The organism is Sinorhizobium sp. 6-70 (genome assembly GCF_030124375.1).
Taxonomy (GTDB): Bacteria; Pseudomonadota; Alphaproteobacteria; order Rhizobiales; family Rhizobiaceae; genus Sinorhizobium.
The window spans coordinates 1-113,665 of the sequence record NZ_JASKLS010000004.1 but is presented as its reverse complement, the minus strand read 5'-3'; the positions used below and the strand labels follow the sequence as shown (position 1 = coordinate 113,665).

General features: G+C 62.4%; 110 protein-coding genes, 1 tRNA gene and 1 pseudogene (1 of these 112 cut by a window edge). 52 read left to right on the top strand and 60 right to left on the bottom strand.

What is annotated here, in order from left to right:
* Together QN222_RS10290 and QN222_RS10285 are read left to right on the top strand one after the other, a co-directional pair.
* A protein-coding gene (locus QN222_RS10290; RefSeq protein ID WP_283962261.1) for a DNA alkylation repair protein crosses the window boundary here: on the top strand, positions 1-1,055 show its 3' portion. Its footprint begins 46 nt before the window's first position; only the last 1,055 of its 1,101 coding nucleotides appear in the window; the start codon falls outside the window, past its left edge; it ends in the stop codon at positions 1,053-1,055.
* Positions 1,056-1,353: 298 nt separating this feature from the next.
* Positions 1,354-2,871, top strand: a complete 1,518-nt coding sequence (locus QN222_RS10285; protein ID WP_283962260.1) for a DEAD/DEAH box helicase — start codon at positions 1,354-1,356, stop codon at positions 2,869-2,871.
* Between the two features lie 77 nt (positions 2,872-2,948).
* Here QN222_RS10285 and QN222_RS10280 read toward each other — a convergent pair whose 3' ends face one another.
* The 3 genes from QN222_RS10280 to QN222_RS10270 all read right to left on the bottom strand — a co-directional run bounded on the left by QN222_RS10280 (position 2,949) and on the right by QN222_RS10270 (position 5,092).
* The gene (locus tag QN222_RS10280) at positions 2,949-3,506 is read right to left on the bottom strand and encodes a cysteine hydrolase family protein (RefSeq protein ID WP_283962259.1); all 558 of its coding nucleotides are present in this window, start codon (positions 3,504-3,506) and stop codon (positions 2,949-2,951) included.
* 70 nt (positions 3,507-3,576) lie between these two features.
* The gene (locus tag QN222_RS10275) at positions 3,577-4,500 is read right to left on the bottom strand and encodes a DMT family transporter (RefSeq protein WP_283962258.1); all 924 of its coding nucleotides are present in this window, start codon (positions 4,498-4,500) and stop codon (positions 3,577-3,579) included.
* A 130-nt stretch (positions 4,501-4,630) separates the two neighbouring features.
* A complete protein-coding gene (locus tag QN222_RS10270) occupies positions 4,631-5,092 on the bottom strand; it encodes a GyrI-like domain-containing protein (RefSeq protein ID WP_283962257.1) in 462 nt (153 codons plus the stop codon).
* A gap of 264 nt (positions 5,093-5,356) precedes the next feature.
* Here QN222_RS10270 and QN222_RS10265 point away from each other — a divergent pair, with 264 nt between their 5' ends.
* From QN222_RS10265 to QN222_RS10255, 3 genes are read left to right on the top strand one after another with little or no spacing between them, the layout of a single operon-like run.
* Positions 5,357-6,751 carry a circularly permuted type 2 ATP-grasp protein gene (locus QN222_RS10265; protein WP_283962273.1) on the top strand — a complete coding sequence of 465 codons (1,395 nt, stop codon included), beginning with the start codon at positions 5,357-5,359 and terminating at the stop codon, positions 6,749-6,751.
* 4 nt (positions 6,752-6,755) lie between these two features.
* On the top strand, positions 6,756-7,697 hold the full coding sequence (locus tag QN222_RS10260; RefSeq protein ID WP_283962256.1) for an alpha-E domain-containing protein: 942 nt from the start codon (positions 6,756-6,758) through the stop codon (positions 7,695-7,697).
* A gap of 16 nt (positions 7,698-7,713) precedes the next feature.
* Positions 7,714-8,556 (top strand): transglutaminase family protein, encoded by an 843-nt coding sequence (locus QN222_RS10255; RefSeq protein ID WP_283962255.1) that lies wholly within the window; start codon positions 7,714-7,716, stop codon positions 8,554-8,556.
* Positions 8,557-8,739: 183 nt separating this feature from the next.
* On the opposite strand, the gene araD is transcribed toward QN222_RS10255, so the two are convergent.
* From araD to chvE, 6 genes are all read right to left on the bottom strand, one after another.
* Entirely contained in the window at positions 8,740-10,485 is a 1,746-nt protein-coding gene (gene araD, locus QN222_RS10250) for an L-arabinonate dehydratase (RefSeq protein ID WP_283962254.1), read from the bottom strand.
* A gap of 106 nt (positions 10,486-10,591) precedes the next feature.
* Complete coding sequence (locus QN222_RS10245; RefSeq protein WP_283962253.1) at positions 10,592-12,025, bottom strand: aldehyde dehydrogenase family protein; 1,434 nt, start codon at positions 12,023-12,025, stop codon at positions 10,592-10,594.
* 72 nt (positions 12,026-12,097) lie between these two features.
* Positions 12,098-13,093 carry an AraD1 family protein gene (gene araD1 / locus QN222_RS10240; protein ID WP_283962272.1) on the bottom strand — a complete coding sequence of 332 codons (996 nt, stop codon included), beginning with the start codon at positions 13,091-13,093 and terminating at the stop codon, positions 12,098-12,100.
* A 150-nt stretch (positions 13,094-13,243) separates the two neighbouring features.
* Positions 13,244-14,458, bottom strand: a complete 1,215-nt coding sequence (gene mmsB / locus QN222_RS10235) for a multiple monosaccharide ABC transporter permease (protein WP_180938667.1) — start codon at positions 14,456-14,458, stop codon at positions 13,244-13,246.
* The gene (gene mmsA / locus QN222_RS10230) at positions 14,458-15,993 is read right to left on the bottom strand and encodes a multiple monosaccharide ABC transporter ATP-binding protein (RefSeq protein ID WP_283962252.1); all 1,536 of its coding nucleotides are present in this window, start codon (positions 15,991-15,993) and stop codon (positions 14,458-14,460) included. Before mmsA ends, mmsB begins: the two co-directional genes overlap by 1 nt.
* A gap of 96 nt (positions 15,994-16,089) precedes the next feature.
* A complete protein-coding gene (chvE, locus tag QN222_RS10225; RefSeq protein ID WP_283962251.1) occupies positions 16,090-17,157 on the bottom strand; it encodes a multiple monosaccharide ABC transporter substrate-binding protein in 1,068 nt (355 codons plus the stop codon).
* A gap of 269 nt (positions 17,158-17,426) precedes the next feature.
* On the opposite strand from chvE, the gene QN222_RS10220 reads away from it, so the two are divergent.
* A complete protein-coding gene (locus QN222_RS10220; RefSeq protein ID WP_283962250.1) occupies positions 17,427-18,410 on the top strand; it encodes a LysR family transcriptional regulator in 984 nt (327 codons plus the stop codon).
* A 106-nt stretch (positions 18,411-18,516) separates the two neighbouring features.
* The gene (locus QN222_RS10215; protein WP_283962249.1) at positions 18,517-18,975 is read left to right on the top strand and encodes a hypothetical protein; all 459 of its coding nucleotides are present in this window, start codon (positions 18,517-18,519) and stop codon (positions 18,973-18,975) included.
* A gap of 3 nt (positions 18,976-18,978) precedes the next feature.
* On the opposite strand, the gene QN222_RS10210 is transcribed toward QN222_RS10215, so the two are convergent.
* Entirely contained in the window at positions 18,979-19,209 is a 231-nt protein-coding gene (locus QN222_RS10210; protein ID WP_283962248.1) for a hypothetical protein, read from the bottom strand.
* Between the two features lie 351 nt (positions 19,210-19,560).
* Between QN222_RS10210 and iolG the strand changes: the two genes are divergently transcribed.
* Positions 19,561-20,553 carry an inositol 2-dehydrogenase gene (gene iolG / locus QN222_RS10205; RefSeq protein ID WP_283962247.1) on the top strand — a complete coding sequence of 331 codons (993 nt, stop codon included), beginning with the start codon at positions 19,561-19,563 and terminating at the stop codon, positions 20,551-20,553.
* A gap of 71 nt (positions 20,554-20,624) precedes the next feature.
* Here the strand turns inward: iolG and QN222_RS10200 are convergent, their stop codons facing one another.
* Together QN222_RS10200 and QN222_RS10195 are read right to left on the bottom strand one after the other, a co-directional pair.
* On the bottom strand, positions 20,625-22,970 hold the full coding sequence (locus QN222_RS10200; RefSeq protein WP_283962246.1) for an EAL domain-containing protein: 2,346 nt from the start codon (positions 22,968-22,970) through the stop codon (positions 20,625-20,627).
* Positions 22,971-23,066: 96 nt separating this feature from the next.
* Positions 23,067-24,275 carry an ROK family transcriptional regulator gene (locus QN222_RS10195; protein WP_283962245.1) on the bottom strand — a complete coding sequence of 403 codons (1,209 nt, stop codon included), beginning with the start codon at positions 24,273-24,275 and terminating at the stop codon, positions 23,067-23,069.
* A 344-nt stretch (positions 24,276-24,619) separates the two neighbouring features.
* Between QN222_RS10195 and xylF the strand changes: the two genes are divergently transcribed.
* From xylF to QN222_RS10130, 13 genes are all read left to right on the top strand, one after another.
* A complete protein-coding gene (gene xylF / locus QN222_RS10190; RefSeq protein WP_283962244.1) occupies positions 24,620-25,660 on the top strand; it encodes a D-xylose ABC transporter substrate-binding protein in 1,041 nt (346 codons plus the stop codon).
* Positions 25,661-25,878: 218 nt separating this feature from the next.
* Positions 25,879-27,192 (top strand): sugar ABC transporter permease, encoded by a 1,314-nt coding sequence (locus tag QN222_RS10185; protein WP_283962243.1) that lies wholly within the window; start codon positions 25,879-25,881, stop codon positions 27,190-27,192.
* Between the two features lie 14 nt (positions 27,193-27,206).
* Complete coding sequence (locus QN222_RS10180) at positions 27,207-27,992, top strand: ATP-binding cassette domain-containing protein (RefSeq protein WP_136505789.1); 786 nt, start codon at positions 27,207-27,209, stop codon at positions 27,990-27,992.
* A gap of 212 nt (positions 27,993-28,204) precedes the next feature.
* Positions 28,205-28,281: transfer RNA gene (locus QN222_RS10175), tRNA-Arg, on the top strand.
* 332 nt (positions 28,282-28,613) lie between these two features.
* The gene (locus QN222_RS10170) at positions 28,614-31,052 is read left to right on the top strand and encodes an AAA family ATPase (protein WP_283962242.1); all 2,439 of its coding nucleotides are present in this window, start codon (positions 28,614-28,616) and stop codon (positions 31,050-31,052) included.
* 57 nt (positions 31,053-31,109) lie between these two features.
* On the top strand, positions 31,110-32,921 hold the full coding sequence (locus QN222_RS10165) for an SLC13 family permease (protein ID WP_283962241.1): 1,812 nt from the start codon (positions 31,110-31,112) through the stop codon (positions 32,919-32,921).
* Between the two features lie 75 nt (positions 32,922-32,996).
* Positions 32,997-34,115: a hypothetical protein gene (locus QN222_RS10160; RefSeq protein WP_283962240.1), complete on the top strand. Its 1,119-nt coding sequence runs from the start codon at positions 32,997-32,999 to the stop codon at positions 34,113-34,115.
* Between the two features lie 117 nt (positions 34,116-34,232).
* A complete protein-coding gene (locus QN222_RS10155) occupies positions 34,233-35,804 on the top strand; it encodes an MFS transporter (RefSeq protein WP_284005440.1) in 1,572 nt (523 codons plus the stop codon).
* Positions 35,805-35,816: 12 nt separating this feature from the next.
* On the top strand, positions 35,817-36,368 hold the full coding sequence (locus QN222_RS10150; protein WP_283962239.1) for an alpha/beta fold hydrolase: 552 nt from the start codon (positions 35,817-35,819) through the stop codon (positions 36,366-36,368).
* Between the two features lie 89 nt (positions 36,369-36,457).
* Positions 36,458-36,952 carry a MarR family transcriptional regulator gene (locus tag QN222_RS10145; RefSeq protein ID WP_283962238.1) on the top strand — a complete coding sequence of 165 codons (495 nt, stop codon included), beginning with the start codon at positions 36,458-36,460 and terminating at the stop codon, positions 36,950-36,952.
* Positions 36,942-37,703 carry a class I SAM-dependent methyltransferase gene (locus QN222_RS10140; RefSeq protein ID WP_283962237.1) on the top strand — a complete coding sequence of 254 codons (762 nt, stop codon included), beginning with the start codon at positions 36,942-36,944 and terminating at the stop codon, positions 37,701-37,703. Before QN222_RS10145 ends, QN222_RS10140 begins: the two co-directional genes overlap by 11 nt.
* The gene (locus QN222_RS10135) at positions 37,700-38,137 is read left to right on the top strand and encodes a thioesterase family protein (RefSeq protein ID WP_283962236.1); all 438 of its coding nucleotides are present in this window, start codon (positions 37,700-37,702) and stop codon (positions 38,135-38,137) included. The genes QN222_RS10140 and QN222_RS10135 overlap by 4 nt, the downstream gene beginning before the upstream one ends.
* Before the next feature lie 69 nt (positions 38,138-38,206).
* Entirely contained in the window at positions 38,207-39,136 is a 930-nt protein-coding gene (locus QN222_RS10130) for a bifunctional helix-turn-helix transcriptional regulator/GNAT family N-acetyltransferase (RefSeq protein WP_283962235.1), read from the top strand.
* 296 nt (positions 39,137-39,432) lie between these two features.
* Here QN222_RS10130 and QN222_RS10125 read toward each other — a convergent pair whose 3' ends face one another.
* From QN222_RS10125 to QN222_RS10115, 3 genes are all read right to left on the bottom strand, one after another.
* A complete protein-coding gene (locus QN222_RS10125; protein WP_283962234.1) occupies positions 39,433-39,903 on the bottom strand; it encodes an aminoacyl-tRNA deacylase in 471 nt (156 codons plus the stop codon).
* Between the two features lie 204 nt (positions 39,904-40,107).
* Complete coding sequence (locus QN222_RS10120; protein ID WP_283962233.1) at positions 40,108-40,950, bottom strand: oxidoreductase; 843 nt, start codon at positions 40,948-40,950, stop codon at positions 40,108-40,110.
* Positions 40,951-41,010: 60 nt separating this feature from the next.
* Positions 41,011-41,856 carry an oxidoreductase gene (locus QN222_RS10115; protein WP_283962232.1) on the bottom strand — a complete coding sequence of 282 codons (846 nt, stop codon included), beginning with the start codon at positions 41,854-41,856 and terminating at the stop codon, positions 41,011-41,013.
* A gap of 145 nt (positions 41,857-42,001) precedes the next feature.
* Here QN222_RS10115 and QN222_RS10110 point away from each other — a divergent pair, with 145 nt between their 5' ends.
* On the top strand, positions 42,002-42,886 hold the full coding sequence (locus QN222_RS10110) for a LysR family transcriptional regulator (RefSeq protein WP_283962231.1): 885 nt from the start codon (positions 42,002-42,004) through the stop codon (positions 42,884-42,886).
* 54 nt (positions 42,887-42,940) lie between these two features.
* On the opposite strand, the gene QN222_RS10105 is transcribed toward QN222_RS10110, so the two are convergent.
* The 3 genes and pseudogenes from QN222_RS10105 to QN222_RS10095 all read right to left on the bottom strand — a co-directional run bounded on the left by QN222_RS10105 (position 42,941) and on the right by QN222_RS10095 (position 46,371).
* Positions 42,941-43,300, bottom strand: coding sequence for a DUF488 domain-containing protein (locus tag QN222_RS10105; RefSeq protein WP_283962230.1), 360 nt, complete (start codon positions 43,298-43,300; stop codon positions 42,941-42,943).
* A 73-nt stretch (positions 43,301-43,373) separates the two neighbouring features.
* A pseudogene (locus tag QN222_RS10100) lies at positions 43,374-44,785 on the bottom strand (aspartate aminotransferase family protein).
* 146 nt (positions 44,786-44,931) lie between these two features.
* Positions 44,932-46,371 carry an FAD-binding oxidoreductase gene (locus QN222_RS10095; RefSeq protein ID WP_283962229.1) on the bottom strand — a complete coding sequence of 480 codons (1,440 nt, stop codon included), beginning with the start codon at positions 46,369-46,371 and terminating at the stop codon, positions 44,932-44,934.
* A 277-nt stretch (positions 46,372-46,648) separates the two neighbouring features.
* Here QN222_RS10095 and rfbF point away from each other — a divergent pair, with 277 nt between their 5' ends.
* The 3 genes from rfbF to QN222_RS10080 are packed head-to-tail and all read left to right on the top strand — an operon-like array spanning position 46,649 to position 49,721.
* On the top strand, positions 46,649-47,416 hold the full coding sequence (gene rfbF / locus QN222_RS10090; protein ID WP_283962228.1) for a glucose-1-phosphate cytidylyltransferase: 768 nt from the start codon (positions 46,649-46,651) through the stop codon (positions 47,414-47,416).
* Entirely contained in the window at positions 47,413-48,486 is a 1,074-nt protein-coding gene (gene rfbG, locus QN222_RS10085; protein WP_283962227.1) for a CDP-glucose 4,6-dehydratase, read from the top strand. Before rfbF ends, rfbG begins: the two co-directional genes overlap by 4 nt.
* A 2-nt stretch (positions 48,487-48,488) precedes the next feature.
* Complete coding sequence (locus tag QN222_RS10080; RefSeq protein ID WP_283962270.1) at positions 48,489-49,721, top strand: class I SAM-dependent methyltransferase; 1,233 nt, start codon at positions 48,489-48,491, stop codon at positions 49,719-49,721.
* 111 nt (positions 49,722-49,832) lie between these two features.
* Here the strand turns inward: QN222_RS10080 and rfbC are convergent, their stop codons facing one another.
* A complete protein-coding gene (gene rfbC, locus QN222_RS10075) occupies positions 49,833-50,366 on the bottom strand; it encodes a dTDP-4-dehydrorhamnose 3,5-epimerase (protein WP_283962226.1) in 534 nt (177 codons plus the stop codon).
* Between the two features lie 220 nt (positions 50,367-50,586).
* Here rfbC and QN222_RS10070 point away from each other — a divergent pair, with 220 nt between their 5' ends.
* Genes QN222_RS10070 through QN222_RS10060 form a run of 3 tightly spaced genes read left to right on the top strand, consistent with a single transcriptional unit; the run spans position 50,587 to position 53,265 of the window.
* The gene (locus QN222_RS10070; protein ID WP_283962225.1) at positions 50,587-51,414 is read left to right on the top strand and encodes an NAD(P)-dependent oxidoreductase; all 828 of its coding nucleotides are present in this window, start codon (positions 50,587-50,589) and stop codon (positions 51,412-51,414) included.
* A gap of 23 nt (positions 51,415-51,437) precedes the next feature.
* Positions 51,438-52,505 (top strand): class I SAM-dependent methyltransferase, encoded by a 1,068-nt coding sequence (locus QN222_RS10065; protein ID WP_283962224.1) that lies wholly within the window; start codon positions 51,438-51,440, stop codon positions 52,503-52,505.
* Positions 52,498-53,265 (top strand): cephalosporin hydroxylase family protein, encoded by a 768-nt coding sequence (locus QN222_RS10060; RefSeq protein ID WP_283962223.1) that lies wholly within the window; start codon positions 52,498-52,500, stop codon positions 53,263-53,265. The genes QN222_RS10065 and QN222_RS10060 overlap by 8 nt, the downstream gene beginning before the upstream one ends.
* A gap of 105 nt (positions 53,266-53,370) precedes the next feature.
* Here QN222_RS10060 and QN222_RS10055 read toward each other — a convergent pair whose 3' ends face one another.
* From QN222_RS10055 to QN222_RS10020, 8 genes are all read right to left on the bottom strand, one after another.
* Entirely contained in the window at positions 53,371-54,120 is a 750-nt protein-coding gene (locus tag QN222_RS10055) for an ABC transporter ATP-binding protein (RefSeq protein ID WP_283962222.1), read from the bottom strand.
* Entirely contained in the window at positions 54,117-54,950 is an 834-nt protein-coding gene (locus QN222_RS10050) for an ABC transporter ATP-binding protein (RefSeq protein ID WP_283962221.1), read from the bottom strand. Before QN222_RS10050 ends, QN222_RS10055 begins: the two co-directional genes overlap by 4 nt.
* On the bottom strand, positions 54,947-55,879 hold the full coding sequence (nikC, locus tag QN222_RS10045) for a nickel transporter permease (RefSeq protein WP_283962220.1): 933 nt from the start codon (positions 55,877-55,879) through the stop codon (positions 54,947-54,949). Before nikC ends, QN222_RS10050 begins: the two co-directional genes overlap by 4 nt.
* On the bottom strand, positions 55,876-56,919 hold the full coding sequence (locus QN222_RS10040) for an ABC transporter permease (protein WP_283962269.1): 1,044 nt from the start codon (positions 56,917-56,919) through the stop codon (positions 55,876-55,878). The genes nikC and QN222_RS10040 overlap by 4 nt, the downstream gene beginning before the upstream one ends.
* 42 nt (positions 56,920-56,961) lie before the next feature.
* Complete coding sequence (locus tag QN222_RS10035) at positions 56,962-58,602, bottom strand: ABC transporter substrate-binding protein (RefSeq protein WP_283962219.1); 1,641 nt, start codon at positions 58,600-58,602, stop codon at positions 56,962-56,964.
* 50 nt (positions 58,603-58,652) lie between these two features.
* Complete coding sequence (locus tag QN222_RS10030; RefSeq protein WP_283962218.1) at positions 58,653-59,708, bottom strand: dipeptidase; 1,056 nt, start codon at positions 59,706-59,708, stop codon at positions 58,653-58,655.
* 202 nt (positions 59,709-59,910) lie between these two features.
* Entirely contained in the window at positions 59,911-60,252 is a 342-nt protein-coding gene (locus QN222_RS10025; protein WP_180938702.1) for an SMR family transporter, read from the bottom strand.
* Between the two features lie 44 nt (positions 60,253-60,296).
* The gene (locus tag QN222_RS10020) at positions 60,297-60,857 is read right to left on the bottom strand and encodes a TetR/AcrR family transcriptional regulator (RefSeq protein ID WP_283962217.1); all 561 of its coding nucleotides are present in this window, start codon (positions 60,855-60,857) and stop codon (positions 60,297-60,299) included.
* A gap of 138 nt (positions 60,858-60,995) precedes the next feature.
* Between QN222_RS10020 and QN222_RS10015 the strand changes: the two genes are divergently transcribed.
* Together QN222_RS10015 and QN222_RS10010 are read left to right on the top strand one after the other, a co-directional pair.
* Complete coding sequence (locus QN222_RS10015) at positions 60,996-61,388, top strand: globin (RefSeq protein WP_283962216.1); 393 nt, start codon at positions 60,996-60,998, stop codon at positions 61,386-61,388.
* 6 nt (positions 61,389-61,394) lie between these two features.
* Positions 61,395-61,763: a DUF423 domain-containing protein gene (locus QN222_RS10010; protein ID WP_283962215.1), complete on the top strand. Its 369-nt coding sequence runs from the start codon at positions 61,395-61,397 to the stop codon at positions 61,761-61,763.
* A 10-nt stretch (positions 61,764-61,773) separates the two neighbouring features.
* On the opposite strand, the gene QN222_RS10005 is transcribed toward QN222_RS10010, so the two are convergent.
* The 5 genes from QN222_RS10005 to QN222_RS09985 all read right to left on the bottom strand — a co-directional run bounded on the left by QN222_RS10005 (position 61,774) and on the right by QN222_RS09985 (position 64,551).
* Positions 61,774-62,088: an antibiotic biosynthesis monooxygenase gene (locus QN222_RS10005; protein WP_283962214.1), complete on the bottom strand. Its 315-nt coding sequence runs from the start codon at positions 62,086-62,088 to the stop codon at positions 61,774-61,776.
* A gap of 134 nt (positions 62,089-62,222) precedes the next feature.
* Positions 62,223-62,492, bottom strand: coding sequence for a hypothetical protein (locus tag QN222_RS10000; protein ID WP_283962213.1), 270 nt, complete (start codon positions 62,490-62,492; stop codon positions 62,223-62,225).
* A 59-nt stretch (positions 62,493-62,551) separates the two neighbouring features.
* Positions 62,552-62,962: a DUF2325 domain-containing protein gene (locus QN222_RS09995; protein WP_283962212.1), complete on the bottom strand. Its 411-nt coding sequence runs from the start codon at positions 62,960-62,962 to the stop codon at positions 62,552-62,554.
* Positions 62,963-63,158: 196 nt separating this feature from the next.
* Positions 63,159-64,070: an energy transducer TonB gene (locus QN222_RS09990; RefSeq protein ID WP_283962211.1), complete on the bottom strand. Its 912-nt coding sequence runs from the start codon at positions 64,068-64,070 to the stop codon at positions 63,159-63,161.
* A gap of 43 nt (positions 64,071-64,113) precedes the next feature.
* Positions 64,114-64,551, bottom strand: a complete 438-nt coding sequence (locus tag QN222_RS09985; protein ID WP_283962268.1) for a hypothetical protein — start codon at positions 64,549-64,551, stop codon at positions 64,114-64,116.
* Between the two features lie 192 nt (positions 64,552-64,743).
* Between QN222_RS09985 and hemP the strand changes: the two genes are divergently transcribed.
* The 7 genes from hemP (at position 64,744) to QN222_RS09950 (ending at position 69,930) form a co-directional block, all read left to right on the top strand.
* Positions 64,744-64,923, top strand: coding sequence for a hemin uptake protein HemP (gene hemP, locus QN222_RS09980; RefSeq protein ID WP_283962210.1), 180 nt, complete (start codon positions 64,744-64,746; stop codon positions 64,921-64,923).
* Between the two features lie 10 nt (positions 64,924-64,933).
* Positions 64,934-65,995: a hemin-degrading factor gene (locus QN222_RS09975; protein WP_283962209.1), complete on the top strand. Its 1,062-nt coding sequence runs from the start codon at positions 64,934-64,936 to the stop codon at positions 65,993-65,995.
* 9 nt (positions 65,996-66,004) lie between these two features.
* Positions 66,005-66,955 carry a hemin ABC transporter substrate-binding protein gene (locus QN222_RS09970; RefSeq protein ID WP_283962208.1) on the top strand — a complete coding sequence of 317 codons (951 nt, stop codon included), beginning with the start codon at positions 66,005-66,007 and terminating at the stop codon, positions 66,953-66,955.
* Complete coding sequence (locus QN222_RS09965) at positions 66,942-68,066, top strand: iron ABC transporter permease (RefSeq protein ID WP_284005405.1); 1,125 nt, start codon at positions 66,942-66,944, stop codon at positions 68,064-68,066. Before QN222_RS09970 ends, QN222_RS09965 begins: the two co-directional genes overlap by 14 nt.
* Before the next feature lie 9 nt (positions 68,067-68,075).
* Complete coding sequence (locus QN222_RS09960) at positions 68,076-68,867, top strand: heme ABC transporter ATP-binding protein (RefSeq protein WP_283963142.1); 792 nt, start codon at positions 68,076-68,078, stop codon at positions 68,865-68,867.
* Positions 68,868-69,059: 192 nt separating this feature from the next.
* Positions 69,060-69,422, top strand: coding sequence for a hypothetical protein (locus QN222_RS09955; RefSeq protein WP_283963143.1), 363 nt, complete (start codon positions 69,060-69,062; stop codon positions 69,420-69,422).
* Positions 69,423-69,498: 76 nt separating this feature from the next.
* Complete coding sequence (locus QN222_RS09950; protein ID WP_283963144.1) at positions 69,499-69,930, top strand: hypothetical protein; 432 nt, start codon at positions 69,499-69,501, stop codon at positions 69,928-69,930.
* 175 nt (positions 69,931-70,105) lie between these two features.
* Here QN222_RS09950 and QN222_RS09945 read toward each other — a convergent pair whose 3' ends face one another.
* From QN222_RS09945 to QN222_RS09935, 3 genes are all read right to left on the bottom strand, one after another.
* Positions 70,106-71,608, bottom strand: coding sequence for a sensor histidine kinase (locus tag QN222_RS09945; RefSeq protein WP_283963145.1), 1,503 nt, complete (start codon positions 71,606-71,608; stop codon positions 70,106-70,108).
* 252 nt (positions 71,609-71,860) lie between these two features.
* Complete coding sequence (locus QN222_RS09940) at positions 71,861-72,415, bottom strand: RNA polymerase sigma factor (RefSeq protein ID WP_283963146.1); 555 nt, start codon at positions 72,413-72,415, stop codon at positions 71,861-71,863.
* 8 nt (positions 72,416-72,423) lie between these two features.
* Positions 72,424-72,636: a NepR family anti-sigma factor gene (locus QN222_RS09935; RefSeq protein ID WP_283963147.1), complete on the bottom strand. Its 213-nt coding sequence runs from the start codon at positions 72,634-72,636 to the stop codon at positions 72,424-72,426.
* A gap of 138 nt (positions 72,637-72,774) precedes the next feature.
* Here QN222_RS09935 and QN222_RS09930 point away from each other — a divergent pair, with 138 nt between their 5' ends.
* Positions 72,775-73,569: a response regulator gene (locus QN222_RS09930; protein WP_283963148.1), complete on the top strand. Its 795-nt coding sequence runs from the start codon at positions 72,775-72,777 to the stop codon at positions 73,567-73,569.
* Between the two features lie 241 nt (positions 73,570-73,810).
* Here QN222_RS09930 and QN222_RS09925 read toward each other — a convergent pair whose 3' ends face one another.
* The 9 genes from QN222_RS09925 to QN222_RS09885 all read right to left on the bottom strand — a co-directional run bounded on the left by QN222_RS09925 (position 73,811) and on the right by QN222_RS09885 (position 83,845).
* Positions 73,811-75,394, bottom strand: coding sequence for an FGGY-family carbohydrate kinase (locus QN222_RS09925; protein ID WP_284005403.1), 1,584 nt, complete (start codon positions 75,392-75,394; stop codon positions 73,811-73,813).
* A gap of 88 nt (positions 75,395-75,482) precedes the next feature.
* Positions 75,483-76,151 carry an HAD family hydrolase gene (locus tag QN222_RS09920; protein ID WP_283963151.1) on the bottom strand — a complete coding sequence of 223 codons (669 nt, stop codon included), beginning with the start codon at positions 76,149-76,151 and terminating at the stop codon, positions 75,483-75,485.
* A 2-nt stretch (positions 76,152-76,153) separates the two neighbouring features.
* A complete protein-coding gene (locus QN222_RS09915; protein WP_283963152.1) occupies positions 76,154-77,638 on the bottom strand; it encodes a mannitol dehydrogenase family protein in 1,485 nt (494 codons plus the stop codon).
* A 39-nt stretch (positions 77,639-77,677) separates the two neighbouring features.
* A complete protein-coding gene (locus QN222_RS09910; RefSeq protein ID WP_283963153.1) occupies positions 77,678-78,451 on the bottom strand; it encodes an L-iditol 2-dehydrogenase in 774 nt (257 codons plus the stop codon).
* Positions 78,448-79,449: an ABC transporter ATP-binding protein gene (locus tag QN222_RS09905; protein WP_283963154.1), complete on the bottom strand. Its 1,002-nt coding sequence runs from the start codon at positions 79,447-79,449 to the stop codon at positions 78,448-78,450. Before QN222_RS09905 ends, QN222_RS09910 begins: the two co-directional genes overlap by 4 nt.
* Before the next feature lie 10 nt (positions 79,450-79,459).
* Positions 79,460-80,290 carry a carbohydrate ABC transporter permease gene (locus QN222_RS09900; protein ID WP_180938725.1) on the bottom strand — a complete coding sequence of 277 codons (831 nt, stop codon included), beginning with the start codon at positions 80,288-80,290 and terminating at the stop codon, positions 79,460-79,462.
* A gap of 5 nt (positions 80,291-80,295) precedes the next feature.
* Positions 80,296-81,168, bottom strand: a complete 873-nt coding sequence (locus QN222_RS09895; RefSeq protein WP_283963155.1) for a sugar ABC transporter permease — start codon at positions 81,166-81,168, stop codon at positions 80,296-80,298.
* 190 nt (positions 81,169-81,358) lie between these two features.
* Positions 81,359-82,669: a sugar ABC transporter substrate-binding protein gene (locus QN222_RS09890; RefSeq protein WP_283963156.1), complete on the bottom strand. Its 1,311-nt coding sequence runs from the start codon at positions 82,667-82,669 to the stop codon at positions 81,359-81,361.
* A gap of 222 nt (positions 82,670-82,891) precedes the next feature.
* Positions 82,892-83,845 (bottom strand): sugar-binding transcriptional regulator, encoded by a 954-nt coding sequence (locus QN222_RS09885; protein ID WP_283963157.1) that lies wholly within the window; start codon positions 83,843-83,845, stop codon positions 82,892-82,894.
* 202 nt (positions 83,846-84,047) lie between these two features.
* On the opposite strand from QN222_RS09885, the gene QN222_RS09880 reads away from it, so the two are divergent.
* Together QN222_RS09880 and preA are read left to right on the top strand one after the other, a co-directional pair.
* Entirely contained in the window at positions 84,048-85,409 is a 1,362-nt protein-coding gene (locus QN222_RS09880; protein ID WP_284005401.1) for an NAD(P)-dependent oxidoreductase, read from the top strand.
* Positions 85,410-85,440: 31 nt separating this feature from the next.
* Positions 85,441-86,754 carry an NAD-dependent dihydropyrimidine dehydrogenase subunit PreA gene (gene preA, locus QN222_RS09875; RefSeq protein ID WP_283963160.1) on the top strand — a complete coding sequence of 438 codons (1,314 nt, stop codon included), beginning with the start codon at positions 85,441-85,443 and terminating at the stop codon, positions 86,752-86,754.
* Between the two features lie 169 nt (positions 86,755-86,923).
* Here preA and QN222_RS09870 read toward each other — a convergent pair whose 3' ends face one another.
* The gene (locus QN222_RS09870; RefSeq protein ID WP_283963161.1) at positions 86,924-87,946 is read right to left on the bottom strand and encodes an NAD(P)-dependent alcohol dehydrogenase; all 1,023 of its coding nucleotides are present in this window, start codon (positions 87,944-87,946) and stop codon (positions 86,924-86,926) included.
* A 106-nt stretch (positions 87,947-88,052) separates the two neighbouring features.
* Between QN222_RS09870 and QN222_RS09865 the strand changes: the two genes are divergently transcribed.
* Together QN222_RS09865 and QN222_RS09860 are read left to right on the top strand one after the other, a co-directional pair.
* Complete coding sequence (locus QN222_RS09865) at positions 88,053-88,952, top strand: LysR family transcriptional regulator (protein WP_283963162.1); 900 nt, start codon at positions 88,053-88,055, stop codon at positions 88,950-88,952.
* 191 nt (positions 88,953-89,143) lie between these two features.
* Positions 89,144-90,817 carry an adenylate/guanylate cyclase domain-containing protein gene (locus QN222_RS09860; RefSeq protein ID WP_283963163.1) on the top strand — a complete coding sequence of 558 codons (1,674 nt, stop codon included), beginning with the start codon at positions 89,144-89,146 and terminating at the stop codon, positions 90,815-90,817.
* Positions 90,818-90,999: 182 nt separating this feature from the next.
* On the opposite strand, the gene QN222_RS09855 is transcribed toward QN222_RS09860, so the two are convergent.
* A complete protein-coding gene (locus QN222_RS09855; RefSeq protein ID WP_283963164.1) occupies positions 91,000-91,671 on the bottom strand; it encodes a TetR family transcriptional regulator C-terminal domain-containing protein in 672 nt (223 codons plus the stop codon).
* Between the two features lie 317 nt (positions 91,672-91,988).
* Here QN222_RS09855 and QN222_RS09850 point away from each other — a divergent pair, with 317 nt between their 5' ends.
* Both QN222_RS09850 and hydA read left to right on the top strand, forming a co-directional pair.
* Complete coding sequence (locus tag QN222_RS09850; RefSeq protein ID WP_283963165.1) at positions 91,989-93,239, top strand: Zn-dependent hydrolase; 1,251 nt, start codon at positions 91,989-91,991, stop codon at positions 93,237-93,239.
* Positions 93,240-93,320: 81 nt separating this feature from the next.
* Positions 93,321-94,775 carry a dihydropyrimidinase gene (gene hydA, locus QN222_RS09845; protein WP_283963166.1) on the top strand — a complete coding sequence of 485 codons (1,455 nt, stop codon included), beginning with the start codon at positions 93,321-93,323 and terminating at the stop codon, positions 94,773-94,775.
* Positions 94,776-94,833: 58 nt separating this feature from the next.
* Here hydA and QN222_RS09840 read toward each other — a convergent pair whose 3' ends face one another.
* Entirely contained in the window at positions 94,834-95,247 is a 414-nt protein-coding gene (locus QN222_RS09840) for a cupin domain-containing protein (protein ID WP_283963167.1), read from the bottom strand.
* Positions 95,248-95,359: 112 nt separating this feature from the next.
* Between QN222_RS09840 and QN222_RS09835 the strand changes: the two genes are divergently transcribed.
* The 8 genes from QN222_RS09835 (at position 95,360) to QN222_RS09800 (ending at position 105,515) form a co-directional block, all read left to right on the top strand.
* The gene (locus QN222_RS09835; RefSeq protein WP_283963168.1) at positions 95,360-96,151 is read left to right on the top strand and encodes an ABC transporter ATP-binding protein; all 792 of its coding nucleotides are present in this window, start codon (positions 95,360-95,362) and stop codon (positions 96,149-96,151) included.
* On the top strand, positions 96,141-96,629 hold the full coding sequence (locus QN222_RS09830) for a GNAT family N-acetyltransferase (protein WP_283963169.1): 489 nt from the start codon (positions 96,141-96,143) through the stop codon (positions 96,627-96,629). The genes QN222_RS09835 and QN222_RS09830 overlap by 11 nt, the downstream gene beginning before the upstream one ends.
* A gap of 2 nt (positions 96,630-96,631) precedes the next feature.
* Positions 96,632-97,516, top strand: coding sequence for an ABC transporter permease (locus QN222_RS09825; RefSeq protein ID WP_283963185.1), 885 nt, complete (start codon positions 96,632-96,634; stop codon positions 97,514-97,516).
* A complete protein-coding gene (locus tag QN222_RS09820; protein WP_283963170.1) occupies positions 97,513-98,382 on the top strand; it encodes an ABC transporter permease in 870 nt (289 codons plus the stop codon). The genes QN222_RS09825 and QN222_RS09820 overlap by 4 nt, the downstream gene beginning before the upstream one ends.
* Before the next feature lie 148 nt (positions 98,383-98,530).
* Positions 98,531-99,523, top strand: coding sequence for an ABC transporter substrate-binding protein (locus QN222_RS09815; RefSeq protein WP_283963171.1), 993 nt, complete (start codon positions 98,531-98,533; stop codon positions 99,521-99,523).
* Between the two features lie 556 nt (positions 99,524-100,079).
* Entirely contained in the window at positions 100,080-101,267 is a 1,188-nt protein-coding gene (locus tag QN222_RS09810) for an efflux RND transporter periplasmic adaptor subunit (RefSeq protein ID WP_283963172.1), read from the top strand.
* A 13-nt stretch (positions 101,268-101,280) separates the two neighbouring features.
* The gene (locus QN222_RS09805) at positions 101,281-104,589 is read left to right on the top strand and encodes an efflux RND transporter permease subunit (protein ID WP_284005400.1); all 3,309 of its coding nucleotides are present in this window, start codon (positions 101,281-101,283) and stop codon (positions 104,587-104,589) included.
* Between the two features lie 245 nt (positions 104,590-104,834).
* Positions 104,835-105,515, top strand: a complete 681-nt coding sequence (locus tag QN222_RS09800) for a Crp/Fnr family transcriptional regulator (RefSeq protein ID WP_283963174.1) — start codon at positions 104,835-104,837, stop codon at positions 105,513-105,515.
* Positions 105,516-105,532: 17 nt separating this feature from the next.
* On the opposite strand, the gene ureG is transcribed toward QN222_RS09800, so the two are convergent.
* The 13 genes from ureG to QN222_RS09735 all read right to left on the bottom strand — a co-directional run.
* Positions 105,533-106,144 carry an urease accessory protein UreG gene (ureG, locus tag QN222_RS09795; RefSeq protein WP_284005398.1) on the bottom strand — a complete coding sequence of 204 codons (612 nt, stop codon included), beginning with the start codon at positions 106,142-106,144 and terminating at the stop codon, positions 105,533-105,535.
* A gap of 139 nt (positions 106,145-106,283) precedes the next feature.
* Positions 106,284-106,955: an urease accessory protein UreF gene (locus QN222_RS09790; protein WP_283963186.1), complete on the bottom strand. Its 672-nt coding sequence runs from the start codon at positions 106,953-106,955 to the stop codon at positions 106,284-106,286.
* Positions 106,948-107,436: an urease accessory protein UreE gene (ureE, locus tag QN222_RS09785; protein ID WP_283963176.1), complete on the bottom strand. Its 489-nt coding sequence runs from the start codon at positions 107,434-107,436 to the stop codon at positions 106,948-106,950. The genes QN222_RS09790 and ureE overlap by 8 nt, the downstream gene beginning before the upstream one ends.
* Position 107,437: 1 nt before the next feature.
* The gene (locus QN222_RS09780; RefSeq protein WP_180938756.1) at positions 107,438-107,734 is read right to left on the bottom strand and encodes a putative quinol monooxygenase; all 297 of its coding nucleotides are present in this window, start codon (positions 107,732-107,734) and stop codon (positions 107,438-107,440) included.
* A gap of 162 nt (positions 107,735-107,896) precedes the next feature.
* A complete protein-coding gene (locus QN222_RS09775; RefSeq protein ID WP_283963177.1) occupies positions 107,897-108,436 on the bottom strand; it encodes a peroxiredoxin in 540 nt (179 codons plus the stop codon).
* Between the two features lie 187 nt (positions 108,437-108,623).
* On the bottom strand, positions 108,624-110,336 hold the full coding sequence (gene ureC, locus QN222_RS09770) for an urease subunit alpha (RefSeq protein ID WP_283963178.1): 1,713 nt from the start codon (positions 110,334-110,336) through the stop codon (positions 108,624-108,626).
* Positions 110,337-110,339: 3 nt separating this feature from the next.
* The gene (locus QN222_RS09765; RefSeq protein WP_283963179.1) at positions 110,340-110,987 is read right to left on the bottom strand and encodes a Urease operon accessory protein; all 648 of its coding nucleotides are present in this window, start codon (positions 110,985-110,987) and stop codon (positions 110,340-110,342) included.
* A gap of 3 nt (positions 110,988-110,990) precedes the next feature.
* Positions 110,991-111,413, bottom strand: coding sequence for a lysozyme inhibitor LprI family protein (locus tag QN222_RS09760; RefSeq protein ID WP_283963180.1), 423 nt, complete (start codon positions 111,411-111,413; stop codon positions 110,991-110,993).
* Positions 111,410-111,715 carry an urease subunit beta gene (locus QN222_RS09755; RefSeq protein ID WP_283963181.1) on the bottom strand — a complete coding sequence of 102 codons (306 nt, stop codon included), beginning with the start codon at positions 111,713-111,715 and terminating at the stop codon, positions 111,410-111,412. Before QN222_RS09755 ends, QN222_RS09760 begins: the two co-directional genes overlap by 4 nt.
* A 13-nt stretch (positions 111,716-111,728) precedes the next feature.
* On the bottom strand, positions 111,729-111,983 hold the full coding sequence (locus QN222_RS09750) for a DUF1272 domain-containing protein (RefSeq protein WP_283963182.1): 255 nt from the start codon (positions 111,981-111,983) through the stop codon (positions 111,729-111,731).
* Positions 111,984-112,046: 63 nt separating this feature from the next.
* A complete protein-coding gene (locus QN222_RS09745) occupies positions 112,047-112,349 on the bottom strand; it encodes an urease subunit gamma (protein WP_283963183.1) in 303 nt (100 codons plus the stop codon).
* A 27-nt stretch (positions 112,350-112,376) separates the two neighbouring features.
* Positions 112,377-113,210, bottom strand: coding sequence for an urease accessory protein UreD (locus QN222_RS09740; protein ID WP_283963184.1), 834 nt, complete (start codon positions 113,208-113,210; stop codon positions 112,377-112,379).
* 278 nt (positions 113,211-113,488) lie between these two features.
* A partial coding sequence (locus QN222_RS09735; RefSeq protein WP_283963187.1) for an alpha/beta hydrolase occupies positions 113,489-113,665 on the bottom strand: 177 nt, incomplete at its 5' end.

The window sequence follows — 113,665 nt, the reverse complement described above, 5'->3', positions numbered from 1 at the left end:
AGATCGCCACGCATCTCAACCGGGATGCGGGTGCATTCGACCGCGAGCGCTTCATTGCGCTCGCAACCCGCGACCTTGATTCACTCGAACTGATGCAGCGATCGCTGCAAATCCGCGACGCGCTCCTTCAGACGCTGCCGGAAGATTTCCCTGCCGCCGCCGAGATCCTGCAGCGGGCGCTGCCGAGAGACGACGCACCGGGGCTGAGCGGCTGGGCACTTCTTCCGGTGAACCAGTTCATCGCAACCCGCGGCCTTGACGATTTCGAACTCTCGCTCTCGCTGCTGCGCCGCCTGACTCCGCATTTCACCGCGGAATTCGGCATCCGCGGTTTCATCCATCGGGACCAGCAACGAGCGCTGGCAACAATCTCCAGTTGGACGAGCGACAACAATCATCACGTCCGGCGGCTCGCGAGTGAAGGCACGCGGCCGCGTCTGCCTTGGGCCATGCGGCTGCCAGAGCTGATCCGCGATCCGCAGCCGATCCTTCCGATCCTCGTCGCGCTGATCGACGACCCCGAAGATTACGTGCGCCGCTCCGTCGCGAACAGCCTCAACGACATCGCCAAGGATCACCCGGATCTCGTCGCACGGTTCGTGGCCGCGCATGTCGACGGCGCCTCGCCGGAACGCCTGAGGTTGCTCCGCCACGCCTGCCGTACGCTCATGAAGCAGGGGCATGCGGAGGCACTCGCCAACTTCGGTTTCGGTGCATTGTCAGGCATCGATGCCAGCCTGACGCTGGGCACGCCGCTTGTGCGCCTTGGCGAGCATCTTCGCTTCGGCCTCGAAATACAGAATTCCGGCGCGGCGGAGCAAAAAGTCATGATCGACTATGCCGTGCATCACCGGAAGGCGAACGGCACGACGTCGCCGAAAGTGTTCAAGTGGACGACAATGACGCTCGAACCGGGTGCCGCCTTCGAAATCGAGAAGCTCCACGCGATCCGACCGATCACGACGCGGCGCTACTATGCCGGCGCGCACAAGGTCGTCGTTCTGATCAACGGTCAACCGGTGGCTGGAGCCGATTTCGAGCTCGTGATCGACTGAATCGGAGCGTCCCTTCGCACTTGCAAAAAGATAGATCTTGACTTTTCCGGTCAAAACAACGACATGGAGCGGCGTCACCTTCCGGCCGCCGCGTGAGCGCGCCCTCGGCAACCACTCCCAAGTCGTGAAGAAGGGAAAGCGCAAATATTCGCCGCGATATGCGGCAGCACAGGCGCATGACGATTTTTCTTTAACCCACAAGTTCCCAATTCACGCGGGGTTCTTGACGCCAGACGACACCGGAATTGCATCCTGCGGTTCCGGCGAGAGCATTTGGCGCGCCCTAAAGGTATACGCATTGTCCACTTTTAAAGAGCTCGGTCTTTCCGAGCATATTCTGGCAACACTCTCCGCCAACGGTTTCGAAAAACCGACGCCTATCCAGGCCCAAGCCATTCCGCTGGTCTTGAGCGGCCGTGACCTCATCGGCCTTGCACAGACCGGCACCGGCAAGACCGCTGCTTTTGGCCTGCCGATGATCGAAAAGCTCGTTGCCGACGGCAAGCGCCCCGATCCGCGCAACATCCGCGCTCTCGTGCTTGCTCCCACCCGCGAACTCGTCAACCAGATCGCCGCCAATCTGAAGCTCTTCGTCAAGAAGAGCCCGCTCAAGATCGGCGTCGTCGTCGGTGGCGTCTCGATCAACAAGCAGACCGAGCAGCTCGCCCGCGGCGTCGACATTCTCGTCGCGACCCCCGGCCGCCTGCTCGACCTCGTCGCTCGCAAGGCGGTGACGTTGACCCAGGCTCGCTATCTCGTCCTGGACGAGGCCGACCAGATGCTCGACCTCGGCTTCATCCACGACCTGCGCAAGATCTCTAAGCTGGTGCCGAAGAACCGTCAGACACTGCTTTTCTCTGCAACCATGCCGAAGCTGATTGCCGAGCTTGCCGGCGAGTATTTGACCGATCCGGTCAAGGTCGCGGTCACGCCTCCGGGCAAGGCCGCCGACAAGGTCGAGCAATACGTCCACTTCGTTCCCGGCAAGGACTTGAAGACCTCGATCCTCAAGCAGTCGCTTTCCGACAATCCCGACGGCCTTTCGCTCATCTTCAGCCGCACCAAGCACGGCGCTGAGAAGCTGATGAAGCATCTGGACCACGTCGGCTTCAAGGCCGCGTCGATCCATGGCAACAAGAGCCAGGGCCAGCGTGAGCGTGCGCTGAAAGCCTTCCGCGATGGTGAAATCCGGGTGCTCGTTGCAACCGATGTCGCCGCCCGCGGCATCGACATTCCGGGCGTCACGCATGTCTACAACTACGACCTGCCGGAGGTCCCGGACGCCTACGTCCACCGCATCGGCCGCACGGCCCGCAACGGCCGCGACGGCATCGCCATCGCCTTCTGCACTCCGGACGAAATCCGGCTGCTTCGTGACATCGAGAAGCTGATGGGCATCCAGATCGCCATCGCCAGCGGCGAGGCACCGGCCGACCAGGCGCGTCCGTCCAAGGGACGCGGCGGTCGCGGCAACGGCCAGCGTCATGGCAACGGCGGCGGCCATCGACAGGAAGGGCGTCCGCATCGCGAGCGTCCGGCGCGCGAACCGGCGGCAGCCCCGTCGAGCTTTGCCGGGGACGATCTGCTGCGCGACGAACGGCGTCCGCAGAAGCACGACCGCCGCGATCAGCGCCAGCCGGGCCACGGCCATCAGGACGGCCGGTCGGAAGGCAACCGCAATCACGAGGGTCGCAAGCACCACGGCCGTCCGGCATCGAAGCACGAGGGCCGACGCCAGCGTGACGGACAGCCCGGCAACCGCCATGAAAGCGGCCGCGGAAATCGTCGTACCGACAATGGTGTTCGCCAGGGCTGACGCCTACGCGGCGTAGCGCAAAAATGCCAAGCGCGATCGCGGAACCTCTGCGATCGCGCGTTATGCTGAGGCCTTTGTCAGAAGGCAATTTCGGCGGTGGGGCAAACACTCACTTTGGCTCCGCCGGCATCGAATCCATCGAGCGTCTCATTGTGATGCGCCACGATCTCGGGAAACAGCAGGCTTCCCGAGTCCGCCGTCAGGTGGCCATCGGCAACAAGCGTCACATCATATCCGAGCGTAACGGCCCGCCTTACCGTCGTGTCGACACAGAATTGCGACATGCATCCGCCGACGATCAGATGCGTCACGGACCGTTCCGCGAGGCGCTCCGCAAGATCGGTCTCAAAGAACGAGTCACAACTCTTCTTGTGAACGACCACGTCGTTCTCCCTGGGCGCGATTTCGTCGCGGATGGCCCAACCATATGTCCCCACGGCCAATCGATGATCCTTGTCGCCGTCATGCTGGACCAACACAACCGGAACGCCAGCAGCTCGCGCCTTAACCTGAAGGGTGCTGAGCCGTGCGACGGTCTCCTCTAGCGCTGCATCGATGCGCGGCTGCCGCTCCGGCGTGCCCTTTCCCGAAAGAATGGCGTTTTGGACGTCGATTATCAGCAATGCTTTGGTCATTTGATTTGCAAGCTCCGAGAGTACCCGCTGTTTCAGCTATCGACGGCGGCAATGCTTCGGCGCCAGCGATCTACCTGGCGGCAGCGCTGCGGGCCGCGTCGCCGGACGGCGCCGGGCGAGCGGCCTTCCGGTTGGTGAGATAGACCCCCGTCACGGCGATGATGGTGCCGACGATCATCGGCAGGGTCAGGGCTTCGCCGAAGAAGAGCGCCGCCTGAACGGCTGCAAGTGGCGGCACCAGATAGATCAGCGAGGCAGCCCGCGACACCTGTCCGCGACGGATGAGATAGAGCAACAGCGCGATCGCACCCATCGACAGGCCAAGCACCGACCAGGCCAGCGCGCCGACAAGCTGCAGGTTCCAGGTGACGTGCAGATCCTCGAGCGCGAGCGCGAGAGGAACGGTGACGATCAGCGCGCCTGCATATTGCAGCGTCGCGATGGCACGGATGTCTCCATTTTGAAGATGCCGTTTCTGGTAGAGCGTACCGTAGGTGACGGCCGCCATGCCAAGCACGTTGACGACGACGGGCAGGATCTGGATCGGCGTCGCGGCGGTATCGATCGCCACCATTTTCGGCAGCACCGCGAGCGCAATGCCGAAAAACCCGAGCACCAGCCCGGTTCGCTGCTGCCGGGTCAGGTTTTCGTTGATCAGGAGCGGCGCGACGGCTGCGGTCATCAATGGCTGCAGCCCGGCGATGATGCCGGAAATCGCTGCCGGCACACCCTGCCCGATCGCCCACCACACGGCGCCCAGATAGAGCCCATGGAGAAACATCCCCGACACGATAGCATGACCGATCGTCGTCCAGGAGCGCGGCCAGCGAGCGCCAGTCACGACGCAGAAGCCGATGAAGAGCAGGATCGCAAAGGTATAACGCAGCACGAGAAAGGTCAGCGGATCGGCGAAAAACGCCGCATATTTGGCGACGACCCAGCCGGTGGACCAGAGCAGGACGAAGATGGCCGGGGCCAAACGGGCAAGCGTCATCGGTTTTTCCATGGCTGAGCACGACCGCGGCGGAATTAGTCGGCTGCCGGAGGTCGCGGGCTGGTACGAGCACGCCCGCGGATAAAGCGCATGCGGCAATCGGTCAAAGCAATTTTTCTGATGCTCACCATCAGCGAATCGGAACCATAAGCCTGAGCGACGAGGTCGCGGGTGAAACGAACCCGGCCTCGTATTCCTCACGATAGTGGAAATGGGTCGTATCGACGACGTGCCCCTCGGCGGCGATCCAGTCGAACATCTTGCCGTAATCCACGAAGACATCCGAGCTCTCGGGACGATGGATCATCGTTACCAAACGCATGGCCGGCAGTTCCACATGTTGCGGCTGGGTGAAGGTTCGGCCGTCAGCACCCACATAGCCGACGAGATAACGGAAGCCGTCCGACCGATCATTCCATGAGAGACCGATCAGGGTCGAATGATCTTCGGGATAAGCACGCCGACGATGCTCCTGCGTCTCGGCGATCAGGCGGCGAACGGCCCCGTCGGCCGCCTCGACGAATGTGCCTTCCCAGAGGTGACCCGTGATCTCTTGCGTCGGGCGCTCCACGATTTCGAACGTTATCGCCATCTCACTTCCTCCCATAGCCTCCCGCCGAATGCTCAAATTTCAAGCACCTGCCGATTTCCCAATGCACATGCAGAAGTCGCCCGGGAGCTGGCCGCCCGCTGCGACGGATTTCGGCCGCTCGCGACCGCGGCAGCCGCGTCCCGAAAGACTTTGGAGGCCGCCCAAAAATTCTCGATCCGCGAATGTGCACGCTTCTTGCATTGCATCAACCATTGTACTCAAATGGTCAAAAATAAGGGGACCACGCCTTTGGCATTTGACGAAATGATGAATGCGGACAGCAGTCCGCGCCAGCCATATTCGACCTACAATGAATGGTATGCCAGCCAGGACAGAAATCGGCTCATCGCGAAATCAAAAGAAGCTGAGAACATCTTCCGCAAGACGGGCATCACCTTCGCGGTCTACGGACACGCAGACTCCTCCGAAAAGCTCATTCCCTTCGACCTTATTCCCCGCATCATTTCCGGCCGAGAATGGCGCAAGCTGGCGCAAGGCATCGAACAGCGGGTGATCGCGCTTAACGCCTTCCTCGACGACATCTACCACAAGCAGGAGATCGTTCGCGCCGGTCGCATCCCGCGCGAGCTGATCGAGAAAAACGATGCCTTCCTGCCGCAGATGATCGGCTTCAGGCCGCCGGGCGGTGTCTACACGCACATCGTCGGCACCGACATCGTGCGCACCGGCGAAGACCAGTTCTACGTGCTCGAGGACAACGCCCGCACGCCGTCCGGTGTCAGCTACATGCTGGAAAACCGGGAAACCATGATGCAGATGTTCCCGGAACTCTTTCACCAGAACCGCGTGCGGCCGGTCGAGAACTATCCGTACCTGCTTCGCCAGAGCCTCGCGTCGCTGGCGCCGCCCGGCTGCAGCGGCAAGCCGCGTGTCGCCGTGCTGACCCCCGGTATCTACAACTCCGCCTTCTACGAGCACGCCTTCCTTGCGGACATGATGGGCGTCGAACTGGTCGAAGGCTCGGATCTTCGTGTCATCGACGGCAAGGTGAAGATGCGCACGACGCGCGGCTACGAAGCGATCGACGTGCTCTACCGCCGCGTCGACGACGATTTCCTCGACCCCCTCACCTTCCGCGCCGATTCCGCCCTCGGCATTCCCGGCATCATGGACGTCTACCGGGCCGGCAACATCACCATCGCCAATGCGCCCGGCACCGGTATTTCCGACGACAAGGCGATCTATTCCTATATGCCCGAGATCGTGGAGTTCTATACCGGCCGCAAGCCCCTGCTCGAGAACGTTCCGACCTGGCGCTGCTCGGAGCCGCAGAGCCTCAAATACGTGCTCGAACACATCGAGGAACTGGTAATCAAGGAAGTCCACGGTTCCGGCGGCTACGGCATGCTCGTCGGCCCGACGGCAACCAAGAAAGAACGGACCGCCTTCGCCGAAAAGCTGAAGGCACGCCCCGGCAACTACATCGCCCAGCCGACGTTGTCGCTGTCCACCGTTCCGATCCTCGTCAACAAGGGCATCGCTCCTCGCCATGTCGACCTGCGTCCCTACGTCCTCGTCTCCGACAAGGTGCAGATCATTCCCGGCGGCTTGACCCGCGTCGCGCTGAAAGCCGGCTCCCTGGTGGTCAATTCCAGCCAGGGCGGCGGCACCAAGGACACCTGGGTACTGGAGGACTGACGCGATGCTGGGAAGAACTGCGAACGGCCTCTACTGGATGTTCCGCTATATCGAGCGCGCGGAGAACAGCGCCCGCCTGATCGATGCGGGCCTGCGCATGTCGCTGACCCGCAGCGAAGCGACCGAGGACGACTGGGATGGGGTGCTGCAGAGCGCCGGGGTGCGCGAGCTCTATGACGAGGTGCACGAGACGCTGACGAGCAGCGATGCCATCGACTTCCTGCTTCGCGATCGCGCCAATCCCTCGAGCGTCATGTCCTGCATCGAGGCGGGCCGCCACAATGCCCGCATGGTTCGCACGGCGCTAACGCGCGAGACCTGGGAAGCGACCAACGAATGCTGGATCGAGATGAAGGCGATGCTGGCGAAGAAGGCGCGGCCCGCCGACCTGCCCGAGATCATCGACACGATCAAGCGCCGCGCCGGTCTCATCCGCGGCGCCTTCCATGGCACGATGCTGAGGAACGAGATCTTCAACTTCTCGCGCATCGGAACCTTCATCGAACGGGCGGACAATACGGCGCGTATTCTCGACGTGAAATATTACGTGCTGCTGCCAGCCGTCGCCGCCGTCGGCTCGTCGATGGACAACGTGCAATGGGAATCTATCCTGCGCTCCGTCTCCGCCCATCGCGCCTATGGCTGGGTCTACGACGCCGAGCTCAGGCCGGCGAACATCGCCGACTTCCTGATCTCGAACGGACGCATGCCACGGTCGCTCGCCTATTGCTACGAAAAGATCGTCAGCAATCTCGGCTATCTCGCGCGTGAATACGGCGAGACGCATGCGGCGCACGAGACCGCCGAGCAGACCCTTACGGCGCTCCGCAGCCGTTCGATGAACGACATCATGGATCAGGGGCTGCACGAATATCTCGAGGAGTTCATCAGCGACAACAACCGTCTGGGCCAGGAAATCTCTGACGGCTATCGGTTCTATCACTGAGCTTCAGGAGAAGAACATGCACCTGAAAATCAGCCACACGACCGAATATCACTACGATGAACCGGTGCCGTATGCCCTGCAGCGGTTGCGGCTGACACCAACGACACAGGTGGGCCAAACGGTCCTGAACTGGGAGACCCGCGTCGAGGGCGCGGCCGTCGAGGTGTCCTACGACGACCACTTCGGCAATCGCACACATCTCGTCAGCGTCGAGGGAGACCGCCAAGCCATACGGATTGTCGCGATCGGTGAGGTGGAGACGGAGGATCGCGCCGGCGTCTTCGGCCCGCATCACTCCTTCGTGCCGCTATGGCTCTATGCGCGCGAAACGCCGCTCAGCAAAGCGGGAAAGCTGATCCGCGATCTGGCGAAATCGGCCGAAGGCGATACCGACCTCGAGCGCGTGCATTCGCTGATGGCGCTCATCCACGAAACGGTCGAATACAAGCCCGGCGACACGCAGACCGAGACCACAGCAGAAGAAGCACTGGAGCGCGGCAAGGGCGTCTGCCAGGATCACGCCCATATCCTGATTTCCGCCGCCCGCACCCTTGGCCTTCCTGCCCGCTATCTTTCCGGCTACCTGATGATGGAAGGCCATCCGGAACAGACGGCGAGCCACGCCTGGGCCGAAATCCATATCGCCGGCCTCGGCTGGGTCGGCTTCGACGCCGCCAACAAGATCTGCCCGGACGACCGCTATGTCCGCATCGCATCCGGCCTCTGCTACCGCGATGCCGCGCCGATTTCCGGGCTGGTGCACGGCGCCGCCAGCGAGATACTCAAGGTGGCCGTGACGGTTGAGCGGCAAGGGCAGAAGCAAAGCCAAGGCGAGCAGAGCCAAAGCCAGAGTCAGTAGATGGCGAGGCATTTTCGGGTAATGACGCCCGCGCTTGCCCCTCATCCGGCCTGCCGGCCACCTTCTCCCCGCATGCGGGGCGAAGGGGCTCGCGGCGCCGGCTCAGCCCCCCTCCCCGTCCTTACGGGGAGAGGGTTAGGTGAGGGGCAAATGCGGGGGGCAACGGCCGCTCGCCAACCCCAATCAATGGCTGTCGCGGTCCATCGGGATGCGATCGCCGCGCGCACCCACGAGGAAGTCGAGGTCGGCGCCGGTATCGGCCTGCATGACCGTCTTGATGTAGAGCCCGCCGTAGCCGCCCTTGAGCGGCTCGACCGGCGATACCCAGGCCATACGGCGGCGGGCAAGCTCCTCATCCGAAACGTCGAGGTGCAGCGTGCGGTTCGGGATGTCGACTTCGATCAGGTCGCCGTTCTGGACGAGCGCCAAAGGTCCTCCTTCGGCCGCTTCCGGGGCGGTATGGAGGATGACGGTGCCGTAAGCCGTGCCCGACATGCGCGCGTCGGAGATGCGGATCATGTCGGTGATGCCCTTCTTCAGCACCTTGGGCGGCAGGCCCATGTTGCCGACCTCGGCCATGCCCGGATAGCCCTTGGGACCGCAATATTTCAGCACCATGATGCAGTTCTCGTCGATGTCGAGATCTTCACGGTTGATGCGCGCGTGATAGTCCTCGATGCTTTCGAAGACGACGGCGCGACCCTTGTGCTGCATCAGGTGCGGCGATGCGGCCGAAGGCTTCAGCACGGCGCCCCTCGGGGCGAGGTTACCACGCAGAACGGCGATGCCGCCGGACTTCGTCAGCGCCTTCTCGCGCGGCAGGATCACGTCTTCGTTGTAGTTGACGACGCCCTTGACGTCGTTCCAGATCGTGTCGCCGCTGACCGTGATGGCGTCGTTGTGCAGAAGCCCCATCTCGGCCACAGCCTTGATGACGACCGGCAGGCCGCCGGCGTAATAGAACTCCTCCATTAGGTACTTGCCCGACGGCTGCAGGTTGACGATCGTCGGCACGTCGCGGCCGAGCCGATCCCAGTCGTCGAGCGAAAGATCGACGCCGATGCGGCCGGCAAGCGCGAGCAGGTGCAGGACCGCGTTGGTGGAGCCGCCGACCGCGCCATTGACGCGGATGGCGTTTTCGAATGCCTGCTTGGTGAGGATGTCGGAAGGCTTCAGGTCTTCCTTGACCATCTCGACGATGCGGCGACCGGTGAGCTGCGAAATTACCCGGCGACGTGCATCGACGGCGGGAATGGCGGCGTTGCCGGAGAGCGTCATGCCGAGCGCTTCGGCCATCGACGCCATGGTCGAGGCCGTGCCCATGGTCATACAGCTTCCGGCCGAACGGGCCATGCCCTGTTCGGCGTCCATGAATTCTTCCAGCGTCATCTCGCCGGACTTGACCATTTCGGAAAACTGCCAGACCGCGGTGCCGGAACCGACGTCCTTGCCCCGCCACTTGCCGTTGAGCATCGGTCCACCGGAGACGACGATTGCCGGAATGTCGACGCTCGCCGCCCCCATCAGGAGGCTGGGCGTGGTCTTGTCACAGCCACCGAGCAGCACGACGCCATCGACCGGATTGCCGCGGATCGATTCCTCGACGTCCATGGCCGCGAGGTTGCGGAACATCATCGCCGTCGGCCTCAGCGTGCTTTCGCCCGTCGAGAAGACCGGGAATTCCACCGGGAAGCCACCCGCCTCGTAGACGCCGCGCTTCACCCGCTCGGCAAGGTCACGCAGATGCGCGTTGCAGGGCGTGAGCTCGGACCAGGTATTGCAGATGCCGATGATCGGCCGGCCATCGAAGGTATCGGCGGGTAGCCCCTGGTTCTTCATCCAGGAGCGATGCATGATGGCATTCTTGCCCGTACCGCCGAACCATTCCTGTGAACGGAGTTTGCGCGGCCACTCAGCTTTCTTCTTCATCGTTTCCTCTTTAACCCCGCATCGCAGCGGGCGAAATCAGGTAGGCTTGAGAGCGGGATGTGGAAAAGTGTGCGCGGCTTTCCGCCCGCATCCCGCTCTAAACTCTTCAAGCCAGCGTGTAGGCTGTCTTGACGGTTGTGTAGAATTCGGCGGCGTATTTGCCTTGTTCGCGCGAGCCATAGGACGAGCCCTTGCGGCCGCCGAAGGGCACGTGGAAATCGACGCCGGCGGTCGGCAGGTTGACCATCACCATGCCGGCCTCGGCATTGCGCTTGAAATGCGTCGCGTGCTTGAGGCTGGTGGTGGCGATGCCCGACGAAAGCCCGAACGGCGTGTCGTTGGCAACCGCCAGCGCCTCGTCGTAATCCTTCACCCGGATCACCGCCGCGACCGGACCGAAGATCTCCTCGCGGGAGATCCGCATCTGATTGGTCGCGTCGGTGAACAGCGCCGGCTCAAGATAGAAGCCGGGCGTGTCGCGCGAGATAACCTCGCCGCCGAAGGCGAGCTTGGCGCCTTCCTGCTGTCCGATGGCGATGTAGTCGGTGTCCTGGTTCAGCTGGCCTTGATCGACGACCGGGCCGATATGGGTGCCGGCCTTCAGCGCGTCGTCGATGACAAGGCCTTTCATCCGCTCGCCCATCGCCGCGACGAACCTGTCGTGGATGCCTTCGGTGACGATGAGGCGCGACGAGGCCGTGCAGCGCTGGCCGGTCGAGAAGAAGGCGGAATTGACGGCGGCCTCGACGGCGACCGAAAGATCGGCATCGTCGAGCACGACGAACGGGTTCTTGCCGCCCATCTCCAGCTGGAATTTCCGGTTGTGTTCGACGGAGGCGGCGGCCACACGTTTGCCGGTGCCGACGGAACCGGTGAAGGTGATCGCCTGGACGTCGGGGCTGTCGAGCATCGCCTGGCCGACGACCGAGCCCTTGCCCATGACGAGGTTCAACACGCCCTTCGGCAGGCCGGCGCGGTGAAGAATGTCGACGATCGCCCAGGAGCAGCCCGGCACCAGTTCGGCCGGCTTGAAGACGACGGTGTTGCCGTAGCAAAGTGCCGGGGCGACCTTCCAGGCAGGAATGGCGATCGGAAAATTCCACGGGGTGATGATGCCGACGACGCCGACCGGCTCGCGGGTGATCTCGATGCCGATCCCCGGCCGGACCGACGGGATGACCTCGCCGGCCAGCCGCAGGGCTTCGCCGGCGAAGAACTCGAAGATCTGGCCGGCCCGCACGGTCTCGCCGATGCCCTCGGCGAGCGTCTTGCCCTCCTCGCGCGACAAGAGCCGCCCGAGTTCGTCCTTGCGGGCGATGATCTCGTCGGCGGTCTTCTTCAGGATCGCATGGCGCTCGAGGATGCCGGAACGCGACCAGGCCGGAAAGGCCGCCTTTGCCGCCGCGATCGCGGCCTTCGCATCATCGGCGCTGGCGCGGGCATAGTCGCCGATGACATCGTTGGTGTTCGACGGATTGACGTTGGCAACACCGTCGGTACCGACCCATTCGCCGGCGATCAGGTTCTGGTGAAGTGTCATGGGCCTTAAGCCTCCTTGTCTTCTTGACGCAACAACTGGCCGCCGGTCGCGGCCCCGCTGCCGTGGCAGTAATCAGAGTTGGCGTATGTCGATCTCTTCCTCTGCGGCAATCGTCAGCGGATTGCGCAGCGGCAGGCCGAATTCTCCGGCCTCGATCTCGAATATGTCGCCCTCCTCCGTGCGGATGCCGTCGCCGAAGGAGAGCGTCGCCGTGCCGAACATATGCACATGCACGTCGCCCGGCACACGGAAGAGACCGTACTTGAAATGGTGATATTCGAGGTTGGCGAAGCTGTGCGACATGTTGGCTTCGCCGGAAAGAAACGGCTTTTCCCACAGCGCCTTGCCGCCGCGCAGAATGCGCGAGGTGCCGCGAATGTCGTCAGGCGCCGCACCGATGCGAATTTCCGGCCCGAAGCTCGCCTGGCGCAGCTTCGAATGAGCGAGCCAGAGATAGTTGACCCGCTCGGTCTTGTGATCGGAAAACTCGTTGGCGACGGCAAAGCCGAGGCGATAAGGCACGCCCTTGTCGGAGATGACATAGATGCCGGCCATTTCCGGCTCCTCGCCGCCATCTTCCGCAAAGGCCGGGGAAACAAGGGCCTGGCCGGGCGCGACCGCCGACGTGCCATTGCCCTTGTAGAACCATTCCGGCTGGACGCCCTTTTCACCGGGCTTCGGCTTGCCGCCCTCGAGCCCCATGCGGAACATCTTCATCGAATCGGTCAGCGTCTCTTCCGCTGCCTCGGCCGTCTTCTTGTGCATCGCATCGCGCGTTGCCGCCGAGCCGAGATGGGTCAAACCGGTTCCGGTGAGATGCAGGTGGCCAGGATCGGGATGCGTGATCGGCGGCAGCAGTCGCCCTTCGGCATAGGCCTCTTCGAGATCGATCGTTTCGCCGAGACCCTTGGCATCGATGACCGCCTTGAGGCTCTTGCCGCCGTTGGCCGCTTCCATCGCCAATGCGTAGACGCTTTCCGCTCCCCTGACGACGCGGGCCGTTTCGCCCGGCGTCCGTACGACGACTGCAACCGATCCGTCTTGCTTCCTGACCTGAGAAATCAGCACGTTCCTGTCCTTCCTAGTCGAGTTGGCTTCGGCCAGCCCTTCCTTGAGGAAAGGCAATGCACCGCCCTGAGGGTGGCTCGCACCACCCATCTACAGCAGCCAGAAGGGCCGCCTTCATAGTGTTGACCTGGGAGCTGACCGCAAATCCGATCAGCCCTTGCCCTTGTTCTTGTTGTAGACGTCGAAGAACACGGCTGCGAGCAGCACGAGGCCCTTGATAAGCTGCTGGTAGTCGATGCCGATGCCCATGATCGACATGCCGTTGTTCATCACGCCCATGATGAAGGCGCCGATCACCGCACCGGTGATCTTGCCGACGCCGCCAGAAGCCGACGCTCCGCCGATGAAGCACGCGGCAATCACGTCGAGTTCGAACCCGACGCCCGCCTTCGGGGTCGCCGAATTCAGACGCGCGGTGATGATCATGCCGGCAAGAGCAGCAAGCACGCCCATGTTCACGAAAGCGTAGAACGTCAGCCGTTCGGTGTTGATGCCGGAGAGCTTGGCAGCCTTTTCGTTGCCGCCCATCGCATAGATCCGCCGGCCGATCGTCGACCGGCTCGTGATGAACGTATAGGCGGCAATCAGCACGCCCATGATGATGAGCACATTCGGCAGACCACGATAGGTCGAAAGCTGGAAGCCGATGAAGAGGGCGACAACGCCGATGACCGCCATCTGGACCGCGAAGAAGACGAAAGGCTCGTTCTCCGTGCCGTGCTGCTCGTTGATGCGGCGATTGCGCAGGCCGGCAAAGATCGCATAGCCAACCAGCGCCAGCACCGCCAGCAGCGCCACCATGTTCTTGATCACCTCGGGGCTCGGGTTGAGGAAGTAGAGAAAATCCGGAACGAAGCCGGTCGAAAGAATCTGGAAATCCTTTGGGAACGGTCCGATCGGGCGTCCGCCGAGGACCACGTAGGTCATTCCGCGGAACACCAGCATGCCGGCGAGCGTGACGATGAACGACGGGATTTTCTGATAGGCCACCCAATAGCCCTGTGCCGCCCCCATGATGCCGCCGACGACAAGACAGGCAGGAACAACGACAAAGGCGGGCAGGCCCCATTTGACCAGCATGATCGCCGAGATCGCGCCGATGAAGGCGACGATCGAGCCGACGGAAAGGTCGATATGCCCGGCGACGATGATCAACAGCATGCCCAGCGCCATGATGACGATGAACGAGTTCTGCAGCACCAGGTTCGTGATGTTCACCGGCCTGAAGAGAACGCCGTTGGTCACGAACTGGAAGAACAACATGATGATCACGAGCGCGACCAAGAGGCCGTATTCGCGGATGTTGTTCCTGAGATAGTCACCGATCGACGGTTTGGTGGTGTGGGTGCTCGTATCGGCGACCATTAGTGTTTCTCCCCTGAACGCATGATGGCGCGCATGATGGATTCCTGGCTCGCTTCCTCCTTGGAAAGCTCTGCCACAATGCGCCCTTCGTTCATGACATAGATGCGATCGCAGGTTCCGAGCAGTTCCGGCATCTCCGACGAGATCATCAGGATGCCTTTGCCCTCGGCCGCGAGTTGGTTGATGATGGTGTAGATCTCATACTTCGCGCCGATGTCGATACCACGCGTTGGCTCGTCGAGTATGAGAACCTCGGGATTGGTGAACAGCCACTTGGACAGCACGACCTTCTGCTGGTTGCCGCCTGAAAGGTTCACCGTCTCCTGATAGATCGAATGCGAACGGATACGGAGCTTCGAGCGATAGTCCGCAGCGACCTTTCGCTCCTTGCGCTCGTCGATGACGCCGTTCGACGCGACCGCGCTGAGGTTGGCAAGCGTCGTGTTGTCCTTGATGTTGTTGATCAGCACGAGACCGAGCTGCTTGCGGTCTTCCGTGACATAGGCAAGGCCCGCCTTGATCGCGCGGGGAATCGTGCTCACGTCCACCGGCGAGCCGCGCATGGTCACCTCGCCGGTGATCTTGTGCCCCCATGACTTGCCGAAGATGCTCATCACCGTTTCGGTGCGGCCTGCACCCATCAGCCCGGCGATGCCGACGACCTCGCCAGCGCGAACGTTGAAACTGACATCGTGCAGGAATTGACGGTCGCGGTGATGCTGATGGAAGACGTTCCAGTTCTTCACTTCGAGCAGCGTCTCGCCGATATTCGGTTCGCGGGGCGGGTAGCGGTCTTCCATCGCCCGGCCGACCATGCCCTTGATGATCCGGTCCTCGCTGATGTCTTCTTTCTGACAGTCGAGTGTTTCAACCGTGCCCCCGTCGCGCAGGATGGTGATCTGGTCCGCGACCTTCTTAATCTCGTTGAGCTTGTGCGAGATGATGATCGAGGTCATGCCCTGCTTGCGAAACTCCATGAGCAGCTTCAGAAGCGCGTCGGAATCGGTCTCGTTGAGCGAGGCGGTCGGTTCGTCGAGGATCAACAGGCGGACCTTCTTGGAAAGCGCCTTGGCGATCTCCACCAGTTGCTGCTTGCCGACACCGATGTCGGTGATGAGGGTCGCAGGCGGCTCCTTCAAGCCCACCTTGTTCAAGAGCTCCTGCGTACGGGCAAAGGTCTGCGGCCAGTGGATCACGCCCTTGCTGGCAATCTCGTTGCCGAGAAAGATGTTTTCGGCGATCGACAGCAGCGGAACCAGCGCCAGTTCCTGATGGATGATGATGATGCCGAGGTGTTCGCTGTCCGAGATCGTGCTGAAGCGGCGCACCTCGCCGTCATAATGGATCTCACCCTCGTAGGTTCCGGCCGGATAGACGCCACTCAGCACCTTCATCAAGGTCGACTTGCCGGCACCATTTTCACCGACGAGAGCGTGGATTTCACCTTCGCGGACCTTGAAGCTGACATTGTCCAGCGCCTTGACGCCCGGAAACGTCTTGGTGATGCCCCGCATTTCCAGAATGATATTGTCCATGTTCAGCATTCCAGCGGCAGTCTGCGAGAGACTACAGACTCCCTTACCCAGAGAAAAGGGTCCGCAACGGATCGCGGACCCCCATGTGTGACGCGATCAGTTGTTGATCTGGTCTTCCGTGTAGTAGCCCGAGCCGACAAGGATTTCCTTGGCGTTGGACTTGTCGACCGCAACCGGCTTCAGCAGGTAGGACGGAACAACCTTGACACCGTTTTCATAGGTCTTGGTGTCGTTCACCTCCGGCTCCTTGCCGTCCATGATCGCGTTGACCATGCCGACGGTGACCTTGGCGAGTTCGCGGGTGTCCTTGAAGACAGTTGAATTCTGTTCGTCGGCGAGGATCGACTTGACCGACGGCAGTTCGGCGTCCTGACCGGTGACCACCGGCATCGGCATGTCGCCGGAGCCATAGCCGACACCCTTCAGCGCCGAGATGATGCCGATCGAGAGACCGTCATAAGGCGAAAGCACGCCGTCGACCTTGGCATCGGTGTAGGTGGACGAAAGCAGGTTTTCCATGCGGGCCTGGGCGACAGCGCCGTCCCAACGCAGGGTACCTACCTGATCCATGCCCGTCTGGCCGGACTTCACGACGATCTTGCCGCCGTCGATCAAGGGCTGCAGGACCGACATGGCGCCGTCGTAGAAGAAGAAGGCGTTGTTGTCATCCGGCGAACCGCCGAAAAGTTCGATGTTCTTCGGCTCGGTCGCGCCGTCGAGCTTCAGGCCGTTGACGAGCGACGTCGCCTGCAGGACGCCGACCTGGAAGTTGTCGAAGGTCGCGTAGTAATCGACGTTGCCGGAGTCGCGGATAAGCCGGTCATAGGCAATAACCTTGACGCCAGCGTCGTGTGCTTTCTGCAAGATGTCGGACAGCGTGGTGCCGTCGATGGCGCCGATCACAAGAACCTTCGCGCCCTTGGTCACCATGTTCTCGATCTGCGCGAGCTGGTTCGGAATGTCGTCGTCAGCGAACTGCAGGTCCGGCGTGTAGCCGGCGTCCTTGAACAGCTTCTCCATGGTCTCGCCGTCGGAAATCCAGCGGGTCGACGTCTTCGTCGGCATGGAGATGCCGACCGTGCCCTTGTCCTGTGCGAAGACCGGTGCAGCAAACGACGCGACGGAAATCGCCGCGGCTGCGAGAAGCGAAGTAATCAATTTCATCAGATCTCTCCCTGAGTGTTGAAGCCGGCAGGCCCCGTCATATGCGCAGCGATCCACCGGCGCGGAGAGCTGGTCTCCGGCGGTGGTTCAAGGTGAAGGAAAGCCCTCCCGGCCCCACATACTCCCGCATGCACTGGCGCATCGGAAGGGAAACTGGAATCAATCGACATAACTGTCAAATACAATATCGCTTTGCATGCATATCAAAATTGATATACCACGTCAAAAGAGTGTGATTATTAAAACTTTTCCGAAACGGGACGAATGCCGTGACAGTGGACAGCAGGGCGAATGCCACCGGGGTGGCGGACGAACTCCTCGATACCGGCCTCTTACGGTCGGGGCTGAAGATCAATCACATGAGACTCATCCTGGCGATCGAGGATCATCGCCGCATCAGCACCGCCGCCGATTCGCTCGGCATCTCGCAACCCGCGGCGTCGCGCATGCTCGCCGAAATCGAAGCGATCATGAAGGCGCCGATTTGCGAACGGGTGGCGCGCGGCGTCGAACTGACCCGTTATGGCGAGGCGCTTGCGCGACGCGCGCGCTCGATCTTTCTCGAACTGCGCGAGGCCGCGCGCGAGATCAATGAACTGAAAACCGGCAGCGGCGGCTCGGTATCGCTCGGCTCGGTCACCGGCCCCGCCCTTAACCTCGCCGTGCCTGCCATCCGCCAGGTTTCCACAGCCTATCCGGGCATCGAGATCAATGTGCAGATCGACAACAGCAATGTGCTGACCCGCGAACTCCTGGCGGCGCGCCACGACTTCGTCGTCGGTCGCATCCCGGACGATTTCAATCCGCGTCTCTTCAACATGGTGGAGATCGGCTTTGAGGACGTCTGCCTGATCGTTCGCGAAGGCCATCCCCTTCTCGACAAGGCATTTGCCAGTGCCGACGACCTGCCGGGCTACGACTGGGTGTTCCAGCCGCCGGGCACGCTGTTGCGCCGCGCGGTCGAGGACAGCTTCGTCTCCGCCGGCGTCCGGCTGCCGGCAACTGTCATCAACACGTCATCGATCATCCTGACGCTGTCGATCGTTCGAAACACCAATGCGATCGCGCCGGTCGCCCTCGACGTCGCGAACCTCGTCGCCGGCAACGGGACGCCTGCCGGCGATATTCGCGTGCTGCCGACGCAATTCCCGATACGCATCAAGCCCTACGGCCTCATCACCGCGGAAGGCCGCGCCCTGCCGCCAAGCGCAAAGCTGCTCTACGACCTGATCCTGAAGCAAAGCAGAGCGTGATCAGGCCCGCATAACCCTCGCAGGGCAGGATCGCCCAAGATCAGTGCTTCGTTCGCTTGGAGCAAAATTGCTTCGCCTTGAATGAGCTTTTGGGAAAGGCAACGTCATGTTCGGCATGTCGGTGTTTCAGTCGGTGCTCGAGCGATTGAAGGAGGAGCAGCAGGACGAGGCCTCCGAAGAGGACGTCGGCGTGCAGGTATTCCGGCACGGGAAAGCGGGTTTCTCGCCAGGCTTCATCGTCGACACGTCTTCGGCGGCCGCAGCCGCATTCGATGCCGTGGAGCGAGCCTATCGTGAGCTCGCGCCGGCCGAGAAGGCGCAGCCACCGGTGATGCCCGATTATCTGAGACGCACGAGTCTTGCTGACGTTGCCGCCGACCTCGCGCTGCAGGAGCAGGAGACGGCCGCGACGCTCGCTGCCAAGCGACGGCGGTTCGCCGCCGCCAACCATCCGGACAGGTTACCGGCCGAATTCAGGGCCAACGCCACCATCCGGATGAAGCTCGCCAATATGCTCATCGACGAAGCGTCGCTAAGGCTGCCGCGCGACAACAGGTCGACATGACCTTCACTTCGATGCGTCCTCCGTATCGGCCTTGTCATCGGCCGATTGCTTCGGCTTGAAGAAGATCAGCAGGGCACAGCCTGCATAGGCAGTCACAGCCAGGAAGATCATGCCCCAAGTTACCTGGCCGTTGCTGAACTCGACCGCCGTCCACGCGGCACAGGCGGCGACGATCAACAGGCGGACCCACAGGGGCCGGTAGAAAGGGTGATCCGGGTCGATGAACTTGAGCATTCCGTCTCTCGGGCGAGCGTACAAAGTGGCTTCCTTGTATGGGCAAATTGGCCGCGTCCGCAAGTGTGTCCCAATAAACCCGGCCTTGACGACGCCGGTACGAATGGAATAAAAATTCCGAAAGTGAGAAAATTGGCCTTTTCATTCCGTCACTCGTGAAATTGTCGCAAACGCGAGACAGGATCGGAATGGAGCCAAGGGAGAGAGGCACACCTCGCCGCGGCGCGCGGGGATATCAACCGTCGTTACGTTCCTATGCATGCGCGGGCAATGCTGCCCGCGACGCCTTCGCGCGATGAGCGTCATCATCGCGTCCCTTCCGGTTGCGACCGGATTTCGAGAGAGACGAACATGACAGTGAGATTTGGTCTTCTGGGCGCCGGGCGCATCGGCAAGGTTCACGCGAAAGCCGTCAGCGGCAATCCTGACGCCGTCCTTGTCGCGGTTGCCGACGCCGTCCCGGCGGCGGCGGATGCCATCGCCAAGGCCTATGGCTGCGAAGTGCGCACGATCGAGGCAATCGAAAGCGCTGCCGATATCGATGCGGTCGTCATCTGCACGCCGACCGATACGCATGCCGACCTGATCGAGCGCTTTGCCCACGCCGGCAAGGCGATCTTCTGCGAAAAGCCGATCGACCTCGATGTCGAGCGCGTGAGGGCCTGCCTCAAGGTCGTGTCGGACACCAAGGCCAAACTGATGGTCGGTTTCAACCGCCGCTTCGACCCGCATTTCATGGCCGTACGCAAGGCAATCGACGACGGCCGCATCGGCGATGTCGAGATGGTGACGATCACCTCGCGCGATCCGGGTGCGCCGCCGGTCGACTATATCAAGCGCTCGGGCGGCATCTTCCGCGACATGACGATCCACGATTTCGACATGGCGCGCTTCCTGCTCGGGGAGGAACCCGTTACGGTGACCGCCACCGCTGCCGTGCTGGTGGACAAGGCGATCGGCGCGGCCGGCGATTATGACAGCGTGTCGGTCATCCTGCAGACGGCCTCCGGCAGACAGGCGATCATCTCGAATTCTCGCCGTGCCACCTATGGCTACGATCAGCGAATCGAGGTTCACGGATCGAAGGGCGTCGTCTCGGCGGAAAACCAGCGCCCCGTATCGATCGAAATCGCCACCGGCGAAGGCTACACGCGTCCGCCGCTGCACGACTTCTTCATGACGCGCTATACCGAGGCTTACGCAAACGAGATCGAGAGCTTCATCGCCGCGATCGAAAAAGGCGCGGAAATCACGCCCTCCGGCAAGGACGGCCTCGCGGCGCTGGCACTGGCCGACGCGGCCGTGAAGTCGGTTGCCGAGAAGCGCCAGATCAGCGTCGCCTGACACCGGCATTTTCGACGAAACAATCAAGGCCGGGCTTTAACCGGCCTTGATCTTTTTTCATTCGGTGAAAATCACGCCTCGACGCTTTGCAGCCGGTCTTGCGCCGGCTGGGTGGAACTCGGCGCGCGTCCCGGGCGACCGGAGAGAAAGCCCTGTATCTGCCGGCATCCCTCTTCGACGATGATCTGCTTCTGCCGCTCCGTTTCGACACCTTCGGTCACCACCGGCAGGTTGAGGCTTTGACCGAGGGCGATGATCGCGCGGATGATGGCGTGCGCCGCCGGATCCTTGTCGAGAGCCGCGGTGAAGCTGCAATCGATCTTCAGTTTGTCGAACGGGAAGTTCTGGAGGTTGCTGAGCGAGGAATGCCCCGTCCCGAAATCGTCCATGACGATGCGGACGCCGAGCAGTCGCAACCGGACGAGCGTCGCCAGCACGTCATCTCTGTTGTGCATGAGCACTGCTTCGGTGATCTCCAGTTCCAGCCGGCGCGGCTCGAGACCGGTGCGCCTCAGGACCCCCTCGATCTGGTCAAAGAGGTTGGGAAGCAGAAACTGCACCGGCGATATATTGACTGAAATCGCCAGCGGCTCGTTCCATCGGACCGCCTCAAGGCAAGCCTGCTCGAGCACCCACTCACCGATCTGGATGATCGAGCCGCTTTCCTCGGCAATCGGAATGAAAACACTGGGGCTGACGAGACCGCGGTCGGGATGCTGCCAGCGCAACAGCGCCTCGTAGCCGACGACCCTGTCGTCACGAACGTCGACGAGCGGCTGGTATTCAAGAAAAAGCTGACGTCTGACGACTGCGTGCCGAAGGTCGTTTTCCATCTGCCGGCGCGTGCGCACCGCTGCATCCATCTCGGCGTCGAAGAAGCAGGCGATGCCCTTCCCGGTCTGCTTGGCCCGGTAAAGCGCCGTATCGGCGTTGTTGCAAAGCCGGTCCGCCGTCATTCCGTCGGCCGGATAGATCGCCACACCGATGCTGACGCCGACGGCCATCGGGTCACGGCTGGTGTCCATTTCCTCGGCAAAAAGCCTGAGAATGCGCTCCGACAATTGCCGCGCCGCCTCGGGTCCGGCGGAAGGCTGGATGATCGCGAATTCGTCGCCGCCGAGCCGCGCGATCGTATCGCCTTCCGCGCATGCTGTACGCAGGATGTCGGCCACCTTGCGCAGGATGCGATCGCCTTCTCCGTGACCGAAAATATCGTTGACGGCCTTGAAGCGATCGAGGTCGAGACAGAAGACGGCCAATGGCTCGTTCCTTGCGCTCGCTACGGCGATCGCCTGCGCCATGCGGCGATCGAAGGAACTGCGGTTCGAAAGATCCGTCAGGGCATCATGATGCGCAAGGTGCTCGATCGTGCGTTCCGCCTCCTTGCGCTGGCTAAGATCGCGCACGAAAATCACGTCGCACTCGCGACCCCGGTATTCGATCGTGCGGCACATGTACTCGACGGGAATTCGCCTCCCGTCCGCGTGAAGTAATTCGAGTTCGCATGATCCGAACGCCCGACGATCCCCCGGCCGCTCCCGGTCCTGCGTGAACAGCTCCGCGAGGTTTCTCTTTGCCAGATCGTTTGCGGTCCGGCCACAAAGGCCGACGAAACGCTCGTTCACATCGACGATCTCATCGCCGCGGACGATCATCATGCCTTCGAGCGACGCGTTGACGAGGCCGCGAAGATCGGTGAGGTGACGGTCGAGAAAGAGCGCGCCGAAAGCCACGAGGATGAGTGTCGTCGATGCGGCGATCACGCCCCCCGCTAGCCAGGCGGGATCGAATGCATCGGCGGCGGCAATACCCGGGTCCGGCACGAGGCTGACGCCGCTCATCGACTTGAAATGCATCGCGCAAATCGCAAGAACGAGCAGGACCGTGGACACGACCAGCCTGCGAACGCCCCGCAGCGTCTGAAACGCATGAAGCGCGACGCCGGCAATCAACGTGCCGAAGATGACGGCGATCATCGTCGATCCAAAATCGAAGGTAACCTGGCCCTGCGTTTCGACCGCGCGCATGCCGGTGAAATGCATCGCTGCGATGCCGACGCCGAGCAAGACGCCGCCGCCGGCGAAGGCGTAACGGAAGGTCCCGGCCAGAGCCACGGCAAATGCAATCCAGGACGCCGCGATCGCCACCAGCACCGAGAGGGTCGTGCCTCGGACCTCATAGGCGATCGGTATCCCGCCATCATAGGCGAGCATCGCGATGAAATGTGTCGACCAGATACCGACGCCGGACGCCAGGGCGCAGGCGACGGTCCAAAGGCGCCGCTGAGTGCCCCCGCTGCGCTGCGCGCGCAAGAGGAGCAGCATCGTGGCGACGCTGCCAGCAAGACAAACGACCGCCGCGACGGCGATCAGGCGCCAGTCATGATCATTGCGTATGCATGCAATCACTGAAAACATGGATGCCCCCTGCCTCAGTGACAGCTTTGCAAGGAGTCTCTAAATAACTGTAAATTGCAAAAGCACCAGAATTCGCCTGTAAGATTTCGGCCGGAACTAACCATGCCCGGCGGCAATGTCGGCATCGATCGTGCTCAGTGCGCGATTGAGATGACCGTCGAAGACGAGCCGTTGCTCGTCAGCCGCCACCGCGATTTCCGGCAGTCCCTGCAGGCGAACCTGCAGGGACTGGCCAAGCCCCTCCTCCAGTCCCTTATGAAGGAGATCGAAGTAACGTGTCCCCGGTCCGGTGACGAAGATCGGCATCGGCTCGTAGAGGCTCAGCATGCGGGAGATGCCGTTACCGAGAGCGATGCCGGCCTGGCGAAAGGCGTAGCCTGCCATACGGTGCCCCTGGCGCGCACTTGCCGCGATCTTGTCCATCTCCGACAGCGGCACGAACTTCGCCGGGATCGTGTCGGAAGGCACCTCGAATGCCGTGCGCAGGATTCCATAGAAACCTGCGGCCGCCTCGATGCAGCCATGGCCGCCGCAGCGGCAAAGCCCGGCGGAACTCGTGTGCAGCATGTGCCCGAAATTCGGCGCCGAAACATCGAGGTCACCGTGGCGCCCTTGCCGCGCAAGGCCGAGACCGATGCTGTGGCCGAGCGATATGGCCGCCAGCGCCCTGAAATCTTCTCTCTCCTCCTGGGCCCGGACGGCGAGCGCCTGGGCAACCAGGAGCGTCTCGTTGCTGAGCATGATCTTGGCGCGCCAAGCCGGGCGCAGCAGCTCTTCGAAATCGAGTTCCTCGCGGCCGAAAATCGGCGACCAGATCAGTCGCGCTCCATCGGCGGCAACAAGACCCTTGCTGCTGATCGAGATGGCAAGCACGTCCTCTTTCGTGATGCGGGAGCGCTGGAGCAACCGTTCAAGTGCGGCGGCAAACATCTGCCCGAAAGTGGCGGTGCCCTTCAGATCGTGATGTCTCGCCTCTTCGAACCGGTCGAGCAGAGTGCCGCCATAGTCTGCGAGCGAATACTGGACGATATCGGACGAAATGCGCGCGACGATCACATGGCCGCAGTCGCGCCTCGGCGTGAAAAGCACGCGCGGCCGGCCACGGCCGCCCTGAACGTGCTGCTCGCTTTTGGCGATGATCCCGGCGTGTTCCAGTTCGGCGGTGATGGCCGAGACGGTGGCCGAGGCGAGAGCGGTTTCCGATGCGATTTCCGTGTGGGACAAGGAACCTTTGCGGCGGAGCGCCGCAAGGACAAGCGTGCTGTTCTGCTGACGTACAAGTTCAGTGCTGGACTTCGTCAGCATTACACGTCCCTGTCGATGGCGGGTCCTTCAACCCCATGCCTCCTCCAAAGCATCTGTTGAGCGGCAAGACAAGACGCCCTGCATGTTTCCGTAGATCGAAGCCGCTTAAGGATAAAACATGCGGCATTTCAATGTGCTACAGCGACTTTTTGCCCTTAGCGGAAAAGACGCATGGGACTGTACGGGGCCTTGTTGACAGCCTGCTAAAACTCTGACATTTATTTTCTCGACTGTCGAGAAAAAAGTCCGCACTGGTTGCGGCGGGTTTGCGACAGCACTTCACGGTTGGCCGAGGAGGCGTGCGGGAGGTTCGTGCGCAGGGCGCAACCACTTGGGAGGATGAAATGAAATCCGTTTTGAAGCTGATGGCGGGGGCTGCCATCATCGCGTCCATGCATTCGGCGGCGATCGCCAAGGATCTCGTCGTCGGCGTTTCCTGGTCGAACTTCCAGGAAGAGCGTTGGAAAACCGACGAGGCTGCCATCAAGGCCGCGCTTGAAGCTTCCGGCGACAAATATATCTCCGCCGATGCCCAGTCTTCCGCCGCCAAGCAGCTGACCGACATCGAGTCGCTGATCGCGCAGGGCGCAAACGCCTTGATCGTGCTCGCCCAGGATTCCGACGCGATCGCCCCTGCGATCGAAAAGGCGACGGCAGAAGGCATCCCGGTCGTCGGCTACGACCGCCTGATCGAGAATCCGGCCGCCTTCTACATCACCTTCGACAACAAGGAAGTGGGCCGCATGCAGGCCCGCGAAGTCTTCAAGGCGAAGCCGGAAGGCAACTTCGTCTTCATCAAGGGCTCCTCGTCCGACCCGAACGCCGACTTCCTCTTTGCCGGCCAGATGGAAGTGCTGAAGGAAGCGGTCGACGGCGGCAAGGTCAAGAATGTCGGCGAGGCCTACACCGATGGCTGGAAGCCGGAAAATGCCCAGAAGAACATGGAGCAGTTCCTGACCGCCAATGACAACAAGGTCGACGCGGTCGTCGCTTCGAACGACGGCACGGCCGGCGGCGCGATTGCAGCGCTTTCGGCACAGGGTCTCGCAGGCTCGGTTCCGGTGTCCGGACAGGACGGTGACTTTGCGGCGCTCAACCGCGTGGCGCTCGGCACCCAGACGGTTTCCGTCTGGAAGGACGCGCGCGAGCTCGGCAAAAAGGCCGCCGAAATCGCCTCGGCGCTCGCCGCCGGCAAGACGATGGACGAGATCGAGGGCGTTCAAACCTTCAACGGCGGACCGAAGGGCGTTGCCATGAAGTCGGTCTTCCTGGCACCGCTGGCCATCACCAAGGACAATCTGAACGTCGTCATCGACGCCGGCTGGATCTCCAAGGACGCAGCCTGCCAGGGCGTTGCGGCCGGTACCATCGCCGCGTGCAACTGACGGCTCGGCATTTGAATTGACCTCAAGACGCCGCAACGCGACCCGTTGCGGCGTTTGCTTGAGGTCGGGACGATCTTCGCATGCGGGTGTTAAGATCGCCGCAACCGAGGCGCTCTGTAGCATTCAAGGTGCTACAGCGTCCTTCGCACGTCTGATCAGACGCGCGGCGCTATAGAACGACCGCATGAGCAAATGGAAAACAGTGGGGGACGGCGGCCATGGCCGACACGACGAATACCGCACATTTTAATCGCGCCCGCAGCGCGGCTGAAAACCCGGTGAAGCGCTTCTTCCGCGCCACCGAAATCGACACCCGCCTTCTGGGCATGGTCGGCGCGATGCTGATCATCTGGATCGGCTTTAATTTCCTGTCCGGCGGGCTGTTCCTCACGCCGCGAAACCTCTGGAACCTTTCGGTGCAGACCGCCTCGGTCGCCGTCATGGCGACCGGCATGGTTCTCGTCATCGTCACCCGCAATATCGATCTGTCGGTCGGCTCCATCCTCGGCTTCGTCGGCATGATCATGGGCGTGCTGCAGGCCGAGCTGCTGCCGCAGGTGCTGGGCTTCAACCATCCCGCCACCTGGATCATCACGCTGCTTGCCGGCCTTTCCCTCGGCGCGGCGATCGGCGCCTTGCATGGAATGATCATCGCTTTCCTCAACGTGCCGTCCTTCATCGTCACGCTCGGCGGGCTCCTCATCTGGCGCGGCGCCACCTGGTTCGTGACCAGCGGCCGCACGGTCGCACCGATGGACGCCACCTTCCGCCTGATGGGCGGCGGCACCGAAGGCTCGATCGGCGCGACGGCAAGCTGGATCGTCGGCCTCCTTGCCTGTCTCGCGATCGTCGCGAGCATCATCAACGCCCGCAAGCAGCGCAAGCGCTTCGGCTTTCCCCGCCGCCCGGTCTGGGCCGAGTACTTCCTGTCGGGAATTGGCTGCGCCCTCGTCCTCGGCGCCGTGGCGATCGCCAACAGCTATCCCTGGCCGGCCAACATCGCCCGCAAATACGCCGAAGCCAACGGCATCGCCTGGCCCGAAGGCGGCCTCTTCATTGCACACGGCATCGCCATTCCGGTGCTGATCGCCATCGTCATCGGCATCGTCATGACCTTCATCGCCACGCGTCTGCGCTTCGGCCGCTACGTCTTCGCGATCGGCGGCAATCCGGAAGCGGCCGAACTCGCCGGCATCAAGACGCGCTGGGTGACGGTGAGGATCTTCGCGCTGATGGGCATGCTCTGTGCCGTCGCCGCCGCGATCTCGACGGCACGCCTCAACGCCGCCACCAATGCCCAAGGCGAGCTCGACGAACTCTACACCATCGCCGCGGCCGTCATCGGCGGCACCTCGCTTGCCGGCGGCATGGGCACGATCGCCGGTGCCATGCTCGGCGCCCTCGTCATGCAGTCGCTGCAATCCGGCATGGTGCTGCTCGGCATCGACAGCCCGCTGCAGCGGATCGTCGTCGGCGTCGTGCTGGTCACCGCCGTCTGGCTCGACACCATCTACCGCGCCCGCGCGAAATAATCAGGAGTACGAACATGACAGATCAACGCACTCCGCTCGTGGAAATGAAGAACATTTCCATCTCCTTCGGCGGTATCCACGCGGTGGACAACGCTTCCGTCGATCTCTATCCGGGTGAAGTCGTGGCGCTCCTCGGCCACAACGGCGCCGGCAAGTCGACGCTGATCAAGATCCTTTCCGGCGCTTACCGGCGCGATGCCGGCGAGATCCTGATCAATGGCGAGCCGGCGGACATTCACAATCCGCGCGACGCGAAGAAATACGGCATCGAGACGATCTACCAGACGCTCGCCGTCGCCGACAATGTCGACGCCGCCGCGAACCTCTATCTCGGCCGCGAGCTCCGCACCCCCTGGGGAACGCTCGACGACGTCGCGATGGAGGCGAAGGCACGCGAGGTGATGGGCCGCCTCAACCCGAACTTCCAGCGCTTCAAGGAGCCGGTGAAGGCGCTCTCCGGCGGCCAGCGGCAGTCGGTGGCGATCGCGCGCGCCATCCTGTTCAACGCCCGCATCCTGATCATGGACGAGCCGACGGCCGCCCTCGGGCCGCAGGAGACCGCACAGGTCGGCGAGCTCATCAAGCAATTGAAGCGCGAAGGCATCGGTATCTTCCTGATCAGCCACGACATCCACGATGTCTTCGACCTTGCCGACCGCGTATCGGTGATGAAGAACGGCCAGGTCGTCGGCCACGCCCGCACCGAGGACGTGACCAAGGACGAAGTGCTCGGCATGATCATCATGGGCAAGGTGCCGCCAAAGGCGATCCCCGGCCCCGGCGCCATGCAGATGGCCTGAGTTCCGGAGCAGTGCAAACACCGCAAATGCCGCGTCTCAAGGCGCGGCATTTTTCTTTCCGGAAGTCCCCTGCCCCGAGAGGCGCTACGGCCCCGACACGAACACCAAACGCAAATTTCCGCTGCAAACTCCTTCAATCACCATTGAAGCGGCGCGCAAGCTAGGCTAAGAACCGCTCACAGCCTGCTTCGGCGGCCCTGCCGCCAACGGATGCACCCGTAGCTCAGCTGGATAGAGTGTTGGATTCCGATTCCAAAGGTCACAGGTTCGAATCCTGTCGGGTGCGCCAAACTACCCACCATTTAGAACAAATCTGCCACCACCACTCGACAACCAAAGCCTCCCTGCGTCCCAAGGCATTGCCACCGCGCGATTGCAATGTCATGATTACACGCTAGAAGCGGACACTATCGGCCCGATGCCATCTCCCGGTTGTCGTTGCCGGAGCGCTCCGCTCAGGATGGGCAGTTTGAATGTGGCGCGATTCTCTCCTCGGCACGTTTGCCGTGGTTTCAGCCAAGACTGCTTGCCGCCGCGCGTACGAGCGTTCTTCGAGATTCTTTCCGCGGCCGGGGAGAGCAGACTGCAAAGAGCGTCGCTAGCCTTACGCGGAGAAACGCCATGCGGGCCTTGCGCGAGCGGTTGGCGGTGCAGCCGCAGGATCTGAGGCGGCGGCTCGATCCGGCCACCCTACCATTTCAGACGACGGCCGAGGTGTCGCCGGTCAAGACGACGATCGGGCAGCCGCGCGCGGCCGAGGCGATCGCTTTTGCGCTTGAGGTGGGCGCCCGTGGCTTCCACCTCTACGCCGCCGGTTCGCCCGGCACCGGGCGCGAGAGCACGGTCCTCGCGGCGGTGCGCTCCTTCGCCGCGGCGCGGCCGACACCGCCCGACTGGGTCTACGTCCACAACTTCGCCGAGCCGGACCGTCCACGCGCCTTCCCGGTGCCGGCCGGCAAGGGTCGGAAACTGGCAAAGGCGATGACGTCGTTTGTGGAGGCGGCGCAGTTAGAGATTCCCGGCGCTTTCGAGGGCGAGGATTACGCGCGGCGACGAGAGGAGGTCCTTGTCGAGGTGAGGAGGCGACGGGCCGAGCTGATCGCAGACCTGCGCGCCTTTGCGCAGGAACGCGAGTTCGCGCTGGAGATGGGGCCGACCGGCATTGCCAAAATCCCGCTGCTGAACGGCGAGCCGATGCCACAAGAGGCGTTCGAGCAGTTGCCCCCCGAGGCAAAGGCGGAGCTCGAGCAGCGGGGTGCGCAGATCCAGGCCGAGCTCGGCGCTTACGTGCGTAAGATGCGGCAGGTCGACAAGGAAGCCCAGCAACGCGTCACCGCGCTCGACCGGGAGGTGGCGCTCCTCACCGCAGGCCCACTCATTGCCGAATTGCGCGAGGATTACGACGACCAGCCAGACGTCCTCGCCTTCCTCGAGCAGATAGAGACGGACCTGCCGGACCATCTGCACGACTTCTTGCCGACGGCCGAAGCCGGGCAAGCGGACGGCGCGACTGCGCTGCGGAGGCATCAGGGGTCCTTGGCGCGGTACGAAGTCAACGTGTTGATCGACAACAGTGGGATCGCCGGCGCGCCGGTCGTCCTCGAGCGCAACCCGACCTACTACAACCTGAGCGGCCGGCTCGACTACCGGGCCGTGATGGGGACGATGGTGACCGACTTCCTCCAGATCAGGCCCGGCGCGCTGCACCGCGCCAACGGCGGTTTCCTCGTCCTGCATGCCCTGGACGTCATGCGCAACCCCTTCGCTTGGGAGGGGCTGAAGCGCGCCCTGGCGTCCGGCGAGGTGGTGATCGAGAACCCGGGAGAGCAAGGAGCGCCGGTGCCGACGAACCGGCCGCGGCCGGAGCCGATTCCGCTCGACGTGAAGGTGATCCTGATCGGACCGGCCGCGCTCTATCAAGCCCTCCATCAGGCCGACGTCGAGTTCCCGGAACTGTTCGGGGTGAAAGCGGAATTCGCGCCGGACATGGATTGGAACGAGGAGAACCTAGCAAGCTATTCCGCCTTCCTGAGCTTGGTCGTACGCGATCGTCGACTGCTCCACTTCGACCGTTCGGCCGTCGCCCGGATCGTCGAACATGGAGCGCGGTTGCGCGACCACCAGCGGAAGCTGACCACGCGGTTCCTCGACGTTGCCAGGCTGGCCGTCGAGGCCTGCCACTGGGCAGGCAAGGCGAAGCACAAGTTCGTGCTGGCGGAGGATGTCGACGCGGCGGTCGCCCAGCAGGAGCGACGGCGCAATCTGGCCGAGGAACGAATGCGAGAGGTGATCTCCGATGGCACGATCATGATCGACACCGAGGGCGCTCGGGTGGCGCAGGTTAACGGGGTGTCAGTGCTCAACGTCGGGGACTACAGTTTCGGGCAGCCGTCACGGGTTACCGCGCGCGTTTCAGTGGGGCGGGGAACGGTACAGAGCATTGAGCGGGAGATCGAGCTCTCGGGGCCGATCCATGCGAAGGGGTTCTTGATCCTGACCGGGTATCTGCAAGCGCAATACGCTCAAGATTGGCCGCTCTCGCTGGGGGCGACGATCACCTTCGAGCAGTCGTATGGCGGGATTGACGGCGACTCGGCGTCGACGACCGAACTCTACGCCTTGCTGTCGGCCCTGTCCGGTCTTCCGTTGAACCAGGGAATTGCCGTGACTGGCGCGGTGAACCAGCACGGCCAGGTGCAGGCGGTCGGGGGCGTGACGCGCAAGATCGAAGGCTTCTACGATGTCTGCCGCGATCGGGGACTGACCGGCCGGCAAGGAGTGATCGTGCCGACGGCCAACGTCATGAACCTGATGCTGAAGGAGGAGGTCGTGGAGGCGGTGCGGGCGGGACGTTTCCACGTCTGGGCCGTCAGCCACGTCGACGAGGGAATCGAGTTGCTGATGGAGCGGACGGCCGGCGAACCGGCAGCGGACGGGACGTTTCCTGAGGGGACGGTGCACCGGCTCGTCCAGGATCGGCTGCGGCAGTATGCGGAGCACATGCGCGCGTTTGGCAGCGCCTGGCCCGGTGGTTCGAATTTCGGGAGCGACGGACACTAGAGCCGGAGAACGGCTCGATGCGGACGTTTGGCGCAGGAGGCGGTCATTACAGATCTTTTGATCGTTCTCACGCTTCTCGGCGCTGCGATCGTAATGTTCGCGATCAACAGGCCGCGCCTGGATGCGGTCGCCCTGATGACGCTGGTGGCGCTGCCGTTCACCGGTGTCGTTACGATGGGGGAGGCCCTGGCCGGTTTCAGCGATCCGAACATCGTGCTGATCGCAGCCCTGTTCGTGCTCGGCGAAGGGCTGGTCCGCACCGGCGTCGCCCAGCGGGTGGGCGACTGGTTGATCGCCAGGGCGGGCAAGAACGAACTGCGCCTGATCGTCCTGCTGATGATGGTCGTGGGCGCGCTCGGCGCGACCATGAGTTCGACTGCCGTCACGGCGATCTTCATACCGGTTGCGTTGCGCATCTCTCAGAGCACCGGCATCGGTCCGGGCCGGCTGATGATGCCGCTCAGCGTGGCCGCCTTGATCAGCGGAATGATGACCCTGGTTGCGACCGCGCCGAATCTGATCGTGAACGGCGAGCTCGAGCGCCACGGTGTGGAGGGATTCGGGTTCTTCAGCTTCACGCCGTTCGGGCTGCCGATTCTGCTGCTCGGCACCCTCTATATGAGCGTCGCCCGGCGCTGGCTCCAGGATACCGCCACGCCGGCATCAAGTTCCAGCCGCCCTAACCTCGCGGCCTGGATCGATGAATACAAGCTGGCCGATCGTGAACACCGGCTGCGGATAACCGCGCAGTCGCCGCTGGCCGGCAGGACCCTGGAAGAGTTCGACCTGAGCGGATGGCCCGGTGCCAATATCGTTGCGCTCGAGCGCGGTCGCCGGTTCGCCCGCGAGGTCATGCAGCCCTCGGCAAAGGCGGAGCTGAAAGTGGACGACGTCATGCTGATCGATTATGCCGGCCGAGATTCCGACATACGAACCATTTGTGAGCGCTTCGCGCTTGAAGAAATATCGCTGCGCGGCGCCGATTTCGCCGACCGGTCGCAGGAAATCGGCTTGGCCCAGGTCGTCGTGGCGGCGACGTCCGATCTCGCCGGCCAGACGATTGCCGATGCAGAGCTCTCCAAGCGGTTCAATTTGACGGTGATCGGCCTGCGCCGGGGCATGGTCGCTTACGGCCGCGAATTTCTGCATGAGCCGCTGGCGATCGGCGACATGTTGCTGTTGATCGGACCATGGCGGGACCTCGACAAGCTCCGATCGGACGGTAGCCCCTTGGTCATCCTCAATATGGCCGTCCAGCGTGACAAGGAGCTGCCGGCGCACGACAAAGCCGTCCATGCTCTGGCTTGCCTCGCGCTTGTCGTCGGGCTGATGGTCAGCGGCGTCATTCCCAATGTCCAGGCAGCACTGATCGGTTGCCTGCTGATGGGGGTGCTGCGCTGCATTGACTTCAACAGCGCCTATCGTTCCATCGATTGGAAGACGATCGTGCTGATCGTCGGCATGTTGCCGTTTTCGATCGCGCTCGAGCGCACCGGCGGTGTCGAGGTCGCTGCGGACAGCTTGCGGGCTCTGACGGCCGACACAGGCCCGCATGTCGTGCTCGGGACGCTTTTTGTCATCACCGCCCTGCTCGGCATGTTCATCTCCAATACCGCGACGGCTGTGCTGATGGCGCCGGTGGCTCTCGCGGTCGCACAGGAATTGGGCGCCTCACCCTATCCGTTTGCGATGATCGTGGCCCTGGCGGCCTCGACCGCGTTCATGACTCCGGTGTCCTCTCCGGTGAACGCGCTCGTGGTCGGGCCTGGACACTACACCTTCGGCGACTTCGTCCGGATCGGCGTGCCGTTCTCGCTGATTGTTCTGATCGTCAGCGTAGTCCTCGTGCCGTGGCTGCTGCCGCTGTGAGGCGGCCCGCTCCGGCGCTCGAAGCGAAACTCGTCGCCGCGCTCGCGGTGGCCGGAACACAGGAAGGATTGCTCAATGTTGCATGTTGATATCCCCACGCGCTCCGAATTCAAGGCGATCTACGACGTCAGAAGCGACGCCTGCGTGTCGATCTATTTGAGGACCACGCCGCTCACGCAGGAGAGTGACGCTTCGCGGATCCAGCTGGGCAATTTCCTCCGGGAGGCGCGTGAGCGCCTCGAGGCGGCGGGGCTCGACAAGAGGCGGCTCCTGTCCCTGACGGAAGAAGTCGATGCCCTGGCGGATGATGATGAGTTCTGGCGCTTTCAGGCCAACAGCCTCGCTGTCCTCGCCACCCCGGAAAGTCTGCGGACCTTTCGGCTGGCCAACCATCTGACCCCGATGGCGGAAGTGGGGGACAGATTCCATCTGAAGCCGCTCATCCGGGCCATCACCTTTCCGCACTCCGCCTTCATTCTCGCGCTTTCCGAGAACGCGGTGCGGCTGGTGGAAATGCATACCGACGTGCCCGCCACCACGCTGAAGATCGACAACATGCCGAAGGATGCAGCAAGCGCGGCCGGCAAATCCACGCTCAACGACCGCACTAGCGACGGGCGCATGGGCGGTCTGGAGAGTCAGAACGTCCGTTTCCTGCAGTATGCGCGCAAGATCGACGCTGCACTGCGGCCATTCCTGAGCGGACGCGAAACGCCGTTGATCCTGGCGGCGACCGGGCGGCTCGCATCGGTGTTTCCAGCTGTAAACAGCTATCCGAACCTATTGCCGGACGGTATTAAGACCAGTCCAGACCGCGTACCGGATGCCGAGCTCGCGCAGGCCGCGCGTGCCGTTCTCGATGCCGCCTACGCGCGGGAGATCGACGAATTGAAAAAGTTGTACGACAAGCGCGCGGGCAGCGGCCGCGCGACGACCGATATCTCCGATGCCGCGCGTGCGGCCACGTTTGGCGCGATTGAAACGCTGCTGGTTGACATAGACGCCGTCATCCCGGGGACGATCGATGCGGAGACTGGTGCCGTTTCGTTCACTGATGGAGACGCCGGGGCTTATGGCGTCGTCGACGAGATCGCCAGCCGCGCCTTCACCAGCGGAGCGCGCGTGCTCGGCGTGCGCCGGTCGGACCTGCCGGGTCAGATGGAGCTGGCCGCCGTCCTGCGCTTTCCTATCTAACCGATAGCAGGCTTTTGAAGCTTCAGAGTGGATCACATGACAACCCCATCGGACCCGACCGCCGACTCCGCCATTGCAGGCCAGCACGCTGGCCGGGCGCCCTGGTTGCCATTGATCGTGATCGTCCTCGCTCAACTTCAGATGGCCATCAACATCAGCGCCCTGCCCGTTTCGCTCGGGCCGCTCTCCCAAGATCTCGGTTCGCCGGCGACCGCCGCAGCGACCGCGCTTCTCCTCTACTCGATGTTCGTTGCCGCGTTCGTCATGCTGGGCGCGAAGATCGGCAAGCTCGCGGGTGAGCGCCGCGTGCTCCAGGTCAGCGTCGTCGTGCACGGCGCGGCGATGGGGTTGATGGCGACCAGCACCGATGCAAGCACGATGAATGCCGCTCAGTCGATCGCGGGAATCGCCGCCGCGGCGGCCGTGCCGACCTTGGTGGTGTTGATCGCCGCCAATTATCACGGCCGGCAGCAGGAAACGGCGCTGGGCGTGCTGGCCGGCATCCCCGCGGTCGCCAGCGCGGTAACCTTCGTCATCGCCGGATTTCTCGCCACAGCCCTGAGCTGGCGCTACTCATATTGGCTGATCGTCTCCCTGGCGGTCGTCGTCCTGATCCTGAGTTTTCGCCTGGCGCCGATCCCGCGCCAGCCCGGCACGAGGATCGACATGTTCGGGGTCGTCCTCTCGGCGGCCGCTGTCGCGCTTATCCTGCTTGGCTTCAACAATCTTCAGGCGTGGGGACTTCTGCTCGCGGAGAGCGCGGCGCCGTTTTCGCTGCTGGGATTGTCGCCGGCGCCGATCCTCATTCTTCTGGGGGTAATGTTCGGGCAGGCGTTCTTCGCGTGGTCCAATAGGCGGGTCGCAGCCAACAGGCAGCCCTTGCTTGCGATGGAGGTATTGGACAGCAGGGAAGAAAAGAGTGCCGTCATCGCCTTTCTCGCCGCAGGCAGCCTCGGCCTCGCGGTGGGTTTTCTTGTCCCGCTCTATGTGCAGATCATCCAGGGCCGCACGCCCCTGTTCTCTGCGGTGGCCATCCTCCCTTACACGGCTGCAATCGCGGCATCCGGTGTCCTCTCGGTGCGATTATATGATCGCTTCGGGCCACGGAGTCTCGGCACCGCCTCGTTCGTCCTGATCGCGATCGGTCTGGCGGTGGTTGCCTTCACCGTCGGCAACGACTGGAGCACCGTGACGGTCATTCTGGGCCTGATCCTCGTCGGCATCGGCGAGGGTACGCTGCTGACTTTGCTTTTCAACGTGCTCGTATCCTCCTCGCCCAAGCGCCTCGCCGGCGACGTGGCCGCGTTGCGCGGCGTGGCGAACAACGTCTCGAACGCGCTGGGCGCGGCCTTCGCCAGCGTTGTGGCGGTAGGGCTGCTGGGCATGTTTCTCACCTCCGCCTTCAGCCAGTCCGAGCTGCCGCCCGAGCTCAGCAATCACGTGCTTTTCGACGATGTCGACTTCGTGACCAACGATGAACTGAGGAGCGTCTTCAGCGCGACCTCGGCGACGCCGGACCAGGTGGAGACGGCGATCGCGATCAACGAGGACGCCCGCCTCCGAGCGTTGCGGGGGGCGTTCTTGATCGTGGCGGGCATCTCATTGTTGTCGATTTTCCCAGCCGCGAGATTGCCGAAATACGTGCCGCGCGAGCTGTCGGCAAACGACATCGTGAGCGGGCAAGCCTGAAGGACCTCGACCATGAAGAAGCAAGTCCTGTTCATACAAGGCGGAGGCGCAGGGACCCATGATGAATGGGACAACAAGCTCGTCGACAGCTTGAGACGAGAACTTGGGCTTGGCTACGACGTCCGCTACCCGCGCATGCCGAATGAGGCGGATCCCAGCTATACCGTATGGAAGGCCGCGCTCGCGCAAGAGATCGGCGGCCTCGATGATGGCGCGATAGTGATTGGCCACTCCATTGGCGGAACGGTTCTGATCAACGCCCTCGCAGAGGCGCCACCGAACCGGAAGCTTGCTGGCGTATTTCTCATCGCGGCGCCCTTTGTTGGCGCTGGCGGGTGGCCGAGTGAAGACATCGAGCCAACGGCCGAACTCGGCGCGCGATTGCCGCCAAAGACGCCGGTCTATCTCTATCATGGCAGCGAGGACGACACTGCGCCGTTCGCGCATGTCGATCTCTATGAAAGAGCGATACCCGGCGCGATCGTGCATCGGCTCCAAGGCCGCGACCACCAGCTCAACGACGACTTGGCCGAGGTTGCTGCTGGAGTCCGCGCTTTGACATGAGCGCGCTGTTCACCGGTCGATCCGGCGATCACGAAACGCACCGAAAGCTCGCGCTTGAAATTACATTAGCGCTAATGTAATTTGCGGCCATGAGCGAAAAACAGATGCCGGGTCTCGGTGAATTGCTCCGCTATGTCGGAGAACTGGTCGATCAGGGTGCGGAGGAAGAGTACCGCGCCATGAGGCTTTCTTATCGCGCCAGATACACTCCGGTCATGCGCGCGCTCAGCGCCGGAGCAGAAACTGTCACTGAAATCACTTCCCTGAGCAGCCTCACCCAGGGCGCGATCAGCCAGTCGGTGAGGCTGATGGAGGCCGATGGCCTGGTGGCACGCCATCGGCTGGAGGATGGGCGCAAGAACGGTGTTCACCTGACGGCTCGCGGCCGGGAACTGCTGAAGAGGCTTGAACCCCACTGGGCGACCACCTTCGCAGCCATAGGTGCGCTGGAGAAGGAGATCGGCCATCCGCTTCTTGAGGTGCTGGCAAAGACGGCGCGCGCGCTGGAGCGCCAGGGATTTGGCGCTCGACTGAGGGTCGCCGCCGCACACCACGCAAACGAGGATCACATCGATGCCGAATGACACCACACCGCGCAAGAACTGGTTCGATGCAGGAGGCAACGCCTATGCACGGTTCAGGCCGGAGTACCCCGCCGGGCTCTCGGCGTTTCTTGCCGGAATTGCCCCCTCCCGTGAGATGGCCGTCGATGTCGGCTGCGGCAGTGGGCAGCTGACCCGGCAATTGGCGACCTATTTCGACAGCGTCATTGGGCTCGATCCCAGCGAAGACCAGATCGCCAATGCGCGGACTGAGGACAAGGTGCGATACCTCTGCGCACCGGCCGAGAAACTGCCCCTTCCGGACAACGCAGTCAGCCTCATCACTGCGGCGCAGGCCGCTCACTGGTTCGATCTGCCGGCCTTTTATGCCGAGGCTCGCCGGATCGCCGCTAAGAACGCAGTTATTGCGCTCATCAGCTACGGGGTCCTGCGGCTGGAACCGGACGATCTTCAGGAGCGGTTCATTGATTTCTACCGCAACGAGATCGGCCCCTATTGGCCGCCCGAGCGCAAGCTGGTGGACACCGGCTACGCCGATATCAGCTTCCCTTTCGGTGAGCGCACTGCGCCAGAGATGGAAATCTGCCGGGCTTGGGAACTCGGCGAATTCCTCGGCTACCTGTCAACATGGTCCGCCGTGCGCCGTGTTAACGACGCCGGTCGCGAGGACGTTCTCGCTGCCTTCGTCCGGGATATTTCCGAACTCTGGGGCGATCCGGCGAAGAAGCGGCCAGTGTCCTGGCCCGTCAACATGAGATTGGGGACGATATGAGCGACACCACGGAGCTGCCGACACTCCGGGCTGGCCTGCGGCATTGCGAACGCCTGACCGTCACACCGTTTCATACCGTGCCCGAGGTCGATGACGCTTGGCCGGGCTTCAGGGATATGCCGCCGGTGTTCGCGACGGCGATGATGATCGGCTTCATCGAGCAGACCTGCATCGAAGCGTTGCGCCCCTACCTCACGGACGAACAACATACCGTCGGCACCCATGTCGATGTCAGCCATGTCGCGCCAACCCCCGTCGGCATGTCGGTGATCGCAGACGTCGAGCTGATTGCGGTGAACGAAAGGTCGCTTCTTTTCAAAGTCTCCTGCTGCGACGAAGCTGGCCTGATCGGCGAAGGGACCCATCGCCGCGCCATCATCGATCTGAACCGCTTCACCCGGCGGCTGGCCGACAAGGCGGTCCAAGCCAGATAGTTGACATTGTCAGATACTTCATGACAAAGTCAGCGATATATCTGACAATGTCAACTAAATAGGTATGCCATGCCGCAGATCGATCGGGAAGATGTGGCCGCGGTGCGCCGCTTCAGCCGTTTCTACACACGCCGCATCGGTCTGCTGCACGAGGGCCTGCTTGGCGGCCCCCTGTCCCTCGCCGAGGGCCGCCTCGTCTACGAGCTCGCGCAGCGGAAGACATCGACAGCAAAGGAGCTTGGAGCCGAGCTCGAGCTCGATTCCGGATATCTGAGCCGCCTCTTGCGCGGCCTGGAAGAGCGCGGCCTCGTCTCGAAAAGCCCATCGCAGGAGGACGGGCGGCAGGTTCTGATCTCGCTTACCCCGGCAGGCCGCGAGAGCTTCGCGGCCATCGACGCGCGCTCGCGTGACGAGGTGAGCGCCATGCTCGATCGCCTCTCACTGCCGGAGCGGCGGAATCTCGCTGCGGCACTTGCCGAGGCCGAGCGACTGCTTGGGGGTGCCCCGGAACCTGCTCGCGTCCCCTATATCCTGCGCACGCATCAGCCGGGAGACATGGGCTGGATCGTCCATCGCCACGGCGTGCTTTATGCACAGGAATACGGATGGGATGAGACTTTTGAGGCTCTCGTCGCCCAGATCACGGCCGATTTCATTCAGAACTTCAAACCGAGCCGCGAGCGATGCTGGGTCGCGGAGCGCGAGGGCGAGATCGTCGGTTCGGTATTCCTGGTCGAAGAGTCGGCGACCGTCGGCAAGCTCCGCCTTCTCTACACCGAGCCAAGCGCACGCGGTCTCGGCATCGGCCGTCGGCTCGTCGAGGAATGCATCCGCTTTGCGCGACAGGCGGGGTATTCGAAGGTCACCCTTTGGACCAATGACATACTGACCGCCGCAAGGCACATCTACCAGACGACAGGTTTTCATCTCGTGCACGAGGAGAAGCACCATAGCTTCGGGCGCGATCTGGTCGGGCAGAATTGGGAACTGGTGCTGTGACGGCTCCATGGCGCTGCCCACAGCGCCATGTTAAGCGCACAACACGACCGCAGGCTGACGGTGGAAGCTGCTCTCCGTGTTCACCGCGTCCGGGTCACCGTTTCTGATACGAGTGAAAAATGTAGTCCTTCGCCTCTACGGCTGTATGGCACGCGTGCCCGCAATCGGAGCCTGTTCCATCGGGCGTGAACGTAACACGGCGCAGCCTCCCTACGCCATGTCATACACGCGCGGCCAAGCCTCGGTAGCGCCAGTTGGGCGCCCGGTTGCCAAGACTCGACCGGGGATCCTAACCCTTACGACGGGTGGCTGAAGCGGGCGACCTGCGCATCCTTCATCAGGCTGCGGAAGTTTGGTCCGCTGACATGCACCAGTGTTTTGTGGTCGCCGCCTTCGAAATAGACGTCACTGACGTTGCCGAGACTTTCGTCAAGGACCACCGGCACATTGTAGGCCGATCCGATGGGAGGCACCGCGCCGGTGTCGCAATCGGCGAAAAGCGTGCTGACCTCCTCCTCCGAGGCGAGACCAAGACGCCTATTCATCACGTCCTGCAATGTGGAGAGCTCGATCCGATGCGTGCTCGGAACCACGGCGAGAAAGTAGCCCATTTCGTGATGCACGACCACGGATTTGGCCAGCCTGCTGCCCGGAACATGCGCCGCCTGCGCCGACTGACTGGTGGTTGCCGTGCGGTGATGAGCGACGATGTCGTAGCTCACACCCTCGCCTTCAATATAGTCCTGAAGTTTCCTTGCGATCGTCATCGTAGGCACCCTTGATGTTACGTAGTGACGTATCAGGGGAAACATTTTCCTCTGATCACCTGCGAAGTCAACGAAGAATGGCAGTCGCAAATGCAGGCGGGAGCGGCGGGATAGGAGATTGTACCGGGCACAAGATTAGGCCGGCGGCCGCTTTACGCGGCCGCCGGTCTCCAGATCTTTGAAACTACGCAATTCGGCCGGTCGTCAGGCGGACGCACTCTCCTTCGGAAAGTCGGTCGATACGGCGAGTTCCCGCCAGGCGGCGAGTTCGTCGGCGACATGGGCATTCTTGGTCTCGATCGCGGCGACGGTGTCGCTGCCGAAGGGCATGCGCAGCGGCGGGTTGTCGGCATGGGCGAGTTGGACCATGGCCTTTGCGAACCGTGCCGGATCGCCCGGCTGGGCGTGGTTTGCGGTCTTGGCGAAATCACGCATGGCGCCGACCGTCTCGCTATAGTCCGGGATCGACAACGGGCTCACCGCCAGAGACTGGTCGTCGAGGAAGTCGGTGCGGAAGAAGCCCGGCTCGACCACCGTCGCCTTGATGCCGAGCGGCGCCAATTCCTGCGCAAGCGCCTCGGTCAACCCTTCGATCGCGAATTTGGTCGAGCCGTAGACGCCCCAGCCGGTATAGGCCACATAGCCGCCGATCGACGAGATGTTGATGATGTGGCCCGACCGCTGGCGCCGCATTTGCGGAAGCACGGCACGGGTGACGGCGAGGACGCCGAAAACGTTAGTGCGATAGATCTTTTCGATTTCTTGCGCCGTCGCTTCCTCGACGGCGCCGAGCAGGCCGTAACCGGCATTGTTGAGCAGGACGTCGATCCGGCCGAAGCGCTCCACCGCCGCCGCGGCTGCCGCCCGGGCCTGTTCCTCATTGGTGACGTCGAGGGCCAACTTCAGCAGGTTTTCGTGCTGGCCGAGGGCATCGAGGGTTTCGACGCGGCGCGCCGTGGCGACCACCGCATCTCCGGCACTGAGTGCCTCTTTCGTGATGAGCGAGCCAAAGCCGCGGGAGGCACCTGTGATGAACCAGATACGCATGAGAAAGTCCTTTCCTTGAGTCAAGGTGAGTTGGAGATGGAAGGTCTGTTCGAGTTTCGGTCAGTTCGTTTCGGTGGCGGGGAAGTCGGCCCCTTCGGTCACTTCGGCCCAGGCATCGAAAACCTTGCGCAAGGCATCGAGCTTCGCCCGAGCACCGGCGAGAGCCTCACGGCCGAGCAGCAGCCGCAGCGGCGGTTCGGCGGCATTGACAGCCATGACGATCGCGCGCGCCGCCCGTTCCGGATCGCCGGGTTGCTTGCCGCTGTACCCCCTGATCCTGCGCCAGACGGCACCTGCCGTGTCCTCGTAGTCGTTGATCGAGACGCTGGCCTCGCCGGCGGAACGTCCCGCCCAATCGGTGCGGAAAGGACCGGGCTCGACGATGAGCACCTTGATGCCGAGAGGCTCCGTCTCCTTCGACAGCCCCTCGGACAAAGCCTCGACAGCGAATTTGGAGGCGGCGTAGAAACTCAGCGACGGTACCGATCGCAGGCCGCCGACCGACGAAATATTGACGATCGTCCCCGAGCGTCGCCGGCGCATGCCGGGCAGGACCGCGCGCGTCATGTTGGCGAGGCCCCAGACATTGACCTCGAACATGGCGCGGACCGCATCCATGTTGCTCTCCTCGAAGGCGCCGAAATAACCGACACCGGCATTGTTGACGAGAACGTCGATGCGACCGAAGCGTTGCTCGGCGGCGCGTGTGGCCTCAGCAATGTCGTCCGCCTTCGTCACATCGAGCGCGAGAGCGAGCGTGCGGTCCGGTGCGATCGCCGCAAGATCGGCAACCTGCGCCGCGCCACGAGCCGTGACGACGACATTGTGGCCGAGCGCGATGACGTGCTGTGCGAGCGCGCGGCCAAAGCCGGTCGAGCAGCCTGTGATGAACCATGTCTGTGCCATTTGCGAACTCCTTCCCTGATCGGATGAGCATGAAATCCTTCGAGGCCGGGGCTGACTTGCCCGTGGCGACAAGGGGAGAATGGCGCAATTCGATTTGCATGATTAGAATGAGAATTCTCTCAACAATGCTGAGTGAGATTCATCTATGCGCGCAACCGACCTGTCAGAACTCGCGGCCTTCGACGCCGTCGCCCGGCACCGAAGCTTCCGGAAGGCCGCCGAGGAGCGTGGCGTCACCGCCTCGGCGATCAGCCATGCCGTCAGCAACCTCGAGGAACGGATCGGGCTTCGGCTGCTCAATCGTACGACCCGCAGCGTCTCGCTTACCGATGCCGGCACAATGCTTCAGGCGTATCTCACCCCGGCCTTCGGCGACATCGGATCGGCGCTCGACGCGCTCAACAGGTTTCGCGACACGCCGTTCGGCAAGGTGCGCATCAATGTCCCGAATTCGGTCGCCCCATTCATCCTGGGGCGGGTGATGGGGCCGCTCATCCGGGACAATCCCAATCTGGAGCTCGAGATCTCCGCGACCGACCGGCTGGTGGATATCGTCGAGGAAGGTTTCGACGCCGGCATCCGCCTCGGCGAGAGTCTTCGGGAAGGTATGGTGGCGGTGAAGATCAAGCCCCGGCTGCGCTTCGCGGTCGTCGGCGCACCGGATTATTTCCGGGAGCGGGACATCCCGCAGACGCCGCACGAGCTGAAGGATCATGTCTGCGTCCAAAACATGTATCCGAGCGGTGTGCGCTACCCTTGGGAATTCGAACGCGGCGGCGAGACCGTCGCCTTTCACCCGAGCGGACCGGTCGCACTCGACGACCAGGAACTCATGGTACAGTTAGCGCTCTCCGGCGTGACGCTCGCCTATGTCTGGGAAAACCGCGCGCAGCGCGAGATCATTGATGGCAGGCTGATCCGCTGCCTCGATGAATGGTGTCCGCCGGAGGACTGGTTCTACCTCTACTATCCGAGCCGCCGGAACATTTCCGCCGGGCTGCGGGCGGTGATCGAGGCGATGCGGGTGTGACAAGGTCCGGCGACCCGCATGGCCATGACGGTCGCTCGCAACCTCAGCGGCGCCTTACAGATGGCGCTCCAGCCATGCCTTCAGTGCGACGGCATTGTTCCTCTCCTCGTTGCGCGCCGCGTAAAGCAACGTCACGGGACCCTTTGCGAGATGCTTGCGGAGCTCCTGGACCGCCGCCTGGGCCGTCTCGTCCTCCAGTTCCGCCGCATAGGCCGTGCAGAACTCGTCCCATGCATCCGGCTTTCCATGGAAGCGTTTGCGCAATGCATCGCTCGGCGCGATGTCCTTCAGCCAGAGATCGACCCCGGCCTTGTCCTTGGCAATGCCGCGCGGCCAAAGCCGATCGACGAGGATGCGCGTGCCGTCGCTTGCCTCCGGCGCCTCATAGATACGCTTCAATGTCAGCGAGTTCATGAGATTTCCATCTGTCTACAGTTGCTCCATAAACGCCCGGGATCTCGCCGTTAAGCCAAGAAGGATGCGATCCTCACTCACCCCGGACCGCCCGCCAGGCAGTTATCATCGCATCTGCTGCAACATTACCGGCGAGCTCGTCGGTCAGCCATGAAATCACCGATACCCGCATGACCTTGCGGCGACGCCAGATCGCGCCGCCGCAGAAGCAAACGCCGTCGGCCTGTATCCGCTCGATCGTCCGCTGGGTGAGCCGGTCGGCCTCGTCGTCCGGGCATGTCGTGCCGAACCGCACGAGAAACTGATTGAGCACGACATCGTTCAGTACCGCGATTCCCTGTTCCGGCCTCAGCCTTTCGGCCATGGCGCGGGCAACCCGACAGTGACGCTCGACCATGGCGGCGATCCCGTCGCGCCCAAGATGCTTGATCATCGCCCAGGTGGCAAAACCGCGGGCACGACGCGACAATTCCGGGACGAAGTGGCTCGGATCGCGCTCGCCTTCGTAGCTCGACGGCAGGAAGCTTGCTGTAGTCGTCATCGAACGGCGATGCGCCTCTTCGTCGCGAACGATGGCGTAGCCGCAGTCATAGGGCGTCTGCAGCCATTTGTGACCGTCGGTCGCCCAGGAATCGGCGCTGTCGATGCCCTTGGCGAGCCCGCTCCTCTGTGGCATGCGCGCGCCCAAAGACCGAACGCGCCGTCGACGTGAACCCAGGCGCCGATGTCCCTGGCGATAGGAATGATGCGCTCGAAATCGTCGAAGGCACCGGTATTGATCTGCCCCGCCTGGAGGATGGCAATGCAGGGGCCGGACACCTTGCCAGCCGCTTCAGCGAAATCCGACACGAGAATGCGGCCGGCATCATCGGTCTTCACGCGGACGACCCGGTCGTGCCCGAGTCCCAGAAACTGCAGAGCGGAGAAAACGGTCGCGTGGGCGTCATCGCCAATCAGAACCGTGATCGGCGGTGCGCCGAACAGGCCCTGCCCCTCGACGTCCCAGCCGACCTTCCGCAAGACATCGCCGCGTGCTGCGGCGACGCAGACAAAATTGGCGACCGTCGCGCCGGTAACGAAGCCGACGGAACTCTCTTCCGGCAGATCGAGAAGATCGAGCAGCCAGCTACCCGCGACAGCCTCGGCCGCCGCTGCCGCGGGCGTTGCATGATGGTTGCCGGTGTTCTGGCCCCAGGCGCTCGTCAGCCAGTCGGCCGCGACGCCCACCAGATGCGACCCGCCAATGACCCAGCCGAAGAAGCGCGAACCCGTCATCGCGTGAAGGCCGGGCTCCGCCTTCGCCACAAGCTCCTCGATCACGCCAAGGCCAGCGCCCCCTTGCTCCGGCAGAGGTTCGCGAAATTCCTCGAGTGATGCGTGATAGGAGACTCGCGGCCTTTGCGGGCCCACGGAAATGCCGTCGCGGAAGCGCACGGCATGCTCTGCCGCGCGCTGAAACAGGTCGTCTACCGACTCCTCCCCCATCAAGCCTCTCCGGCCAACGCGCCGGCCCTCGCCAGCGACAATGACAACTCCTTACGCCTCTCTTCTGCCGTCACGGCATGCGCCCGGCCATACGCGTTACTTCGCGCATGGCCGGATCTTGGCGGTGGACGGCCGCACCTGCGGGCTCACGCCGCTCCCCGCTCCTCGATCGGCTGCACGTTCTGGTTCATGCGGAACAGGTTCTGCGGATCGTATCTTCGCTTGACCTCGACGAGCCGCCCGTAGTTGCTGCCATAGGCGGCCGCTACACGGTCGACCTCGTCGGCCGGCATGAAATTGATATATGCCGTTCCGGCTGCGTAAGGCTTGGCGGCCTCGAACAGACGACGCGCCCAGTCTATGCAGGTCTGGTCCATTGCCGGTTCGCGCCATCGAGCATGAACGTTCATGACAAAATGGGAGCTGCGCTGCGGAAAAGCCGTTTCCTCCGCCGCGATACGACCGGCTACGCCACCGACATGGCCAATGAAGATTTCGCATTCCGGTCCCGGCAGTTGGCGAATGGCGTCCAGAAGGATGCCGATCGTCGTGTCGGACAACTCCATGAAATCATGGCTCTTCCAATAGTTGCGAGCACCGGGCGTAAGCAAGGGATCAAACGCCTGCTGCCAGCCGACAAAAGGATTGGGACCGACGACATCCGCGATCGGCTTGCCGATCGAGCGCAAGGCCGCGGTTGCCTGCCCCCCGGCTGCGATATCCCCTGAGTAGCACATGGCTAGCACGAGGATTTCCTTGCCGTGCCATTCTTCCGGAAGGAACGGCAGCGGCGGCGCCTGCCGCATCACCGCCCAGCAGGTGAGTTCGTCCGGCGCTGTCTCAAGCGCCTCGCGGTATTGCTGGAGGACGGTTTGCGCATCCGCAAAAGGATGCACGACGAGACCGGCGAGAACCTGCGTGTCGAGTTCGTGAAGCTGGAATTCGAAAGCCGTAACGACACCGAAATTCCCGCCGCCGCCACGCAGCGCCCAGAAGAGGTCGCGATGCTCCGTAGGGCTGGCGCGCACCAGTTCGCCATTCGCCGTCACCACATCGACCGAAAGCAAGCAGTCCAGGGTCAATCCGAACCTGCGCGTAAGCCACCCGAAACCGCCGCCAAGCGTCAAGCCGGCAATGCCGGTGGTCGAATTGATGCCGGTCGGAAGCGCCAGCCGGAATGCCTGGGTTTCCTTGTCGACATCGGCGAGCGTCGCCCCGGGCTCGACCCATGCCCGCTTCGCCGTGGCGTCGACGCGCACGGATTTCATCGGCGACAGATCGATCATCAGGCCGCCGTCGCAGACAGCGTTGCCGGCAATGTTATGTCCACCGCCGCGCACCGCAACGAGCAGGCCGTTTTCGGACGCAAAACGGACCGCATTCATAACGTCGGCAGCCCCGACGCATTGCACGATCAATGCGGGCTTGCGGTCGATCATCGCGTTCCAGATCGTGCGCGCCTCGTCGTAGGCCGCATCTTTCTCCATGAGCACGCGGCCGCGCAATTGCCCCGCCAGCGCCTCAATGGCTTCCGCCTTAACCGTCGTCTTTCCCGCTTGCAGATTGGTGAGGCTCATGTCGTTCATGATTCGCTCCTCCCGCGGTGAACCATGCCCCAGCGCCCGGCATTCTGCGCTTTTCCCCAACCCCGCGCAAGCAGCCGGCCCGGCTGCATCGGCCAACCGCAGCACGCCCCATGGTTGTAATTTTCAGCAAAATATTCCATCGACCGCCGGCGGCGTCCCCACGCCCTCCGACGTTTGTTCCGAATCCCCCGGGAAAGCCGTCGTCAATCAAGCCCCGGGCAAGGCTGAAATACGAAAAAAGCGGAGCGCAGCCGCGCACGTTGGAGGCAGATCGGGCATGAAAGTCGTCATTCTCGCCGGTGGATACGGCACGCGTATCTCCGAGGAAAGCCACCTGCGACCCAAGCCGATGATCGAGATCGGCGGCCGGCCGATCCTCTGGCACATCATGAAGATCTATAGCCATTTCGGCTTTTCCGATTTCGTGATCTGCCTTGGCTACCGCGGCTACATGATCAAGGAGTATTTCTCCAACTACATCCTGCACTCCTCGGACGTCAGCTTCAACATGGCGACCGGAGAGACCGTTTATCACACCAGCAAGGCGGAGCCCTGGCGGGTAACCCTTGTGGAAACCGGCGCGGAATCGATGACGGGCGGGCGCTTGAAGCGCGTCGCCGATTATCTCGGCGATACCTTCTGCCTCACCTATGGCGATGGCGTCGCGGACATCGACATCCGCGCATTGACCGATTTCCATCTCCGCCACGGGCGGGATGCGACCGTGACGAGCGTCGTGCCGCCGGGCCGATACGGCGCGCTCGCGATCGACGCCGGCCAAGTCTACAGCTTTACGGAAAAGCCTGCAGGAGACAACGGCCGCATCAACGGCGGCTTCTTCGTGCTCAACCGCGCGGTGCTCGACCGCATCGAAGGCGATCACACCCCCTTTGAAGACGGGCCCCTCGACGGCCTGGCGCGGGACGGCCAATTGATGGCTTTCCCGCATGATGGCTTCTGGCGCCCGATGGACACGCTGCGCGACAAGAACCAGCTTGAAGAGCTCTGGCAGCAGAACCGCGCGCCCTGGAGGCTCTGGTCGTGACCCGCCTGCCTGATCCGGAGTTCTGGGCGGGAAAACGCGTCCTCCTCACCGGTCACACCGGCTTCAAGGGCAGTTGGGCTGCGCTGTGGCTGAGCGAGATGGGGGCACATGTCACCGGCTACGCCCTGCCGCCGGTCTCCCAGCCGTCTCTGTACGCATTGCTGCATCCGGGCGAATTGCCGGACCGGCAGTTCGGAGACATTCGGGATCGCGAAGCACTTGCCGAAACCATACGAAAGAGCGAGCCGGAAATCATCCTGCACATGGCAGCACAGCCGCTGGTGCGGGAAAGCTACGCAGCCCCCGCCGAAACCTTCGACGTGAACGTCATGGGCACGGTACGGCTCCTCGAAGCCGCCCGCGCCGCGCCTTCATTGAAGGCCATTCTCGTGGTGACGACGGACAAGGTCTACCGCAACGACGAGAACGGCCGCCACTTTCGGGAAACCGACACGCTCGGCGGCCACGATCCCTATTCGGGCTCGAAGGCCGCGTGCGAGATCGCAGTCGCGAGCTGGCGGAGTTCCTATTTCAACGAGCGCGGCATCCGCATCGCCACCGCCCGCGGCGGCAATGTCATCGGCGGCGGCGACTTTTCGAGCGACCGGCTGGTGCCCGATATCGTGCGGGCGGCGCTTTCAGGTGAAAGACTCCATATCCGCAGTCCGCTGGCGACACGGCCCTGGCAACATGTGCTTGACTGTCTCAACGGCTATTTCCTGCTCGCCGAAGCGCTCTACAAGGATGAAACCAGCGCGGACGCGCTGAACTTCGGCCCCTCACCCGCTGAGCAGCCGATTGCCGTGCGCGATGTGGCAAACGCGATCCAGGCCGCAATGGGCCTGTCCCCGCAGTGGGATGATGTTTCCTCGCTCGCGCAACCGCGCGAAATGCAGACCCTCGGTCTTGACCCGGCACGCGCGGCCAAGACCCTCGCCTGGCGCGCGCGGCTGACGCAGCGACAGGCGATCGAGTGGACCGCACACTGGTACAACGGCTGGCGCCGGGGCGAGGCCGCCCGCCAGCTCACGCTCGGCCAAATCGCCGCATTTACGAAAGGTCGCCCATGATAATGCCCCATCACTGCCGTTTCTGCTCGACCCCGCTTGCAACCCTCGTTGCCGACCTGGGTGCGACGCCCTGGTCGAACTCGTTTCTCGAGCCGACCGAAGAAGCGATCGCGCGCGAGCAGGCCTTTCCCTTGCAGGTGATGGTCTGCTCGGAGTGCCTGCTCGTCCAGACCACCGAAACGGTACCGGCCGATAAGATCTTCAACGCCGAATATCACTACCTGTCATCGTTCTCGACGAGCTGGCTGGACCATTCCCGGCGCTATGCCGAAAAGATGATCGGCCGTTTCAATCTCGACGGCACGTCACAGGTCGTGGAAGTTGCCTCCAACGACGGCTATCTGCTGCAATATTTCGCCGCGAAGAATATTCCCGTGCTTGGCGTCGAACCAGCCGCCAATGCCGCCAAGATAGCCGAGGGTCGCAACGTCCCGACCCATGTCGCCTTCTTCGGGCAGATAACCGCAAGTGAACTGGTCGCCCGCGGAATCCGCGCCGACCTGACGGCCGCAAACAATGTTCTGGCGCACGTGCCGGATATCGCCGATTTCGTCAGCGGCTTCCCGATCCTGCTGAAGCCGGACGGCGTGGCGACCTTCGAGTTCCCGCATCTGCTGCACACGATCGAAGGCATCCAGTTCGATACGATCTACCACGAGCACTATTCTTATCTCTCTCTGGTCGCCGTCGAGCGCATTTTCAAAGCCTGCGGCTTGCACGTCTTCGACGTCGAAGAACTGCCGACCCACGGCGGCTCGCTGCGCATCTATGCGCAACTGGCAGGCGGCAAGAGGCCGGAGACCGCGGGCCTCGCAAAGGTGCGCGCCGACGAAGCTGCAGCCGGTCTGATGCGCATGGAGACCTACCTGGCGTTCGGAAAGCGGATCGCGGCGGTCTGCGAGGAATTTCGGGCCTTCCTCGCGGACGCAAAGGCCGAGGGCAAAACCGTGGCGGCTTACGGCGCCGCGGCCAAGGGCAACACTTTCCTGAATGTTTGTGGCCTTACCTCCGACGACATCGCCTTCATCGTCGACCGCAATGACCTGAAACAGGGCAAGCTGTCGCCCGGCAGCCATATCCCGATCCACGCGCCGGACGAACTGGCGGCCGCCAGGCCCGACTACGTCGCGATCCTCCCCTGGAACCTGACGGAAGAGATCGTTGCCGCGAATGATCACGTCCGCTCCTGGGGCGGCCGCTTCGTGGTGGCGATTCCGGAAGTGCGCGTGATTTGAGGGCGCGACCACTGCATGTGTCCTTAAATCGTAACCGATCAAGGACGAAAACATGCAGCAATTCAAAGTGCTACAGCGTCCTTTGTGGCTCTGTAGGCGTTCCAACGGCGATCAGACGAAAGCGAGGTTACGGTCGCGCTCGGACATCTGGGTAATTTCGATCGGCCATGCGATATTCACGCGCGGATCGAGCGCATTCAGCCCACCTTCCGCCTCCGGCGTAAAAGGCTTGTCATGAAGATAGATCAGCTCGCAATTCTCGGTGAGGGTCTGGAAGCCGTGGGCAAAGCCGCCCGGGATCATCATGGACCGCGCGTTCTCCGCGCTCAAGACCTCGCCGTGCCAGCGCAAGTAGGTCGGCGAATGCGGCCGCATGTCGACAGCGACATCGAAGACCGCACCGGCCAGACACGAGACGAACTTCGCCTCCTCATAGGGGGGCCGCTGGAAATGCAGCCCGCGGACGGCGCCCTTGGTGCGCGTCATCGAGTGATTGATTTGGGCAATCGACCCGGTAGAACCAAGCTCGAAAAGCTCCTCCTGGCAAAAGAAACGCGAGAAGAAACCGCGCTCGTCACTGAATTGCTTGCGCTCGACCACCGTCAGGCCGGGAAGTTCCGTATGGATGCGCTTGAAGCGCGACATTGCTTGTCCTCTCAATTAGCCAAGCGATTGATCTGCGCGGCGAGTTTGCAGGCGCTAACATCATTCCCGCACGATCGAAAGACGTTAGAGCGATTCCGGGGAAAGTGTGTAGCCGTTTTCCGTCCGCACTTGCATCACTTCAATGGGTTGCGCCGAAACTTGGTAGCGGTCTCATGACCACTACCCCTTGCAAAAATCCTTGCCCGTGAATGGAGACCGCTTGACCAAACAAGTCCTTCTCACCGGCGCCACCGGCTTTGTCGGCCGCCACGTCCTGCGCGAATTGGCCAAGCGCGGCGTCGCCGCCTGCCCTGTCGTACGTACGGGAACCGAAAGCCACCTCGCGGACGCGGTGGCAATCGAGCGCATTCTTTCAACCGATGCGCTTTTTTCCGAGTCGGCGGAATGGTGGACGCAAGCACTCGTCGGGATCGACACGATCATCCATCTGGCGTGGTATGCCGAGCCCGGCAAATACCTCACGTCACCTCTCAATCTCGATTGTCTTGCCGGCACTTTGGCCATGGCCAAAGGCGCTGCGGCCGCCGGCGTCAGGCGCTTTGTCGGGATCGGCACCTGCTTTGAATACGAGCTTACCGGCCGGCCGCTTACTATCGATACGCCGCTCGAGCCCCTGACGCCTTATGCTGGTGCCAAGGCCGCCGCGTTCATGGCGCTTTCACAATGGCTGCCGCACAATGGTGTCGAATTTGCCTGGTGCCGGCTGTTCTATCTCTACGGCGCAGGAGAAGACGAACGGCGCCTCGTTCCCTATCTCCGAAAATGCCTTGCCGCAGGACAGAGAGCCGATTTGACCCAAGGCCATCAGGTCCGTGATTTTCTGGACGTCAGCGAAGCCGCCAGGATGATCGTGGACACTTCGGTCAGCACCGCGCAAGGAGCGGTCAATATTTGTTCGGGAGTACCGGTAACGATCCGAGAATTTGCCGAGAGAATCGCCGACGAACATGGAAGGCGGGACCTGCTCAACTTCGGGGGTCGAGCCGAAAATCTCGTCGACCCACCTTATGTCGTGGGTGTCAGGTGAACCGACAGGCTGAGGAACCACTTATGGCATCAGGAAACGCGACTCGGGTGCTTTATGAGCAGCGCGAGTTGCCCATTTTTCAGAACAAAATGTACGACAGCGCCGATCAGGCGATATCCTCGCCACGCGGGGAAATGCGCCTGGTGGAGGATCTTGGCACGGGCCTGGTGCGAAATGCCGCGTTCAGGCCGGAACTGATGGTTTACGATACGAGCTATCAGAACGAGCAGGCCGTCAGCCCGTCATTCCAGCGGCATCTCGAGGATGTCGCCAGGATCATTCTCGACACGATGGGACGCCACGACCTCGTCGAAGTCGGATGCGGCAAGGCCTTCTTCCTCGAGAAACTTCTTGGCGAAGGCGTCGACATCACCGGTTTCGATCCGGCCTATGAGGGTGACAACCCTCGCGTCCGCCGGGAATACTTCCAGCCCGGCTCCGGCATCGAGGCCAAGGGCCTCATCCTGCGCCATGTGCTCGAGCACATTCCGGACCCGGTCGCCTTCCTCGAGCAATTGAAACAGGCGAATGGCGGCCAGGGAAAGATCTATATCGAGGTCCCGTGCTTCGACTGGATCTGCGAGCGCCGCGCCTGGTTCGACATCTTCTACGAGCACGTCAATTATTTCAGGCTCTCCGACTTTCACCGGATCTTCGGCAACGTCATTTCGAGCGGCCGGGTCTTTGGCGGCCAATATTTATTCGTGGTCGCGGAACTGAATTCTTTGCGCAAACCGGTCATCGACGAGAAGGACCGGGCAGGCATTCCGCAGGACTTCACCCGCAAGCTCGACGCGCTGGATATTACCGACCGGGAACCGGCGGTGATCTGGGGCGGAGCGTCGAAGGGCGTCATCTTCTCGCTGCTCCGCACGCGCGCCGGGCTGCCGGTGAAGGCGGTCATCGACATCAACCCGGCCAAGCAAGGCAAGTACCTGCCGATTACCGGACTGCGGGTCCGCGCGCCTGAGGACGTGCTGGCAGACTTGCCCCCCGGTTCGAGCATCTACGTGATGAACCGCAATTATCTCGACGAGATCAAGCGAATGTCCAACAACGCATACACCTATATCGAGGTCGATCATGACTGATTTCCGGAAGGAGGTCGCCGCGCGCATCTCCGAAATCGAAGCGAACCGCGAGTTCCGCAAGAGTGCCGCCGATTTCCTGCGCCAGTCGATCGGTCCGAAATATTCCTACAACTACTTCTGGATGGACCGGCCGATCATCCAGTATCCGCAGGATATCGTCGCGATGCAGGAGATCATCTGGACGACGCGTCCCGATCTGATCATCGAAACCGGTATCGCTCACGGCGGTTCGCTCATCATGAGCGCATCAATGCTGGCGCTCCTCGACATGAGCGACGCAATCGAGGCTGGCACGTCACTCGACCCGCGCGACCCGCGCAGGAAGGTGCTGGGCGTCGACATCGATATCCGCGCCCACAACCGGGAGGCCATCAAGGCTCACCCGATGTCGTCCCGGATCCACATGATCCAGGGGTCGAGCATCGAGCGCAGCGTGGTCGAACGGGTCTATGACTTTGCAAAACCCTTCGAGCGCGTCCTCGTCTGTCTCGACAGCAACCACACCCATGATCACGTGTTGGCGGAACTGGAGGCCTACGCGCCGCTGACGACCAAGGACAGCTATTGCGTCGTGTTCGACACTGTCATCGAAGACCTGCCGGAAGAGGCCTATCCCGATCGCCCGTGGGGCAAGGGAAACAATCCCAAGACGGCAGTGTGGAAATATCTGGAATCACACCCCGAGTTCGAGATCGACCGCTCGATTGACCAGAAACTGATGATTACGGTCGCCCCTGACGGCTTCCTGCGGCGCAAGTGATCAGGCGAAGACGTATTATTGCAAACGCCCCGAAGCTGTTGCTGCGGGGCGTTTTTTGTTCCGAAAACAATCCTGAGCTGGGGCTTCAGAGAGGGCTCGGGAGCTTCACCCCCGCCGGAATCCCTTGCTCGCCACCATCAGGTTGCGGGTGTAGTCCTCGCCGATGCGTCCGGCGACGAGATCGGCCGACGACAACCGTTCGACGACGCGCCCGCCGCGCATGACAGCCAGCCGGTCGCACATATGGGTGACGACCCCGAGATCGTGGCTGACCATGATGAAGGTCAGCTTGCGGTCGCGACGCACCTGTTCGAGGAGGTTGAGCACTTCCGCCTGGACGGACGCATCGAGCGCCGATGTCGGCTCGTCGAGCAGCAGGATCGAGGGTTCGAGAATGAGCGCCCGCGCGATGGCGATGCGTTGACGTTGCCCGCCGGACAACTGGTGCGGGTAGCGGAAGCGGAAGCCGGAACCGAGCCCGACTTCATCCAGCGCCTTCAGGATGCGGCGTTCGCCATCGCCGACGCCGTGGATCGCCAACGGCTCCAACAATTGCCGATCGACCGTCTGGCGCGGATGCAGCGAGCCATAGGGATCCTGGAACACCATCTGCACCGAGCGGTAAAAAGCCTTGTCGCGGCGCGCGCCTTGAAGCTGCCGGTTCTCGACGCGGATCGTGCCCCCGGTTACCGGGGCGAGCCCGGCAACCGCCCTGAGCAGGGTGGATTTTCCCGAGCCGGACTCGCCAACGAGGCCGAAGGACTCGCCGGCAGCGACGTCGACGCCGACAGCATCCAGCGCCTTGAAGTCTTCATAGGCGACCGTGAGGTTTTGGACGGAAACGGCAGTCGTCATAGCGCCCACTCCGGCTTGCGGTCGAGGACAGGCAAGGGATGGCGATCCGCCCCGATGACGGGCATGCAGTTCAGGAGGCCTTGCGTATAGGGATGCTTGGCGCTGGCGAGATCCGATGCGGCGATCTCCTCGACGATCTTCCCGGCATACATGACCAGCACCCGGTCGCAGAAGGACGAGACGAGCCTGAGATCGTGCGAGACAAAGATCAGTCCCATGCCGCGATCCGCGACCAGCTTGTCGAGGATCGACAACACTTCGAGCTGCACCGTCACATCGAGAGCAGACGTCGGCTCGTCGGCGATCAGAAGCTCCGGGCCTGCGACCAGCATCATGGCGATCATCGCTCGCTGGCCCATGCCGCCGGAGACCTCGTGCGGGTAAAGGTCGAAGACGCGGGCTGGGTCGCGAATCTGCACCGCCGCAAGCATATCCAACGCCCGCTCCCGCGCTTCAGAACGGCTGACGTTCTCGTGCCGGCGAAGCGTCTCGACGATCTGCCGGCCGATGCTCATCACCGGATTCAGCGAATATTTCGGATCCTGCAGGATCATCGCGATGCGCTTGCCGCGAAGATCCCGGCGGACTTTTGGCGGAGCGGAAATGAGATCGACACCGCCGAACGAAAGCGTCTTTGCCGTAACCTCGGCATGCGACGGCGTGAGCCCCATGATCGCCCTGCCCGTCTGCGATTTTCCGGAACCGCTCTCGCCCACGATGCCGAGACGTTCGCGCCCGAGGGTGAAGGAGACGCCGCGCACAGCCTCGACGACGCCGGTTCGCGTCGGAAACCGGACTCTCAGGTCGTTGACCGTCAGAAGCGCGCTCATTGGCCGCTCTCCCGCGGATCGAGTGCGTCGCGCAGGCCGTCGCCAAGGAGGTTGAAGCCGAGGCTGACGATCAGGATGGCGACACCGGGCATGGTGGCGACCCACCATTGATCGAGAATGAAGCGGCGGCCGGAGGCGATCATCGCACCCCATTCAGGCAGCGGCGGCTGGGCGCCAAGGCCAAGGAACCCGAGGCCCGCAGCCGTCAGGATGATGCCGGCCATGTCGAGGGTTACGCGCACGATCAGCGACGACAGGCACATCGGCATGACATGGCGGAAGATGATACGCGCCGGCGACGCCCCCATCAGTTGAACGGCGGCGATATAGTCGGAATTGCGCACCGTCAGCGTCTCGGCGCGGGCGATCCGCGCATAGGGCGGCCAGGAGGTGATCGCAATCGCGATGACGGCATTTTCGATTCCGGGTCCAAGCGCCGCGACGAAGGCGAGCGCCAGGACGAGCTTTGGAAAGGCGAGAAAGATATCGGTGATGCGCATCAGCACGGCATCGATCCAGCCGCCGGAGTATCCGGCGACAGCGCCGACGATAAGGCCGACCGGTGCGGCGATAATCGCGACGAGAAGGACGACCGCAAGCGTCAGCCGCGACCCGTGAATCAGTCGCGAGAGGATATCGCGGCCCTGGTCGTCCGTGCCGAGCAGATACCCCTCGCTTCCGGGCGGCAGCAGCCGCGCGCCGGCGAGGTTGCCGACCACTGGCGAATGGGGCGCAAGAACACCTGCAAAGGCCGCCACGAACACCAGCCCGAGCAGGATGATGAGGCCGAGAACCGCGAGGCGGTTGGCCGAAAAGCGCCGCCAGGTCATATAGGCGCGGCCGAGACGCGCCTGCGTGCGCGATTGCGGCCGGTCGGACAGCAACCATTCACGGCGTGTCATCGGTCGTGTTTCGGTGGCAAGGCTCATCGTGCGCGCGTCCTTGGATCGAGCGTCCGGTAGAGGAGATCGGACAGGAGATTGATGCCGATGAAGACCGATCCGATGATGATCGTTCCGCCGAGCACGGCGTTCATATCGGCATTCTGCAGCGAATTGGTGATGTAGAGGCCGAGTCCCGGCCAGGCGAAGACGGTTTCGGTGAGTACCGACCCTTCAAGCAGGCCCGCATAGGAAAGCGCGATCACTGTCACGAGCGGCACGGCCGCGTTGCGCAACGCGTGGCCCCAGATGATCCGCGCTTCCGAAAGACCCTTGGCGCGCGCGGCGACGATATATTCCTGCTGCAGCTCGTTCAGCATGAAGCTGCGGGTCATGCGGCTAATATAGGCGAGCGAGAAATAGCCGAGCAGCGATGCCGGTAGGATGATGTGGCGAAAGACGTCGCGGAAGACATCCCACTGCCCCTGCCAGAGCGCGTCGACGAGATAAAATCCGGTGATCGGCGAAAACGTGTATTCGTAGACGATATCGATGCGGCCGGGATAGGCGACCCATTGCAGCCGGGCGTAGAAGACGAGCAGCGCCAGCAGCGCCAGCCAGAAGATCGGAACCGAGTAGCCGACGAGGCCGATGACGCGGACGATCTGGTCCGCAATGCTGCCGCGCTTGACCGCTGCGAGCACGCCGAGCGGCACGCCGATGAAGGCGCCAATCAGCGTTCCAAGCGTCGCTAGCTCGATCGTCGCCGGGAAAACGCGGCGGATATCCGTCATGACCGGATTGGTCGTCAGCACCGAAATGCCGAAATCGCCGGAAAGCGCCTGCCGGACATAGATGAAGAATTGGTGGTAGAGAGGCTGGTTGAGCCCCATCGCCTCACGCGTTCTCTCGACGACATGCGAAGGCGCCCGGTCGCCGAGAACGGCGAGGACCGGATCGATCGGGATGACGCGGCCGATGAAGAAGGTGACGGCGAGAAGGCCGAGATAGGTGGTCGCCACGACGACAAGGAATTGCAATGCCGAGGCCACAGCCTTTCGGGAACGGGCGCGCCTGCGCCCATTCAATCGTTCTGTTCCGCTCATGCTCAAGGGAACGGTCCTTTCGGGTTATTCCTTGGAGACGTTCCAGACGTAGTTGGTGTCGAAGCTCGGACCGAGCTTGAGGCCTTTCAGGTTGCCGCGAAGGCCGGCAACTTCCGTCTGCTGGAAGATGACGACGAACGGGCTCTCCGCGAGAACCGTCTTCTGGAGTTCCTTGTAGGTCTCCGCGCGCTTGGCGCCATCGCGCTCAAGCAGCGCTTCCTTGGTCTTCTTCGTCAGCTCCGGAACGTCCCAGGCGTTGCGCCAGGCAAGTGTCTTGTTCTTGCCTTCGTCGGAATTGTCCGGGTTGCTGGTGAAGGTTTCGGCATTCGAGTTCGGGTCGAAATAGTCCATGCCCCACACGCCGATATACATGTCGTGGTTGCGGGCGCGGTACTTCGTCAAGGTCTGCTTGCCGTCACCGGGGATGATCTCGAGCTTCACGCCCGCCTGTCCGAGCGTCTGCTGGAAGGATTCGGCAACGCCCGTGACCGGCTGGGTATTGCGCACGTCCATGGTGACGGAGAAGCCGTCCGGATAGCCGGCCTTTGCCAACAGTTCCTTGGCCTTCGCCACGTCGAACTTGTAGGGGTTCTCGTCAAGCGCGCCCAGAACCCCCTTCGGCAGGAAGCTCTGGTGGATTTCGCCGATGCCCTTGATCAGGGTCGAGCCGATTGCATCGTAGTCGACGAGGTACTTGAACGCTTCGCGCACTTCCGGCTTCGCCAGCGCCTCGTTCTTCTGGTTGAGGCTGATGTAGTAGATCGAGCCCTTCGCTGCGCTGGTCGTTGCCAGATCGCCGTTCTTCGCCACGGCTTCGTAGTCGCCCGGCTCCAGGTTGCGCGCGACGTCGACGTCGCCGGCTTCGAGCGCCAGGCGCTGGCCGGAGCTTTCCTTCATGTGCCGGTAGATGACGCGGGCGAGCTTCGCCGGGTCACCGTAATAGTTGTCGTTGCGTTCCAGCACGACGACTTCGTTCGCCCGCCATTCGCGCAGCTTGAACGCGCCGGAACCGGCGTAACCCGTCTTCAGCCATTCGTTGCCGAAGTCGTTGTCATACTTGTAGTCCGCAGTCGGGGTCACGGCCTTGACGTGCTCAAGCACGAGTTTCTTGTCGACAACCGAAGCGACCGTCGCGGTCAGGCAGTTAAGGACGAAGCTCGGTGCGTAGGCCTGGTCGACGGTGAAGACAAAGGTCGTTTCGTCGGCGGCCTTCGCCTTTTCGGTGACGTTGTCGCCGTTAAGGCCGAACTGGGTAAGGATGAAGGCCGGGCTCTTGTCGAGCTTCACGGCACGCTCGAACGAATAGGCTACGTCCTCTGCCGTGATCGGATTGCCGGAGGCGAATTTCAGGCCGGGTTTCAGCTTGAACGTATAGGTCAGGCCGTCATCGGAAACCGTCCAGCTGTCAGCGAGATCGCCCACGACCTTTGTCGTATCGTTAAGATCGAGGCGGACGAGCAGGCTGTAGGTGTTGCTCGTCATCTCCGCGGTCGAAAGCTCGAAAGCCTCGCCCGGATCCATGGTGATGATGTCGTCGATCGCGAAGGCTTCGACCAGCGTGTCCTTCGGCGTCTCTGCGAAGGCAGGCTGGGAAGCGCCCATAACCATGGCAAGTGCTGCCGAAGCGGCAAGCAGTCGAAAACGTCCATTAAGCTTGTGCATCATTTTTTGCAGTTCCCTCGTTTTATGCCCTTTCCGGGCCTTTCTTCACAGGATCAGGCGGCCTCGTGCCATGCCTGTCCCAGAACTCTCAGCCAGTTCTCCCGGCATATCTTTGCCAGTTCGGCCTCACCATATCCAGCGCCTGCCAGTGCGGCAACGAGCTTGTGGTTACCCGCCGCGTCGGCTATGTCCTCCGGTATGGTGGCGCCGTCGAAATCCGATCCCAGTGCGACGCAATCGATTCCCATGCGCTCGATCATGTAATCGACATGGCGAACCATGTCGGACAGAGGCGTTGCCGCGTTCTCCTGCCCGTCCGGGCGAAGCATCGTCGTCGCGTAGTTAAGACCGACGAGCCCATGGCTCTCGCGCACGGCGTCGAGCTGCCGGTCCGTGAGATTGCGTGCGACCGGTGTCAACGCATGGGCATTGGAATGGCTGGCGATAAGCGGCTGGTCGGTGGTCTTCGCCACATCCCAGAAACCCTGTTCGGTGCTGTGCGCCAGATCGATGAGGATGCCGAGCCGGTTGCAGGCGCGCACCAGCTCGAAGCCCGCCTCGGTCAGGCCTGGGCCTGTATCCGGCGACATGGGATAGGCGAACGGCACGCCATGGCCGAAAACATTGTGACGGCTCCAGACAGGACCCAGCGAGCGAAGCCCGGCCGCATAAAAGGTTTCGAGCGACGAAAGGTCGGGCCCGATCGCCTCGCAGCCCTCCATATGCAGGACCGAGGCGAAGATACCGTCCGCGATCGCCGACCGGATTTCCGCGGTCGAGCGGCAAAGCCTCCAGGCGCCGGCACGATCGAGCCTGATGGCGATATCGGCAAGCTCCATCGCCGTAGCAAGCGACGGCAGACGGTCAAGCGGCGCGGACAGAGGGGTGGCGTAGTGGCCGTTCTCGTCCGGCGTCTTCAGCACCAGATCGCCCGATGGAATGTAAATCGCCGAAAGACCGCCGGCGAGGCCACCCCGCTTGGCGCGCGGCGCATCGATGTGGCCCTTGTCGGTTCCCTCGACGAATTCGGTTACCGGATTGCCTCCGCTGCGCCCGTGCTGCCAAAGGCGCAGAAGCACGTCGTTATGGCCGTCGAAAACCGCCTGCATTCCCAGAATTCCTTCGCATTATCAGGGAGATCGGATGGAATTCTTCCATGCCGCATCCAAAGAAGGGACGCGGGCGATGCTATTGAAACAGATCGACCATTTCAATGAATTTCAGGGGTTTTCCCAGCGTAATCTGTAGCGAAATGTTGCAGGGACGCAGCGCAGGATCCAAAGCGCCGCTCGAAAGGTATTTGTCGATGGGTCAGTGAAACGTCGACTTGGAAAAGAGATTGAGAACCAGCACGCCGGCGATGATCAGCGCCAGCCCGAAAACGGCTGGCAGGTCGAGCTTCTGACCGAAGACGAGATAGCCGGCGGCAGAGATCAGCACGATGCCGAGGCCGCTCCACAGCGCGTAGGCGATGCCGACCGGAATATAGCGCAGCGTGTAGGAGAGGAAAAAGAAAGCGACGCCATAGCACAGCACCATGATCACCGTGGGCGCCAGCCGTGAGAAATGCTGCGCCGCCTGCATCGCGGAAGTGCCGAGCACCTCGAAGACGATGGCGATCACCAGGACCGTATAAAGCATGGCGGGGTTCATGGGAGGTCTCCGGTGGTTGAGAGCGGTCTGCGCCGACTTCTTGCCTACTGCAGTGAAAGCGCCTTGAGGTTCTGGAGCAGAAGCGCTCGGGTCGGCGCATCGAGTTCATGGCTCCCAAGCAGGTCCGCCAGCCAGACACCGTCGGCGGCAAAACGGGCAAGCAGGCAGTTGGGCGAGGAATCGGTCGCTGCGAATTCCTCCGCGCGTCGCGCCACCCAGTCGCGCCAGCGCGCCTTGAGATGCGGCTCGGCGAGCAATGCGATCGTCAGCACCTGCCATCCCTTCCCTTCCGCTTCCGCATCGAGCGCAAAGCAGACGGTCAGATAGGCGCGTGTAAACCACCCTTGCTCGACATCGTCGTTCGCCATTGCTTCCTCGATCGCCCGATCGAAACGTGCGACGAGTTCGTCGAAGAGGCCGTCGAGCAGGGCGAGCTTGTTCGGGAAATGATGCAGGAGCCCGCCCTTGCTGACGCCGGCCGCCTGCGACACCGCATCCAACGTAACGGCGCTGATGCCCTGCTCCAACGACAGGCGCGCGGCGACCTCCAGCAATTGCTGGCGAACGTGCTCCGGCTGCTTTTTCCTGCGATGGGCGTTTGTCATGCCCCCATCAAGATACCGTCTGGACGGTTTGTCAAGCACATGCTCGGCTCCGACGCGATGAAACGCCGCAAACAGAAGACGTGAAAGACATTGTCGAATGGCAGGTCGCGTTATACCAATCCGGCAAAGGACGACGATATGGCGGGAAGCGAAACGACAACACTTTATGAAGCGATCGGCGGCGACGCCACGGTTCGCGCGCTCACACGGCGCTTCTACGCGCTCATGGACAGCCTCCCGGAAGCCGCCCGCTGCCGCGCCGTCCATCCGCCGGATCTCTCGGGCAGCGAGGAGAAACTCTACGAATATTTGACCGGCTGGCTCGGCGGGCCGCCGATCTATGTGGAAAAACGCGGCCATCCGATGCTGCGCCGTCGCCACTTCATCGCGGAGATCGGGCCGGCCGAGCGCGACGAATGGCTTCTTTGCTTCACGCGCGCGCTCGAAGAGACCATTACCCATCCGAAATTGCGGGCGATCATTCTCGAACCGATCACGCGACTCGCCCACCACATGCAGAACAAGGAATAGCTTTCGATGCCGAACAGCGCAGCGCGCCGGACCGTGCTTTTGATTGCGGGGCTGATGGGGATTGCCGGTGTCGGCGCTGCGGCAGCGGCCTCGCACGGCGCTGACCCACGGCTTCTCGGCGGTGCCTCCGCCATGTGCCTCGCCCATGCGCCGGCACTCGTCGCACTCCACGCCGGATGGGCCCATTTCCGCACGGCCGCAATCGCCGCTTTGCTGTTGGCCGCAGGGACTGCGCTTTTCGCTGGCGATCTCGCCGCGCGCCATGCTCTCGGCCAAGGCCTTTTCCCGATGTCGGCACCGCTCGGCGGGCTGACGATGATGGCGGGCTGGCTCGCCGTGGCTGTCGGGGCATTTCTGCCGTCGAGCGCGAGCTAAAAAGCGTCCCTCACGCGCCCTCGACCACGGAGTAACCTTCGAATTTCGGTGGGCCGAGATACATGGCCTTGTTGTCGCCGGCGCTCCGGTGCGCCGCGCGGAAATTTTCCGACTTCGTCCAGGCAACGAAAGCGTCCTTGCTTTCCCAGGTCGATTTCGAAATGAAGGGCGTATAGCCCTCTTCCGGCACGCTCTCTCCGCGAAGCAGGTGGAAGGCGATGAAGCCGGGCATTTCGGCCAGGCTTGTGTCCCGGCCTTTCCAGATGGCCTCGAACGCCTCTTCCTGGCCGATCGCAATGCGGAAACGGTTCATGGCGAAGTACATGTCGTCGCTCTACTCTCTGAAATTGCGCAATTCCGGACGGAAAACCGCTACACACTTTCCCTGGAATTGCTCTAACTCTCTGAAATTACGCAATTCCGGACGGAAGACCGCTACACACTTTCCCTGGAGTTGCTCTATGCACGATCCTTCTTCAACGGAGCGTCGGTTCCGACACTCGGGAACGGCAGGATAGCGCCCTCAGGCGGTGACGCAAGGCCGAGAGGATCCCTGCCCGGCTGCCGCGCCTGCCAGCTGGGGAACTCGGCGACGTTCGGATTTTCTTCCAGCATGCGGGCCCGGCGCGTCAGCAACTCGTATAGTTCGGGCACCAGTCCATCGCCGAATTGCGAGGCCAGCTTGTGAAGACCGATCATCATCATTTGATCGGGACGCTCATCATTCATCGTCGATTCTCCAGGCACGACGTGCCCGTCTGCACGCGTGACATCGTTTTTTGGAAAGGTTAGCTGTCGCGGCTGTTGGTGGTCAGATCCTGCAGCGCCCGCTCGAGGCTCGATTTCGAGCCATTGCGCAGCGGCACGAAAGCCTTGCCCCACTTCTTGCAGCCGGTCTTAACGCGAAGACACGCGTCGTGACTGATGCAGTCGATGGGGCAGAAGACACAGTCGACCGAGGGAAGGACACGGTCGATACGCGAAACGGCTTCGCGCAAGCCCCCGTCATGATGGATCAACTCCGCGCCGAAGGAACTGGCGATCTCGCGCAGATGGGCAACCTGGCAGTCTCTGCCGCCGACATAGAGGAAGCTGCGGCCCTCGAGCGTCGCCTTGCCGGCATCGGGGCCCGGTTCGGATGCCGCATTCGCCGCTTTGCCCTTGCCGCCTTTGCCTGCGTTCTGCCGCTTGTCGCGCATGCATTCCTCTCCATCTTGTTCCGCGTCCTCGGCGCTTCTCCGCCGATCGCCCTTTGGATTTTCGATTCAGAACGCACACCAAACGGTTGCGTGACGGCGGCAACTTATTAAACTTGATAATCAGAGTAAAGTATAAACTTGAGTTTTTAATTCATATTATTTCGAGCAGAAGGCGGTCCGTTGATCCCGAGGGCGATTACCGTTTGAATTGAACTGGAATGGTGAACTGCCAACTGTCGCGCCGGGCTTCCGCGGGGATTGCCGGGAAAGGTGCGGCGCGACGGACGGTATCGAGCGCTGCCTGGTCGAGAATTGGCGATCCCGCACTTCGTGCCAAGCTGACGCCGGCGAGCCCCCCGTCGGACGTGACAGTGAACCGTACGTGAGCGACGCCGCGAAGCCCCTGGCGTTTGGCTTCGGCGGGATAGCGGATGGCCCGATTCAGCTTCCGCTGCACCTTGCCCTTGTAGTTGTCGACTGCGGCATTGCCCGCTTCCTGGGCAACGGAGCCCTGCCTGGCGCCAGTCGCCGCACTGGCCGTTGCATTTTCCACACCGTCCGCCTGACCCTTGGCCTGCGTATTCGCCTGCTCACCGCGCTCGCCGGCCTTCTTGCGTGCAACTTTCTTCTTCTTTGGCGGCGCCTTCTTCGGTTCGACCTTCTTCTCGACCTTTTCTGGCTCAGGCTTTTCTTCTGGAACTACGGTTTCGACAGGCGCGACGCTCGCTGTTACCGGTGCATCGGCGGCCTGGGTCGTCGGCATTTCGTCCGCCGGCAGGATGACATCCGCCTCTGCCGGCGGAATGTCGGACGGCTGTTCCGAGACACTCTCCGGCGTCGTCGGCGGGACCTCTTCAGGCAACTCTTCCGTCGGCGAAATCTCGCTCGGTTTCACTTCCTCCAATGCGTCCTCGATAGGCTCGACCGCGTCCAGAGGTTCGCCTGCCTGCAGTGCCTCCTCGAAGGCATTGCCAAGCAGCGTAACCTCGGTCGCCGCGCCGCCAGCCATCAGAAAATCGTCCTTGCTAGGCTCCAGCAGCATTGCTCCACCGGCGTGCGCCAACACGGAGAGACCGATCGCCACGGCCCATTTCATGATGTGCTTCATCTATGCTTGCCTTCCAATCGGCAACGTCAAACGACCGAGGCTCTCAGCCCTTGAGCTCAACCGCCGACTTGGAACCGGTCTTGAGACCCGTCATGCAGGCATTCTTGTCGACGCCGTCTCCGACACATGCCGGTGCATCATTGATCAGCAAACTCTTCACCGACTCGCATCTCGTGCCGGGCAGATCGAACTGGCGGACCTTCGTCTTGCCGGCAGGAAGGTCGCGGAAGTCGAGCACCGCCATGCGCTCGACCAAGCCCTGCTGATCGAAGAGAACGAATTCGAACGACACTTTCGCGAGCGACTGCGGCAACGCATTACCGGCAACGAAAGTCAGCTTGCACCCCTTCTCCGATGGAGCGACCTCGTTCAGCTCGATGGCGAGCCCGCCCGAAGCCGCAGCCTCCTGCGCGATGGCCGGCGCGGTCACGAAAAAAAGCGCGAATGCGACCGAAAAAGCGAAACGGAAAGGATGCGTCATCACAACACCACTCGACATCTGCACGCGTGCTCCCGGCAATCCTCAAACGGCTCGCGCTCGTAAACTTAACTATAAAAATCCGGTATTGCGTCCTTAAAGAAATATGAGTAATGAAGTCAAGATAATAAAAGGGAATACGCGGGAAGAATTCGGGAAAACAGCCGGTTCGTCCCTCGCGAACTGGCCGAAACCGTGACACCGAACGATACCGATACCGCGCGCCCCTCGCAGCCGAGCCTGGCCGACCGAACCCAGCGAATCGTGGAGAGCCGCGATCTCTTCCGCGGCGATAGCGAGATCCTCATTTCCCATGACGGTACGATCTACCGGATGAAGATCACCCGTCAGGGCAAACTGATTCTGAACAAATAGGCAGCAGACAATGATCGAGAGCATTCGCCCAACCCCGTCCGAAATTCGTGCCTACCGCGCTGCGAACCCGAAGCTGCGCGAGCGCGATATCGCCGCGCAGCTCGGCGTTTCGGAAGCTGCGCTCGTTGCCGCCGAATGCGGCCTGACGACGGTTCGCATCGATAGCAACGCCAACCGTTTCCTGGAGCGGGTCGAGGAACTGGGTGAAGTGCTCGCGCTCACGCGCAACGAAAGCGCGGTCCACGAGAAGATCGGCGTCTACGAGAATATCAAGGCAGGAAAGGCGGCCGCGCTGGTGCTGGGGACCGAAATCGACCTGCGCATCTTCCCAGGCGCCTGGGCCCACGGTTTTGCCGTCACGAAGACCGACTCCAACGGCGACGTCCGCCGCAGCCTGCAATTCTTCGATAAGTGGGGCCATGCCGTCCACAAGGTTCACCTGCGCCCCGCCTCGAACGGAGCGGCCTACGACAGGATCGTCAAAGACTTCCGCCTGGAGGACCAGTCGCAGGACTTCGTTGCCGACACGAGCGCACCGACGAGCGACGACAAGTCCGACGTTGCGGTCGATGCCGAGGAACTCCGGGACCGCTGGTCGAAACTGACCGACACTCACCAGTTCCACGGCATGTTGCGCAACCTGAACATCGGTCGGCGCCAAGCCCTCCATGCCGTCGGCGAGGATCTGGCCTGGCGCCTCGATCCGACGGGCGTCGAGGCGATGATGCGCGGCAGCGCCGAAATTGAACTGCCGATCATGTGCTTCGTCGGCAATCGCGGCGTCATCCAGATCCATTCCGGTCCGGTTGCCCGCATCGGGGTGATGGGCCCGTGGCTCAACGTAATGGATCCGACATTCCATCTGCATCTGCGCACGGACCATATCACCGAATTGTGGGCGGTCCGCAAACCGACGACCGACGGCCATGTGACCTCGCTCGAGGCACTCGACGCCAAGGGCGAGATGGTCATCCAGTTCTTCGGCAAGCGCAAGGAAGGTCTCGCCGAGCGGCCGGAGTGGCGCGGCCTTGTCGAAGGCCTGCCCCGGCTCAACACGATCGTCGCCGCCTGAGGAGCGATCATGATCACAGGTCTCGATTTCCGCCGCCTTCGCCGCTGGGAGCTGGCGCTTGCCGCCTTCGCGCTCTCCGCGCCCCTGTTGCTGCCGGCACTGGCCCCCGAAGGGCCCTCGTTCCTGCGCCCGGCAATGGCCGAGGACATGCAGCAGCCCGATGTTTCCCGCCTCGTGTCGGTTGGCGGCGCGATCACCGAGATCATCTACGCACTCGGCGAGGAAAGCCGCCTCGTCGGCCGCGACTCCACCAGCACCTATCCGGAAGCGGCAACGAAGCTGCCGGACGTCGGCTATATGCGGCAACTGGCGCCGGAAGGCATCATCGCCGTCAATCCGACAGCAATCGTCGCGATCGAAGGCAGCGGACCGCCCGAGGCGCTTGCCGTGCTTAAGGAAGCAAAGATCCCTTTCACCAGCATCCCCGATACCTTCGACAAAAACGGTATCGTCGCGAAGATCCGTGCCGTCGGCGCTTTTCTTGGCGTGAAGGACAAGGCGGAGGCGCTCGCCCAATCGGTGGAGAAGGACCTCGATGGTGCGCTGGCGGAGGCAGCCAAGCGTCGCGAAAGCGAACGCAAGCGTGTTCTCTTCATTCTCAGTACGCAGGGCGGCAAGATCCTGGCATCGGGTACCGGCACGGCCGCTGACGGCATCATCAAGCTTTCCGGCGCGGTCAATGCCGCCGCAACGTTTCCAGGTTATAAGGCGCTGACGGACGAGGCGATCATCGAAGCCAAGCCGGACGTCGTGCTGATGATGACTCGGGGCGGCGATCATTCCGCCGGCGTCGAGGAACTGTTCGCCATGCCGGCCCTGAGCCTGACACCAGCGGCAAAGAGCAAGGCGCTGGTCCGCATGGACGGGCTGGATCTGCTTGGCTTCGGCCCCCGCACTGCCGGCGCCATCCGCGAACTGAACAACGCAATCTATGGAAAGAAGACCAATGCCTCGCAGTGAGGCGATGGAAGGCAGCATGCGCGCGCCTGCCTTCGCCGCCAACATCGTCAGCGAATGGCGCGCCGGGAACCGCTCGGGCCTTGCGCGCCTGCTGATTGTCGTGCTCGCGCTTCTTGCGACCGCGACGTTCGTCACGTCGATCATGACCGGCGCCGCCGACGCCTCGCTCTCCAATGTCGTCCATTGGCTGGCCGGCACAGGGGGCGCCGATCAGGCGCTGAGCGTCCGCGACCGCATCATTATACTTGACATCCGCCTGCCGCGTGCGGTGCTCGGTTTGCTCGTCGGTGCGGCGCTGGCCGTCTCTGGTGTGGTGATGCAGGGCCTCTTTCGCAACCCGCTCGCCGACCCTGGCCTCGTCGGCGTTTCGTCGGGTGCAAGCCTTGGCGCCGTTCTGCTGATCGTCCTCGGTTCGAGCGTGTTCGGCCCGCTCTTTGCGCTCGTGGGTTTTTACGCGCTTCCGGTCGCCGCTTTCCTCGGCGGCCTTGCCACGACCCTGCTCCTCTACCGCATTGCGACGCGCGGTGGCCAGACTTCAGTGGCGACAATGCTGCTTGCGGGCATTGCGCTCGGCGCGCTCACCGGTGCGGTCACAGGCGTACTCGTCTTCATTGCCGACGATAAGCAACTGCGCGACCTGACCTTCTGGGGCCTCGGCTCGCTGGCCGGCGCCAACTGGACGAAGATCCTCGCCGCCGCGCCGATCATCATGATGTCGCTTGCGGTGGGCCCCCTCTTGGCACGTGGCCTGAACGCAATCACGCTTGGCGAAGCCGCGGCGTTCCACATGGGTATTCCCGTCCAGCGCCTCAAGAATATCGCGATTCTCAGCGTTGCGGCCGCGACGGGCGCATCCGTTGCCGTCAGTGGCGGCATCGGTTTCGTGGGTATCGTCGTGCCCCATCTGCTGCGCCTCGTCATCGGTCCGGACCACCGCTACCTGCTGCCTGCCTCTGCGCTCCTCGGCGGCACCATGCTGATCTTCGCCGATATGGTGGCCCGGACGATCGTTTCGCCCGCCGAATTGCCGATCGGCATCATCACGGCCTTCGTCGGCGCACCGTTCTTTCTCTGGATCCTGCTGCGTGGCCGATCGAACATGGGGCTTTGAGAGCGCGTCATGATCACGGTTTCCGATATCTCCGTCCGTCTTGCCGGCAGGCAGGTGATCCATGGCGTCTCGTTCGGTGCTGCTCCGGGCACGATGACGGCGATCGTCGGCCCGAACGGATCAGGCAAGACAACCACCTTGAAGGCGGTTTCCGGCGAACTCCCGCTTGCATCGGGCAAGGTCACGATCAACGGCCATGATCTCGCCGCCCTCAGGCCGTGGGAGCTTGCGCTCAAACGTGGCGTCCTGCCGCAATCGACCGTTATTTCCTTCCCCTTCACGGTGCGAGAAATCGTCCGTCTCGGCCTTTCGGCCGGCGACACAGGCAGTGACTCCGCCAACGACCGCATTGCCGACGATGCGCTCGAGGCCGTTGATCTGGCGGGCTTTGCCGGACGCTTCTATCAGGAGCTCTCGGGCGGCGAACAACAGCGCGTCCAGCTTGCGCGTGTCCTTTGCCAGATCTCGGCCCCGGTCAGCGATGGTGAGCCTCGCTATCTCCTGCTCGACGAGCCCGTATCGAGCCTCGACATCCGCCACCAGCTGACGATCATGCAGCTTGCGCGCCAATTCTGCCACCGCGGAGGCGGCGTCATCGCCGTCATGCACGACCTCAATCTGACCGCGATGTTCGCGGACCAGATGGTCATGATGAGAGCCGGCCACGTCCGCGCGAGCGGACCGCCGCGGGAGGTCCTGAACGACGAAACCATGGAAGCCGTGTTCGGATGCCGGATGCAGGTCAACGTCACTCCGACGCGCGATATCCCCTTCGTACTGCCACAATCGGTGACGATCTGATCGCGCCCGGACGCCCGCGCGCTTTTTCGCTGCGCCCAGGAGCTGTTTGCGGTAACGGCAGGATTTATCGAAACAAATCTCGCCTTCGCGCGTTGTTCCGCTGAATCTCGGGCGAGACACGCCTTGCCCGAGAGGGGTGGAATATGCGCCGGCTGTCTTGGCCGGCGTTGCAGCGAAAGGGAGCTTCACATCATGGCAACGGGCCTCTTCTCGAGTTCGAGCACCAGGAAACGCAACGGCGGGCACGGCGAAACGCCAATCGAAGACCAGCTCCAGGAAATTCGGGCGGACATGGCGGCACTCGTCGGACTGCTCAGCGAGCGCGGGGCGGCCGTCTCCCAAGACGCAAAAACCAAGGCAAAGGGCGCGCGTGATCGGGCCGAAGCCGATCTCGAAAATCTGCTGGCAAGCGGCGAGCAACTGCTCTCGGATTTACGCGACCGCTATTCCGGGACGGAAAGGGAGATCCGCAGGGCGGTGCGCGAGCACCCGATCGCAACGCTCGGCGCAGCAGCGGCGATAGGTCTTATCGCGGCTGCGCTTCTGCGCCGATAGGCATGTCCACGGCGTGAACGATCTGCCGCAGGAAGGCCGTTCTTCCTGCCCGCATGACGCAATCGGAGTAGCTCGCATGGGAACGCTCGGGGCCGCCTTGTCCGCTTTGCTTGCAGTAGACGTGGCTGCAGCCACCTCACGCTACAGGCGCAACGTGATCTTATGGGCGACCATCGCGACCTTGCTCGGCACGGCTTATATCTTCGCGCTGGCAGCAGTCACGCTCTTTCTCGCCGCGCGCTACTCGCCGGTGGCCGCGGTTTCGGCGATGGCCGTCGTTCTGTTCGTGACAGCATTGATCCTGATCGCGGTGGTGGCGGGGCTCCGCGCCCGCGACCGGCGGCTCGCCGAAGAGCGCCGGCGCCTCGCGGCGATGCAGACGAATCTGGCGCTCGTGGCCGCAGCAGGCATCTTGCGACGGCAGCCGCTGCTCGCCGTGGCGACCGCCGTTGCGGTCGGAGCCCTGCTCGGCCTCGGCAAGGGCCGGCATCGCGATGAAAAGCGCTGACTCAGCGCGCCCGTAACGGCCTATCCTGCCGCCGCGACCTCGCCCTCGCGGCCACTGCATTTGTCCTTGAATCATAGCCGATTTAGGGACAAAAACATGCAACACTTCAAAGTGTTACAGCGTCCTTTGTACGTCTGATAAGACGCACCGCGCTGTAGGCTGGACAGAATCACAGTCACAAGGGCAACCGGATGAGCGCAGTCACGCCGGCCGGCAGATATTCGACCTTGACCGAGCTGCCGATGACCTTGTCGAGACTGCGCTCGATCAGGATCGAGCCGAAACCACGTCTTTTCGGCTCGCGAACCGGCGGGCCGCCCACCTCGGTCCAGGTCAGATGCAGCACGGCGCCGCCGTCTTCGACGACGCCACGCGCGGTGAGCACGACCTTGCCTTTCGGCACCGAGAGCGACCCGTATTTCAGGGCGTTCGTCGCCAGCTCGTGCAGCACCAATCCAAGTCCAACCGCCTGATCGGGCCCCAGCAGAATTTCGTCCTTATGGAGCTCGACCTGTTCGGCATAGTCGCTGACATAGGGACGCAACTGCTTCGATATCAGTTCCGAGAGGTGGATCGTGCCCCATTCGTAGTCGGAGAGCAGCCCGTGCGCGTCCGAGATGGACTGGAGCCGGCCGGCGAATGCGGCCATGAATTCGACAGGATCGCTCGTCTGTCGAAGCGTCTGACGGGCGAGCGACTGCAGCATCGCCAAGGTGTTCTTGACCCGGTGGTTCAGTTCCTTGAGCAGAAGCCGCGTCCGCTGTACCGCAGCCTGCTGATCGGTGACATCGATGGTCATGCCGAGGAAGGTCAGCGGAGCACCCTTGCCGTCGCGGTCGTGCACCCTGCCGCGCCCGAGCAGCCAGCGCCCGCTGTCGCCGATGCGAAACATGCCGTCATATTCCTCGTTCGCGGTCATCGCCTGCCTGAGTTTGGAAAACGTCGCGATGCGGTCATCGGGATGGATGGCGGCGAAGATCTTCCTGGCGCCGACCAACCGCTCGGGCGGGAGCCCGAACATGCGCATCATCGCGCCGTTTCCGGCAACCGTGCCGGCGCGGATATCCCAAAGCCAGCTGCCGACATTCGCTGCGTCGAGCGCCATGGCGAGGCGCTGTTCCTCGCGCGAAAGCGCCGCCTCCTTGAGCGCACGCCGGCGCGACTCGTCCTTGAGCTTGAGCAGCGATGCGGCAATACCGGCAATCCGGCGAAGCTCATCGATCAGTTTCGGCGCGATTTCCTTACGCGGCGCCACATCGAAAACACAGACTGTGCCAATCGCCTGGCCGTCCAAGAGAATGGAAGCGCCCGCATAGAAACGCAGGAATGGTGCGTCTGTGACCCTTGGCCGATGACGAAACAATGGATGCCGCGAGGCATCGAGCACGACGAAGACGCCGTCGGGATCTGCGACCGTGTGGAGGCAGAAAGATTCGTCGCAGCGCAGCCGCGTGTCCGTCGTTCCGACGGCCGCCTTGAGCCATTGCCATTCACTATCAACGAGGCTGACGAGCGCAATTGGTGCGCTGAACAGGCTTGCCGCGAGCTTTGCAAGACCGTCGAAGTCGCCGTCCGGCACCGCCATGTCGGGCACGACGGTATGCAGGACGCCAAGCCGTTCGCGGGCATCGAGCACCTGCGCTACCGTTGGAAGCGTCGCCTCGGTCTTCTCGCGCATCCGGTCCAACTCCAAACTCGCGCACCCGTCGCAGCAGAACCGATCAGGATCCACCGCATGTTTCCTTAAATCGTACCCGATTTAAGGTTAAGAACATGCTGCAGTTCAAAGTGCTACAGCGTCCATTGCGCGTCTGAAAAGACGCACGGCGCCGCAGAAGGTTCCGGCCCTCACCGCCGTGACTGGTGCTCGGAGCAAAAAAGCAGGACCGCCGCCGACTTGCAACGGTCTGGCCTCAAGAACGCACGAAGATCACGAAACGAATGCGCGCGAGGTAATGGGCGCCGAGGTCTCGTCAGGGCCGTAGTCATTCTCGCCTTGCACCTGGAGAATTTCCTGCAGGCGCTGACGCGCGCGATTGACGCGGCTCTTGATGGTACCGAGCGCGCAGCCGCAGATCTTTGCAGCTTCTTCGTAGGAGAAGCCGGATGCACCGACCAGGATGATCGCTTCGCGCTGGTCCGGTGGCAACTGCTCCAGAGCCCGCCGGAAATCCTGGAGATCGAGCGAACCGTATTGCTCGGGATGGTGGGCGAGCGTTTCGGTGAAATGGCCGTCGCTGTCCTGAATCTCGCGACCACGCTTGCGCATTTGGCTGTAGAGCTCGTTGCGCAGGATCGTGAAGAGCCACGCCTTCATGTTCGTGCCGATCTCGAAATGGTCCTGTTTTGCCCAGGCCTTCATGATCGTGTCCTGCACGAGATCGTCCGCTCGGTCGTGGCGGCCGATCAGCGACATGGCAAAGGCGCGCAGGCTAGGAAGTGCGGCGAGCATCTCGCGCTTGAATTCTTGGTTTTCGGACGACATCCCGGCGCCTACTCCCTCCCTTGCAGAACCGATTGGCCTTGCGGAGTCGAGTGCTGTTCCGCCGCGTCCAGCTTTTCCAGCAAATCAAGAAACCGTGCAGGAATCGCCTCTTCCTGCACCGACTGATAGAGCGCCTTCAGCTTCGCTGCGATCTGTGCATTCGGATCACCGGTCGACGAGCTTGTGCCAATCGGCCGCCCTGCCCCTGAACTATATCTCATCTTGCAATCATCACCTTGGAGAGTTCGCCTGCACCATAACGCAGAAAAAAAATGAAATGTTCCAGCGCGGAACCTTTTTTTCGGCCGGGCGTTTTCGCGTCGAGACAAGAACCGAACAAATGACTGAGGGAGTCTTGCATGACACTGTCTAACCGGATCGCGCCGCTCCTGCCCTATTTGCGCCGTTATTCCCGCGCGCTGACAGGCTCGCAAACGTCGGGCGATGCTTATGTGGCCGCGGTTCTTGAGGCTCTTATCGCGGACACGACAATCTTTCCCGAAGCAAGCAACGACAGGGTCGCGCTGTTTCGCCTTTATACGTCCTTGTTCGGCTCATCCTCGGTGCTGATCCCCGAGCCGGTTTCGCCTTTTGCCTGGGAACAGCGGGCATCAGTCAACCTCGCGGCGGTGTCACCGCTGGCGCGGCAGGCCTTCCTGCTGGTGTCGGTCGAAGGCTTCAGCCCCAACGAGGCTGCAGAGGTGCTTGATGTCGATGCAGCCAAGCTGAGCACACTTCTGGAGCGGGCGTCGCAGGAAATCTCTCGTCAGGTTGCGACCGATATCATGATCATCGAGGACGAACCGCTGATCGCAATCGACATCGAGCAGATGGTCAAAAGTCTCGGCCATCGCGTCACCGGCATCGCGCGGACCCGGGACGAGGCAATCGCCCTTTACAAGGACACGAAGCCGAGCATGGTGCTCGCCGATATTCAGTTGGCCGATGGAAGTTCCGGCATAGATGCCGTGAACGAGATCCTGAAGACCGCTGCCATTCCGGTGATTTTCATCACAGCCTTCCCCGAAAGACTGCTGACCGGCGAACGGCCCGAACCAACTTTCCTCGTCACGAAGCCCTTCAACCCGGAAATGGTTAAGGCGCTCATCAGCCAGGCGCTCTTCTTCAACGAGTCGACGAAGGCGGCTGCCTGAGCAGCAATCCGGAAGCGACGGGCGACCGCCCGTCTTCGAAGAGTCTAACGCAAAACAGCCAGTGCCGAGGGAAAGGCACTGGCTGAGCTTTATCAACTCACAGAGGGGATGTGAGTTGGGCAACCGGCGGTATGCCTCCGGCGTCACATTGGGGGCGATGTGCGCCACCGTCCGGTTGTCCGCTCCAACGCGCCAGGAAGAGAAAGGTTCCACAAAAAAGTAAAATCGACGAGGACGCCGGTTAGTCCATGGCCTCCAGTTCGGCCCGATGTCGGTAAAGCGTGAGAAACCGCCGATAGTCGCGATCGTAGACGTTTCGCGATGCCGCATCGGGAAGGCGTTCGTGACCGCTGGACGCCATTGCCGTCCCTGCCTCTGCGAGATCGGAATAAAGCCCGCCGGCGACAGCCGCCGCCATCGCAGTGCCGAGCAGCACGGCATCGGGCGTTTCAGGCGCAACGACGCGGCAGCCCGTCGCGTCGCAATAAAGCTCCATCAGCAGCGGATTGCGCACATGCCCGCCGGTCACGTGCAGCGTATCGAGATTGTATCCCGCCTCTTTCATCATTTCGAGGATGTGCCGGATTCCAAGCGCGATCGCGACGCAGGTGCGCCAATAAAGACGGCAAAGCGCATCGAACGATGAATCGAGCGCCAGACCGCTGACGACGCCGAGCGCGTGCGGATCGGCGAGCGGCGACCGGTTGCCGTGAAAATCGGGAAGGACATGCAGCCGATCGGCGAATGCCGGGCCATGCAGCGCGCGCAGTTCCTGCACGCGCTCGATGATCTTCATGTGCGTCTCCGCGGTCGGTTCCCGCCCGCCGCCATGCACGCGCACGATATGATCGAGCAGCGCACCCGTCGCCGACTGCCCGCCCTCGACCAACCAGCAACCCGGAAGCACCGCCTCGAAATACGGGCCCCACATGCCGAAGCCGGGCTTCATCTCACGTGAAAAGGCGACAATACAGCTCGAGGTGCCGGCGATGAGGGCGAGTTGCCGTTCGAGATTTGCGGGCTCGGCGGCAAATCTGCCGAGCACGCCGAGCGCACCGGCATAGGCATCGATCAGCCCCGGTGCAACCTGGCATTCCGTGTCGAGGCCGAGTTCTTCCGCCGCTGCTGCGGTCAGACGCCCAACCGCACTGCCGACGGGCAGTGTTCCCTCAGGCAGCCCCCCTCGGTCGAGAAGGTCCGCAAGGCCGATCTGTTCGAGATAGTCCGGCTGCCAGCCCCTCTCCTTGTGCGCGAGATAATTCCATTTTGCCGTGAGCGTGCAACGCGAACGAGCCGTGCTGCCAGTCGCGCGCCAGGACATGTAATCTGCGAGATCGAAGAAATAACCGGCCCTTTCCCATTGCCCGGGAAGGTGTCGCTTCAGCCACATCAACTTCGGCATTTCCATCTCCGGCGACATCACGCGGCCGGAATGGTGGAGGACGGGATGCTCTGTCGAGGTGCAGAAATCGGCCTCCTTGAGCGCTCGGTGATCGAGCCAGACGATCGTGTCCCAGCGCGCGTCACCGGCACGATTGATTGAAAGCGGTGCGCCATCGCGGTCGCGCACGACCAGCGAGCACGTCGCGTCGAAACCGATCGCCGCGACATTGTCCGTAGCGACCCCGGCCGTGTCGCGTGCCGACTTGACCGCCCCGCAGACCGCCGCCCAAATGTCCTCGGAATCATGCTCGGCGTGGTTTTCTTCCGGCCGGTTCATCGCAATCGGCCTGTCGGCCCGCGCGAGAAGCTTGCCTTTCCGGTCAAAAATACCGGCACGGGCGCTACCGGTGCCGATATCGACCGCAACGACATATTCGCGCATTAATGGATGTCTCCGTCCCGAGATCACGATGATTTAAGAGGTCAGAGCGGGATGTGGGCACGCTCTATTGCCGCGATCGTGCTCTGACTTATTGTCGGACAAACTGTATCAATTCGCCCATATCGTCAAACAGCACATCGGGATGGAGTTGAGCCAGTGCTCGGCGATGCCGGTCGTTCCGTGCGTGGCTGGCGCCGGCGAAGGCAAAGACGCGCATGCCGGCCGCTTTCGCCGCCTCGATGCCGGCCGGGCTGTCTTCCACGACGACGCAATCGGCGGACGCGTAACCCATTTGCCTGCTCGCATAGAGAAAGAGATCGGGCGCTGGCTTGCCGTGCGCGACCATGCTGGCGCTGAAGATGTGCGGCTCGAAGAGGTCGATCAGTCCGGTCACCGTCAGGGAAAGGCGAATGCGCTCGGGCTGGCTCGACGACGCGACGCAGCAGGCTCCGTCGAGCTGTTCGACCGCCCGGCGAATGCCGTCAACGGGCTTCAGTTCCTCGCGGAAGCGCGCATAAAGGCGCGTCCGCATGCCTTCGAGAAAGGCGTCGTCAGTCGCAAGTCCGTGTTCGTCATGAAGGATCGCGGACATGCTTTTAAGGCTGCGGCCGAGGAAGCGTTCGCTCGCCTCGGCCGTCGTCATCGATATTCCCGCCGCATCCAGTGCCTCGACAAGGACGGCAAGCGAGATCGGTTCGCTGTCTACCAGGACGCCGTCGCAGTCGAAGATCACCAGCCTGGAGGCGCCGCCCGCCATCGCTATCCCTCGAGTTTGTCGTCCAGATAGAGCTGGAGCGTTGCGCGCGTACCCTTTTCCCAGAGCGTTTTCAGTGCATGTCCGAAGCGCCGCCGGAAGAGGTCGGACCCGGCGACGTCACCGAAAATGTCGGAGAGGGCGAGGAAGGCCATCGGGTCTTCCTTCGCTGCAAGGGCGGCGGCGTGCAGCCGATCGGCGCTGGCATCGTTGAAGACGATATCCCTGCCGCTGTCCGATTTTCCGGCGAAATAGCGGCACCAGAGGGCAGAGACCAGCGACAGCCCGACCACATCTTCGCCGCGGCGCAGGCGATCGGCGGTCGACGGCAGGATGAATTTCGGCTGGCGGTTCGAACCATCCTGAGCCAGCCGCGGAATGGTGTCGCCGATCTTCGGATTGGCGAAGCGCGTCTCGATGAGCCTGTAGTAGTCCTTGAGATCCGTATCCGGGACCGGCGGAATGACCGGGATGATTTCGTCGTGTTCGAGCTTCGCCAGGAAGCCGCGGATCAACGGCTCCTCCATGGCCTCGTGGACGAAATGGATGTCGAGCAATGCCGCCGGATAGGCGATTGCGGCGTGGCCGCCGTTTAGAATGCGGATCTTCATGTGCTCATAGGGAGCGACGTCGGGGACGAACTGGACGCCGACCTTTTCAAGCGCCGGGCGGCCTTGCGGGAAATGATCCTCCAGCACCCATTGCTTGAACTCCTCGCAAAAGACCGGCCAGGCATCGTCGATGCCGTATTCCGAGGCGACGAAACCGATTTCCCGGGCGCCGGTCGCGGGCGTGATGCGGTCGACCATGCCGTTCGGAAAGGCGACGTTTGCATCGATCCAGTCTGCGAAGGCGGGATCCGAGAGGCGCGCGAGGCCGGCTACGGCCGCATGCGTCACCTCGCCATTGCCGGGGATATTGTCGCAGGACATGACAGTGAAGGGCGGTATGCCCCTCGCTCTGCGCTCAGCGAGCCCCGCCAGGATGAGACCGAAGACCGTCTTCGGTCTCGTCGGATTGCGCGCGTCCTCGACGATTGCCGGGTGGGCAGGATTGAAGACGCCGGACGCCGGATCGATGAAATAGCCGCCTTCGGTGATCGTCAACGATACGATGCGAATGGACGGGCTTGCGAGCTGCGCCACGATCGCCGGCGTGTCACCGGGCTTGAGATAGGCGATCATCGCCCCGGTGACATGCGCGCCCGTGCGGTTGTTGTCCTGCTCGACCACTGTCGTCAGGAAATCCTGCGCTTCGAGCTTGGCCCGCATGACCTCGTCCGACGGCAACACCCCTGCCCCCATGATCGCCCAGTCACGGTCGAGCCCTAGATTGAAAAGGTCATCGAGATAGACGGCCTGGTGGGCGCGATGAAAGTTGCCGACGCCGAAATGGACGATGCCGGCGCGAAGGTCGTGCCGACCATATTTCGGAACGCCAGCCTTGGCCTTGGCTGCGTCGAGTGTGGCAAGGGAGAGTTTGGTCGTCATCCTATCGTTCCTTTCGAGGACTCGTGCTGCGACGAAGCCTCAGCTCATCCAGTTGCCGCCATCGACGTTGTAGGTCTGGGCAACGATGTAGTCGCTCTCCGATGAGGCCAGGAAAATCGCCATGCCGGTGAGATCTTCGGCGGTGCCCATCCGTCCGTACGGCACCTCCTCGCCAACCAGGCGCTTCTTTTCGCCGAGCGGACGGTTCTCGTACTTGGCAAAGAGCGCATCGACGCCATCCCAATGTTCGCCGTCGACGACGCCGGGAGCGATCGCGTTCACGTTGATGCGATGTTTGATGAGATTGAGCCCGGCCGACTGCGTAAGGCTGATGACGGCCGCCTTGGTGGCGCAATAGACGGCAACCAGTGCCTCGCCGCGGCGACCCGCCTGGCTCGCCATGTTGATGATCTTGCCGCCGCGCCCCTGCGCGATCATCTGCTTGGCCGCCGCCTGCAGGGTGAAGAGCGTGCCGGCGACATTGATCGAAAAGAGTTTTTCGTAGCTTTCTCGGGTGATCGCGACGATCGGCGCCAGATCGAAGAGAGCGGCATTGTTGACCAGGATATCCAGGCCGCCCGCATGCTCGACAACTGCAGCGACCGCCGCGTCGATCGACTCCTGCCGGGTCACGTCCATTTGGACGGCATAGGCCGCCGGTCCGATTTCCGCAGCCGTCTGCTTCGCCCGGTCGATATTGATGTCCGCGATCGCGACGGTGGCCCCCTCGCGCACATAGGCCTCGGCGAAGGCACGGCCGATACCCCGCGCGGATCCGGTAATCAGCGCGCTTTTACCTTCAAGACGTTTCATCGAATTGCCAACCCTTTTTCGTCAAACTTGTGCAGGCGCTGGACATCCGGCGTCAGGTAGACCTGATCTCCATGGGTTACCCCGAAGTCGCCGCTGACGCGCGCCGTCAGCGTGCCGATGGTATCGGCCTTCACGTGCAGGAAGGTGTCGGAGCCGAGATGCTCGGCCACACCGACGGTGCCCCGCCACGTCCCCTGATCCTTGGAAAGCGTCAGATGCTCGGGGCGGATGCCGATTGTGTGGGCCTGATAGGCGGCTGCCGGCGCCCCGGAAATGAAATTCATCTTCGGCGAGCCGATGAAGCCGGCAACAAAAAGATTGTCCGGCTTGTGGTAGAGTTCGAGCGGCGAGCCCACCTGCTCGATGCGTCCGCGATTGAGCACCACGATCTTGTCGGCCATGGTCATGGCCTCCACCTGGTCGTGCGTCACATAGATCATCGTCGTCTTCAGTTGCTGATGAAGCTGGCTGATCTCGAGCCGCATGTTGACGCGCAGCGCCGCATCGAGGTTCGAAAGCGGCTCGTCGAACAGGAAGGCCTCCGGCTGCCGGACAATCGCCCGGCCGATCGCCACGCGCTGGCGCTGACCACCGGAAAGCTGGCGCGGCTTGCGGTCGAGGTAATCGGTGAGGTTCAGCACCCGGGCGGCGTCCGCCACCTTCTTGTCGATCACCGCCTTGTCTTCCCCCGCCATCTTCAGGGGAAAGGCGATGTTGGAACGCACGCTCATATGCGGATAGAGCGCATAGGACTGGAACACCATCGAGAGGCCGCGTTTTGCCGGCGGCAGCTCTGTTGCGTTCTTGCCGTCGATGACGATCTCGCCGTCGCTGACATCCTCCAGGCCGGCAATCAATCTGAGCAGCGTGGACTTGCCGCAGCCGGACGGTCCGACGAAGACGACGAATTCACCGTGATGGATGTCGAGGTCGATCGAAGGGATGACGGCGTGGGAGCCGAAGACTTTCGATACGTTCTTGAGTGTGATGCTTCCCATGGTCGTATCCTTATTTGACCGCGCCGAAGGTCAGGCCGCGTACAAGCTGCTTCTGCGAGAACCAGCCGAGTATGAGGATGGGGGCGATCGCCATCGTGGAGGCGGCCGAAAGCTTCGCGTAAAACAGACCTTCCGGGCTCGAATAGGAAGCGATGAAGGCGGTCAGCGGTGCTGCCTTCGCCGCGGTCAGATTCAAGGTCCAGAACGCCTCGTTCCAGGCGAGAATGATGTTGAGGAGCAGCGTCGATGCGATGCCGGGGATCGCCATCGGCGTCAGCACGTAGATGATCTCCTTGGAGAGCGAGGCGCCGTCCATGCGCGCCGCTTCCAGGATCTCGCCGGGGATTTCCTTGAAGTAGGTATAGAGCATCCAGATGATGATCGGCAGGTTGATCAGCGTCAGGACGATCACCAGGCCTATGCGGGTGTCGAGGAGCCCCGAGTTGCGGTACATCAGGTACATCGGCACCAGCACGCCGACGGGCGGCATCATCTTCGTGGACAGCATCCACATCAGCACGTCCTTGGTCCGTTTCGTCGGGGCGAAGGCCATGGCCCATGCCGACGGAATGGCGATGATGAGACCGATCAGCGTCGACCCGAAGGAGATAACCACCGAGTTCATGAAGTGCTTGAAGTAATTGGACCGGCTCTGCACTTCGAAGTAGTTCTCGGTCGTCCAATCGAAGAAGAGGAATGCGGGCGGCGAGGCGATCGCTTGCGCCTCCGTCTTGAAGCTCGTCAGGAACGTCCAGAGGATCGGGAAGAAGATCAGGATGCCGATCGTCCAGGCGACGACGGTGACAACCACCTTGCGTTGGGTCGAAACATTGCGTGCCATGGGTCTCAAGCCTCCAGCGTCTTGCCGATCATGCGCATCAGGAAGAATGCGACGATATTGGCGAGGATGACCGCGATGATGCCGCCGGCGGATGCGCCGCCCACGTCGAACTGCAGGAGAGCCTGCGCATAGACGAGGAAGGTGAGGTTCGTGCTCTGCGTACCTGGCCCACCGTTGGTGGTGACGAGGATTTCGGCAAAGACGGAGAGCAGGAAGATCGTCTGGATCAGGATCACCACGGTGATTGCGCGCGAAAGATGCGGCAGCACCAGATAGAAGAAGCGGCTCCAGGCGCCGGCACCATCCATCTGCGCGGCCTCCTTCTGTTCCTCGTCGAGCGACTGCAGCGCCGTCAGCAGGATGAGCGTCGCGAAGGGCAGCCATTGCCAGGCGACAATGAGGATGATCGAGAAGAGTGGCGCATTCGCGAGGAAGTCGAAGGGCTGCAGGCCGACGAGTTTGGCGAGCCAGGCAAAGAGCCCGTTCACCGGGTTCATGAACATGTTCTTCCAGACGAGTGCCGCAACGGTCGGCATGATCAGGAACGGCGCGATCACCAGGATGCGCACGATCCCCTGCCCGAACATCGGCTGGTCGAGAAGAAGCGCGAGGGCGATGCCGCCGATCACGGTGATGAACAGCACGCCGAGGACGATCGCGAGCGTGTTGAAGACCGCCTGGAAGAACGCCGGATCGGTCACAAAGTAAATGTAGTTCGAGAGCCCTGCGAACTCCTCCATTCCGGGCATCAGCAGATTATAGCGCAGAAGCGAGAAATAGATGGTCATGGCCAGCGGAACGATCATCCAGGCCAGAAGCAGGAGCACCGAGGGCGCGATCATCAGCCGCGCAGCGGAGCGGGTATGCAAGGTCGCCATGGCGTCCTCCCGTAATTGTCAACGCTGTTCCATGAAGGCGGGCGCGGTTTACCGCGCATGCCGGACGCGCCGTGACCGATCTAAAAAGTCAGAGCGGGAAGCGGAAAACCCGTTCCGCTTTTCCCCATCCCGCCCTGAGAGTTGCCGGGACACCAGCCGTTTCCAACCAGCGCCCCGGCCCTTGGGAGCCCTATTTGATGTAACCGGCCTTGGTCATTTCGCGGGTCGACAGTTGCTGCGCGCTGGCAAGCGCCTGATCCACGCTCATCTGGCCGGCCAGTGCTGCCGAGAACACCTGGCCTACGGCGGTGCCGAGGCCCTGGAATTCCGGGATCGCGACGAACTGCACGCCGACATAGGGCACCGGTTTGACCGCCGGGTTCTTCGGGTCGGCCGCGTTGATCGAGTCGAGCGTCATTTTCGCGAATGGCGCCGCCTTCTGGTATTCCGGGTTCTCGTAGAGAGAGGTGCGGGTACCGGGCGGAACGTTTGCCCAGCCCTCCTTCTCGGCGACGAGCTTCAGATAATCCTTGCCGGTCGCCCAAGCGATGAACTTCTCTGCCGCTTCCGTCTTCTGCGAGCCCGCGGGGATCGCGAGGTTCCACGCCCAGAGCCAGTTGCCACGTTTGCCAAGGCCGGTATCGGGCGCGAGCGCGAAACCGACCTTGTCGGCAACCGTGGATTCCTTCGGGTTGGTTACGAAGGAAGCGGCAACCGTTGCGTCGATCCACATGGCGCACTTGCCCGTCTGGAAGAGTGACAGGTTTTCGTTGAAACCGTTCGAGGAGGCACCAGGCGGGCCGGCGTCATTCATCAGCTTGACATAGAAGTCGAGCGTATTCTTCCATTCGGGCTGATCGAACTGCGGCTGCCATTTCTCGTCGAACCAGCGTGCGCCGAAAGCGTTCGCCGTCGCCGTCAGGAAGGCCATGTTCTCGCCCCAGCCGGCCTTGCCGCGCAGGCAGATGCCGTACACCTCATTGTTCTTGTCGGTGATCTTGCGGGCGGCGTCCGCGATGAAGTCCCAGGTCGGGGCGTCAGGCATGGTGAGGCCGGCCTTCTCGAAGAGGTCCTTGCGATACATCACCATCGAGCTTTCGCCGTAGAACGGTGCGGCATAGAGCTTGCCGTCGATGGTCAGGCCGCTGCGGATCGCCGGCAGCAGGTCATCGACGTCGTAATCGGCGCCAAGATTGTCGAGCGGCAGGAGCCAGCCCTGCTTGGCCCAGATCGGCACTTCGTAGGTGCCGATCGTCATGATGTCGTACTGGCCGCCTTTCGTCGCGATATCCGTCGTTACGCGCTGGCGCAGCACGTTTTCCTCGAGCGTTACCCACTCGAGCTGAATGTCCGGATTTTTCGAGGTGAAATCATCCGTCAGCTTCTGCATCCGGATCATGTCGCCGTTGTTCACCGTCGCAATGGTCAGGGTTTCTGCTTGGGCCAGACCCGCCAGAGCGACTGCCGAGCACGTGCCCAGCAGGAAAGTTCTCAAATTCATCGACTTCCTCCCAGAAGAAAATGAGCATTTGCCTTGCTCATGGGCAATTACTCACCCGTTGGCGAAAAATGTCAATGTGCATTCGTTGCTGCGACGCACCCGAAACCGTTAATGGGCTGTTTTAGCTATGGATTTTTTGTCAAGCGCGGCGGGCAGAATGCACCCCGCAGCTCGGCCTGCGCGTTGTCGAAGCTCGATGCCGCCTGAGTTTATCTGCCTGAATCACGCGCCGAGCAGAAAGTCGGCAGTGGTCTCGTCGGTGATAAGGCCGTTGATGATGCGGCCCTTGAGTGCTGCCCGGAGCGCCTCGTACTTGCGCCTGCCCTTGGCAATGCCGATGACCGACGCCCGGTCGCGCGGCGGAAGCGGAATGGAGGCGACACGTTCGTTGATGCTGCCGGTCAGCAGTTCGCCCTCGTGATCGAACATCCAGCCGCAAATTTCCCCTGCGGCACCGGCCGCCGTCAGCCGCTCCATTTCCTCGCGCGCCAGGAAGCCGTCCTCGCACAGCGGTGCGTCGGGCCCGAGTTCGCCCACGCCGACGAAGGCGGCATTGGCTTCCGCGCCGAGCTTGAGCGCGAGCTTGACGAGACTCTGGTTGTGAAGGACCTCGCGCTCCTCGGGCGACGAAACGAGCACCGGCAGGGGCATGGGAAAATGGCGCGCCTTGATCGTGTCCGCCATACTGAAAATGACGTTGTAGTAGGCGGCCGAGCCATCGAGCCTGATATTGCCGGTCAGCGAGACGATGCGATGCTGCGGGCACTCCATCGAGGGCAACTGGTCGATCGTCGCCTTCAGCGTGCGCCCTGTCCCGATCGCCAGAACCACCGGCTCCGTCGATTTCAGCCAGCGCTCGATCTCCACCGCGCCGGCTTCGGCGATACCGACGGTCGTCGAACTCGAACCCGGATCGCTCGGCACGACATCGACGTGTTTCAGCGCATATTTTTCCTTGAGCCGGGCGGCCGTCTCGAGGCAGGCAGCGATCGGATGATCGAGCCGAACCTTGATCAGCCTCTCGGCCATGGCCAAGGAAACGAGGCGCTGCGCCGATTGCCGCGAGATACCCATGATCGACGCAATCTCGTCCTGCGTCCGGCCGGCGACATAGTATAGCCAGCCAGCCCGGGCAGCATCGTCCAGCCTGTTGTTGGTCTCCGGCCTGCGCGCCATGCGATTATCTCCTTCCCCCTTGATTTGCTGCCACTATTTGCCCTGCCCTGTCAAACAAACGTGCAGAGCGAATTGGATGCGTGAATAGAAACCCCCGGTTCTCAGGGTGTTCGGCAAGTTTCCGAAGTAAACTTTTACCGTTTGATAAAAAAATAAAGCGTGTTACCGTTCCCTCATCCTGAGAAAACATTGGGAGCCAAAAATGGGAACGACGCAATCTGGGATCCTTGGCGGCCGACTGCCGCTCAAGGAATACGAAGCCAATTTCTCCGACCTTCATCCACCGCTCGACAAACACGAGGCTCTGGTCGCTTCCGACCGCTGTTACTTCTGTCACGATGCGCCGTGCATGACGGCCTGTCCCACCTCGATCGATATCCCGTTGTTCATCCGGCAGATTGCAACGGGCAATCCGATCGGTTCGGCGAAGACGATTTTCGACCAGAACATTCTCGGCGGCATGTGCGCCCGCGTCTGTCCCACCGAAACGCTTTGCGAACAAGCCTGCGTCCGCAACACGGCGGAGGAGCGGCCGGTGGAGATCGGCAGGCTGCAGCGTTACGCGACCGACATCGCGATGAAGGAAAACAAGCAGTTCTACACGCGGGCCGCCTCGTCCGGTCGAAAGATAGCGGTGGTCGGTGCCGGACCCGCGGGGCTCGCCTGCGCCCACCGGCTCGCGGTCAATGGCCACGACGTGGTGGTCTACGATGCGCGTGAGAAATCCGGCGGACTCAATGAATACGGCATCGCCGCCTACAAGTCGGTGGACGACTTCGCCCAGAAGGAGGTCGATTACGTCCTTTCGATCGGCGGTATCGAGGTGCGCCAGGGCCAAGCAATCGGCCGCGACTTCTCGCTTGCCGACCTCACCGATCAATATGACGCCGTCTTCCTCGGCCTCGGCCTTGCCGGCGTCAACGCACTCAGGATCGAAGGCGAGAATGCCGAAGGCGTCCAGGACGCCGTCGACTTCATCGCCGCGCTCCGCCAGTCGAAGACCAAGGCCGACATCCCGGTCGGCCGGCGGGTCGTGGTGCTCGGCGGCGGCATGACCGCAATCGACGCTGCCGTCCAGTCGAAGCTCCTCGGCGCCGAGGAAGTGACGATCTGCTACCGCCGCGGCAAGGAGCACATGAACGCCTCCGAGTTCGAGCAGGATCTGGCAACCTCCAAGGGCGTCACCATTCGCCACTGGCTGCAGCCGAAGCGCATCGCGCTGAAGGACGGCAGGGTCGCCGGCATCGAGCTCGACTACACGACGCTCGATAACGGCAAGCTGACGACCACAGGGGAAACAGGTATCATCGCAGCTGACCAGATCTTCAAGGCGATCGGCCAGACCTTCGAGGCATCAGGCCTCGGCGCGCTTCAGATGGAGAGCGGGCGCATCGCCGTCGATGCCGAGGGCCGCACCTCGCTCCCCAAGGTCTGGGCGGGCGGCGACTGCGTCCACGGCGGAGAGGATCTGACCGTTTCCGCCGTCGCTATGGGGCGGGACGCCGCCGAATCGATCAACCGAGCCTTCGCCGCGGCTCAGCCGCTGGCGAGCGCCGTCGCGTAAGAAGCGGAACAGGATCGAGAGGAAGAGAACAATGGCTGATCTTCGCAACAATTTTGTCGGCATCAAATCCCCGAACCCGTTCTGGCTCGCCTCGGCGCCGCCGACGGACAAGGCCTATAACGTCGAGCGCGCCTTCAAGGCCGGCTGGGGCGGCGTCGTCTGGAAGACGCTCGGCGAGGAAGGACCGCCCGTCGTCAACGTCAACGGCCCGCGCTACGGCGCGATCTGGGGCGCCGACCGGCGTCTGCTCGGCTTGAACAACATCGAGCTCATCACCGACCGCGATCTCTATGTGAACCTTCGCGAGATGAAGCAGGTGAAGATGAACTGGCCCGACCGGGCGCTGATCGCCTCGATCATGGTGCCCTGTGAAGAGAACGCCTGGAAGGCGATCCTGCCGTTGGTCGAGGAGACCGGGGCCGACGGCATAGAACTCAACTTCGGCTGTCCGCACGGCATGTCCGAGCGCGGCATGGGCTCGGCGGTCGGCCAGGTGCCGGAATATATCGAGATGGTCGTGCGCTGGTGCAAACAGTACACGCGCATGCCGGTGATCACCAAGCTGACGCCGAACATCACCGACATCCGCAAGCCCGCCCGCGCCGCCAAGGCCGGCGGCACTGACGCCGTGTCGCTGATCAACACGATCAACTCGATCACTTCGGTCAACCTCGACACGTTCTCGCCGGAGCCCTCGATCGACGGCCGGGGCAGCCACGGCGGCTATTGCGGGCCGGCAGTGAAGCCGATCGCGCTCAACATGGTCGCCGAAATCGCCCGCGATCCGGAGACCCACGGATTGCCGATTTCGGGCATCGGCGGCATCACCACCTGGCGCGACGCGGCCGAATTCCTGGCGCTCGGCGCCGGCAACGTCCAGGTCTGCACGGCGGCGATGACCTACGGCTTCAAGATCGTCCAGGAAATGATCTCCGGTCTTTCCGACTGGATGGACGCCAAGGGCCACCGCACGCTCGACGACATCTGCGGCCGGGCCGTGCCGAACGTCACCGACTGGCAGTATCTCAACCTCAACTACGTCGCCAAGGCGAAGATCGACCAGGACGCCTGCATCAAATGCGGCCGCTGTCACATCGCCTGCGAGGACACCTCGCACCAGGCGATCACCCAGTTCGTCAACGGCGTGCGCCATTTCGAGGTAATCGAGGAGGAGTGCGTCGGCTGCAATCTTTGCGTCAACGTCTGCCCCGTCTCGAACTGCATCACGATGGAACCGCTCGCCGCCGGCACTGTCGACAAGCGAACCGGCAAGCCCGTCGATCCTAACTACGCCAACTGGACGACCCATCCCAACAACCCGATGGCACGGCAAGCCGCCGAGTAAGGGAGGTCGTTAATAGGGAAAGGCCGCCGGAAGGGAACTCCGGTGGCCTTTCGTGCTTTGATGGTCGCTAGATCATTTCACTGTTTCATTGAAACAGTGAAATGATCTAACTCTTTGAAACTACGCAATTCCGGACGGAAAGCCGTTACACACTTTTCCTGGAATTGCTCTAGAATTCGATCACCAGCTTTCCGAACGGCCCGCGATCGAGATGCGCCACCGCCTCGCGGAATTCGGCGAACTTGTATCGCTTGTCGATAACCGGCTTCAATCCGATACGGTCGATCGCGCCGACGAAATCCTCGAGCGCCCGGCGATGTCCGACGCTGATGCCCTGCAGCACCGGGGATTTCAGAAGCAGCGGCGCCGCCGGCCCCGAAATTTCAAAGCCTTCCAACACCCCGATCACGGAAATGCGCCCGTCGGCCGCAACGGCTCTTAACGACTGACCAAGGCCGGCGCCACCGGCGATTTCCAGAATGTGGTCGGCGCCATGGTCTGCGGTCAGCTCATAGACCCGCTCGACCCAGTCCTCCGACTTGCGATTGATGCCGTGGTCGGCGCCAAGTGTCAGCGCGCGCGAGAGTTTCTCCTTGCTCCCCGACGTGACGATGACCTCAGCACCGTTCGCATTGGCGATCTGCAGGCCGAAGAGCGCTACACCGCCTGTCCCCTGGACGACGACGCGATCACCGGGTCTGAGGCGGCCCTTCTCTACGAGCGCGAACCAGGCGGTGAGGCCGGCGCATGGCAGCGTGCTCGCCTCGGCTGCGTCGAGGCTCTTCGGCGCGGCGACGAACCAGTCTTCAGGGAACGCGACATATTCCGACATGACGCCCGGATGCACGCCGCCGAGTGTCGCGTAGGAAGGCGCCCTGCCGCTTCCCGGCCGTAGACCGTCGAGCCAGCCGGGGTGGAAGGTCGAGATGACGCGGTCGCCGGGCGTGAAGCGCGTCACGCCCTTGCCGACGTTTTCGACGACGCCGCTCATGTCCGAAGCCGGCACGAAGGGGAAGTTGAGATCCAGCCCCATGCCGGTTTCAAGCACCAGCTTGTCGCGATAATTGAGCGACACGGCCGTTACCCGGACGAGCACGTCATGGTCACCGATATCCGGCACGGGACGCTCGGCAATCTTGAGATTTTGCGGGCCAATCGCGTCGATGCTCCATTCCCTCATCCATTTCGTCATGATCATTCCTTTCGCGTGGATGGTGATGGGACGAGCATAGTGTTGAAATCAGATCGCCAGTTGCGATAAGATTTCCCATCATTGGTTCTCAAATGGATACAATCGGATGGAGAGGCTGAACGGTATTTCCGTCTTCGTGGAGGTCGCCGATGCCGGCGGTTTCTCCGCCGCCGCTGAGCGGCTGAACCTTTCCCGTTCGGCCGTGGGCAAGACGATCGCGCGCCTCGAGCAGCGGCTCGGCGTGCGGCTCTTTCATCGCACCACGCGGACACAAAGCCTGACCGACGAGGGCCAGCTCTTCTACCGAAGCTGCCTGAAGGCGCTTGACGAGGTCCGGAGCGCCGAGGCCGTGCTTGAATCCGGCAGGCAGGAAATTCGCGGTCGCTTGCGTATTTCGATGCCTGTTCTTTTCGGCCGCCAATGCGTGGCACCGCTGCTGCATGAGCTGGTTCGCGCGCATCCGCATCTGGAGCTCGATCTTTCCTTCAACGACCGCCTCGTCGATCTTTTCGATGAGGGCTTCGATCTCGCTATCCGCAACGGTTCCGCGGGCACTGACCCGAGCCTCATGGCACGGGCGATCGCAGATCAGCGCATGACTGTCTGCGCCGCGCCCGCCTATCTCGAAGCACACGGCACACCGACAAGCCTTGATGACGTCACCAGGCACGATGCCGTTCTCTACGCGCGGAGCGGATACCAGCGCCCGTGGTCCTTTCCCATCAACGGGAACATGACCGAAGACGTGACGCCGAGGGCCCGTTTGCGGCTGGATGATCTTGCCGCCATCGCCGATGCCGCGGCCAGTGGTCTTGGTCTTGCCTGGCTGCCGTGCTGGCTGGTGCGCGAGCGCGTGCAGCGCGGCGAACTCGTGCGGGTGCTTACGGACCGGCCCGCTCAGATCTTCAAGGCTTACGCGGTCTGGCCGCAAACACAGCTTATGCTGCCAAAGCTCCGGGTGGTGATCGACCAACTCGCCGAGCGGCTGCCCCGCATCATGCAATAGCATAAGAACCCACGCGACCCGAACGAAGCCATAGGGGCGGCGCCATGAAGCCGATCGAGTGACGCTACAATGCGGTCACGAAAACGAAACTGTTTGTGTCAAAAACGTAAGTTGTCGGTATCCGCGATCTGGTTGATAAGGAACGGAATCAGCAATGGCTGGCCAGGGCCAGCAAATACCGGGCAGAGTGGTTGACGATCTTTTCCATCAGCGCACGCAAGAAGATACACCTGATCTCAGGGGCCGTGCTCGGCACATTCATTCTCTGCCATTTCTTCAACCATTCGCTCGGCCTGATCTCCATCGACGCCATGGAATCCGGGAGGCGGACGTTCAATCTGCTGTGGCACAGCATACCCGGGACGACACTGCTCTACGGCGCACTGCTCCTGCATTTCACGATGGCCCTCGACAGCCTCTACCGGCGGCAGACGCTCAGAATGCCCGCCCGCGAGGCGTTGAAGATCGTCTTCGGCCTCAGTCTGCCCTTCGTGCTGATGGCGCATGTGGTTGCAACCCGGGTGGAACCGATCTTCTCCGGGATCGAAGCCACTTATCCTGACATCCTCCGATCGCTTTGGTCGAGTTCCATCGGCACCACCCGGCAAACGGCGGCGCTTCTCCTCGCCTGGAGCCATGGATGTCTCGGCGCCTGGTTCTGGATGCGCGGTCGAGCCTGGTTTCCGCGTTACGAGATCCTGCTTTACACGATCGCGCTGCTTGTTCCGATCTTCGCCCTGCTCGGCTTCGTCAACGGTGCGCGATCGCTTGAGCGCGTCTATGCGGAACATGGCGGCTATGGCGACACGGCTTACACCAGTCAGAAGCCGCGGGTCGATCCGGCGCTCATGGAAGACATCCGCCTGGCGCTCTACGCCGGTTTCGGTGGCCTGATCGCCGGCACTTTCGCCCTTCGCGCGCTGCCGACGCGGGGCCGAATTCGCGTCCGTTACCCCGACGGCCGTGTCGCGGCGGTCAGCCTTGGTTTCAGCGTGCTGGAGGCAAGCCGCGCCGCGGGCATTCCCCACGTCTCGATGTGCGGCGGTCGTGGCCGCTGCTCGACGTGCCGGGTGCGAGTGATCCAGGGCCTGGAGGGCCAACCGGCGGCGGAGACCGCGGAGCGAGCGACGTTGACCCGAATTGGTGCGCCGGACAATGTGCGGCTCGCCTGCCAGTTCCGGCCGGTTCACAGCGTGACCGTCGTCCCCATTCTCGATACCGACAGCCTCGGAATAAAAAAGCAATTCGCCCAGCAAGACGGCGAGGGCCGCGAGCGTCGGATCGCCGTGCTCTTCTGCGATCTGCGTGATTTCACGCGCATCGCCGAGCACAAGCTGCCTTTCGATACGGTGTTCCTGCTCAACCGCTACTTCGAGATGGTCGGCGAAGCCGTCGAAAGCTCGGGCGGTGTGATCGACAAGTTCATCGGAGACGGTGCGCTCGCGATCTTCGGGCTGAAGGCGCCATTCCAGGAAGCATGCCTTCAGTCACTCGCGGCCGCCGTCCGATTGTCCAAAGGTATCCAGGCGCTCAATCAGACATTTCATGGAGAGCTCGAACAGCCGCTGCGACTGGCAATCGGCCTGCACGCAGGCCCGGCAATCGTCGGCGAGATGGGCTATGGCCGGGCGACTTCGCTGACCGCGGTCGGCGACACGATCAACACCGCAAGCCGGCTCGAGGGGCTCGCGAAGGAGCATGATGCCGAACTTGCAGTTTCGGTCGAACTCGTCCGCCGCGCCGGTCTCGATCTCGAAGGCAACATGCGGCTCGACATCGGCCTGCGCGGCCGGCAAGCGAAGCTTGAGACCTGGATTCTCGGCAGCGCCACGCAGCTTTCCGAGGTGCTGCCGGCGCCGAGTTAATCGCCCCTCATCCGCTTGCCGGCACCTTCTCCCCATCCTATGGGGAGAAGGGACACCGCGGTGCCTCTTGTGCCCTCTCTCCCGGGTCCGTTTGGAGAGGGGATTGGGCGCCGCGGCATAGCCCTTCGCCCCGCTTGCGGGGAGAAGGTGCCGGCAGGCGGATGAGGGGCGATCGAGGGGACTTATATCTCTTCAGTGTAATCCGACGACGGTTGCTCGCGGACCTGCAGACCGTCGACGAACAGCCGCTCAAGGAAGCGTGCGGCATCCTCGAAGCGCCCGTCGCCCGCGTTTTCCTGGCCGAGCACGGCACGGACCTGCACATCGAAATCGGCATAGTGCTGCGTCGTCGACCAGATTGCGAAGATCAGGTGGTAGGGATCGCACTTGGCAATCTTGCCGGCCTTTGCCCACGCGCGGATGACCTCGGCCTTCTCGTCGACGAGTTCTTTCAGCGGGCCCTTCAGCTCATCCTCGATATGGGGCGCGCCCTGCAGCACCTCGTTGGCGAACAGCCGGCTTTCGCGCGGGAAATCGCGCGCCATCTCCAGCTTCCTCCGGATGTAGCTGCGGATCTCGGCGACCGGGTTTCCCTCGGCGTTGAACTCGCGGAGCGGATCGAGCCAGGTGTCGAGCACGCGGTCGATCAGCGCCCGGTGCATCGCCTCCTTGGTGCGGAAATAATAGAGCAGATTCGGCTTTGACATGCCCGCCACTTCGGCGATCTGATCGATGGTCGAGCCGCGAAAGCCGTTCGCCGAAAAGACCTCCAGCGCCGCCTCGAGAATCTGCTCCTCCTTCTCCTCCTGGATGCGTGTACGCCTCTGGGTTTTGGCCGCTCTCGGAAGTACCATCTTGCCCCCTGCCCGCTCCCTGCGCACAATGACACGCGAGCGCCGTGTATTCTGTCAGACGCACAAAATCGCCGCAGCACCTCGAATTGCCCAAAATTCGGACGCGCCATTTTTTTGGGCAACAACTCCGATTTTTTGTTTTTCCGGCTTGAGTGCCGCCACGGAAGTTGTAATGTTTACCAACCGGTCAAATTATCAGTCAGTTTGCCGACAAAGGCAACGGCTGATCGAAAGGCACCAGAACAAAGCCTGGATTTGACCGGCGGGAACATGAGGGCTGCACCGCAAGGGGCAAACCGAAAAACGAGGAGAACGCCATGGCAGCACCTGGCGAGAACATGCGCGTCAACGCTGACCGCCTGTGGGATTCGTTGATGGATATGGCAAAGATCGGCCCCGGCGTCGCCGGCGGCAACAATCGCCAGACATTGACGGACGAAGACGGCGACGGTCGTCGGCGTTTCCAGTCCTGGTGCGAGGCGGCTGGCCTTACCATGGGTGTCGACAAGATGGGCACCATGTTTTTCACCCGCCCCGGCACTGATCCCGACGCACTGCCCGTGCACATCGGCTCCCATCTCGACACGCAACCGACGGGCGGCAAGTTCGACGGCGTGCTCGGTGTCCTGAGCGGCCTTGAGGTCGTGCGCACGATGAACGATCTCGGCATCCGCACGAAGCACCCCATCGTGGTGACGAACTGGACCAATGAAGAGGGCGCGCGTTTCGCGCCTGCGATGATCGCTTCGGGCGTGTTTGCCGGTGCGCTCACGCTTGACTACGCCTACGCCCGCAAGGATCCGGAGGGAAAGTCGTTCGGCGACGAGCTGAAGCGCATCGGCTGGCTCGGCGATGAGGAAGTGGGTGCGCGCAAGATGCACGCCTATTTCGAATACCACATCGAACAGGGGCCGATCCTGGAAGCCGAGAGCAAGCAGATCGGCGTCGTCACGCACTGTCAGGGCCTGTGGTGGCTCGAAGTCACGCTCACGGGCCGGGAAGCGCACACCGGATCGACGCCGATGAACATGCGGCTCAATGCCGGTCTTGCCATGGCGCGGATCTTCGAGATGGTCCAGGACGTTGCGATGGAAAACCAGCCGGGCGCCGTTGGCGGTGTCGGCCAGGTGTTCTTCTCGCCCAATTCACGCAACGTGCTGCCCGGCAAGGTCGTCTTCACCATCGACATTCGCTCGCCCGACCAGGCCAAGCTCGACGGCATGCGCGCGCGGATCGAGGCCGAAGCGCCGAAGATCGCCGAGGCACTGGGTGTCGGCTGTTCGATCGAGGCGGTCGGCCATTTCGACCCGGTCACCTTCGACCCCAAACTGGTCGCAACCGTGCGCGGCGCCGCCGAGAAGCTCGGCTACAGCCACATGAACCTCATTTCGGGCGCCGGCCACGATGCCTGTTGGGCCGCGAAGGTCGCGCCGACCACGATGATCATGTGTCCCTGCGTCGGCGGCCTCAGCCACAACGAGGCGGAGGACATCTCCAAGGAGTGGGCCTCCGCGGGGGCCGATGTTCTCTTCCACGCCGTGGTCGAAACTGCCGAAATCGTGAAGTGACATTGTGGGCGGGACGACGGTTCCGCCCTTTTTCTTGGCCCTTCCGGCGGCCGAAAACACAATCGCAAGGGAACACAAGCCATGAGCACTGTGATCAAGGGTGGAACCATCGTCACGGCCGACCTCACCTACAAGGCCGACGTCAAGATCGATGGCGGCAGGATCGTCGAGATCGGTCCGAACCTCTCCGGCACCGAGACGCTGGACGCGACCGGTTGCTATGTCATGCCCGGCGGCATCGACCCGCACACCCACCTCGAAATGCCCTTCATGGGCACCTATTCCTCGGACGATTTCGAAAGCGGCACGCGCGCGGCACTCGCTGGTGGCACGACCATGGTCGTCGATTTCGCGCTCCCCTCGCCTGGCCAGTCGCTGCTCGAAGCGCTCACCATGTGGGACAACAAGTCGACACGCGCCAATTGCGACTATTCCTTCCACATGGCGGTCACCTGGTGGGGTGAGCAGGTCTTCAACGAGATGGAGACGATCGTCAAGGAAAAGGGCATCAACACCTTCAAGCACTTCATGGCCTACAAAGGCGCGCTGATGGTAGATGACGACGAGATGTTCTCCTCGTTCCAGCGCTGCGCCGGGCTTGGTGCCCTGCCGCTCGTCCACGCTGAAAACGGCGACGTCGTCGCCCAGTTGCAGGCGAAGCTGCTCGCCGAAGGCAACAACGGCCCCGAGGCCCACGCCTATTCGCGGCCGGCCGAAGTCGAAGGCGAGGCGACCAACCGGGCGATCATGATCGCCGACATGGCCGGCTGTCCGGTCTATATCGTCCACACCTCCTGCGAGCAGGCTCACGAGGCGATCCGGCGCGCCCGCGCCAAAGGCATACGCGTCTTCGGCGAGCCGTTGATCCAGCACCTGACGCTCGATGAAAGCGAATATTTCAACAAGGATTGGGACCACGCCGCCCGCCGCGTGATGTCGCCGCCCTTCCGCAACAAGCAGCATCAGGACAGCCTCTGGGCGGGGCTTGCCTCGGGCTCGCTGCAGGTGGTCGCGACCGACCATTGCGCCTTCACCACAGACCAGAAGCGCTTCGGCGTCGGCGATTTCACCAAGATCCCGAACGGCACCGGGGGCCTCGAAGACCGGATGCCCATGTTGTGGACCCACGGTGTCGCCACCGGCCGCATCACGATGAACGAATTCGTCGCGGTGACCTCGACCAACATCGCCAAGATCCTGAACATCTATCCGAAGAAGGGCGCGATCCTGGTGGGTAGCGATGCCGACCTGGTCGTCTGGGATCCGAAGCGCTCGAAGACGATCTCGGCTAAGTCCCAGCAATCGTCGATCGACTACAACGTCTTCGAGGGCAAGACCGTGACGGGGCTGCCTCGCTTCACGCTCAGCCGCGGCGTCGTTTCGATCGAGGAAGGCACAGTCAAGACGCAGGAAGGTCATGGGGAATTCGTCAAGCGCGATCCCTTCCCTGCTGTCAGCACGGCCCTTACCACATGGAAGGAAGTGACGGCGCCGCGCGCCGTACAGCGCACCGGCATCCCGGCAAGCGGGGTTTGACGCACTCCATATGCCGCATCCGTCATACACGTCTTGGGCAAGGTCGCTCTTCGGAGCGCTAGGCCGGCACCAACGCATCGAGTTCGGGCAGCAGGACGACGCTTTCCTGCTCCTTCGGATCTGTTCGGGCGATCACCGCCGAGCATGGCTTGTCGGAGAGATTGGCCGGCAGGTGCGGCACGCCGGCCGGGATGTAGAACATCTCACCCGCCTTGACGATCACGTGCTCTTCGAGCCGGTCACCGAACCAGGTATGGGCCTCGCCGGCAAGCACGTAGATCGCGGTCTCATGGCTTTCATGCAGATGCGCCTTGGCACGCGCGCCAGGCGGAATGGTCAGGAGGTGCATGCAGATGCCCTTCGAGCCGACCGTTTCCGCGGCGATGCCCTCGAAATAGTTGAGCCCCTGCTTGCCGGCATAGGTGTCACCCGGACGAACCACGCGACAGCCAGAATTGGATGATCGAGACATGAACGCTCTCCAGAATTCGCTGAAAAAACCGCAACAGACGACATCGGCGGCATTGCATGTTGCAGGTTCGGATAGCAGTCTGCCACAGACAAGCCACAATGAGAATCCGCCCATGACATCCAATTCTGCCTCCGTGGTCTCGGCTCGGGATCTCGGTCTCACGTTCCAGACCAGCGACGGGCCGGTCAACGCGCTGACGGGCGTGAACCTCGATGTGGCCAAGGGCGACTTCGTCTCCTTCATCGGCCCGTCCGGATGCGGCAAGACGACATTCCTGCGGGTCATCGCCGACCTCGAGAAACCGACCTCCGGCTCCATAGCGGTCAACGGCATGACGCCGGAGGAGGCCCGCCGGCACCGCGCCTACGGTTATGTTTTCCAGGCGGCAGCGCTTTACCCCTGGCGCACGATCGAAAAGAACATCGCCCTGCCGCTCGAAATCATGGGCTATTCGAAAGATGAGCGGAAGGCCCGGATCGAGCGTACGCTCGAACTCGTCAACCTTTCGGGTTTCGGCAAGAAATATCCCTGGCAGCTTTCCGGTGGCATGCAGCAGCGGGCCTCGATCGCCCGCGCGCTCGCCTTCGACGCCGACCTTCTTCTGATGGACGAACCATTCGGCGCCCTCGACGAGATCGTTCGCGACCACCTGAACGAACAGCTTCTGAAACTCTGGGCGCGAACCAACAAAACCATCTGTTTCGTCACCCATTCGATTCCGGAGGCGGTGTACCTCTCGACCAAAATCGTCGTCATGAGCCCCCGCCCCGGCCGCGTGACCGACATCATCGAATCCACTCTTCCGCGAGAGCGGCCACTCGGCATTCGCGAGACGGCGGAGTTCCTGGAAATCGCCCACCGCGTGCGCGAGGGTTTGAGAGCGGGGCACAGCTATGACGAGTAGTGCTTGCGCCGCCCAGGCTCGCTGTCGCGATGCGGATTTGGCGGACATGGAGGCGTGCGCCGACATCTTCAATCGCTGGGTAGACGCTACGGCGTGGATGCCAAGGGTCCATCCGGCAGACGATGTGGTACGGCATTATCGGGAAAGCGTCTTTGCAAGCGGGCCCGTCATAGTCGCCGACTGTCGGGGCGAAATCGCGGGCTTTCTTGCCCTGTCCGCGGACGGTTTTGTGACTGCGCTCTATCTGGACGAACGCCACCGGCGCGTTGGAATCGGAACGGCGCTGCTGCACGAAGCGAAAAAACGGGCGACAGGTGAACTGAGGCTTTGGACCTTTGAACACAATAGAGGTGCCCAACGCTTCTACGAACGGGAGGGCTTCGTACCGGTGCGCAGAACCGGTGGCGAAAACGAGGAGAAGCTGCCAGACATTCTCTATCACTGGCGCGCCGAACCCTTGAGCGGAAGAGAGGCGTGACCATGCGCGAAGAGAGCTTCTTCAGAGACAAGCTGCTTCCGATCTCTACCGTGGTCCTCATCCTGATCGCCGTCTGGTACGTCGCTGCCATATTCCTCAACGCGCCCTTCGAGCGCGACGCGGCCGCACGCGCCGGCACCGAGATCGGGCTCTCCGATATCGTCCGCAACACGATGGCCCAGGAGCGGCCCGTTCTGCCCGCCCCTCACCAGGTCGTCGCCGAAATCTGGGATACGACCGTCAACAAGGCGATCACCTCGAAACGCAGCCTTGTCTATCACGCCTGGATCACGCTTTCCGCGACACTGCTCGGCTTCGGCATCGGCGCGGCGCTCGGCGTGCTGCTTGCCGTCGGCATCGTCCACAACCGTGCGATGGACAGGTCCCTGATGCCGTGGGTGATCGCCAGCCAGACGATCCCGATCCTCGCGATCGCGCCGATGATCATTGTCGTTCTGAACGCGATCGGCATCGCCGGATTGCTGCCGAAAGCGCTGATCTCGACCTATCTCTCGTTCTTCCCGGTCGTCGTCGGCATGGTCAAGGGACTGCGCAGTCCGGAAGCGATCCAGCTCGACCTGATGCATACCTATAATGCCTCTTCGGCGCAGACCTTCTGGAAGCTGCGCTGGCCGTCTTCCATGCCCTACCTCTTCACCTCACTGAAGGTCGCCGTCGCCATCTCGCTTGTCGGCGCGATCGTCGGCGAGTTGCCCACAGGAGCCGTGGCGGGGCTTGGCGCCCGCCTACTCGCCGGGTCCTATTACGGCCAGACAGTGCAGATCTGGGCGGCCCTGTTCATGGCGGCAGCGCTCGCGGCCGTCCTCGTGATGATTGTCGGCCTGGCGCACACGGCCGTCCTCAAGCGCATGGGGGCCAAGCCATGAACATGCCCATTCTCGCCGGAGCCGTTTTCTTCTGGCTCGCTGCCTGGGCCGTCAACGAATGGCTCGTGCGCCAGCACTTTGCTCACCCGACGGCCACCAACGCCGCGCGTTTCGCCGTTCCCCTCCTCTTCGGCATCACCATTCTCGTGCTGTGGGAGGGCATCGTCCGCGGCTTCAGCATTCCGTCGGTGCTGCTGCCGGCGCCGTCGATGATCTGGCAGCGTCTCGTCAACTCGCTGCCGACGCTGGTGGCCGATTTCCGGCAGACCTTCCTCAAGGCCGTGCTGACCGGCTATGCGCTCGGCTGCGGCCTCGGCTTCGCCGTGGCGATCCTGATCGACCGCTCTCCTTTCCTGCAGAAGGGGCTGCTGCCGCTCGGCAACTTCGTCTCCGCCCTCCCCGTCATCGGCGTCGCGCCGATCATGGTCATGTGGTTCGGCTTCGACTGGCAGTCGAAGGTCGCAGTCGTCGTCATCATGACCTTCTTCCCGATGCTGGTGAACACGGTTTCCGGCCTGGCGGCGGCCAGCCATATGGAGCGCGACCTGATGCGCACCTACGCGGCGACATGGTGGCAGACGCTCGTCAAGCTGCGCCTGCCGGCCGCCTGGCCTTTCATTTTCAACGCGCTCAAGATTAACTCCACGCTGGCGCTGATCGGCGCCATCGTTGCCGAATTTTTCGGGACGCCCATCGTCGGCATGGGTTTCCGGATCTCCACAGAGGTGGGCCGCATGAACGTCGACATGGTCTGGGCCGAGATCGCCGTCGCGGCGGTGGCTGGCTCCGCCTTCTACGGGGTGGTGGCGCTCGCCGAGCGCGCCGTCACTTTCTGGCACCCGTCCATCCGCAGTGGACGGGCCTAGAGCAATTCCAGGAAAGGTGTGCAGCGGCTTTCCGTACGGAATTGCGTAGTTTCAAACAGTTAGATCATATCAGGGTTTCAATGAAACAATGAAATGATCTAGGAATGAAGCGACAATGAGAATGAACCAACAATAAGAGGGAACAGACATGAACAAGAAACTTGCGTCTCTGCTTGCTGCAGGCGTCTTTTCGCTTGCCGCCTTCCATGCCAATGCCGCCGACAAGGTCGCGCTGCAGCTGAAGTGGGTCACCCAGGCCCAGTTTGCCGGCTACTACGTCGCCAAGGACAAGGGCTTCTACGAGGAAGAGGGCCTCGACGTCGATATCAAGCCCGGCGGCCCGGATATCGCTCCGGCGCAGGTGATTGCCGGCGGCGGCGCCGACGTCATCGTCGACTGGATGCCTTCCGCTCTCGCCACACGCGAAAAGGGCGTGCCGCTCGTCAACATCGCCCAGCCGTTCAAGAAGTCCGGCATGATGCTGACCTGTCTCAAGGAGACCGGCGTGACGAGCCCTGACAACTTCAAGGGCAAGACGCTCGGCGTATGGTTCTTCGGCAACGAATACCCCTTCCTCTCCTGGATGGCGCATCTGAAGATCCCGACGGACGGCGGTCCGGAAGGTGTGACCGTCTTGAAGCAGGGCTTCAACGTCGATCCCCTGATCCAGAAGCAGGCCGCCTGCATCTCCACGATGACCTACAACGAGTATTGGCAGGTGATCGACGCGGGCATCAAGCCGGAAGACCTTGTCACCTTCAAGTATGAAGACCAGGGCGTCGCCACCCTCGAAGATGGTCTCTACGTGCTCGAGGACAAGCTCAAGGATCCGGCCTTCAAGGAAAAGATGGTGAAGTTCGTCCGCGCCTCGATGAAGGGGTGGAAATATGCAGAGGAGAACCCGGACGAGGCCGCCGATATCGTTCTTCAGAACGATTCCACCGGCGCCCAGACGGAGAAGCATCAGAAGCGCATGATGGGTGAAATCGCCAAGCTGACCGCAGGCTCCAACGGCACGCTCGACGAGGCCGACTACAAGCGCACCGTTCAGTCGCTGCTCGCCGGGGGCTCCGACCCGGTCATCTCCAAGGAGCCGGAAGGCGCCTGGACGCACGAAGTAACGGACGAAGCGCTCAAGTAATACGCGCGGAAGCCGATGGAAACCGGAGCGTGCGGCCCCCGCCGCGCGCTCCTTTTTCTTATAGCCTGGCGCCGGCCCAAGATCAGCCGCAGCATTACAGCGCCGTGCGTCTTTTCAGGCGCACAAAGGTCGCTGCTTAAATCGGCTACGATTTACGGAAACATGCAGTGGTCAAAAAGTCGCGCCGGAGTTGCGTCCTCTGCATTCTCGCCATATTGCACTGCGAGATATACGAGAATAAAAGTAGTGAGGCACCATTGCTTCCGCGACCTTGTAAGCATTTCGCACGACGATTACATAGGCGAAAGCGTTTGGCTGGAGCGGGCGCAGGGAGGAAATCGTTTTCTTAAGCTTTGCCCTTTAGGGAACTTTTTCCTGGACTCGATGTATTCGGTTTGAAACCGCCTGCATTGGTCGAAATTTAAGCTTGTGACCATGCCCGTGAACGTGGCGATCTGTCGGCGGTGCATGGAACGCAAGAGAATAAGGTGATTTAAGCCAGACCTTCGCCGCTTGGGTGCGATGTCCGGTATTTCATTTTCAGGAAAACAGGCCGATGGCTCAGAAACTTCTACCTCTTTTCGGTGCCTGCGCGGCGATGACACTCAGCGCATTTTCCAGCGCGTTCGCCGAAGAGGCCGCTAAGCCGCAGCAATCGCAGACGCTCCCCTCGATCGTCGTCACCGAAGCCGTGCAGCAATCGATCAGTGACCGCGTCATCGCCACCGGCTCCATCGAAGCTGTCGAAGAAACCTACGTTTCACCGCTGGTCGACGGCCTTTCCGTCCGATCGCTGAACGTCGATGTCGGCGACAGGGTCGAAGAAGGCAGCACCCTGGTCGTGCTCAACGACGATGCACTGCTCTTGCAGAAGAGCCAGCTCGAAGCCAATCTCGCCAAAGCGGAGGCGTCGCTCGCCCAGTTGCGCGCCCAGCTCGCCGAAATGACGGCAAATTCGGAAGAGGCGACACGCGTTGCCGATCGTGCCGTGCGGCTGTCCGAGAACGGCACGGTGTCGACTGCCGAGTCCGACCGCCTGAAGGCGCTCGCCGCTGCTGCTCGCGCTCGCGTCCACTCGGCCGAGCAATCGGTGAGCGTCGCCACGGCCGACATCAAGGTGGTGCAGGCACAGATCGACGACATCGACCTGCGTCTTGCGCGTACCGCCGTAAAGGCTCCCGTCAGCGGCGTGATCTCCGCCAAGAACGCCAAGATCGGCGCCATCGCCAGCGGCAGCGGCGAGCCGCTCTTCGCCATCATCCGCGACGGTGCGATCGAGATGAAGGCGGATGTCGCCGAGGCAGACATCGTCAAACTCGCCGTCGGACAGCCGGCGACGGTCAGGCTTGCCGGAAGCAGCACGACGATCGAGGGCAAAATCCGGCTGATCGCACCGACCGTAGACCCTCAGACGCGGCTTGGTTCCGTCGACATTACCATCAGCGACACGTCCAAGGCTCGCGCCGGCATGTATGCGAGCGCGGTCATCACCGTCGAACAAAAACAAACGGTTGTTTTGCCGCAAACGGCTGTTACTGCCGAAGACGGCAAGGCAATCGTCCGCAAGGTCGAAGACGGCGTGGTGCGGCTTGTGCCGGTGGTAACCGGTATCCAGGACGGACAGTTCGTCGAAATCCTTTCCGGCCTCAAGGCAGGTGAACAGGCAGTGGCGAAGGCCGGCGCCTATGTGCGCGACGGCGACCGCATCAACCCGGTCAAATCCGCGCAGCCGGCAACCAACTGACGGGAACGAGACCATGAACTTTTCAGCCTGGTCCATCCGCAATCCGGTCGCGCCGATCCTGGCCTTCTTCGTGCTTGTCGTGCTCGGCTGGCAGTCGTTCAATTCCCTGCCGATCACCCGTTTTCCGAACATCGACGTGCCGATCGTTCAGATCAGCGTCACGCAGAGTGGTGCCGCTCCTGCCGAACTCGAGACCCAGGTCACCAAGGAGATCGAGGATGCGGTCGCCGGCGTCTCTGGCGTCGACCATATCCAGTCGACGATCACCGACGGCAGTTCGACCACCGCCGTCATCTTCCGCATGGAGGTGCCTACGACCCAAGCCGTGCAGGACGTCAAGGACGCGATCGACCGCATCCGCAGCGACCTGCCGACCTCGATTGAAGAGCCGATCGTCTCCAAGGTCGACGTCGAAGGCCAGGCGATTCAGACGTTCTCCGTCTCCTCACCCGGCATGACGCTGGAGGAATTGTCCTGGTTCGTCGACGACACGATCAAGCGCGCGATCCAGGGCCAGAGCGGCATCGGCCGTGTCGACCGTTACGGCGGCTCCGATCGGGAGGTCCGCATCGAGCTTAACGAAGACCGTCTGAACTCCTACGGCATCACCGCCGCCGACGTGAACGGCCAGCTTCGCCGCATGAACATGGATCTCGGCTCCGGTCGCGGCCAGGTCGGCGGCAGCGAACAGGCGATCCGCACGCTGGGCGACACGCGTGACGTGGCCGAACTCGCCAATACCATGATCTCGCTGCCAAACGGCCGTTTCGTCCGGCTCTCGAAACTTGGCACGGTGATCGACACCTACGAAGAACCAAAATCATTCTCCCGGTTCAACGGCCATCCTGGCGTCACCTTCGCCGTCTTCCGGGCAAAAGGCGCTAGTGAAGTCACCGTTGCGGAAACGGTCGCCAAGACGCTCGACGACATTCGCGCCAAGCACCCGGATGTCACCATCGAGAAGGTCGACGATTCGGTCTACTTCACCTATGGCAACTACGAAGCTGCGATCCATACGTTGATCGAGGGAGCACTGCTCGCCGTCGTCGTCGTGCTGCTGTTCCTGCGCAACTGGCGTGCAACGCTGATTTCCGCGATCGCGCTGCCGCTCTCGGCGATCCCGACCTTCTGGGTGATGGAGCTCCTAGGCTTCTCGCTGAACCTCGTCAGCTTCCTGGCAATGACGCTCGCGACCGGTATCCTCGTCGATGACGCGATCGTGGAGATCGAGAATATCGAGCGGCATATCCGCATGGGCAAGTCGCCCTACCGCGCCGCGATCGAGGCGGCGGATGAGATCGGCCTGGCGGTGATCGCCACCACCTTCACCATCATCGCCGTCTTTGTCCCGGTCTCCTTCATGCCGGGCATTCCGGGGCAATACTTCATCCAGTTCGGCTTGACGGTCGCCGTCTCCGTCTTCTTCTCGCTGCTCGTCGCCCGCCTGATCACGCCCGTTATGGCGGCCTATCTGATGAAGCCTAGCGATGTCGGTGGAGGCCACCACGGAAGCGACGACAGCGCCATTATGACGCTCTATACGGGCATCATCAGAGTGACAACCCGCTGGCGCTATTCGACGCTGTTAGCCGCCATCGGTTGCCTTGCCATCTCCCTCTACTTCCTGTTCCAGGTTCCGGGCAGCTTCCTGCCGCCGGAGGATAATTCGCGCGTCAGCCTGTCGATCGAATTGCCGCCGGATGCGATGCTCGAGGACACGGACCGGACGACGACCGAGATCTATGACCGCATCAAGGACATAGACGGCGTCGAGGACGTCTTCGTGCTCGGCGGCGCCTCGCCCAAGGGCGATCTCGAACTGCGGCGCGCCGCAGTCACCGTGCTTTTGAAGAAGCTCGACCACTCGCTCGTCAACAGGGTCGTCAACGACGTCATCGGCCGCATGCCGCTGATCGGTGAGTACCTGCCTAAGCTGCCGCCGGCGGGCCGCATCAAGCCGCAATCTGAGATCGAAAGGGAGATCTTCGCAGAGCTCCGCTCTATCCCCGACGTTCGTGTCACCAAGCTCAACGACCGTGGCGAGCGCGATCTGTCGTTCAACCTGCTCTCCAACAACGACGCAGACTTGGACAGCGCCGTCGCAGCTCTTGAAGTCAAGCTGCGCAGTGACCCGCTGCTCGCCAACGTCAGCCCCGATGGCGCGCTGCCGCGGCCGGAGTTGCAGATCCGTCCGCGCGCCGATCAGATGTCCCGTCTCGGCATCACGACGCAGCAGATTTCCGAGGTAATCCGCGTCGCCACCATCGGTGACATCGACGCGCAACTCACCAAAATCGCGCTCGACGGCCGGCTGATCCCGATCCGCGTCCAGCTCAACCGGGATTTCCGAACGGATCTCGCGGCGATCCGTAACCTCAAGGTCCAAACTGCGTCCGGCGCGACCGTTCCGCTTTCGAGCGTTGCTGACATCAACTATTCGGAAGGGCCGAGCTCGATCAAGCGCTACGACCGTTACCGCGTCGTGACACTGGGTGCCGACCTTCCGGTTGGTGTCGCGCTCGACACCGCGTCCAATCGCTTCAAGCAGATCGCAGGCGAAGTTAAGCTGCCGGGGACGGTCGAGTTCCGTGAAAGCGGCGATGCCGAGGTGCAGGCGGAAATGCAGCAGAGCTTCGGCAACGCCATGTTGCTCGGCCTGATGATGGTGTTGGTCGTGCTCATCCTGCTGTTCAAGGATGTGATCCAACCCTTCACCATCCTGTTCTCGCTGCCGCTCGCGATCGGCGGCGTGGCTGGAGCCCTGATCCTGACCCAGAACGCGCTCTCGATGCCGGTGCTGATCGGTATCCTGATGCTGATGGGTATCGTCACCAAGAACGCGATCCTGCTCGTCGATTTCGGTATCGAGATGATGCATCACGGCATGGACCGCACGCTGTCGATGATCGAAGCCGGCCGCAAGCGCGCGCGCCCGATCGTGATGACCTCGATCGCCATGTCCGCCGGCATGCTGCCCTCTGCGCTCGGCGTCGGCGAAGGTGGTTCCTTCCGCGCTCCAATGGCGATCGCCGTCATTGGCGGCATCATCGTCTCGACGGTCCTGAGCCTCGTCGTCGTTCCCTCCTTCTTCCTGATCATGGACGACCTGTCGCGGCTGCTCGCCTGGATCTTCGGCCGCTTCATCGGCAAGAAGGACGAGGAGGATCTGCCGCTCGACCGCGAGGCGCTGACAAGGCTCGCCGCCGAGCAGGGCGGCACGATCGAGGAACTGCAGGAACGCATCAAGGTGCTGGAAGAGCAGCAGCGTGACGACAAGTCCGGCCGCAAGGTCGTCAATCATCCGGCGCTTGCCGCCGAGTAAAACCGCTCCTGCGCCGCAAACGCACACTATCTACTGCATGTTTCCTTAAATCATAGCCGATTTAAGGATAAAAACATGCAGCACTTCACAGGGCTACAGCGACCTTTGCGCGTCTGATAAGACGCGCGGCGCTGTAGCCTGCGCCGTCATGCGCGGGCCTTTTTGTGAAAGTTATTTGATCGGGGTCAATTCGCGTCTTTCGATGACCGATTAGCATGGTTCGATCCAATTCGGGAATGGCACGGATGAAGACCTTGCGACTGACCTCGACCGACAGAACTGTTCTTCTCGATTCGCATTTCTTTGCGAGACTGCCGCGACCGACGGCAGAGGCTATCCTTGAGGGCGCAATCGTTTCCACGCACGAGGAACACGATATCGTGTTTCGTCAGGACGACCCGATCGACCATGTCTTCTTCGTGCTCTCTGGTCTCGTCCGTCTCTACCGCTTGGGCAAGGATGGTCGCGAAGCCGACATCGCCGTATTGCCCAAGGGCGAGATCTTCGGCGCAAACGCCATGTTCCTGGAGCATCGTGCGACCGCCAATGCGCAGGCAGCGGAGGCCCTGATCGTCGCGCGGTTCGAAAGCGGCAAGCTTCGTCAGCTTGCCGCGGAAAATACCGATGTCGCCCAGGCGCTGATCGAACTTCTCTGCCGCCATGGCAAGATGACGGAAGACTGCCTTGCCGAGGACCGGTTGCTCACCGCGCCTCAGCGGGTCGCAAGCTATATCCTCAGCCATTGCCCGGACGGGCTGAGCAGCTTCTCGTTCCGCCTGCCATTCCAGAAGAACGTGCTTGCGGGCAAGCTCGGTCTGGCGCCGGAGGCCCTGTCGCGCGCCTTCTCGACGCTCCGCCAGTCGGGCGTCACCGTCAAAGGCCGGATGATCGAAATCCGCGACCGGCAAGCGCTGGAGCGTTTCTGAGCAGCTTACCTACAGCGTCAGAGCCCGCCCTCCACGGTCAGGAATTCGACGATCCGGTCTATGCCGTCGCCGCGCTTCATGTCCGAAAAGACGAACGGCTTTGCCGCACGCATCCGCTCCGCATCCCGTTCCATCACGTCGAGGTCGGCCCCGACATAGGGGGCAAGATCCTTCTTGTTGATCACAAGGAGGTCGGACTTCGTGATCCCCGGCCCGCCCTTGCGCGGGATCTCTTCGCCCTGGCAGACGGAGATCACGTAGATCGTCAGGTCGGCGAGATCGGGAGAAAAGGTCGCTGCCAGATTGTCGCCGCCGGATTCGATGAAGACCACGTCGAGATCGGGAATCCGGCGATTGAGGTCGGCGATCGCCTGCAGATTGATCGACGCGTCCTCGCGGATCGCCGTATGCGGGCAGCCGCCGGTTTCGACACCGACGATCCGTTCCGAGGGCAGCGCCTGCATCCGTACCAGCGCTTCGGCGTCTTCCTTGGTGTAGATGTCGTTGGTGACGACCGCGACGGAATATTTCTCCCGCATCGCCTTGCACAGCTTGTCAGTCAGCGCCGTCTTGCCGGAACCGACCGGGCCGCCGATGCCGACGCGAAGGGGACCGTTTTTCGATGGCATCTGCGTTTCCTTTCAGGATACGGCCGCCCGTTAGAGCGGGATGAGGAAAAGTGTCCGCGGTTTTCCGCCCGCATCCCGCGCTACTTATTAGAATCGCTCACGATGATTTTGGTTCGATTCGAACCAAAATCATCGTGATCTAGGAGCGGAACAGGCGGGTATGCAACGTTTCGTGTCTCAGCGACGAAATATCGGCCATGATCGTCGCCGAGCCAAGCTCGTCCAGCGAGGCTTGCGCGGCGCGGTCGGCAACAGCGGCGATCGTGTTCTCGAGGCCAGCCAACACGCCGACGCCATCGCGCTGACCGATGACTCCGCAGCGAATGGCAGCCGAAACCGCGTTGGAAGTGGCGGCGCCGAGGTAGGCCGCGATCGCGGGCCGCAATCCGGTGCAATGCGCACCGGCCACGGCGCCAACAGCCACCGGATAGACCGCCACCGGTCCAAGCAACTCGAATACGGCGCTCGGCCAGTTGCACGCAGCAGCAAGAAATGCCTCGCCCTGCAGCAAGGTTTCCATGTGACGCTCCGACGAACCCGCCATCGCTTCCGCCAGTTCGCTCGCCGCCTTCAATCGTCGCGGATCCTCATGCCCCTCATAGCTTTCGGCCAGAAGAAGGGCGTCGTTCCACATGCCACCGCGCGTCAGCAGCGTCTCCAGCCAAAGCCGCAGCTCTTCGGCATTGGTCACGAGACCATCGTGAACCGCCTGTTCCAGTCCTCCGGAATAGGCGAAGGAACCGGCCGGAAAGGCGGGTGATAGCCAGGTAACGAGGCGCAGGAGCGCCCGCGTGTCGGGCTGGTCAGCCATGGTCGTGGTGGTGACCGCCGTGGCCGTGACTGCCGTGGCCATGTCCACCGCCGTGATAAGCGCCCCGCAACGGTTGGAAGGGTTCGGTCACTTCGCCGACGGTGGCACCCAAGCCTTCAAGCATTGCACGGATGACGGGATCGCGGGCGATCAGGATGCGCCCCTCCTCGACCGCCGCCGTAAGATGTCGATTGCCGAGGTGCCAGGCAAGCTCGATGAGGTGCACGTCATCCCGCGCGCGAACCTCGTAAAGCGCCTCGTCGGCGGCCTTGATCCGGATGTAGCCGCCTCCTTCCAGCACGAGGAGGTCGCCGTCGGCGAGCATCACCGGCTGCTTGAGGTCGAGCATCACCACATCGTCGTTTTCGAGATGCAGCAGCTTTCGTCTTAGATGGCGCTCGTCATGGGCGAGCGTCACGCTGTGAAGCGCCGCCTTGTCCGCGGGGCCCGGCGACAGCACTTCGGTCGAGCGATAAGGCACGTCAGATCACCTCTGTCCTTTCCGGGTGCACGACCTCGATGCGAGCGTCTGCCAGCAGATCCGCCATCGCCGCCTGAAAGGCCTTGAGATGCGGCTCGCCAAAATGGGCGTCCACCGCCGCCCGGTCTTTCCAGTTCTCGACGAAGACCAGCGTGTCCGGTTCCGCGGGCTTGCGATAGAGATCGTAGCCAATGCAGCCCGCTTCCTTGCGCGTGGCCTCGATCAGTGGTGCCGCCAAGGCGACGACGTCATCGCCCTTGCCCGCATGTGCCTTCAGATATGCGATAACGTAAACCATTGATCCTCGCCGCGCCTTTCCGCCACCAATGTAACAAGAAAAGGCCCCGGCGCCAGCAGGAAGGCGGAAGCGAAATGGTTTCCACACCCTGCCTGGGCAAACCGGGGCCTTCAGTCGTGTTCGGCCCTGCACCTCCAAGAAGCGCAGGCATTCATAACCGGATCAGGCGGCGATCTTCTGCGACTTCAGCGCGTCGAGAATGTTCTGCGGCGAGGAAACGCCGTAGGGGTCGCTATCGCAATTGTCGGAGTAGCCTTCTTCTTCGAACCACTGCTCGACGACGCCGTTGTTGATGACGGCGCCATAACGCCAGGAGCGCATGCCGAAGCCGAGATTGTCCTTGGCAACCAGCATGCCCATCTTGCGGGTGAACTCGCCCGAGCCGTCCGGGATCAGCTTGACGTTTTCAAGGCTCTGCGACTTGCCCCAGGCGTTCATCACGAAGGCGTCGTTGACCGAGATGCAGTAGATCTCGTCGATGCCTTCGGCGCGGAACTCAGCGGCGAGCTTTTCAAAATCGGGAAGCTGGTAGGTCGAGCAGGTGGGGGTGAAGGCACCCGGAAGCGAAAACAGCACGACGCGCTTGCCGGCGAAATAGTCGTCCGACGAAACGTCCTGCCAGCGGAACGGATTGGAACCGCCGACGGCTTCGTCGCGGACGCGAGTACGGAAGGTTACAGAGGGAACTTTTCTGCCGAGCATCGTCATCTCCTTCAGGACAGGCTGCCGGCCGCGATCAGTCTTGGGAGGAAAACGCAGCCGGCCGAAAGTGAGAGTCTTTTCCTATCGGAGATTGCGCTGCGGTGCAGCATCAAAGCAGCGTTTTGGGTGGCTCCGCATGGCTGCCATGCGGGCGACGCATGGCTTTCTGCTCGCCCCGGGCGGCCGCCTAGAACAGGAAGTAGCGCTGCGCCATCGGCACAATGGTCGCCGGCTCGCAGGTCAGCAGCTCGCCGTCGGCACGGACCTCGTAGGTCTCCGGATCGACCTCGATATGCGGCGTCAGGCTGTTGTGGATCATCGACGCCTTGCCGATGCCGCCGCGGGTGTTCTGGACGGCGACGAGCTCCTTGGCGACCCCCAGCCGTCCCGCAAGCCCCGCATCGAGCGACGCCTGTGAGACGAAGGTGACCGAGGAGTTGGTCCGGTTCCGGCCATAGGCTCCGAACATCGGCCGGTAGTGAACGGGCTGCGGCGTCGGGATCGAGGCATTCGGATCGCCCATCGGCGCCGCGGCGATCGAGCCACCGAGCAGCACCATGTCGGGCTTCACGCCGAAAAAGGCCGGATTCCAGATGACAAGGTCGGCACGCTTGCCCACTTCCAGCGAACCGATTTCGTGGCTGAGACCGTGCGCGATCGCGGGGTTGATCGTGTATTTGGCGATGTAGCGCTTGACCCGGAAGTTGTCGTTGCCACCGGACTCTTCCTTGAGCCGCCCGCGCTGGCGCTTCATCTTGTCGGCCGTCTGCCAGGTGCGGATCGCCACCTCGCCGACGCGGCCCATGGCCTGGCTGTCGGACGAAATGATCGAAAAGGCGCCGATATCGTGCAGGATGTCCTCGGCCGCGATCGTTTCCTTGCGGATGCGGCTTTCGGCGAAGGCGATGTCTTCCGGAATCGAGGGCGACAGATGGTGGCAGACCATCAGCATGTCGAGATGCTCAGCCAGCGTATTCAGCGTATAGGGCCGGGTCGGATTGGTCGAAGACGGAATGACGTTCGGCTGGCCGCAGATCTTGATGATATCCGGCGCATGGCCGCCTCCCGCCCCTTCCGTATGGAAGGCATGGATCGTCCGGCCCTTGATCGCGGCGATCGTATCCTCGACGAAGCCGCTCTCGTTCAGCGTGTCGGTGTGGATCATCACCTGCACGTCGTATTCGTCGGCAACCGACAGGCAGCAGTCGATCGCCGCCGGCGTCGTGCCCCAATCCTCGTGCAGCTTCAGCGAGGTGGCGCCGCCGAGCACCATTTCCACAAGCGCACCGGGGAGCGACGCATTGCCCTTGCCGGCAAAGGCCAGGTTCATCGGGAATGCATCAGCCGCCTCGATCATCCGGGCGATGTGCCAGGGGCCAGGCGTGCAGGTCGTTGCGAGCGTGCCGTGCGCCGGGCCGGTGCCGCCGCCGAGCATGCAGGTGAGGCCGCTCATCAGCGCCTCCTCGATCTGCTGCGGGCAGATGAAGTGGATATGGCTGTCCATGCCGCCGGCTGTGACGATCTTGCCCTCGCCGGCGATCACTTCTGTGCCCGGCCCGACGATGATCGTGACGCCCGGCTGCGTGTCCGGATTGCCGGCCTTGCCGATCGCCGCGATTCGCCCGTCCTTGAGGCCGATATCCGCCTTCACGATCCCCCAATGGTCGACGATCAGCGCGTTGGTGATCACGGTGTCGACCGCACCGCCCTCGCGCGTCACCTGGCTTTGCCCCATGCCGTCGCGGATAACCTTGCCGCCGCCGAACTTCACCTCTTCGCCATAGGTGGTGAAATCCTTCTCGACCTCGATGAAAAGCTCGGTATCGGCAAGGCGCACCTTGTCGCCCACCGTCGGACCGAACATGTTGGCATAGGCCGCGCGCGACATCTTGTGGGGCATGGATCAGGCTCCGTCGGAAAAGTCTGAAGATTGGGATCGGTCGAGGCGGCGCAGGCAGCCTTCGGCGACAAGCGCGTCGACGTAGCGGCGTTCGGCGGCAAAGGGATGCCATTCCCAGCCGCTATGGCCGAAGCCGGCCAGCACGACATCGTCTTCGGGCTGGGCGAAAGCGGACAGGATCTCGGCGATCACCACAAGGCCGCTCGACGGCACGACATAGGGCGCCGGCGCGAAGCGGGCGAGATCGCGCTCAAGCCGCTCGTGGGTTTCCACCGGGATCACCCGATGACGCCGGCCTGTCGCACGCGCGAACGCTTCGAAGCCCGCGGTGTAATCGTCGCAGAAATCGTCGAGATCCGGGTGCATCTTCATAAGATCCGCCCGCATGGCGGCAAACTTCGCGCCAGTACGGACGCTCCATATCTCGCTCGCCCGCCGCACTGCCCCGCTGTTCTTCCATCGACCTCCACCGAGCATCGACAGCGCTGGGCGACCAGTATTGCAGACCGCGACGATGTCGGTTCTTGTCCCGCCCTTGCCGACCGAGCGGCAATCGTTGAAGCGGATGACGAGATCGGCGGAGTCAATCGCGGCTGCCGCGCCTTGCGGCACGTCGCCATTGCCAACGATCGTGATGGTGCGGCCGCTCAACGGTCAGTTTCCGCTCGGTTCGAGAAGTTGCTTCAATTCGCTTGTTCGCTTGCGGGTCAGTTCCGCCAGGCAGCCGGAAACCAGCATCGGCTCCATCGAACCGCCACGCGCCTCGAACCCGGCCAGTTCGCACTGCCCGTCACGGTAGCCGATCCAGGCCCGTTGTGCCTTCTTCAATGCTTCCTCTGCCCCGGGATAGGCGGCGTCGATTTCGCCGAGTTCCTTGTCCATCGCCTTCATGGCAGCGACCGCTTGTTTGTAGATGTTGTTCAGGTCCGCATCGGCTCGGTCATAGTCCTGGCCGGCGCAGATGTTCATGTCCATCTGCGTCACAGCGTTCTGGCAATCGACCCTTGGCTGTTCTTGCGCGGCGGCCGAAACCGCTGACAGCAGAAGCAAGCCGGATAGAGACGCGAACACCCTCATAGCTTGCCCATGATCGCCTGGCGGAAGCCAAACACCTCGCGTTTGCCTGAAAGCGGGATCAACGTGACCTGCCTCGTCTGGCCGGGCTCGAAGCGGACGGCCGTACCGGCCGGAATGTCGAGCCGCTTGCCGCGGGCGGCGTCACGATCGAAGATCAGCCCCGGGTTCGTCTCGGCGAAATGATAGTGGCTCCCCACCTGCACGGGACGGTCCCCGGAGTTGGAAACCTCGATGGTAACGGTTTGGAGACCGACGTTTAGTTCGATCTCTCCGTCGGCTGCGATGATTTCGCCAGGAATCAATGCCTTCTCCTCTTCACGCCGCTTGACCGTCCGCGCAGCCTTGCGGCTTCAACACGCGCTCCGTCGACGCCGGATATTTCGCAAGCATCTGAGCCGGGCGGATCGGCCGGCGGACCAGTTCGCCGCTGCAATTCGGGCAGATGCCGTCAAGCTTCTTGTCGGCACAGTCGGCACAGAAGGTGCATTCGAACGTGCAGATCATGGCCTCCCGGCTCTCCGGCGGCAGGTCGCGATCACAGCATTCGCAGTTCGGGCGCAGCCTCAGCATGGTTGCCCCTCAAGGTTGACGGCGGGTCCGGTCAGAAGTCGCTCCACACTCTTTCGTTACGTCCTAGCGGATCGGTTCATGGACGGTGACGAGCTTCGTCCCATCCGGAAAGGTCGCCTCGATCTGAATGTCATGGATCATTTCGGGAATCCCTTCCATGACCTGGTCACGGGTCAGGACATGCGCGCCGGCTTCCATCAGGTCGGCCACGGAGCGCCCGTCCCGCGCACCTTCGACGACGAAATCGGTGATGAGGGCGATCGCTTCCGGATGGTTGAGCTTCACGCCGCGCTCCAGCCTCCGGCGCGCGACCATCGCCGCCATGGAAATCAACAGCTTGTCCTTTTCGCGCGGGGTGAGATTCATGCGTCGGCCGTCCAATGAATTGTGGGATCATATCGTCCAGACTTTCGGCACAGATGCATCGTTACGCAAGTGCGAAATAACCGGGACAAGAATTTTTCTAAGTGCGAAGCCGTCTGTCGCTGCGATGCGCGCGACCAGCTTGTCACGACCGGCAACCTGAAAATGGCTGACCCCGGCGCTCGCATAGCCGCCGAGGGTGCCTCGCAGCCCGGGCAGCATCGCTTCGCAATCCGTCCCGACATAAAGCAGTGTCGCAAAGGCTGCCGCACCGCCGAGCACCGCGGAACGTCCCGCGAGTGCGGCAATATCATTGGCAAGCGTTAGGTTCTCCGCATGCAGAAGCCGGCCGCCGCTTGTCACCCGCCAGCGGTCGCGGAAGAGACCAGCCTGCACGGCCTCGCCCATCGCCTTGCGGCCGAGAAGAACCGCCTCGACCGCCAGAAAGGTTGCGTCTCCGGCAAGCTCGACTTCCAGGGACCGCGCCAAGGATGCGCGGTCGAAGAGGATGGTTTCCTGCGGCAGCCAATCGACTCGACTTCCACCAGCAACAAGGATCCGCGTCGAGATTTCGGCCGTTCCCGCGCTCGCCTTGTAGACTTTCTCGCATGCCTGCGTCGTCAACGTCAGCGCCGTGCCTTCGCCCGCCTCGAACGCCCAGGCCATCCGGTCGCCGCCGGTGATCCCCCCCGACGAATTGATCAGCACCGCTTCAAGCGACGCATCAAAGGTCTTTGGCAGACGGATCTTGGCGCAGCCTTCCTGATAGAGTTCGGCGATAGCCGTGCGGCCGCTCCGGCATTTGGCAACGAGCCGCCCTTTTCCCCACGCCCGCTGCGGAGCGATGATTGCTGCACTATTCATGAAGGCCGTTGGATATTTTTTGACACACGGCAAGTACCGATGGCGGCATCGTCCGCGAGCCGGGCCTCAAAGTCAAGGCATTGTTTCGCAAGGCGAATTCGCGAGGTTCTTGCTGCTTTAGGCCCCTCTCCGGCGGTCGCGACCGGTAAACAAGGCGGTGACGTTGTCGCCGACCTTGATGCCCATTGCCGTTCGGGTTTCTTCCGTCCCGATCAGCCCGCTTCCCATGAAAAGAAAAAGGGCGCCGCTCGGGCGCCCCCTTGTCTTTCGCTCGAAGATTACGACCTCGCGAACTCGAGCAGGTCCTGGTTGAGCTGATCCTTGTGGGTGTCGGTGATGCCGTGCGGGGCACCGGGATAGACCTTCAGCACCGCCTGCGGGATGAGTGTCTTCGAGGCCCGCGCCGCCGCATCGATCGGCACGATCTGGTCGTCGTCGCCATGGATGATCAGGGT

Coding starts and splice junctions, on each gene's coding strand:
- QN222_RS10280 (WP_283962259.1), bottom strand. CDS start 3,506: ATGACCAAAGCATTGCTGATAATCGACGTCCAAAACGCCATTCTTTCG.
- QN222_RS10275 (WP_283962258.1), bottom strand. CDS start 4,500: ATGACGCTTGCCCGTTTGGCCCCGGCCATCTTCGTCCTGCTCTGGTCC.
- QN222_RS10270 (WP_283962257.1), bottom strand. CDS start 5,092: ATGGCGATAACGTTCGAAATCGTGGAGCGCCCGACGCAAGAGATCACG.
- QN222_RS10265 (WP_283962273.1), top strand. CDS start 5,357: ATGATGAATGCGGACAGCAGTCCGCGCCAGCCATATTCGACCTACAAT.
- QN222_RS10260 (WP_283962256.1), top strand. CDS start 6,756: ATGCTGGGAAGAACTGCGAACGGCCTCTACTGGATGTTCCGCTATATC.
- QN222_RS10255 (WP_283962255.1), top strand. CDS start 7,714: ATGCACCTGAAAATCAGCCACACGACCGAATATCACTACGATGAACCG.
- araD (WP_283962254.1), bottom strand. CDS start 10,485: ATGAAGAAGAAAGCTGAGTGGCCGCGCAAACTCCGTTCACAGGAATGG.
- QN222_RS10245 (WP_283962253.1), bottom strand. CDS start 12,025: ATGACACTTCACCAGAACCTGATCGCCGGCGAATGGGTCGGTACCGAC.
- mmsB (WP_180938667.1), bottom strand. CDS start 14,458: ATGGTCGCCGATACGAGCACCCACACCACCAAACCGTCGATCGGTGAC.
- mmsA (WP_283962252.1), bottom strand. CDS start 15,993: ATGGACAATATCATTCTGGAAATGCGGGGCATCACCAAGACGTTTCCG.
- chvE (WP_283962251.1), bottom strand. CDS start 17,157: ATGAAATTGATTACTTCGCTTCTCGCAGCCGCGGCGATTTCCGTCGCG.
- QN222_RS10215 (WP_283962249.1), top strand. CDS start 18,517: ATGTTCGGCATGTCGGTGTTTCAGTCGGTGCTCGAGCGATTGAAGGAG.
- QN222_RS10210 (WP_283962248.1), bottom strand. CDS start 19,209: ATGCTCAAGTTCATCGACCCGGATCACCCTTTCTACCGGCCCCTGTGG.
- iolG (WP_283962247.1), top strand. CDS start 19,561: ATGACAGTGAGATTTGGTCTTCTGGGCGCCGGGCGCATCGGCAAGGTT.
- QN222_RS10200 (WP_283962246.1), bottom strand. CDS start 22,970: ATGTTTTCAGTGATTGCATGCATACGCAATGATCATGACTGGCGCCTG.
- QN222_RS10195 (WP_283962245.1), bottom strand. CDS start 24,275: ATGCTGACGAAGTCCAGCACTGAACTTGTACGTCAGCAGAACAGCACG.
- xylF (WP_283962244.1), top strand. CDS start 24,620: ATGAAATCCGTTTTGAAGCTGATGGCGGGGGCTGCCATCATCGCGTCC.
- QN222_RS10185 (WP_283962243.1), top strand. CDS start 25,879: ATGGCCGACACGACGAATACCGCACATTTTAATCGCGCCCGCAGCGCG.
- QN222_RS10180 (WP_136505789.1), top strand. CDS start 27,207: ATGACAGATCAACGCACTCCGCTCGTGGAAATGAAGAACATTTCCATC.
- QN222_RS10170 (WP_283962242.1), top strand. CDS start 28,614: ATGCGGGCCTTGCGCGAGCGGTTGGCGGTGCAGCCGCAGGATCTGAGG.
- QN222_RS10160 (WP_283962240.1), top strand. CDS start 32,997: ATGTTGCATGTTGATATCCCCACGCGCTCCGAATTCAAGGCGATCTAC.
- QN222_RS10150 (WP_283962239.1), top strand. CDS start 35,817: ATGAAGAAGCAAGTCCTGTTCATACAAGGCGGAGGCGCAGGGACCCAT.
- QN222_RS10145 (WP_283962238.1), top strand. CDS start 36,458: ATGAGCGAAAAACAGATGCCGGGTCTCGGTGAATTGCTCCGCTATGTC.
- QN222_RS10140 (WP_283962237.1), top strand. CDS start 36,942: ATGCCGAATGACACCACACCGCGCAAGAACTGGTTCGATGCAGGAGGC.
- QN222_RS10135 (WP_283962236.1), top strand. CDS start 37,700: ATGAGCGACACCACGGAGCTGCCGACACTCCGGGCTGGCCTGCGGCAT.
- QN222_RS10130 (WP_283962235.1), top strand. CDS start 38,207: ATGCCGCAGATCGATCGGGAAGATGTGGCCGCGGTGCGCCGCTTCAGC.
- QN222_RS10125 (WP_283962234.1), bottom strand. CDS start 39,903: ATGACGATCGCAAGGAAACTTCAGGACTATATTGAAGGCGAGGGTGTG.
- QN222_RS10120 (WP_283962233.1), bottom strand. CDS start 40,950: ATGCGTATCTGGTTCATCACAGGTGCCTCCCGCGGCTTTGGCTCGCTC.
- QN222_RS10115 (WP_283962232.1), bottom strand. CDS start 41,856: ATGGCACAGACATGGTTCATCACAGGCTGCTCGACCGGCTTTGGCCGC.
- QN222_RS10110 (WP_283962231.1), top strand. CDS start 42,002: ATGCGCGCAACCGACCTGTCAGAACTCGCGGCCTTCGACGCCGTCGCC.
- QN222_RS10105 (WP_283962230.1), bottom strand. CDS start 43,300: ATGAACTCGCTGACATTGAAGCGTATCTATGAGGCGCCGGAGGCAAGC.
- QN222_RS10095 (WP_283962229.1), bottom strand. CDS start 46,371: ATGAACGACATGAGCCTCACCAATCTGCAAGCGGGAAAGACGACGGTT.
- rfbF (WP_283962228.1), top strand. CDS start 46,649: ATGAAAGTCGTCATTCTCGCCGGTGGATACGGCACGCGTATCTCCGAG.
- QN222_RS10080 (WP_283962270.1), top strand. CDS start 48,489: ATGCCCCATCACTGCCGTTTCTGCTCGACCCCGCTTGCAACCCTCGTT.
- rfbC (WP_283962226.1), bottom strand. CDS start 50,366: ATGTCGCGCTTCAAGCGCATCCATACGGAACTTCCCGGCCTGACGGTG.
- QN222_RS10065 (WP_283962224.1), top strand. CDS start 51,438: ATGGCATCAGGAAACGCGACTCGGGTGCTTTATGAGCAGCGCGAGTTG.
- QN222_RS10060 (WP_283962223.1), top strand. CDS start 52,498: ATGACTGATTTCCGGAAGGAGGTCGCCGCGCGCATCTCCGAAATCGAA.
- QN222_RS10055 (WP_283962222.1), bottom strand. CDS start 54,120: ATGACGACTGCCGTTTCCGTCCAAAACCTCACGGTCGCCTATGAAGAC.
- QN222_RS10050 (WP_283962221.1), bottom strand. CDS start 54,950: ATGAGCGCGCTTCTGACGGTCAACGACCTGAGAGTCCGGTTTCCGACG.
- nikC (WP_283962220.1), bottom strand. CDS start 55,879: ATGAGCCTTGCCACCGAAACACGACCGATGACACGCCGTGAATGGTTG.
- QN222_RS10035 (WP_283962219.1), bottom strand. CDS start 58,602: ATGATGCACAAGCTTAATGGACGTTTTCGACTGCTTGCCGCTTCGGCA.
- QN222_RS10030 (WP_283962218.1), bottom strand. CDS start 59,708: ATGCAGGCGGTTTTCGACGGCCATAACGACGTGCTTCTGCGCCTTTGG.
- QN222_RS10025 (WP_180938702.1), bottom strand. CDS start 60,252: ATGAACCCCGCCATGCTTTATACGGTCCTGGTGATCGCCATCGTCTTC.
- QN222_RS10020 (WP_283962217.1), bottom strand. CDS start 60,857: ATGACAAACGCCCATCGCAGGAAAAAGCAGCCGGAGCACGTTCGCCAG.
- QN222_RS10015 (WP_283962216.1), top strand. CDS start 60,996: ATGGCGGGAAGCGAAACGACAACACTTTATGAAGCGATCGGCGGCGAC.
- QN222_RS10010 (WP_283962215.1), top strand. CDS start 61,395: ATGCCGAACAGCGCAGCGCGCCGGACCGTGCTTTTGATTGCGGGGCTG.
- QN222_RS10005 (WP_283962214.1), bottom strand. CDS start 62,088: ATGTACTTCGCCATGAACCGTTTCCGCATTGCGATCGGCCAGGAAGAG.
- QN222_RS10000 (WP_283962213.1), bottom strand. CDS start 62,492: ATGAATGATGAGCGTCCCGATCAAATGATGATGATCGGTCTTCACAAG.
- QN222_RS09995 (WP_283962212.1), bottom strand. CDS start 62,962: ATGCGCGACAAGCGGCAGAACGCAGGCAAAGGCGGCAAGGGCAAAGCG.
- QN222_RS09990 (WP_283962211.1), bottom strand. CDS start 64,070: ATGAAGCACATCATGAAATGGGCCGTGGCGATCGGTCTCTCCGTGTTG.
- QN222_RS09985 (WP_283962268.1), bottom strand. CDS start 64,551: ATGACGCATCCTTTCCGTTTCGCTTTTTCGGTCGCATTCGCGCTTTTT.
- QN222_RS09975 (WP_283962209.1), top strand. CDS start 64,934: ATGATCGAGAGCATTCGCCCAACCCCGTCCGAAATTCGTGCCTACCGC.
- QN222_RS09970 (WP_283962208.1), top strand. CDS start 66,005: ATGATCACAGGTCTCGATTTCCGCCGCCTTCGCCGCTGGGAGCTGGCG.
- QN222_RS09965 (WP_284005405.1), top strand. CDS start 66,942: ATGCCTCGCAGTGAGGCGATGGAAGGCAGCATGCGCGCGCCTGCCTTC.
- QN222_RS09960 (WP_283963142.1), top strand. CDS start 68,076: ATGATCACGGTTTCCGATATCTCCGTCCGTCTTGCCGGCAGGCAGGTG.
- QN222_RS09955 (WP_283963143.1), top strand. CDS start 69,060: ATGGCAACGGGCCTCTTCTCGAGTTCGAGCACCAGGAAACGCAACGGC.
- QN222_RS09950 (WP_283963144.1), top strand. CDS start 69,499: ATGGGAACGCTCGGGGCCGCCTTGTCCGCTTTGCTTGCAGTAGACGTG.
- QN222_RS09945 (WP_283963145.1), bottom strand. CDS start 71,608: ATGCGCGAGAAGACCGAGGCGACGCTTCCAACGGTAGCGCAGGTGCTC.
- QN222_RS09940 (WP_283963146.1), bottom strand. CDS start 72,415: ATGTCGTCCGAAAACCAAGAATTCAAGCGCGAGATGCTCGCCGCACTT.
- QN222_RS09935 (WP_283963147.1), bottom strand. CDS start 72,636: ATGAGATATAGTTCAGGGGCAGGGCGGCCGATTGGCACAAGCTCGTCG.
- QN222_RS09930 (WP_283963148.1), top strand. CDS start 72,775: ATGACACTGTCTAACCGGATCGCGCCGCTCCTGCCCTATTTGCGCCGT.
- QN222_RS09925 (WP_284005403.1), bottom strand. CDS start 75,394: ATGCGCGAATATGTCGTTGCGGTCGATATCGGCACCGGTAGCGCCCGT.
- QN222_RS09920 (WP_283963151.1), bottom strand. CDS start 76,151: ATGGCGGGCGGCGCCTCCAGGCTGGTGATCTTCGACTGCGACGGCGTC.
- QN222_RS09915 (WP_283963152.1), bottom strand. CDS start 77,638: ATGACGACCAAACTCTCCCTTGCCACACTCGACGCAGCCAAGGCCAAG.
- QN222_RS09910 (WP_283963153.1), bottom strand. CDS start 78,451: ATGAAACGTCTTGAAGGTAAAAGCGCGCTGATTACCGGATCCGCGCGG.
- QN222_RS09905 (WP_283963154.1), bottom strand. CDS start 79,449: ATGGGAAGCATCACACTCAAGAACGTATCGAAAGTCTTCGGCTCCCAC.
- QN222_RS09900 (WP_180938725.1), bottom strand. CDS start 80,290: ATGGCACGCAATGTTTCGACCCAACGCAAGGTGGTTGTCACCGTCGTC.
- QN222_RS09895 (WP_283963155.1), bottom strand. CDS start 81,168: ATGGCGACCTTGCATACCCGCTCCGCTGCGCGGCTGATGATCGCGCCC.
- QN222_RS09890 (WP_283963156.1), bottom strand. CDS start 82,669: ATGAATTTGAGAACTTTCCTGCTGGGCACGTGCTCGGCAGTCGCTCTG.
- QN222_RS09885 (WP_283963157.1), bottom strand. CDS start 83,845: ATGGCGCGCAGGCCGGAGACCAACAACAGGCTGGACGATGCTGCCCGG.
- QN222_RS09880 (WP_284005401.1), top strand. CDS start 84,048: ATGGGAACGACGCAATCTGGGATCCTTGGCGGCCGACTGCCGCTCAAG.
- preA (WP_283963160.1), top strand. CDS start 85,441: ATGGCTGATCTTCGCAACAATTTTGTCGGCATCAAATCCCCGAACCCG.
- QN222_RS09870 (WP_283963161.1), bottom strand. CDS start 87,946: ATGACGAAATGGATGAGGGAATGGAGCATCGACGCGATTGGCCCGCAA.
- QN222_RS09865 (WP_283963162.1), top strand. CDS start 88,053: ATGGAGAGGCTGAACGGTATTTCCGTCTTCGTGGAGGTCGCCGATGCC.
- QN222_RS09855 (WP_283963164.1), bottom strand. CDS start 91,671: ATGGTACTTCCGAGAGCGGCCAAAACCCAGAGGCGTACACGCATCCAG.
- QN222_RS09850 (WP_283963165.1), top strand. CDS start 91,989: ATGGCAGCACCTGGCGAGAACATGCGCGTCAACGCTGACCGCCTGTGG.
- hydA (WP_283963166.1), top strand. CDS start 93,321: ATGAGCACTGTGATCAAGGGTGGAACCATCGTCACGGCCGACCTCACC.
- QN222_RS09840 (WP_283963167.1), bottom strand. CDS start 95,247: ATGTCTCGATCATCCAATTCTGGCTGTCGCGTGGTTCGTCCGGGTGAC.
- QN222_RS09835 (WP_283963168.1), top strand. CDS start 95,360: ATGACATCCAATTCTGCCTCCGTGGTCTCGGCTCGGGATCTCGGTCTC.
- QN222_RS09830 (WP_283963169.1), top strand. CDS start 96,141: ATGACGAGTAGTGCTTGCGCCGCCCAGGCTCGCTGTCGCGATGCGGAT.
- QN222_RS09825 (WP_283963185.1), top strand. CDS start 96,632: ATGCGCGAAGAGAGCTTCTTCAGAGACAAGCTGCTTCCGATCTCTACC.
- QN222_RS09820 (WP_283963170.1), top strand. CDS start 97,513: ATGAACATGCCCATTCTCGCCGGAGCCGTTTTCTTCTGGCTCGCTGCC.
- QN222_RS09815 (WP_283963171.1), top strand. CDS start 98,531: ATGAACAAGAAACTTGCGTCTCTGCTTGCTGCAGGCGTCTTTTCGCTT.
- QN222_RS09810 (WP_283963172.1), top strand. CDS start 100,080: ATGGCTCAGAAACTTCTACCTCTTTTCGGTGCCTGCGCGGCGATGACA.
- QN222_RS09805 (WP_284005400.1), top strand. CDS start 101,281: ATGAACTTTTCAGCCTGGTCCATCCGCAATCCGGTCGCGCCGATCCTG.
- QN222_RS09800 (WP_283963174.1), top strand. CDS start 104,835: ATGAAGACCTTGCGACTGACCTCGACCGACAGAACTGTTCTTCTCGAT.
- ureG (WP_284005398.1), bottom strand. CDS start 106,144: ATGCCATCGAAAAACGGTCCCCTTCGCGTCGGCATCGGCGGCCCGGTC.
- QN222_RS09790 (WP_283963186.1), bottom strand. CDS start 106,955: ATGGCTGACCAGCCCGACACGCGGGCGCTCCTGCGCCTCGTTACCTGG.
- QN222_RS09780 (WP_180938756.1), bottom strand. CDS start 107,734: ATGGTTTACGTTATCGCATATCTGAAGGCACATGCGGGCAAGGGCGAT.
- QN222_RS09775 (WP_283963177.1), bottom strand. CDS start 108,436: ATGCTCGGCAGAAAAGTTCCCTCTGTAACCTTCCGTACTCGCGTCCGC.
- ureC (WP_283963178.1), bottom strand. CDS start 110,336: ATGCCCCACAAGATGTCGCGCGCGGCCTATGCCAACATGTTCGGTCCG.
- QN222_RS09760 (WP_283963180.1), bottom strand. CDS start 111,413: ATGAGGGTGTTCGCGTCTCTATCCGGCTTGCTTCTGCTGTCAGCGGTT.
- QN222_RS09750 (WP_283963182.1), bottom strand. CDS start 111,983: ATGCTGAGGCTGCGCCCGAACTGCGAATGCTGTGATCGCGACCTGCCG.
- QN222_RS09745 (WP_283963183.1), bottom strand. CDS start 112,349: ATGAATCTCACCCCGCGCGAAAAGGACAAGCTGTTGATTTCCATGGCG.
- QN222_RS09740 (WP_283963184.1), bottom strand. CDS start 113,210: ATGAATAGTGCAGCAATCATCGCTCCGCAGCGGGCGTGGGGAAAAGGG.